The 96,780-nt window shown below is 43.7% G+C and carries 93 protein-coding genes and 1 pseudogene (1 of these 94 running past the window's edge); 54 read left to right on the top strand and 40 right to left on the bottom strand.

All coding sequences use genetic code 11. From position 1 onward, the window contains the following. The coding region (locus tag E2491_RS17610) for a hypothetical protein (protein ID WP_208528061.1) at nucleotides 1-283 on the top strand (283 nt) is incomplete at its 5' end. A 377-nt stretch (nucleotides 284-660) separates the two neighbouring features. On the opposite strand, the gene E2491_RS09735 is transcribed toward E2491_RS17610, so the two are convergent. From E2491_RS09735 to E2491_RS09725, 3 genes are all read right to left on the bottom strand, one after another. Then, entirely contained in the window at nucleotides 661-2,025 is a 1,365-nt protein-coding gene (locus tag E2491_RS09735) for a hemolysin family protein (protein WP_134375398.1), read from the bottom strand. A 340-nt stretch (nucleotides 2,026-2,365) separates the two neighbouring features. Continuing rightward, entirely contained in the window at nucleotides 2,366-3,268 is a 903-nt protein-coding gene (locus tag E2491_RS09730) for an aldo/keto reductase (protein WP_134375396.1), read from the bottom strand. A 16-nt stretch (nucleotides 3,269-3,284) separates the two neighbouring features. Continuing rightward, on the bottom strand, nucleotides 3,285-3,578 hold the full coding sequence (locus tag E2491_RS09725; protein WP_134375394.1) for a hypothetical protein: 294 nt from the start codon (nucleotides 3,576-3,578) through the stop codon (nucleotides 3,285-3,287). 138 nt (nucleotides 3,579-3,716) lie between these two features. Here E2491_RS09725 and kynU point away from each other — a divergent pair, with 138 nt between their 5' ends. Then, the gene (gene kynU, locus E2491_RS09720) at nucleotides 3,717-4,994 is read left to right on the top strand and encodes a kynureninase (protein WP_134375392.1); all 1,278 of its coding nucleotides are present in this window, start codon (nucleotides 3,717-3,719) and stop codon (nucleotides 4,992-4,994) included. A gap of 16 nt (nucleotides 4,995-5,010) precedes the next feature. Beyond that, nucleotides 5,011-5,631, top strand: coding sequence for an arylformamidase (kynB, locus tag E2491_RS09715; protein WP_134375390.1), 621 nt, complete (start codon nucleotides 5,011-5,013; stop codon nucleotides 5,629-5,631). Between the two features lie 43 nt (nucleotides 5,632-5,674). Here the strand turns inward: kynB and E2491_RS09710 are convergent, their stop codons facing one another. Further along, nucleotides 5,675-6,109, bottom strand: coding sequence for a low molecular weight phosphatase family protein (locus E2491_RS09710; protein WP_134375388.1), 435 nt, complete (start codon nucleotides 6,107-6,109; stop codon nucleotides 5,675-5,677). A gap of 174 nt (nucleotides 6,110-6,283) precedes the next feature. Between E2491_RS09710 and E2491_RS09705 the strand changes: the two genes are divergently transcribed. Both E2491_RS09705 and E2491_RS09700 read left to right on the top strand, forming a co-directional pair. Continuing rightward, nucleotides 6,284-7,534, top strand: coding sequence for a dicarboxylate/amino acid:cation symporter (locus E2491_RS09705; protein WP_134375386.1), 1,251 nt, complete (start codon nucleotides 6,284-6,286; stop codon nucleotides 7,532-7,534). Between the two features lie 118 nt (nucleotides 7,535-7,652). Next, complete coding sequence (locus E2491_RS09700; protein ID WP_134375384.1) at nucleotides 7,653-7,835, top strand: twin-arginine translocase TatA/TatE family subunit; 183 nt, start codon at nucleotides 7,653-7,655, stop codon at nucleotides 7,833-7,835. A gap of 336 nt (nucleotides 7,836-8,171) precedes the next feature. On the opposite strand, the gene E2491_RS09695 is transcribed toward E2491_RS09700, so the two are convergent. From E2491_RS09695 to E2491_RS17465, 4 genes are all read right to left on the bottom strand, one after another. Further along, nucleotides 8,172-9,572, bottom strand: a complete 1,401-nt coding sequence (locus E2491_RS09695) for a cryptochrome/photolyase family protein (protein WP_256369351.1) — start codon at nucleotides 9,570-9,572, stop codon at nucleotides 8,172-8,174. An 18-nt stretch (nucleotides 9,573-9,590) separates the two neighbouring features. After that, entirely contained in the window at nucleotides 9,591-10,166 is a 576-nt protein-coding gene (locus tag E2491_RS09690) for a TetR/AcrR family transcriptional regulator (RefSeq protein WP_134375382.1), read from the bottom strand. 75 nt (nucleotides 10,167-10,241) lie between these two features. Beyond that, entirely contained in the window at nucleotides 10,242-10,715 is a 474-nt protein-coding gene (locus E2491_RS09685) for a universal stress protein (RefSeq protein ID WP_134375380.1), read from the bottom strand. A 107-nt stretch (nucleotides 10,716-10,822) separates the two neighbouring features. Continuing rightward, nucleotides 10,823-10,972: a hypothetical protein gene (locus tag E2491_RS17465; protein WP_166805841.1), complete on the bottom strand. Its 150-nt coding sequence runs from the start codon at nucleotides 10,970-10,972 to the stop codon at nucleotides 10,823-10,825. 673 nt (nucleotides 10,973-11,645) lie between these two features. Between E2491_RS17465 and E2491_RS09680 the strand changes: the two genes are divergently transcribed. Continuing rightward, on the top strand, nucleotides 11,646-13,403 hold the full coding sequence (locus tag E2491_RS09680; RefSeq protein WP_134375378.1) for an ABC transporter ATP-binding protein: 1,758 nt from the start codon (nucleotides 11,646-11,648) through the stop codon (nucleotides 13,401-13,403). Beyond that, nucleotides 13,400-15,412, top strand: a complete 2,013-nt coding sequence (locus E2491_RS09675; protein ID WP_134375376.1) for an ABC transporter ATP-binding protein — start codon at nucleotides 13,400-13,402, stop codon at nucleotides 15,410-15,412. The genes E2491_RS09680 and E2491_RS09675 overlap by 4 nt, the downstream gene beginning before the upstream one ends. 117 nt (nucleotides 15,413-15,529) lie before the next feature. Here E2491_RS09675 and E2491_RS09670 read toward each other — a convergent pair whose 3' ends face one another. After that, complete coding sequence (locus E2491_RS09670) at nucleotides 15,530-16,147, bottom strand: NAD(P)-dependent oxidoreductase (RefSeq protein WP_134375374.1); 618 nt, start codon at nucleotides 16,145-16,147, stop codon at nucleotides 15,530-15,532. 145 nt (nucleotides 16,148-16,292) lie between these two features. Between E2491_RS09670 and fumC the strand changes: the two genes are divergently transcribed. Continuing rightward, entirely contained in the window at nucleotides 16,293-17,681 is a 1,389-nt protein-coding gene (gene fumC, locus E2491_RS09665; RefSeq protein WP_134375372.1) for a class II fumarate hydratase, read from the top strand. Between the two features lie 78 nt (nucleotides 17,682-17,759). Here the strand turns inward: fumC and E2491_RS09660 are convergent, their stop codons facing one another. From E2491_RS09660 to E2491_RS09650, 4 genes are all read right to left on the bottom strand, one after another. Beyond that, nucleotides 17,760-18,857: an ABC transporter ATP-binding protein gene (locus E2491_RS09660; RefSeq protein WP_134375370.1), complete on the bottom strand. Its 1,098-nt coding sequence runs from the start codon at nucleotides 18,855-18,857 to the stop codon at nucleotides 17,760-17,762. Between the two features lie 697 nt (nucleotides 18,858-19,554). Then, a complete protein-coding gene (locus E2491_RS09655; RefSeq protein WP_134375368.1) occupies nucleotides 19,555-20,454 on the bottom strand; it encodes a helix-turn-helix domain-containing protein in 900 nt (299 codons plus the stop codon). Between the two features lie 119 nt (nucleotides 20,455-20,573). After that, nucleotides 20,574-20,750: a hypothetical protein gene (locus E2491_RS17460; protein WP_166805840.1), complete on the bottom strand. Its 177-nt coding sequence runs from the start codon at nucleotides 20,748-20,750 to the stop codon at nucleotides 20,574-20,576. Between the two features lie 55 nt (nucleotides 20,751-20,805). Continuing rightward, nucleotides 20,806-21,012, bottom strand: a complete 207-nt coding sequence (locus tag E2491_RS09650) for a DUF5342 family protein (RefSeq protein WP_134375366.1) — start codon at nucleotides 21,010-21,012, stop codon at nucleotides 20,806-20,808. 195 nt (nucleotides 21,013-21,207) lie between these two features. On the opposite strand from E2491_RS09650, the gene E2491_RS09645 reads away from it, so the two are divergent. Beyond that, nucleotides 21,208-22,347 (top strand): DUF445 domain-containing protein, encoded by a 1,140-nt coding sequence (locus tag E2491_RS09645; protein ID WP_134375364.1) that lies wholly within the window; start codon nucleotides 21,208-21,210, stop codon nucleotides 22,345-22,347. A 68-nt stretch (nucleotides 22,348-22,415) separates the two neighbouring features. Continuing rightward, complete coding sequence (locus E2491_RS09640; protein ID WP_134375362.1) at nucleotides 22,416-22,784, top strand: YlbF/YmcA family competence regulator; 369 nt, start codon at nucleotides 22,416-22,418, stop codon at nucleotides 22,782-22,784. A 71-nt stretch (nucleotides 22,785-22,855) separates the two neighbouring features. On the opposite strand, the gene E2491_RS17825 is transcribed toward E2491_RS09640, so the two are convergent. Both E2491_RS17825 and E2491_RS17820 read right to left on the bottom strand, forming a co-directional pair. Next, nucleotides 22,856-23,341 (bottom strand): methyl-accepting chemotaxis protein, encoded by a 486-nt coding sequence (locus E2491_RS17825; RefSeq protein ID WP_371414468.1) that lies wholly within the window; start codon nucleotides 23,339-23,341, stop codon nucleotides 22,856-22,858. A gap of 270 nt (nucleotides 23,342-23,611) precedes the next feature. After that, nucleotides 23,612-24,148: pseudogene (locus tag E2491_RS17820) on the bottom strand (protoglobin domain-containing protein); the annotation flags it as partial. 238 nt (nucleotides 24,149-24,386) lie between these two features. On the opposite strand from E2491_RS17820, the gene E2491_RS09630 reads away from it, so the two are divergent. Next, nucleotides 24,387-25,181: an enoyl-CoA hydratase gene (locus E2491_RS09630; RefSeq protein WP_134375358.1), complete on the top strand. Its 795-nt coding sequence runs from the start codon at nucleotides 24,387-24,389 to the stop codon at nucleotides 25,179-25,181. 85 nt (nucleotides 25,182-25,266) lie between these two features. On the opposite strand, the gene E2491_RS09625 is transcribed toward E2491_RS09630, so the two are convergent. Continuing rightward, nucleotides 25,267-25,452, bottom strand: coding sequence for a YhzD family protein (locus E2491_RS09625; RefSeq protein WP_134375356.1), 186 nt, complete (start codon nucleotides 25,450-25,452; stop codon nucleotides 25,267-25,269). A gap of 141 nt (nucleotides 25,453-25,593) precedes the next feature. On the opposite strand from E2491_RS09625, the gene E2491_RS09620 reads away from it, so the two are divergent. The 4 genes from E2491_RS09620 to E2491_RS09605 all read left to right on the top strand — a co-directional run bounded on the left by E2491_RS09620 (nucleotide 25,594) and on the right by E2491_RS09605 (nucleotide 29,095). Then, nucleotides 25,594-26,490 (top strand): ABC transporter ATP-binding protein, encoded by an 897-nt coding sequence (locus E2491_RS09620; RefSeq protein WP_134375354.1) that lies wholly within the window; start codon nucleotides 25,594-25,596, stop codon nucleotides 26,488-26,490. Next, nucleotides 26,450-27,757, top strand: coding sequence for an ABC transporter permease (locus E2491_RS09615; RefSeq protein WP_244093928.1), 1,308 nt, complete (start codon nucleotides 26,450-26,452; stop codon nucleotides 27,755-27,757). The genes E2491_RS09620 and E2491_RS09615 overlap by 41 nt, the downstream gene beginning before the upstream one ends. A gap of 126 nt (nucleotides 27,758-27,883) precedes the next feature. Next, nucleotides 27,884-28,843: a 3'-5' exoribonuclease YhaM gene (yhaM, locus tag E2491_RS09610; protein ID WP_134375350.1), complete on the top strand. Its 960-nt coding sequence runs from the start codon at nucleotides 27,884-27,886 to the stop codon at nucleotides 28,841-28,843. A gap of 66 nt (nucleotides 28,844-28,909) precedes the next feature. Continuing rightward, nucleotides 28,910-29,095, top strand: a complete 186-nt coding sequence (locus E2491_RS09605; RefSeq protein ID WP_134375348.1) for a sporulation YhaL family protein — start codon at nucleotides 28,910-28,912, stop codon at nucleotides 29,093-29,095. Nucleotides 29,096-29,210: 115 nt separating this feature from the next. Here the strand turns inward: E2491_RS09605 and E2491_RS09600 are convergent, their stop codons facing one another. Next, the gene (locus E2491_RS09600; protein ID WP_134375346.1) at nucleotides 29,211-30,149 is read right to left on the bottom strand and encodes a peptidylprolyl isomerase; all 939 of its coding nucleotides are present in this window, start codon (nucleotides 30,147-30,149) and stop codon (nucleotides 29,211-29,213) included. 217 nt (nucleotides 30,150-30,366) lie between these two features. Between E2491_RS09600 and E2491_RS09595 the strand changes: the two genes are divergently transcribed. Both E2491_RS09595 and E2491_RS09590 read left to right on the top strand, forming a co-directional pair. After that, complete coding sequence (locus E2491_RS09595; RefSeq protein ID WP_134375420.1) at nucleotides 30,367-30,450, top strand: YjcZ family sporulation protein; 84 nt, start codon at nucleotides 30,367-30,369, stop codon at nucleotides 30,448-30,450. A 25-nt stretch (nucleotides 30,451-30,475) separates the two neighbouring features. Next, nucleotides 30,476-30,568 carry a YjcZ family sporulation protein gene (locus E2491_RS09590; protein WP_134375344.1) on the top strand — a complete coding sequence of 31 codons (93 nt, stop codon included), beginning with the start codon at nucleotides 30,476-30,478 and terminating at the stop codon, nucleotides 30,566-30,568. Nucleotides 30,569-31,097: 529 nt separating this feature from the next. On the opposite strand, the gene E2491_RS09585 is transcribed toward E2491_RS09590, so the two are convergent. From E2491_RS09585 to E2491_RS09560, 6 genes are all read right to left on the bottom strand, one after another. After that, nucleotides 31,098-31,286 (bottom strand): hypothetical protein, encoded by a 189-nt coding sequence (locus E2491_RS09585; protein ID WP_134375342.1) that lies wholly within the window; start codon nucleotides 31,284-31,286, stop codon nucleotides 31,098-31,100. A gap of 84 nt (nucleotides 31,287-31,370) precedes the next feature. Beyond that, entirely contained in the window at nucleotides 31,371-31,931 is a 561-nt protein-coding gene (locus E2491_RS09580) for a DUF3267 domain-containing protein (RefSeq protein WP_134375340.1), read from the bottom strand. A gap of 183 nt (nucleotides 31,932-32,114) precedes the next feature. Then, nucleotides 32,115-32,702, bottom strand: a complete 588-nt coding sequence (locus tag E2491_RS09575) for an HTH-type transcriptional regulator Hpr (RefSeq protein WP_134375338.1) — start codon at nucleotides 32,700-32,702, stop codon at nucleotides 32,115-32,117. A 509-nt stretch (nucleotides 32,703-33,211) separates the two neighbouring features. Next, the gene (locus E2491_RS09570; RefSeq protein ID WP_134375336.1) at nucleotides 33,212-33,592 is read right to left on the bottom strand and encodes a YtxH domain-containing protein; all 381 of its coding nucleotides are present in this window, start codon (nucleotides 33,590-33,592) and stop codon (nucleotides 33,212-33,214) included. Nucleotides 33,593-33,946: 354 nt separating this feature from the next. Further along, entirely contained in the window at nucleotides 33,947-34,465 is a 519-nt protein-coding gene (locus E2491_RS09565) for a tryptophan transporter (RefSeq protein WP_134375334.1), read from the bottom strand. Nucleotides 34,466-34,585: 120 nt separating this feature from the next. Further along, complete coding sequence (locus E2491_RS09560) at nucleotides 34,586-35,008, bottom strand: HIT family protein (protein WP_134375332.1); 423 nt, start codon at nucleotides 35,006-35,008, stop codon at nucleotides 34,586-34,588. Nucleotides 35,009-35,128: 120 nt separating this feature from the next. On the opposite strand from E2491_RS09560, the gene E2491_RS09555 reads away from it, so the two are divergent. Both E2491_RS09555 and E2491_RS09550 read left to right on the top strand, forming a co-directional pair. Further along, nucleotides 35,129-35,878 carry an ABC transporter ATP-binding protein gene (locus E2491_RS09555; RefSeq protein ID WP_134375330.1) on the top strand — a complete coding sequence of 250 codons (750 nt, stop codon included), beginning with the start codon at nucleotides 35,129-35,131 and terminating at the stop codon, nucleotides 35,876-35,878. Continuing rightward, on the top strand, nucleotides 35,862-37,085 hold the full coding sequence (locus E2491_RS09550) for an ABC transporter permease (RefSeq protein ID WP_134375328.1): 1,224 nt from the start codon (nucleotides 35,862-35,864) through the stop codon (nucleotides 37,083-37,085). Before E2491_RS09555 ends, E2491_RS09550 begins: the two co-directional genes overlap by 17 nt. Nucleotides 37,086-37,373: 288 nt before the next feature. On the opposite strand, the gene E2491_RS09545 is transcribed toward E2491_RS09550, so the two are convergent. Beyond that, nucleotides 37,374-38,501 carry a M20 family metallopeptidase gene (locus E2491_RS09545; RefSeq protein WP_134375418.1) on the bottom strand — a complete coding sequence of 376 codons (1,128 nt, stop codon included), beginning with the start codon at nucleotides 38,499-38,501 and terminating at the stop codon, nucleotides 37,374-37,376. Between the two features lie 183 nt (nucleotides 38,502-38,684). Here E2491_RS09545 and E2491_RS09540 point away from each other — a divergent pair, with 183 nt between their 5' ends. Then, complete coding sequence (locus E2491_RS09540; RefSeq protein WP_134375326.1) at nucleotides 38,685-39,299, top strand: phosphatase PAP2 family protein; 615 nt, start codon at nucleotides 38,685-38,687, stop codon at nucleotides 39,297-39,299. Between the two features lie 48 nt (nucleotides 39,300-39,347). Here E2491_RS09540 and E2491_RS09535 read toward each other — a convergent pair whose 3' ends face one another. Beyond that, nucleotides 39,348-39,857, bottom strand: coding sequence for an antibiotic biosynthesis monooxygenase family protein (locus E2491_RS09535; protein WP_134375324.1), 510 nt, complete (start codon nucleotides 39,855-39,857; stop codon nucleotides 39,348-39,350). 257 nt (nucleotides 39,858-40,114) lie between these two features. Between E2491_RS09535 and hemE the strand changes: the two genes are divergently transcribed. The 3 genes from hemE (at nucleotide 40,115) to hemY (ending at nucleotide 43,637) form a co-directional block, all read left to right on the top strand. Continuing rightward, nucleotides 40,115-41,146 (top strand): uroporphyrinogen decarboxylase, encoded by a 1,032-nt coding sequence (gene hemE / locus E2491_RS09530; protein WP_371414467.1) that lies wholly within the window; start codon nucleotides 40,115-40,117, stop codon nucleotides 41,144-41,146. A gap of 90 nt (nucleotides 41,147-41,236) precedes the next feature. Then, the gene (gene hemH, locus E2491_RS09525) at nucleotides 41,237-42,178 is read left to right on the top strand and encodes a ferrochelatase (protein WP_134375320.1); all 942 of its coding nucleotides are present in this window, start codon (nucleotides 41,237-41,239) and stop codon (nucleotides 42,176-42,178) included. A 22-nt stretch (nucleotides 42,179-42,200) separates the two neighbouring features. Next, nucleotides 42,201-43,637: a protoporphyrinogen oxidase gene (hemY, locus tag E2491_RS09520; protein ID WP_134375318.1), complete on the top strand. Its 1,437-nt coding sequence runs from the start codon at nucleotides 42,201-42,203 to the stop codon at nucleotides 43,635-43,637. A gap of 312 nt (nucleotides 43,638-43,949) precedes the next feature. On the opposite strand, the gene yhfH is transcribed toward hemY, so the two are convergent. Beyond that, complete coding sequence (gene yhfH / locus E2491_RS09515; protein ID WP_134375316.1) at nucleotides 43,950-44,078, bottom strand: protein YhfH; 129 nt, start codon at nucleotides 44,076-44,078, stop codon at nucleotides 43,950-43,952. Nucleotides 44,079-44,268: 190 nt separating this feature from the next. On the opposite strand from yhfH, the gene E2491_RS09510 reads away from it, so the two are divergent. The 3 genes from E2491_RS09510 (at nucleotide 44,269) to E2491_RS09500 (ending at nucleotide 47,962) form a co-directional block, all read left to right on the top strand. Next, nucleotides 44,269-45,036 (top strand): MBL fold metallo-hydrolase, encoded by a 768-nt coding sequence (locus E2491_RS09510; protein WP_134375314.1) that lies wholly within the window; start codon nucleotides 44,269-44,271, stop codon nucleotides 45,034-45,036. Then, nucleotides 45,020-46,009: a lipoate--protein ligase gene (gene lplA / locus E2491_RS09505; RefSeq protein WP_134375312.1), complete on the top strand. Its 990-nt coding sequence runs from the start codon at nucleotides 45,020-45,022 to the stop codon at nucleotides 46,007-46,009. Before E2491_RS09510 ends, lplA begins: the two co-directional genes overlap by 17 nt. Nucleotides 46,010-46,408: 399 nt before the next feature. Beyond that, nucleotides 46,409-47,962 (top strand): fatty acid--CoA ligase family protein, encoded by a 1,554-nt coding sequence (locus E2491_RS09500; protein ID WP_134375310.1) that lies wholly within the window; start codon nucleotides 46,409-46,411, stop codon nucleotides 47,960-47,962. A gap of 222 nt (nucleotides 47,963-48,184) precedes the next feature. Here the strand turns inward: E2491_RS09500 and E2491_RS09495 are convergent, their stop codons facing one another. Both E2491_RS09495 and E2491_RS09490 read right to left on the bottom strand, forming a co-directional pair. Further along, nucleotides 48,185-48,439 carry a hypothetical protein gene (locus tag E2491_RS09495; protein WP_134375308.1) on the bottom strand — a complete coding sequence of 85 codons (255 nt, stop codon included), beginning with the start codon at nucleotides 48,437-48,439 and terminating at the stop codon, nucleotides 48,185-48,187. Beyond that, nucleotides 48,436-50,088 (bottom strand): ABC1 kinase family protein, encoded by a 1,653-nt coding sequence (locus E2491_RS09490; protein ID WP_134375306.1) that lies wholly within the window; start codon nucleotides 50,086-50,088, stop codon nucleotides 48,436-48,438. Before E2491_RS09490 ends, E2491_RS09495 begins: the two co-directional genes overlap by 4 nt. 142 nt (nucleotides 50,089-50,230) lie before the next feature. Between E2491_RS09490 and E2491_RS09485 the strand changes: the two genes are divergently transcribed. From E2491_RS09485 to E2491_RS09465, 5 genes are all read left to right on the top strand, one after another. Further along, the gene (locus E2491_RS09485) at nucleotides 50,231-51,007 is read left to right on the top strand and encodes an enoyl-CoA hydratase-related protein (protein WP_134375304.1); all 777 of its coding nucleotides are present in this window, start codon (nucleotides 50,231-50,233) and stop codon (nucleotides 51,005-51,007) included. Nucleotides 51,008-51,198: 191 nt separating this feature from the next. Then, the gene (locus tag E2491_RS09480; protein WP_134375416.1) at nucleotides 51,199-51,918 is read left to right on the top strand and encodes an AzlC family ABC transporter permease; all 720 of its coding nucleotides are present in this window, start codon (nucleotides 51,199-51,201) and stop codon (nucleotides 51,916-51,918) included. Next, nucleotides 51,915-52,217 carry an AzlD domain-containing protein gene (locus tag E2491_RS09475; protein WP_134375302.1) on the top strand — a complete coding sequence of 101 codons (303 nt, stop codon included), beginning with the start codon at nucleotides 51,915-51,917 and terminating at the stop codon, nucleotides 52,215-52,217. Before E2491_RS09480 ends, E2491_RS09475 begins: the two co-directional genes overlap by 4 nt. Before the next feature lie 72 nt (nucleotides 52,218-52,289). Continuing rightward, complete coding sequence (locus E2491_RS09470) at nucleotides 52,290-53,108, top strand: YihY/virulence factor BrkB family protein (protein ID WP_166805839.1); 819 nt, start codon at nucleotides 52,290-52,292, stop codon at nucleotides 53,106-53,108. Continuing rightward, nucleotides 53,101-53,493: a thiol-disulfide oxidoreductase DCC family protein gene (locus E2491_RS09465; protein WP_134375298.1), complete on the top strand. Its 393-nt coding sequence runs from the start codon at nucleotides 53,101-53,103 to the stop codon at nucleotides 53,491-53,493. The genes E2491_RS09470 and E2491_RS09465 overlap by 8 nt, the downstream gene beginning before the upstream one ends. Before the next feature lie 175 nt (nucleotides 53,494-53,668). Here E2491_RS09465 and E2491_RS09460 read toward each other — a convergent pair whose 3' ends face one another. Together E2491_RS09460 and E2491_RS09455 are read right to left on the bottom strand one after the other, a co-directional pair. Continuing rightward, nucleotides 53,669-54,034, bottom strand: coding sequence for a hypothetical protein (locus E2491_RS09460; protein ID WP_134375296.1), 366 nt, complete (start codon nucleotides 54,032-54,034; stop codon nucleotides 53,669-53,671). 147 nt (nucleotides 54,035-54,181) lie between these two features. Continuing rightward, the gene (locus tag E2491_RS09455; protein WP_166805838.1) at nucleotides 54,182-54,421 is read right to left on the bottom strand and encodes an IDEAL domain-containing protein; all 240 of its coding nucleotides are present in this window, start codon (nucleotides 54,419-54,421) and stop codon (nucleotides 54,182-54,184) included. Between the two features lie 210 nt (nucleotides 54,422-54,631). Here E2491_RS09455 and E2491_RS09450 point away from each other — a divergent pair, with 210 nt between their 5' ends. After that, complete coding sequence (locus E2491_RS09450) at nucleotides 54,632-55,300, top strand: competence protein ComK (RefSeq protein WP_166805837.1); 669 nt, start codon at nucleotides 54,632-54,634, stop codon at nucleotides 55,298-55,300. Here E2491_RS09450 and E2491_RS09445 read toward each other — a convergent pair. Continuing rightward, nucleotides 55,225-55,635, bottom strand: a complete 411-nt coding sequence (locus tag E2491_RS09445; RefSeq protein WP_134375290.1) for a YhjD family protein — start codon at nucleotides 55,633-55,635, stop codon at nucleotides 55,225-55,227. The two genes, E2491_RS09450 and E2491_RS09445, sit on opposite strands and share 76 nt — an antisense overlap. Before the next feature lie 271 nt (nucleotides 55,636-55,906). Here E2491_RS09445 and E2491_RS09440 point away from each other — a divergent pair, with 271 nt between their 5' ends. The 12 genes from E2491_RS09440 to E2491_RS09385 all read left to right on the top strand — a co-directional run bounded on the left by E2491_RS09440 (nucleotide 55,907) and on the right by E2491_RS09385 (nucleotide 74,235). Then, on the top strand, nucleotides 55,907-57,889 hold the full coding sequence (locus E2491_RS09440) for a S9 family peptidase (protein WP_134375288.1): 1,983 nt from the start codon (nucleotides 55,907-55,909) through the stop codon (nucleotides 57,887-57,889). Nucleotides 57,890-58,132: 243 nt separating this feature from the next. After that, a complete protein-coding gene (locus E2491_RS09435; protein WP_134375286.1) occupies nucleotides 58,133-58,846 on the top strand; it encodes a TVP38/TMEM64 family protein in 714 nt (237 codons plus the stop codon). Continuing rightward, complete coding sequence (gene lepB, locus E2491_RS09430; RefSeq protein WP_134375284.1) at nucleotides 58,801-59,358, top strand: signal peptidase I; 558 nt, start codon at nucleotides 58,801-58,803, stop codon at nucleotides 59,356-59,358. Before E2491_RS09435 ends, lepB begins: the two co-directional genes overlap by 46 nt. 76 nt (nucleotides 59,359-59,434) lie before the next feature. Next, nucleotides 59,435-59,977, top strand: a complete 543-nt coding sequence (locus E2491_RS09425; protein WP_134375282.1) for a GNAT family N-acetyltransferase — start codon at nucleotides 59,435-59,437, stop codon at nucleotides 59,975-59,977. A gap of 33 nt (nucleotides 59,978-60,010) precedes the next feature. Next, a complete protein-coding gene (gene addB, locus E2491_RS09420) occupies nucleotides 60,011-63,484 on the top strand; it encodes a helicase-exonuclease AddAB subunit AddB (RefSeq protein ID WP_134375280.1) in 3,474 nt (1,157 codons plus the stop codon). After that, nucleotides 63,462-67,136, top strand: a complete 3,675-nt coding sequence (gene addA, locus E2491_RS09415; protein WP_134375278.1) for a helicase-exonuclease AddAB subunit AddA — start codon at nucleotides 63,462-63,464, stop codon at nucleotides 67,134-67,136. The genes addB and addA overlap by 23 nt, the downstream gene beginning before the upstream one ends. A 90-nt stretch (nucleotides 67,137-67,226) precedes the next feature. Continuing rightward, nucleotides 67,227-68,402: a DUF418 domain-containing protein gene (locus E2491_RS09410; protein ID WP_134375276.1), complete on the top strand. Its 1,176-nt coding sequence runs from the start codon at nucleotides 67,227-67,229 to the stop codon at nucleotides 68,400-68,402. A 68-nt stretch (nucleotides 68,403-68,470) separates the two neighbouring features. After that, complete coding sequence (locus E2491_RS09405) at nucleotides 68,471-69,379, top strand: fumarylacetoacetate hydrolase family protein (protein WP_134375274.1); 909 nt, start codon at nucleotides 68,471-68,473, stop codon at nucleotides 69,377-69,379. 521 nt (nucleotides 69,380-69,900) lie between these two features. After that, nucleotides 69,901-70,272, top strand: a complete 372-nt coding sequence (locus E2491_RS09400; RefSeq protein WP_134375272.1) for a YisL family protein — start codon at nucleotides 69,901-69,903, stop codon at nucleotides 70,270-70,272. A 168-nt stretch (nucleotides 70,273-70,440) separates the two neighbouring features. Beyond that, the gene (locus tag E2491_RS09395) at nucleotides 70,441-71,952 is read left to right on the top strand and encodes a phytoene desaturase family protein (protein ID WP_134375270.1); all 1,512 of its coding nucleotides are present in this window, start codon (nucleotides 70,441-70,443) and stop codon (nucleotides 71,950-71,952) included. Next, nucleotides 71,949-73,430: a phytoene desaturase family protein gene (locus tag E2491_RS09390; protein WP_134375268.1), complete on the top strand. Its 1,482-nt coding sequence runs from the start codon at nucleotides 71,949-71,951 to the stop codon at nucleotides 73,428-73,430. Before E2491_RS09395 ends, E2491_RS09390 begins: the two co-directional genes overlap by 4 nt. Next, entirely contained in the window at nucleotides 73,408-74,235 is an 828-nt protein-coding gene (locus E2491_RS09385) for a phytoene/squalene synthase family protein (protein ID WP_134375266.1), read from the top strand. The genes E2491_RS09390 and E2491_RS09385 overlap by 23 nt, the downstream gene beginning before the upstream one ends. 560 nt (nucleotides 74,236-74,795) lie before the next feature. On the opposite strand, the gene E2491_RS09380 is transcribed toward E2491_RS09385, so the two are convergent. The 4 genes from E2491_RS09380 to E2491_RS09365 all read right to left on the bottom strand — a co-directional run bounded on the left by E2491_RS09380 (nucleotide 74,796) and on the right by E2491_RS09365 (nucleotide 79,966). Beyond that, the gene (locus E2491_RS09380) at nucleotides 74,796-76,175 is read right to left on the bottom strand and encodes an ammonium transporter (protein WP_134375264.1); all 1,380 of its coding nucleotides are present in this window, start codon (nucleotides 76,173-76,175) and stop codon (nucleotides 74,796-74,798) included. A gap of 27 nt (nucleotides 76,176-76,202) precedes the next feature. Further along, nucleotides 76,203-76,544, bottom strand: a complete 342-nt coding sequence (locus tag E2491_RS09375; protein WP_134375262.1) for a P-II family nitrogen regulator — start codon at nucleotides 76,542-76,544, stop codon at nucleotides 76,203-76,205. 196 nt (nucleotides 76,545-76,740) lie between these two features. Continuing rightward, nucleotides 76,741-78,084, bottom strand: a complete 1,344-nt coding sequence (locus E2491_RS09370; protein WP_134375260.1) for an MATE family efflux transporter — start codon at nucleotides 78,082-78,084, stop codon at nucleotides 76,741-76,743. Nucleotides 78,085-78,208: 124 nt separating this feature from the next. Continuing rightward, on the bottom strand, nucleotides 78,209-79,966 hold the full coding sequence (locus E2491_RS09365) for a glycoside hydrolase family 13 protein (RefSeq protein WP_134375258.1): 1,758 nt from the start codon (nucleotides 79,964-79,966) through the stop codon (nucleotides 78,209-78,211). 334 nt (nucleotides 79,967-80,300) lie between these two features. Here E2491_RS09365 and E2491_RS09360 point away from each other — a divergent pair, with 334 nt between their 5' ends. The 5 genes from E2491_RS09360 (at nucleotide 80,301) to E2491_RS09340 (ending at nucleotide 86,600) form a co-directional block, all read left to right on the top strand. After that, entirely contained in the window at nucleotides 80,301-81,584 is a 1,284-nt protein-coding gene (locus tag E2491_RS09360) for a sugar ABC transporter substrate-binding protein (protein WP_134375414.1), read from the top strand. Between the two features lie 100 nt (nucleotides 81,585-81,684). After that, nucleotides 81,685-82,995, top strand: a complete 1,311-nt coding sequence (locus E2491_RS09355; protein ID WP_134375256.1) for a carbohydrate ABC transporter permease — start codon at nucleotides 81,685-81,687, stop codon at nucleotides 82,993-82,995. Continuing rightward, entirely contained in the window at nucleotides 82,995-83,837 is an 843-nt protein-coding gene (locus tag E2491_RS09350) for a sugar ABC transporter permease (RefSeq protein ID WP_134375254.1), read from the top strand. Before E2491_RS09355 ends, E2491_RS09350 begins: the two co-directional genes overlap by 1 nt. Nucleotides 83,838-83,927: 90 nt before the next feature. Beyond that, nucleotides 83,928-85,481 carry an alpha-amylase family glycosyl hydrolase gene (locus tag E2491_RS09345; protein WP_134375252.1) on the top strand — a complete coding sequence of 518 codons (1,554 nt, stop codon included), beginning with the start codon at nucleotides 83,928-83,930 and terminating at the stop codon, nucleotides 85,479-85,481. Nucleotides 85,482-85,571: 90 nt separating this feature from the next. Further along, entirely contained in the window at nucleotides 85,572-86,600 is a 1,029-nt protein-coding gene (locus E2491_RS09340; RefSeq protein ID WP_134375250.1) for a LacI family DNA-binding transcriptional regulator, read from the top strand. A gap of 182 nt (nucleotides 86,601-86,782) precedes the next feature. Here the strand turns inward: E2491_RS09340 and E2491_RS09335 are convergent, their stop codons facing one another. Further along, nucleotides 86,783-88,147, bottom strand: coding sequence for a CoA-disulfide reductase (locus E2491_RS09335; RefSeq protein ID WP_134375248.1), 1,365 nt, complete (start codon nucleotides 88,145-88,147; stop codon nucleotides 86,783-86,785). Between the two features lie 24 nt (nucleotides 88,148-88,171). Next, the gene (locus E2491_RS09330; RefSeq protein ID WP_134375246.1) at nucleotides 88,172-89,038 is read right to left on the bottom strand and encodes a DegV family protein; all 867 of its coding nucleotides are present in this window, start codon (nucleotides 89,036-89,038) and stop codon (nucleotides 88,172-88,174) included. Nucleotides 89,039-89,193: 155 nt separating this feature from the next. Between E2491_RS09330 and E2491_RS09325 the strand changes: the two genes are divergently transcribed. After that, nucleotides 89,194-90,084, top strand: coding sequence for a YitT family protein (locus tag E2491_RS09325; protein ID WP_244093926.1), 891 nt, complete (start codon nucleotides 89,194-89,196; stop codon nucleotides 90,082-90,084). Nucleotides 90,085-90,524: 440 nt separating this feature from the next. Here the strand turns inward: E2491_RS09325 and E2491_RS09320 are convergent, their stop codons facing one another. Continuing rightward, nucleotides 90,525-91,334, bottom strand: coding sequence for a Cof-type HAD-IIB family hydrolase (locus E2491_RS09320; protein ID WP_134375244.1), 810 nt, complete (start codon nucleotides 91,332-91,334; stop codon nucleotides 90,525-90,527). A 160-nt stretch (nucleotides 91,335-91,494) separates the two neighbouring features. Here E2491_RS09320 and E2491_RS09315 point away from each other — a divergent pair, with 160 nt between their 5' ends. Both E2491_RS09315 and E2491_RS09310 read left to right on the top strand, forming a co-directional pair. Beyond that, nucleotides 91,495-92,262 carry an alpha/beta fold hydrolase gene (locus E2491_RS09315; RefSeq protein WP_134375242.1) on the top strand — a complete coding sequence of 256 codons (768 nt, stop codon included), beginning with the start codon at nucleotides 91,495-91,497 and terminating at the stop codon, nucleotides 92,260-92,262. Nucleotides 92,263-92,325: 63 nt separating this feature from the next. Then, nucleotides 92,326-92,634, top strand: a complete 309-nt coding sequence (locus E2491_RS09310; protein WP_134375240.1) for a metal-sulfur cluster assembly factor — start codon at nucleotides 92,326-92,328, stop codon at nucleotides 92,632-92,634. 83 nt (nucleotides 92,635-92,717) lie between these two features. On the opposite strand, the gene E2491_RS09305 is transcribed toward E2491_RS09310, so the two are convergent. Continuing rightward, nucleotides 92,718-93,548, bottom strand: a complete 831-nt coding sequence (locus E2491_RS09305) for an undecaprenyl-diphosphate phosphatase (RefSeq protein WP_208528060.1) — start codon at nucleotides 93,546-93,548, stop codon at nucleotides 92,718-92,720. A gap of 139 nt (nucleotides 93,549-93,687) precedes the next feature. On the opposite strand from E2491_RS09305, the gene clpB reads away from it, so the two are divergent. Next, nucleotides 93,688-96,276, top strand: coding sequence for an ATP-dependent chaperone ClpB (gene clpB / locus E2491_RS09300; protein ID WP_134375238.1), 2,589 nt, complete (start codon nucleotides 93,688-93,690; stop codon nucleotides 96,274-96,276). Nucleotides 96,277-96,322: 46 nt separating this feature from the next. Here the strand turns inward: clpB and E2491_RS09295 are convergent, their stop codons facing one another. Beyond that, on the bottom strand, nucleotides 96,323-96,508 hold the full coding sequence (locus tag E2491_RS09295) for a YjzD family protein (RefSeq protein ID WP_371414466.1): 186 nt from the start codon (nucleotides 96,506-96,508) through the stop codon (nucleotides 96,323-96,325). Between the two features lie 140 nt (nucleotides 96,509-96,648). On the opposite strand from E2491_RS09295, the gene E2491_RS09290 reads away from it, so the two are divergent. Then, nucleotides 96,649-96,780 carry the 5' portion of a ComZ family protein gene (locus E2491_RS09290; RefSeq protein WP_134375236.1) on the top strand. 54 nt of this gene lie beyond the right edge of the window, so 132 of the gene's 186 nt are visible here — the first part of the coding sequence; the start codon lies at nucleotides 96,649-96,651; its stop codon lies beyond the right edge, outside the window.

The following is a 96,780-nucleotide window of genomic DNA, read 5'->3' as shown; positions in this document are numbered from 1 at the left end:
TAGTAACTCGTTTAGACATAAAAATGCCCCCTTCAGAGTAGTAGAGAGTTTTTTTTATTTCTCTGTCTACTTTGAAGGGAGCATATCATTATTTATCATGTTTAGTGGATTGATTTTTACTATTGAACGTTTAAGGGCAACCGTTTACTGGGGAGCTCTAATTAATACAGGAGCATATCCGTCAAATCCAAATTTCCTGCCATTTTTAGAGAATATATTCATCATTCCATTTTTTCTGATTGGTATTGGTTTAATGTATTTTGCATTTAGAAAGGATCATTGAATTTATACATACAAAATCACAAAAAATTTAAAAGCTGATATACCTTTTTTATGAAAGGACCGGAAGCCCCCGTAGACTCCTGCGGCAGAGGAGCGACAGGTGAGACAACGTAGCGCGAAGCGCAAGTTGGCTCACCGCGCGGCCACAGAAAAGCGGAGGCGGGCGTTTAGGGACGTACAAACTGGACTGACCCCGACGGAGATAAAGGAAACACAGCGAACGCAGTGAGCTGATGTTGACTTATCGGACGAGGGGACGGGAAGTTTGCTAGTCCCTGCCCGCCGCAGCTAGACAACGGAAAGCGTAGGATAAGGACGGCCCGGTTCTTGAATTAAGTTTCTAAAAACAAAAAGCCCTCAAATGAGAGCTTTTTGTTTTTATAGTACTTCACCTGTCTGAATTGAGGTTTGTTCGCGGGTGCGTTCGGCATCTTCCGTTTCTTCCTCAGACATTTTCCACACTTCAAGATAAAGGATGTGATAACCTTCTACATCATTGACACGGAACACAAACCCCTGTTCATAGATCTCGTCACCAATTTCGACATCAAAGTTTCGGGTCATAAACCAGCCGCCAATGGTGTCGACGTCTTCTTCATCAATGTCGATGCCTAAAAGGTCATTGACATTTTGCACAAGTACTTTTGAGTCTAGAATGTAGTGGTGCTCATTGATCTGTTGAATATCCGGGATTTCATCGGCATCGAATTCATCCTGGATTTCACCGACAATTTCTTCGATAATGTCTTCCATCGTGACTAGACCTGAAGTTCCGCCATATTCATCGAGCAGAATCCCCATGTGCATTCTGTCTTTCTGGAATTTATGAAGGAGTTCATTGATCGGGATACTGTCGATTACCTGAATAATCGGATGGGTGTATTCAGCAACGGTTTTATTGCCGTTTTTCTGGTCTTCAATAAATGCGGTCATCAGTTCTTTCATATTGATCATGCCGGTGATATTATCTTTATCACCATCTTCTACGACAGGGTAACGCGTGTATTGTTCTTCTTTCATGACTTCAAAGACTTCACGCAGGGTAAGGCCGCTGTTCACACTTACAATTTCAGTACGTGGCACCATGATTTCTTTTGCCACGCGCTCATCAAATTCAAAAATCTTGTTAACGTATTTGTACTCAGACTGGTTGATTTCCCCACTTTTAAAGCTCTCGGATAAAATCATGCGAAGCTCTTCTTCGGAGTGGGCCATTTCGTGTTCTGATGCAGGCTTTAAACCAAAGAGGCCTGTGAACATTCGGGCTGAGCTGTTCAGGAACCAGATGAATGGATACATGATGCGATAAAACCAGATTAATGGGGGCGACAATAGCAAAGCGAGCTGTTCTGCTTTTTGAATCGCCAGGATTTTAGGTGCCAGTTCTCCGAACACAACATGTAGAAATGTAATGAAAGAAAAGGCAATTAAAAATGAGATCAGTGTTGTCAGTGATAATGATAATCCTAAATCCATTAAGACAGGTTCGAGCAAATGAGCCAAGATCGGATCGCCGAGCCAGCCAAGACCGAGTGCCGTTACGGTAATACCAAGCTGGCAGGCTGATAAATACTCATCAAGATTTGATGTTACACGTTTCGCAGCAAGCGCATTTTTTTGTCCTTCAACAATCAGCTGATCAATACGCGTGGTGCGTACTTTGACAATGGCATATTCCGATGCTACGAAAAATGCTGTAAGTGCTATTAGAACAGCGACCAAAATTAAATTGACGATCTCCAATGAAGCGAGGCCATTCCTTCCGGTACTGCTTATATAGCCGGGAAAGGAAGCCTCTCCCACCTCCTGTTAAGTTAGATAATCAGCGTTCGCTGATCGACATCTGTTTTCAGGAGAAATCCGCTCTATTTTCGCGAACAGGTGATGTCCGCTGAGTGAACCGCCTGAAAAGCGATGTCTGAATACGTAATTCCATGACGGTTGCCTACATAAAGTACATTCAGCTTCACAACCCCATCGGACATACCTCCATTCACGATATAATGCCTATATTCTACCACAGTGGATGTTTTGTTTTCTAGAAAATTTAGCTTTTTCGTGCTTATTTTCAATGAAACGTTTTTTATGGCACATCATGTCCAAGTGATGCCTGGTAAATGTGGAACCACTGGTGAGGTGTCATTTTATAGTCTTTCGCTTTAATAGCAGACTTTATCCGAGACATTTTGCCTGAACCGACAATCGGAAGAATGGTTGACGGGTGAGTGTATAACCAAGCATACAGAACCTGATCAATCTCTTCTGTGCCAAGCTCATCTCCAACTTCCTCAAGTGCCTTTCTTAAACGAAGTGCTTTCTCAGACTGGCCTTTTAACAGGTCGCCTCCAGCGAGTGGAGACCAGGCCATTGAAGGCAGTCTCTTTTCCTGCATCAGCTCAACTGTACCGTCAGAAAAGTTTTCCAGGTTAAAGGGGTTGAGCTCAATCTGATTCGTGACAAGTGGCTGTGACACATAGGATTCGAGCATACTCAGCTGGCTGCGTTTGAAATTTGATACGCCAAAGTGACGCACTTTCCCCGACCGATGCAGCTCGTCAAATGCTTGGGCAACCTCTTCCGGATTCATCAACGGATCCGGTCTGTGAATGAGGAGAAGATCAAGATAGTCAGTTGAGAGATTTTTTAAAGATCGTTCTACTGATTTTACAATATGTTCTTTAGAAGTATTGTAGTGATGGCTTTCGTGTTCAGGACGATTTTTTGATTCAAGGACAATTCCGCATTTTGAAATCAGCTCCATGTTGCTGCGAAGGGAAGGTTCTAGCGCAATAGCTTCTCCGAACAGTTCTTCACATGTGTAGCTGCCGTAGATGTCAGCATGATCAAACGATGTGATACCAAGGTCCATAACTTCTTTAAAAAATGTGAGTCGTTCTTCTTTTGATAAATCCCATTCGTTGAGACGCATCATCCCGTGCACAACTCTTGATAATTGAAGACCTTCTGCTAATTGGATTTTTTCCATATCTATTCCTCCTATGTTATGTATATTCCGCGGCGAGTAATGCATAAATAACGGCAATCGCTGCGATAAATCTGATCAAGGACTGTTCTGCCAGTACACCGATCAGGTACATACAGGTAATCAAAACATATAATCTGAGCTTTGCATGTTTCGGTTTTTCTCCAAGTAACAGGTGACTGACAGATAAGAGAATTAGTAGCGGCAACACATATAAAGCTGCTTTTACTGAGTCGGGAAGCAGCACAAATAACGGAATCAGTATGATTAACATCATCAGGCGAATCGTTTTTATTACCGAATTAAGCTTCATGCGAACCGCAGTACCCCTTTCCCATCCTAATTGACTGACAGCGCTCAGCTTACATTGATGTTTTATTTACGGTATGATAATACCATACTATAAAAACGTTTTCGTGATATATTAAACGGCTCAAAAAAGGAGGATAACATGAATTATTTATTTTCTGTAAAAGAAGCGGAACAACTTGATCAGCAGGATCAGCTTGGGTCATTTAAAAAGGAGTTTTACATAAAACCGGACCAGATTTATCTGGATGGAAATTCACTGGGGCTGTTGTCAAAAAGAGCAGAAAATACTGTTTTGCAGCTGCTGGACAGCTGGAAGAACTTCGGTATAGAAGGGTGGATGGAAGGAAAACATCCGTGGTTCACTTTATCTGAAACGCTTGGTGAGAAGACCGCTCCATTAATCGGTGCCAAGCCTCATGAAGTGATTGTCACGGGCTCCATTACGACTAATCTTCACCAGCTCGTTTCAACCTTTTATCATCCTGAAGGAAATCGTACGAAAATTGCAGCTGATGATCTTAATTTTCCATCAGACATATATACGCTTCAGAGTCAGATCGAGCTGAAAGGCAGGGACCCTGAGCAGGAATTAATCAAGGCAGGCTCAGAAGACGGTTATGTACTGTCATTATCAGATATTGAGAAAGTGCTGACTGATGACGTAGCGCTGCTTTTACTTCCATCTGTCTTATACAGAAGTGGGCAGCTCTTACCGATAAAGGAAATCACGGAGATGGCGCATCAAAAAGGAATCATTGTCGGATTTGACCTTGCTCATTCGATTGGGGCCGTTCCCCATGAACTGCATGATTGGGGCGTTGATTTTGCTGTATGGTGTAATTACAAATATATGAATAACGGGCCAGGAGGAACAGGCGGGTTATATGTTCATGAAAAACACCACGATAAAATGCCAGGATTAAAAGGGTGGTTCGGTTCTGACAAAACAAAGCAGTTTGATATGGAACATACCTTTACAAAAGCGGATGGCGCAGGCGCTTATCAAATCGGCACACCGCATATCCTGTCTACGGCACCGCTGATTGGAAGTCTTGAGTTATTTGAGGAAGCCGGGATGAACCGGTTAAGAGAAAAGTCCTTAAATCAGACCGCTTATATGATCTCATTTATACAAAAGGAATTGTCTGAAGAGGCTTTTGAGATTGTGACGCCGCTTGATCAAAATCAGCGTGGAGGTCATGTGGCACTTCGCCATACTGAAGCTGCAAGCATATGTAAAGCGCTGAAGGATGAGGGGGTCATTCCGGATTTTCGCGCACCGGATATCATCCGTCTGGCACCGGCAGCCATGTATACGAGTTACCAGGATGTGCTGGAAGGATTATTGAGACTGAAAAAAATCATGCACTCAAAATCATATAAAAACTATGAAAATAAGCGAAATGTAATCGCCTGACGGAGGATAATTTAATATGAAGATTATTGATATTTCAATGTCGTTATCTGAAAGGACAGCTCCATGGCCAGGCGATACCCGCTTCAGCTATGAGGTTTCCTGGGGGATGGAAGAGAGCGGATCGGTAAACGTTGGGAAACTTGAGATGAGTGCGCACTCAGGCACGCATATCGACGCTCCATTTCATTTTACAGAGGACGGAAAGAAGGTACATGAGCTTGAAATCGACCGTTATATCACGTCTGCAGCAGTTGTTGACGTAACAGGTAAAGAAACGATCTTTATTGAGGATTTACAGTCGAAACTTGAATCCAAAAAGGTCAATGCGATATTGTTAAAAACAGAAAGTTGGCGGGACCGTTCTGTATTTCCGGAGAAAATCCCTGTCATGGATCATAATGTTCCGTCATTCCTGGCCGACAAAGGCATCCGTCTGATCGGTTTAGACCTGCCGTCCGTTGATCCTATTGACAATAAAGAGCTGGAAAATCATCACAAACTGCTTGATAAAGATATTTATATCCTTGAAGGACTCGTGCTTGACCATGTGGAAGAAGGGGTGTACGAGCTGATTGCACTGCCGCTGAACATTGTAGGGGCTGATGGCAGTCCGGTAAGAGCCATCCTGAGAAAATAAATGATAAACAGAAAAAACCTGAATCCTTGTTGGAGGATTCAGGTTAAACAGCATGTGCTGACAGGTGCTGCTCAAGATCACGGATCCTGAGTGCAATATCGTCACAGATCTCCTGAAATAAAACCCATCTTGTAACAGGGTCAGCAGCTCTTTTTTCAGGATTTATAACATTCCAGGTAATAACTTTTTGAGAAATAGATGGTTCAAGGTTAATCCTTTCGTCTGTTTCTTCATCCTGGATCAGGACAATCAGATCAGCCTGCTGCAGATCGTGCCAATCTATAATGGAAGGATGAATATCTGTAATATCGATATTAATCTCCTTCATCGCTTCTAATGTAAGGGTGCTTTTTCTGGCATCCGCCCATCCGGCACTTTTGAAAATAGTGTTAGGGATATATAGGCGCGAAGCCCATCCCTCTGCAATTGAGCTGCGTTCATGGTTCGAAGAAATAAAGTAAACCACTCTATCATCCATAGGAACAGCCCCTTTCTTTCGTCTTTCTAATTCACTATACCCAAATATAATTCAGAATATGCATTTTGACCTGTTTATAGCCTATTCATTTGATCTTAAATGTGTTAGCAAGTAGAGTAATAAGGGTATAGATTTTTATTGTTGTATATTTATGTGATGCAGGAGGTTATGGTTATGAAGTTAAATTTAACTGCTAAAATCCTGATCGGGCTCGTGCTCGGTATGATAACAGGATTAGTTTTAAATGTATGGGCGCCGGATTTATTCGGCACGCTGGATACTTATTTATTTAATCCACTCGGACAGATTTTCCTTGGATTAATTAATATGCTTGTTGTACCGATTGTATTCTTCTCGCTTGTATTGGGTGTAGCCGGTCTTGGTGATACAAAGAAGCTCGGGAGAATGGGTGTCAAAACCATTGCAACGTTCCTGACTACAACGGCCATAGCAATCACGATCGGCCTGTTGCTTGCTTCAGCCATCCAGCCTGGTAGTAATGCCCCGCTATCACAGGAAGATAGAGATTCCGCCAGCTATGAAGCGGAAGAAACCCCGTCTGTTGGAGAAACATTGCTGGATATCATTCCTTCAAATCCAATTCAGGCTCTCGCAGAAGGTAACATGCTTCAGATTATCGCCTTTTCAATCTTCATTGGTATTGCCTTAACCGTTTTAGGAGAAAAAACAAAAGGAATTTATAAACTGGTTGAACAGGGTAATGAAATCTTCATGTATCTTGTTGGTCTGGTCATGAAGTTTGCGCCATACGGTACCTTTGGTCTGATTGCTTCCGCACTTGGTGAAGCAGGATTTGAATCACTGCAAAGTATTTTAATGTATGTGGTTGTCGTGTTACTTGCACTCGTGATCCATGCCATTGTGACGTACGGTTCGATCATTGCATTTCTTGCGAAAAAGAACCCGATCTGGTTCTTTAAAGGATTTGCCCCTGCCATGACGGTAGGATTCAGTACATCAAGCAGTAACGCAACGCTGCCGATTTCCATGGAAACTGCCCAGAAAAATCTGAATGTTTCCAAACCTGCAAGCTCTTTCGTACAGCCTTTAGGGGCTACGATCAATATGGATGGAACGGCGATCATGCAGGGTGTGGCAACGATCTTTATTGCACAGGTTTACGGGATTGAATTAACGTTTATTCAGCTCGTAACCGTCGTTCTGACAGCTGTTTTGGCTAGTATTGGAACCGCAGGCGTACCTGGTGTCGGATTAATCCTTCTGGCCCTTGTACTGAATCAGGTGGGTCTGCCTGTTGCCGGAATCGGACTGATCCTCGGTATCGACCGTCTGCTTGATATGTGTCGTACAGCCATTAATATCTCAGGTGATGCTGCAGTTGCACTATATATTTCTGAGTCTGAAAAGAAACGGAAAATTAAGCAGCAGCGCGGAGAGGCGTAAAATAAGAAATATTTGTGAAAACGTGTCCGTCTTTAGTGAAAAAAGGCGGGCACGTTTTGTGTTTTGTTAAAGTTTGGCGTTATAATCAGATTATGAAGTAGTAAAGGGGACGAGTAAGATGAACCTCGGCTTTGGTGAAATCTTAATTATTTTATTTGTGGCGCTTATTGTGTTTGGGCCTTCGAAGTTACCCGAGCTGGGGAAAACAGCCGGGAAGACGTTATATGAGTTTAAAAAAGGGCTGAATGAAGTCATGAAGGATGACAGTCCGAAAAATAAAAACAATGATCCCGGGAAATAAGGGGTCATTGTTTTTATTTTTCAAAAACCGGGCCTGGGCAGCCCTCTTTTCATCTCCGCCTTATGCTTGTCGGAGCTGGACGATTCGCCTCCGCTTTTCGGTGACCGCGCGGTGAGTCACCTGTGCTAGGTTGCGTTGTTTAGTATAAGGTTGTTAAATAAGTCAATAAAGTGGTCGAATACTTTCAAAGAGTGGTCAAATACTCCGGAAAAGTGGTCAAATACCCAGAAAAAGTGGTCAAATAAAGCTAAAAAGTGGTCTAATCACCACTAAAAGTTCCTCAGTTTAGTGCTTTCCGCTTCAAAAAACCGGACGCGAAGGCCCGGTTTAAATTGACTACTTATTTTTGATTTTTTCATAATGTTCAAGTGCGCGTTTTCTGGCTGCTGAGTGGTCGACGATCGGTTTTGGGTAGTTATCACCGAGTTTGATACCGGCTTTTGATAAAACGTCTTCCGGAGCAGCAGCTGGTTCATGGATGTATTTATCGGGAAGCTTTGCGAGTTCGGGTACCCATTTTCGGATGTAATCTGCGTCAGGATCGAATTTTTTCGACTGGGTAATTGGATTGAAGATCCTGAAGAACGGTGATGCATCTGCTCCTGATCCTGCTACCCACTGCCAGCCCATTGTATTGTTGGCAAGGTCAGCATCCAGAAGGGTGTAGGTAAACCAGTCTGCGCCTTCTTTCCAGTGAATGAGAAGGTCTTTTGTCAGGAAAGAGGCTGTGACCATACGGATACGGTTATGCATATAGCCGGTTTCCCAAAGCTCTCTCATTCCGGCGTCCACAATTGGAAAGCCTGTTCTGCCTTTTTGCCATGCCTTTAATCCCTCTTTATCATCCAGCCATTTAAAGGAAGAAAACTGATCGTTCATCGGGTCTGAAACGGTATCTGGAAAATGAACAAGCAGCATATAGGCAAAATCCCGCCAGACAAGCTGTCTTAAAAATGGTTCGCCTGCTGCTTCAGCTTTCTTTTTGATGTAATGCCAGGTGCTTCTTGGGGAAAGAAGACCAAGCGAGAAATAGGGTGATAGTGCTGAGCTGATACCCTCAGCGGGAAAGTCACGGCCTTCTTTATAATCGCCCAGGTTATTTTTGACAAACGCTTTAAATCTTCTGATCGCTGCTTCCTCTGAAACGGTCCAACGCTTTTCAAATCCATTTGTCCAGTTGATTTCAGGAAGTAGTTTAAGTTCATCAAGTGTAAGGGAGGTTCCTTTTTTAATTTCGGGAGAAGAAAGGCTTTTTACGCTCTTTAATGGAGCCGGAATATCATGTTTTTGCAGCGCTTTGTAAAAGGGAGTAAAGACTTTATAGGGCTCATCGTTGGCTTTGCGAACTTCCCACGGGGACAAAAGCAGTCTGCCTTCATACGTATTAACATCAATGCCCTGATCGTGGAGCTTCTCGCCAAGTGATCTGTCTGCATTCATCAGGTCTGGTTCATACTGACGATTCCAGAAAATCTTTGTGATGTCATACTCCTTAATAAGTTCCGGAATTATTTTTTCGGGATTTCCTTTTTGTAAAAGCAGGGTCCCACCCGCGTTTTCCAGACGTTTTTTAAACGACTCCAGCGCATGGTGATAAAACCATTTCTGGGCCTCTCCAACTTCTTCCCGTTCATCAAGAATAAATACGGGTAAGACTTCACCATTTTCTGCACCATGAAAAAGAGCAGGGTGGTCATGCATACGCATGTCTTTTCTAATCCAGACAAGTGACGTCACGTTATCACACCTCAATTATCAGTCTTTAGGTTTAATGCCATCTTCGATCAGGCTGAATAATAGATCCGCCCACTCACGGGGAGGAATCTGATCTGTATTTTGAATCAAAACAGTGTTGAAAAACACCCCGGCAATGAGGGATGTAGGAAGATCCTTTCGAATAGAGCCTTCATTTTTCGCCTTTTCAATCTCGACCAGCAGGATCTGAAACAGCTCCCTGGACTGTGCATCAAGCTTCTTTAGCTGCTCTTTTACATGAGGGGAAGCATTCTGGTCAAGTGAAGGGCGCATTTTGATCATGTCATATACCTGAGAGTATTCCATAAAAAGTATTAGGAGTTCTTTAAGCATCAGAAAAGAAGATGGCTGATCAGCAAGTGAGCGGATCCTTCTCATGACCTGCTCCATCAGGATGTTCATATAATCAGTGATCAATTCATCTTTATTTTTGTAATATTCATAAATGGTGCTGCGGGCAACATTGAGGTTTTCAGACAGAGCTTTAAAGTGAAACCCTTCATATCCCTTTTCGAGTAGAAGGTTTTCTGTTGCTTCCATCAGTTCCTCCATGTCCATTTTTCGCTGTCGCGCCATATCCCATCATCCTTTAACTGTATTCCTGACTATAGTATAGCGAAAGATTGGATCAGAGGGGAAAATGAAACGGTTTTACCTCATAACGAGAACAGGACAGCGGGCTTTTTCAACGATAGTTTCGCTGACGCTTCCAAGAAAGCGCTTCTGAAACGAACTTTTTTCTGTCCGGCCAACGATGATTAAATCTGCGCCTTTATGTATGGCGTAATCAACAATCGCTTCAGCAGGTGAGCCGGTCAGAGGATAAAACTCGGCATGAATATTCCTCGAATCAAGAACCTCTTTCGCAGAAAGCAGTGCCTGATTCAGCTTATTATTTTCATCCTGGCGTGTATCAAATTGTTCTTTTTCCATTGCAGGCTGATGATCAGTCTGAGTATTCATGGAATGTTCGTACATCGTTGAATCGCGGCGGGACTTATCAAGTGATACGTGTGTGATAATAAGTGAAGAATCAGGATGCAGACGGTGCAGTTCCACAGCTGCATCAAGTGCTTTCTGGCTTGCAGCTGTTGAGTCAAAGGCAACAAGAATCTGTTTGAACATGATATTCACCCCTTGAGGATCGTTTTTTCACCTTTACCCAATGCGGGCTTTGATTAATCAGGTCAGGCACCAATACACAATAAAAAAAGCCCCGTATGAACAGGGCTTTAAAACATAGGAAGAATATAATTGATTAAAAACCATATAATACCGATAAAGATGATCACATAAGCTGTGTACTTTATTAGCGTTGCGCCTACAAGACCGCTGTCCGACTTTTTCTCTTTATGAACTTCAACTTTTCTTTCATCAGCCATGTTCAATTCCTCCTTTAAGCAATTAGGTTCACGAGGAATACAATGACAACGATAGCGCCAATAATCATCAGGATTGTTCTTAACATCGGGAGTTCCTCCTTCATCATGTAAAAGTGTGTGAAAGCTTACTAATAAGATACCCAACGCCCCTTTAAACAAACCTGTATGTAAAATATATTATTTTGGTTTGAAGGGCCTGATGAACATACCTGCAGAGAAATTTGAATGTAAAGTTTATAAAAAGATTCTGAAAAAAGATTGACAGTAGTCAGTTGGTAGGATATTCTAGGGTTGTTCAAACAATGGACAAATAATCGATTAGAAAGGAGTTGCGTGTCATGAAACATCTAATGAAAAAATTCACGAAGCAAGCAAAATTGAATAACACGCAGCGAAAACCTTTTTAACGATTCTGATGATGTTTATTTGAATTTGTATGGAAAGGACACAGTCTGCGTGTGCAGTCTGTGTCCTTTTTTAAAGCATACCGTGCTTTTTGGGGCGGTATGCTTTTTTTATGCCATTTTTTAGTTGATTTCAGCATTTGCTGTTGTCATAGATAAAAAAACGAGGAGGAAAACAGGATGATTTATTTTGCATGGGAAGGAACAATCAAGGCGGAGCTGGATAGTGGGTAGCCTGATTGGAATCGGATTAAAGGAGGTTATCTGGAATGTTTGATATTTTTATAAAATTAGGATGGTTTTTTAAGGAGCATTGGAAACGTTATACGATCGCCATTATTCTCCTGCTCATTGCGAACGTGGTGGAAATCGTACCCCCGTTTCTGGTCGGTATGGCCATTGACGATATTTTTGTTGGGGAATTAACACAGGAACTTCTGGTGCAGTATGTCATGATTCTGGCTGGTATTGCCGTAGTGGCTTATATCATTAACTATGTTTGGCAATATCTTCTTTTCAGCGGTGCTCATAAGATTGAACGAAGACTCAGGTCTATGTTTATGGGGCATATGCTGAAGATGACGCCGACGTTTTATGAACGGAACCGGACAGGGGACCTGATGGCGAGAGCGACCAATGATTTGAAGGCGGTCTCTGTTACGGCAGGTTTTGGTGTATTGACGTTAATTGACTCGACTGCTTACATGCTGACAATTATCGTTGCAATGGGATTCCTCGTATCGTGGGAACTGACGATTGCTGCCATTCTGCCACTTCCTATTCTGGCCATTGTGATGCAGTTTCTCGGTAAAAAGATTCACGAGCGCTACACGCAGGCACAGGATGCGTTTGGTGATCTGAACGATCGTGTATTGGAATCTGTCGCTGGTGTGCGCGTAATCAGGGCTTATGTCCAGGAGCGTGAGGATGAAAAAACGTTTTTCGAAGGTACAGAGGATGTGTATCAGAAAAACCTGAAGGTCGCATTTATTGACTCGTTATTTAATCCTTTAACGAAAATCATCACCGGGATGAGTTATATGATTGGTCTCGGATATGGATCTTATCTTGTCTTTAATCAGTCCATTACATTAGGTGAACTGGTCGCTTTTAACGTCTATCTCGGTATGCTGATCTGGCCGATGTTTGCAGTTGGTGAACTGATTAATATTATGCAGCGTGGTAATGCATCATTGGATCGTGTAAATGAAACGCTGAATTATACAGAAGACGTTCCTGATCCGCTTCAGCCGGCATTTCCCGGAGAGCTTCAGGGAATTGAATTTAAGCAGACTGATTTTCAATATCCATCCTCTAACGTTCCGAACTTGTCAAATGTGTCGGTAAGAATTGATCAGGGACAGACGCTTGGCATTGTCGGAAAAACAGGAAGCGGAAAAACGACTTTTGTAAAGCAGCTATTGAAGGAATATCCGCTTGGTGAAGGAGATATTGTACTAAGCGGAATCTCGATTGCGGAACAGAAACGAAATCATGTTTTATCTTGGATCGGCTATGTACCGCAGGAGCATGTTCTGTTTTCAAAAACGGTAAGGGAAAATATTCTGTTTGGAGCGGATGAAGCATCAGAAGAAGATATCATCCGTGCAATAAAGATGGCTCATTTTGAAAAAGACCTGGAAATGCTGCCGGATGGTCTGGAAACACTTGTCGGTGAAAAAGGAGTCGCTTTATCAGGAGGACAGAAGCAGCGGATTTCGATTGCGCGGGCTCTTATTGATGATCCGTCTCTGCTGATTTTGGATGATTCATTATCAGCGGTAGATGCAAAGACGGAGTCAGCTATTTTAGAAAATATTAAGAATGAAAGAAAAGGGAAAACGACGATTATTACAACCCATCGTCTCTCAGCAGTTGAACATGCAGACTGGATTTTAGTGATTAATGAAGGGTGCGTGATGGAGGAAGGAACCCATCAGCAGCTGATTGAAAGAAAAGGCTGGTATTTTGAACAATTCGAACGCCAGCAGGTTGAAGAGTCGCTTCTTGAGGAGGTGCGCTCATGAGTGTAGGAAAAAGACTTTACCATTATGCGTTGCTGTATAAAAAGACCATCATCATTGCACTTGTCATGCTGACAGTCTCGGTTGCAGCCGAACTGGCAGGTCCATTTATCGCTAAAAAAATGATTGATGATCATATCATGGGAATTGAGGAAACATGGGTTCAAACAGATCAGGGTGAAGACGCTGTCGCTTATAACGAAACGTTTTATAAGCGGGAAGCCTACCTGAATGAAGGAGAACAGACCGGCGGAGAAGCGGGCATTTTTCAAATCGGTCTGAACTTTTATTTCGTGGATGAACCAGTGACGGAGGCAGAAGGGGAACGCAGTTATAAAAACGGCATGCTGAACTTTGGAACGGGTGAGGATGCTGTTTCCTATAGTGCTGATGAATTAAGCACATCAGAAGTTCTTGCCTTTTACCGTCCGGAAATTCCGAGAATGATTCAGCTCGTCCTGCTTTACTTTGCATTAACAGTTGTTGCAGCGGTTTTCCATTTCGGACAGGAATTCCAGCTGCAGCGTTCAGCTAACCGGATTATTCAAAAAATGAGAACGGAAGTATTTGGACATATCCAGCGACTTCCAATCAACTATTTTGATAATCTGCCTGCAGGGAAGGTTGTTTCAAGAATAACCAATGATACTGAAGCCATAAGAGAACTGTACGTACAGGTGCTGGCACAGTTTTTCCATAGCGGAATTTATATTACGGGTATCTACGTTGCGTTATTCATACTTGACCCGACACTTGCAGCGATCTGTCTTGTGCTGATTCCGCTATTAATTTTGTGGATGGTCATTTATCGTAAGTACGCTTCGAAATACAATCAGACAGTCCGCTCTAAAGTAAGTGAGATTAATGCATCCATTAACGAATCGATACAGGGCATGACGATTATTCAGGCTTTCAGAAAAGAAAAGAAGATACAGGATGAATTTGAAGAAAAAAATACGACCCATTATCAATTTCAGAATAAGCTGCTGAACCTGAATTCGCTTATGTCTCATAATCTGGTTGCGATTTTGCGGAACATTACGTTCGTTGCTTTTATCTGGTATTTCGGAAGCGGTGCACTGAATGCAGAATCTGTTGTAACAGTGGGTGTTTTGTACGCATTTGTTGACTACATTACAAGACTGTTCCAGCCGGTTACAGGCATAGTCAATCAGCTTGCAAACCTTGAGCTGGCCCTTGTGGCGGGTGAACGTGTGTTTAAGCTGATGGATGAAGAAGGGGAAACTGTGGCAGATGGAAAAATGGATCGCATCAAGGGTCATGTGAAATTTGATGATGTATCATTTGCCTATAAAAACGATGAATATGTCCTAAAGAACCTGTCCTTTGAAGCGAAACCGGGTGAAACGATTGGTCTCGTCGGGCATACGGGTTCAGGAAAGTCATCAATCATGAATCTGCTTTTCCGGTTTTATGATAATCAAAAAGGGGTCATTTCTGTTGATGGCATGAATATTCAGGAGGTGCCAAAGCAGACAATTCGTGATCATATGGGTATTGTACTGCAGGATCCATATTTGTTTACGGGGACGATTGCGTCAAATGTCAGCTTGAATGATCCGAGGATTACCAGGGAACAGGTTGAAGCAGCTTTAAAAGCGGTTGGAGCAGACAGAGTGCTGACTCACCTTGAACAGGGAATTGATGAGCCGGTCATTGAAAAAGGAAGCACGCTTTCTTCAGGACAACGGCAGTTAATTTCGTTTGCCAGAGCGCTTGCGTTTAATCCGGCGGTTCTCGTGCTGGATGAGGCGACGTCGAGTATTGATACGGAGACGGAGTCGATTATTCAGGAGGCAATGGAGACGCTGAAGTCCGGTCGGACAACGTTTATTATTGCGCACCGTTTGTCTACGATTAAGAATGCGGATCAGATTATTGTACTGGACCGCGGGGAGATTGTGGAAAAGGGGACGCATGATGAGCTGATGGCAAGGCGAGGGAAGTATTATCAGATGTATGAGCTGCAGCAGGGGAAGAAGGCTGTATAGGGAAAAGCGTCCGGAGTGATCCGGGCGTTTTTTCTGTTAGAACCGGGCCGAGGTGTATTCTTCGCTTCATTGTAAAAACAGCCTGACTCACCTCATGATGGTGTGTCAGGCTGTTTTTTAGTAGGTGATGCCTACCCGTTCTTTTATGTGTTGATGATTTAATAGTAGAGAGTAGGTAAAGTCTCCGGTGTCGTACATGGAGATGCTGGATGGTTCGTCGGGTAATGTGTTGATTTCTGTACGGTATTGTCCAATTCTTTCTCCATCCGGCAGGTACGTTGGACAGACGATGGTCCAGTCAAGATCTGCTTCTTTCAGCATCAGGTAGGAGCGGCAGTGGTCTTCTGCTGCCGTACTGAGTTTACGGTTTGATTCAGACGAGTGAAATCGGAATTTTCCAGGTTCTCGTTTAGAATCAAGAATGCCGGCGGTTCCGACAGTGACAATTCTGCGGATCCCTTCCGATCTCATGGCAGGAAGAATATGGACCATTGATTTAGTCAGAGCATCTTTTTTATCTGTACCCATAGCACTGACAACGGCATCACACCCAGCAATAGTGCGAAACACATCTTCTTTAACAGAAGCATCTCCCACAATATAGGTTATCTGATCATGGCTGACAGCTGCGGATGCGTCGCGGACCAATGCCTGCACCTGGTGACCATCCTTGATGGCGTTGTCCAGAATGACACTTCCAACCCTTCCGGTCGCGCCAAACAAAGCGATTTTCATAAAAATCCCTCCCATGTTTTCTACATATAAGTTTAGCGGAAATTGTCGTACAGGGAAAGAATCCCGTCTAATCCTCATTTGTGTGGAAACGCTTTAACCATGATACAATATTTGTATTACGTGTTTGTTAGGAGGAGAGATTATCATGGAATATCGTACTGAGAAAGATACGTTAGGTGAGATTCAGGTTCCTGCGGACAAATATTGGGGAGCACAGACACAACGCAGTTTGGAAAACTTTCCGATTGGAATTGAAAAAATGCCGCTCGAAGTGACTTATGCTTTTGCTGAACTGAAAAAAGCGGCGGCAATGGCTAACTATGATCTTGGAAAATTGTCTGTACATAAACGGGATGCGATCGTGCGGGCGTGTAACGAAATTCTTGATGGATCACTGGACGATCATTTTCCTCTTTCTGTCTGGCAGACGGGAAGCGGAACACAGTCGAATATGAATGCGAATGAGGTGATTGCGTTTCGTGCAAATCATTGGCTGGAAGAGCAGGGTTCAGATGAAACAGTACATCCTAATGATGATGTGAATATGTCTCAAAGCTCAAATGACACTTTTCCGACAGCAATGCATATTGCGGCCTATAAAGCGGTATGTGGAAAGCTTGTACCCGCATTAAATAACCTGACTGATACATTTTATCAGAAGGAAAAACAGTTTTATGAAATCATTAAAATTGGACGTACACATCTGCAGGACGCAACGCCTCTGACACTTGGACAGGAAATCAGCGGCTGGCGCGCGATGCTTGAGCGGTCTAACACGATGATTCAAGAGGCGAATAAGCATATCCTGTCACTTGCGATTGGAGGTACAGCGGTTGGTACCGGCATTAATGCACACGAAGAATTCGGTAAACGTGTTGCCAAACAGCTTGTTTTGCAGACAGGGTTCCCGTTTTATTCATCAGATAACAAGTTTCATGCACTGACGAGCCACGATGAAATTGTGTATCTGCATGGCGCTTTAAAAGGTTTATCAGCTGATCTGATGAAAATAGCGAATGATATCAGGTGGTTATCGAGTGGCCCACGCAGCGGGATCGGTGAGATTTCAATCCCGGCAAATGAACCGGGAAGCTCCATCATGCCTGGCAAAGTTAATCCTACACAGAGTGAAGCGTTGACCATGATTTCAACACAGATTATGGGTAATGATGCAACGATCGGGTTTGCGGCAAGCCAGGGAAATTTTGAACTGAACGTCTTTAAGCCTGTGATTATATACAATTTCCTTCAGTCCGTCACACTGTTGGCAGACGGGATGAATACGTTTAACGATAAGTGTGCGTCCGGAATTGAAGCCAACCTTGAGGTCATTGATCGTCACGTCAACAATTCGTTAATGCTTGTGACCGCTTTGAATCCTCATATCGGCTATGAAAAAGCGGCTGAAATTGCGAAACTTGCATTCAGGAAAGAACTAACGTTGAAAGAAGCGGCGATTGAAACCGGGTATGTGACAGAAGAACAGTACCAGGAGTGGATTCAGCCGATCAAAATGGTGAACATTGACCGTTGAGTGCGGTGATTAAAAACTCAAAAGAGAGACGGCGTCATGGCCGTCTCTCTTTTTATATGGTTAAAGGGGGTAACCATCTTATTTAATGCGCTGCTCTGATTCCACATCAAAGAAGTGGCACTTGTTCATGTTGAAAGCAAGCTCAACTTTTTGTCCTGCTTTAATGTCTGAACGGGAGTCAACGCGGGCAACAAAGTCCTGTCCACCGACTTTTGAGTAAAGCATAAGCTCGGCACCTGTAAGTTCTGATACTTCGATATCTGCAAGGAACTTAGATCCGGCAGCTGATTCGATAAATACTGGCTCATCATGGATATCCTCAGGACGCACACCGAGAATGATGTCTTTTCCAACATATCCCTGGGAACGAAGAGTTTTCATTTTTCCTTCCGGTACAGCAAGCAGCTGTTCGCCAGCCTGGAAGCCTGCTTCAGTAAGCTTTCCGCTGAAGAAGTTCATCGCAGGAGACCCGATAAATCCACCAACGAAAACATTCTCAGGATTGTCATATACTTCTTTCGGAGATCCAACCTGCTGAATTACGCCATCCTTCATAACAACAATACGTGTTGCCATTGTCATCGCTTCAGTCTGATCGTGTGTTACATAAATCGTTGTAGTCTGAAGACGCTGGTGAAGCTTCGCGATTTCAGCACGCATCTGAACACGCAGCTTAGCGTCAAGGTTAGATAAAGGCTCATCCATCAGGAATACTTTTGCATCACGTACAATCGCACGGCCCAGTGCCACACGCTGACGCTGACCGCCGGAAAGAGCTTTCGGCTTACGGTCCAAAAGTGCTTCAAGACCAAGGATCTTGGCAGCATTTTTAACACGCTTGTCAATTTCAGCTTTGTCAAATTTACGAAGTTTAAGACCAAATGCCATGTTGTCATATACGCTCATGTGCGGATATAGGGCATAGTTCTGGAATACCATCGCAATATCGCGATCTTTAGGTGCTTTATCGTTTACACGCTCGTCGTCAATGTAGAAGTCTCCTTTAGAAATTTCCTCAAGACCTGCAACCATACGAAGTGTTGTTGATTTACCGCAACCTGAAGGACCAACGAATACGATAAATTCTTTGTCCTGAATATGAAGATTGAAATCTGTTACTGCTGTAACTTCTTTATCGTAGATTTTATAAATGTTTTGTAGTTTTAACTCTGCCATGTTGATTCCTCCATTGTGCTGTTCTTTGTAACTGCTTTCATTTTAGCGTTAAATGAAAGCCTTTCCAATGGACATAGTGCACAAAAAGGAAAAGGGGGTTTGGGCAATGTGACAAAAATCGGGCAGGGCTCATCCTTTTGAAAATAAGAGTCTGCGGCTGAACCTGAACTTATTGTGATTTATAAAAGCCGCACCGGGACCATCCTCCGCTTTCTTTTGTCTAGCTTCGGCGAGCAGGGACTAGCAAACTTCCCGTCCCCTCGTCCGATAAGTCAACATCAGCTCACTCCGTTCACTGTGTTTCCTTTATCTCCGTAGGGGCCAGTCCAGTTTGTACGTCCCTTAACGCCAGCCTACGCTTTTCTATGGCCGGGCGGTGAACCCCTTGTGCTTCGCACAATGGTTTCACCTGTCCCTTTCCGCCACAGGAGTCTGCGGATGGTCCCGGCGCTCTAAATGGTTATTTTGTTTCCGGAAGCAATATAAAAAAGCCGTGAAGAGATCATACTTTAGCGTGCTGGTAATCAGAGTAGTTAAATAACGGAGGAGAGTTGTTAAATAAACGAAAAGAGTTGTCAAATAACCGCGAAGAGTTGTCAAATAACCACCAAGAGTTGTCAAATCACTGGAAAGAGTGGTTAAATCCACTCTCATAAGAGCCGTGAAGCGGGAGCCCGGACCGGTTCACGGCAGTGGGTCAGCCATTGCGCTGGTTCCATTCTAGGCAGGCGAAGTAGGCAATGAGTCCGCCGTAGAAGGTTTTGAGGTCGATGGATGTTTTTTCTGTGAATTTGTCGAGACGGTATTGCAGGCTGTTCCGATGCATGTAGAGCATTTTGGCTGTGCTGCTCACGTTTGAAAGGTTCTCGACAAAGGTTTGGATGATGCGCGGAAGGTCCTGTTCGGTTTCGAATAATTCAAAGATGGCTGAAAACAGGGTGTTTTTTTCAAAATCGGAAAAGCGGTTGATCAGGTTGATGGGCATGACGTCAAACAGTGACAGTACGGGCTGACGGTGGTCGTGGAAGGTGTGCTGTTCAAACCAGTCCATTTCCATCAGAAGCATGCTGCGGGTTTCGGCGTTAACAGTATGAAAGGATCCTGCGAAAAATGTGATGTTGATTTCCAGATCATTTTCAATTGCCTGTGATGCTGAAGCCAGCTCTTCCAGTGAAAGGGTATCGCTGCTTTGCGGTTCGATGACAAATCCGCTGTTTTCATTTTTCAGGACGATGACTGCCTGTTCAGAGAAAACATAGTCGAGAGGTGCTTCATCAGCATCCTGAACGAGAGCAGCATTGCTTGAGAATTGAACCATTCTGAAGCTGGATCCTTTTGGCAGTGGGCAGTTACCTGAATCGTCACGCAGGAAATGAAGCCATTCATCTGCTTTTCCGGATGGAGGGGCTGATGATGGATTTAAAAGCATAGATAATAATGCAAGTTCGTTTGGACTTAGCCCGTTTTTATTAAATGCAATCAGCTCTTCGGTTTCCTTATCCCGAAACCACAAATAAGTCTCAAAGTCTGATGCACTGAGGTCTGCAGGGTTTTTTGCTGAATTCATTGATTGTAAAAGTTTTTTTACGTTTGACAAGTGATCACCTTTTTCTAATAAAACATTTATGAAAAAAGTATCATCTTTTAATAAAAGAAACAATGATGAACTTGCAAAGGGCTGTCCGGCGTTGGTTTCCGGACAGCCCTCTGCCTGCTTTAATTCGGTGGTGTTTCAGTATCCAGGTCACGTGCCTCTTCAATGTTTGTCTGTTTCCCGTATCGGAAAACAGTGCCTCCTGACATCCCCTCATTAATAAACCGGTCAACATCAAAAAACGCTTTGTCCCGTCCTTCATATGAAGTATCGGGCAGAAAAGACGGATGATTTGTCATTGAAAACACCCCCTGCACATACGTTATGCAATATCATATGTTTCTATACAGAGGTTTAATCACCGTAGACGTGGAAAAGCATCAGATCATGAATTTGCTTTTCTACTTTATCCGGATCTTTGACTGGAGAAGGTGTTGACCATTCAATTTGTCCATTTTTATGGTAAATTCCCCTGATCTGTTCACCCTGATAAGTAAATGAAAATGTCCATCCGGGTAAATCACTTTCATACATCTTCTTATATTGGAAATGCTGGATCATGTTTTCCTCCAAAGTTCAAATTTTCTCCAGTATACCATGTGAATGATTTTTATAAATGCTCATATGGTGAATTTAAAAGGAGGATATCCATTTCTATCTATTTCGTATTGCATCATGCGCCTATAATCATATTTGAATGAATCAGTTTCTGCTATACTGAGAAAGAATGGATTGTATAGCGGAAGGTGATTTGAGATGGATGTGTTTTTATTATTACTTGTGATGATGATTGTTGGGGCCGTAATTGGGGGATTTACCAATTCCCTTGCGATCAAGATGCTGTTTCGGCCATATAAAGCTGTCTATATCGGTAAATGGAAAGTCCCATTTACTCCGGGTCTGATTCCGAAAAGAAGAGAGGAATTGGCAAGGCAGCTTGGTTTAATGGTTGTGAATCATTTACTGACAGCTGACAGTCTGAAGACAAAGTTTCTGACAAGCGAAAAGGAGCAGGCTTTAACACGCTGGCTCCAAAGGGAAAGCAGTAAGCTTTTTAATATGGAGGATACCGTTCAAGATGTATTTGAACGGTTTGATCTGACCTCACCGGTTCCTTATATAGAAGAAACAATGGATCAATGGATTGAACAGCAGTACGATCAGCTGAAGGATCAGTATATGTTTTTAACGATCAGGGAGACGCTGCCGGAGAAATGGCTTGACCGTCTGGATGGCAAGGTTGAAACCGTCACAGATTACATTCTTGAAAAAGGGATCGATTATTTTGAATCGGATGAAGGGAAAGCGCGCGTTCAGACGATGATTGATGATTTCCTTAAAACGCGTGGAACCCTTGGCAGCATGGTGAATATGATCATGGGCAATACCTCACTCGGGGATAAAGTTCAGCCCGAGATCATAAAATTTTTGAAACATGATGGCACACATGATATACTCGAACAGGTTTTGCGCACAGAATGGGAAAAGATCAAGGACTGGCAGTGGGATCGGGCGTTTTCGATCATTACTGACCGTGATCTGATCGTCCGTCTGCAGCGAATATTAAAAGAACGCATCAACCTGAATGAATGGATGCAGCGTCCGCTTGGCAGTGCGATTCAGCCACTTGAAGACCGGGTCGTGAATCATTTAATTCCTAAGGCTTCTGAAAAGCTGAAAGAACTCCTCATTGAAAAACTCGAGGGAATTCTCTCAAAAATGAAGCTTCAGGAAATCGTCAGGGAGCAAGTTGACTCCTTTGAAGTGTCAAGGCTTGAAGAGCTTGTTCTAGGCATTTCACGCAGGGAATTTAAAATGATTACCTATCTCGGTGCATTGCTCGGAGGTCTCATCGGAATTGTTCAAGGAATATTCGTACTCTTAACCGGACTTTGATTGATTTATGTTTAGTAAGGAATCATCGGGGAATAGGGGAAGAGTGATTAAAAAGGGAGGTTTTTTGATTGTCAGTTAATCTGTACGATCAGGCAAACGAATTAGAGCGTGCAATTCGTCAAAGCGATGAATTCACCAACTTAAAGGAAATGTACAACGCAGTAAACAACGATGAGTCTGCGAAAGGAATTTTTGAAAACTTCCGTGACATTCAGCTTTCGCTTCAGCAAAAGCAGATGAATGGTGAAGAAATTACACAGGAAGAAATCGAACAGGCGCAGAAAACGGCTCAGCTTGTCCAGCAGCATGAGCTGATTGCCCAGCTGATGGATGCAGAGCAGCGCATGAGCATGACAATTCAGGAACTGAACAAAGTCATCATGAAGCCACTTGAAGAGCTATATGGTTCAATGGAAAATAATAATACACAGCAGTAACTCAATGACAAAGACCCCATTTTCGAATGGGGTCTTTTCATTGTTTATTATTAAAAGAGGCTTCTGAAAACTTATGCTCTTTCTTCAAGTGAAGCTGCAGCAGCAGCAACTCCTGAAGCTTCCTGTGAAATTTGATCAAGCATCACAACGAGACGGCTGACATCCTGATCGATTTGTGTATTTTGCGATTTCAGCTGATTCATGGATTCCATGATTCCGTTAAACGACTCACTAGTCGAATGGATGCTGTCACGCTCAGCCTGGAAAAGGGTATTGAGTTCCATAATGGAACCTTCAATCGTTTTCGTTTTAACATTCGTATCTTTTAACAGATCATAAACCTGCGCGACAGATTCCTTCGTATTTTCAGCAAGCTTTCTGACTTCATCTGCTACTACGGCAAACCCTTTACCGTGCTCACCTGCGCGGGCTGCTTCAATTGAAGCGTTTAATGCGAGCAGGTTTGTCTGATCAGCAATGGAAGTCACCATGTTCGCAACTTCGGAGATCTGACTGTTCAGGTTGTTGAGTTCTTTAATATTTTTTTCAGTTGTCATCATTTTCGAAGAAATTTGTTCACTTTCTTCTTTCGTTTTATCCAGGCGTACTTTTTCATCACCTGTTTTTGATTGCAGGTCAGAAGCGACACCGGAACCCTCCTGTGCACGGGATGCAAGGTGCTCAAGCGCCTCTTTCATCAGCTTGACATTTTCACTGGTCGAATTACTGTTTTCAGACAGGGATGCAGCGCTTTCCTTCAGTGTAATTAATAATCCGTGAAGTCGGTCCTGTTCAACCTGAATCTGCTGCTGGAAGCTCGTTTCGTATGCTTCAAGAACAATCTGCATTTCAAGGTTAAGGATTTTTGAAACAGCTTTGATTAAGATGAACTTATCCTTTTCGTTAAAGGGAAGTTCGATAATCACATCAGTCAGGGAGTTCAACAGATCCTGGAATGCAGCAATATACCATTTAGGATCGAGTCCAATACGTAAGTGGACCTCGGCAATACGATGGCGCTTCTGGATAAAAGAAGAATCAAGTGTACCGCTGAACATTTCCTGGATATGAACGGTTAATGTTTTCTTTAACCTTTCAATAGAGCTGTGTGTATTAATAATGGTGAGCAGTCCAGGTTCATGACCGAGCGTTTTATAAAAGCTGGCAACGATCGCTTCGATGTTTTCCGTTACATATGGTTTAAAGGCTGCAAGAACCTGAAGATCTTCTTTTTGCAAAGCGATCATACTGATCTGAGCTGCAGTTGTTGCTTCTTTTGGCAGTGCAATCTTGACAGCCTGCTTTTCAGCAAGTGTTAATAAGTCTTCTTTATGTTTTTTCTCCCTGGATGTTAGCCACTTCATGAAAAATCCTCCTTAGTATCAAATCTATTTTTATATCGACTGAAAATAAAAAACATTTACACCCATTAGACTAAAATGTATAAAAAAATAGGTATTTATACTTATTATTATTGCAATCTTGATTGTTCGAACTGTTCAACCGGGATGGGAAGCTAAATCTTTCAAAAAAAGAAGGATTTTAAGACAGAAATAGAGAATGATAAAATGAATGATCATTCATTTATAAGGGGATGGGAAAATGGAATTGACGAACAGTTACAAAACGCTTCACGTTAAAACAGAAGGAAAGACGGCATGGGTATCACTGAACAGGCCTGAAAGTCTGAATGCGTTGAATAAGGAATTAATGTCTGAGCTTCTTGATGTGCTGAAGGAGATTTCACGCAATGCAGACCTGCAAATCGTTGTGTTAAAAGGTGAAGGAAAAGGGTTTTGCTCCGGCGGTGATATTAAAGCCATGCTGACAATGAGTGGCGAGGAAGAATTTAAAACGTTTATGAAAGTGATCAAAGAGCTTTCAACAACGCTTTATGCGATGCCGAAAATTACGATTAGTGCGATCCACGGTGCTGCTGCGGGTCTTGGTCTGAGTCTGGCACTGGCGTGTGATGTACTGATTGCTGAAGAGCAGAGTAAACTTGCGATGAACTTCATCGGGATTGGTCTTGTGCCTGACGGCGGCGGTCATTTTCTGATGCAGGAAAGAGTCGGGTCTCATAAGGCCATGCATGCGATCTGGAGAGGAGACGTAATGAATGCACATGAAGCTCATTCATTTGGTCTGATTGACCGTGTAACGGCAGAGGGACGTGCCGTTGCTGAAGCAGAAGCCTATGTCAGCCGATTCAGCAGCAGTCCGCTGAAGGCGATGCTTGAGACTAAAGCCATTCTGCGTTCAAGCAGGCTGAAAGAGCTTGAGGAAACGCTTGAAATGGAAGAAGAGTCACAGTGGAGAATGAGGCAGACGGATGACCATCTTGAAGGAATCAATGCATTCGTGGAGAAAAGAAAACCTGCTTTTAAAGGGCAGTAAAGAATGAAAATGAAATGGAGGTGGGACGACTCTGATAAGAGTTGCCCCACCTCCATTATTGCGATCGCGCCCCATTGGTCATGGATCAGCTGTGAAATAAAATCAGCTTGCCTCTTGGGGATACGACACGGTGAGTATGTTCTATGTAACCTTGTTCTTCAAGCTTTTTTTCACCGATCTGTTTCGCTTCATCGTCTTCTTTCGCTTCGAAGGAATCTTCAAAAAGTGTCTCTCCCTTCGGATCAAAAACGGTGATCTTGTAAATATCCACGTATACCATCTCCTCTCTTTGTCCGCTCTTTTATTTTTACACAGGAGGTAACTTCCGTAAAGTTTTGAAAGTCAGGAAAAAATGAACTTTTTTCTATATAATACGTATAGAATAATGATAGGGACAGAGGAGGTTTGGGAGATGCTGCATATTGATCATGTTACAAAAAAATTCGGAGACCATACAGCTGTTGATCAGTTGTCACTTGAAATAAATAAAGGAGAGCTGTTTGGATTTCTTGGTGCAAATGGAGCAGGAAAAACGACGACTTTTCGCATGATTCTTGGGCTCATTGATTCAACAAAAGGATCCGTTACGTGGAATAATGACAAAATCGGATACCATAACAGCCAGAAAATCGGGTATCTGCCGGAGGAAAGAGGTCTCTACCCGAAAATGAGAGTGAAAGAGCAGATTGTCTACCTTGCAAGATTAAGAGGAATGGATAAAAAAGAAGCTGAAAAAGAACTGAAAGCCTGGCTTGTCCGATTTAAAGTTCCCGATTATGAAAATAAGAAAGTAGAGGAACTGTCAAAAGGGAACCAGCAGAAAATCCAGTTTATTGCTTCAGTTATACATAAGCCGGAGCTACTCATCCTCGATGAACCATTCAGTGGACTCGATCCTGTCAATGTAGAGCTTTTAAAAGAAGCGGTGACGGATCTTAAAAACAGCGGGACAACTATTGTTTTTTCGAGTCACAGAATGGAGCATGTTGAGGAATTATGTGAAAGTCTTTGCATTATTCATCATGGAAAACCGATCGTAAAAGGCCGTCTGCTTGAGATAAAAAGGGCATTTGGTAAGAAAAATCTGGTGATTAAATCGGAGATGGACTTATCAGAGCTCAAAGATTTTCCTGGCGTAGTGAAGTTGAAAACAGTGATTGGCGGTGTGATCCTTCAGATTGAAAACGAAGATGTTTCACAAAACATTCTGCAGTCCATTCAGGGCAGGGGTTTCATCCGGCAGTTTTCACTTGAAGAGCCATCGCTGAATGATATTTTTATTGAGAAGGCAGGTGCTTCATTTGAATAGATTCGGTCTGATTCTGGCGAAATCATACATAGGGAAAATTAAATCCAGATCATTTATTATCACAACTGCGCTATTTGCTCTTGCCATTATCATCGGAACGAACTTTCAGTCGATTGCGGATATTTTTTCATCTGATCGTAACGGTGGAGAAGGCCGGTGGGAAGTCGTTGTGTATGAGGAAGAACCGCAGATCGCTTCTCTTATTGCGGATCAGACAGCGATTATCAACAGCTCTATTGCCGTTTCAACCCAAGAAAAAAATCAGTCTGTTCTGGAGGATGAGCTGGAAGCGGGAGAATTTGACGCGCTGCTGATTGTTGACATGGCGGAGAGCGGGAAAATAAAGGCGGAATACATTTCGGAATCTCTAACAGCCAATTCCTATTCAAATGACCTGCAGGCTGCACTTCAGACGATACAGTCCAACATCGCTGCAAACCGGCTTGGATTAAGTGCCGATGAACTGGCAACTTTGAATCTTCCTGTTTCATTTGCAGAATCGGCTTATGTGGATTCTGCAAGATCGGCCGCTGAACTTGATCAGGCGAGAGGACTCGTCTATATCCTGATTTTTGTGATTTATATGTCTGTGCTGATTTATTCTATGATGATCGCAACGGAAGTAGCGAATGAAAAATCATCACGGGTCATGGAAATCCTGATCTCGAGCGTCTCACCCATTCAGCAGATTTTCGCTAAAATTGCCGGTATCGGTCTTGTCGGGCTGACACAGCTGACCATCTGGGCAGGGATTGGTATTGCTTCTGTTTATTTGAGCGAAGATTCTTTTGAAGGCGGGATTTATTCGTTGTTTGACTTTTCCTCCGGTTCAATTGTTACCATCGTTTTTGCTGTAATCTTTTATATTCTCGGATACTTTTTGTTTGCTTCGCTTGCTGCTTTTTTAGGCTCTCTCGTGAGCAGAACAGAGGATCTTCAGCAGGTGCTGCTGCCTGTTAATTTACTTGTGGTCGGTGGAGCACTACTGGCCTTTTATGGTCTGGCGGAGCCGGAAACAGCTCTAATTACCATCACATCTTATATTCCTTTTTTCAGTCCGCTCGTCATGTTTACGCGTGTCGGCATGCTGGACATTTCTATCTGGGAACCGGTGATCGCAATTGTGCTGATGCTGATCACGATTTTACTGCTTGGATGGTTTGGTGCAAAAGTATATCGTGGTGGCGTTCTGATGTATGGAAATTCGTCATCCATTAAAGACCTGAAAAAAGCGCTTCAGCTTTCAAAGCGCGAGAAGACAAGTTGATTCATCCATTACACGTCTGGACTTCATGTGTGTCAGGACTGATTATCTGTTATACTAATAAAGAACGTTTGTTCCGCCTGAACAACGCCTGAGAAGGCAATTCCATGTAAAGGAGATGGCGAAAAAATGAAGGGCATCACATTTTTAAATGCAGGGGATCAGGTTGAACAATTCCTGTTGATCAAACAAACAACCAAAGGAGTTACAACGGCTGGAAAGCCATTTTTAACCCTGATTTTTCAGGATCGCAGCGGGGAAATTGAAGCGAAGCTGTGGGATGCAGGAGATGAAGAGGAAAAAAGATTTCAGCCTCAGACCATTGTGAAGGTTGCTGGTGAAATTCATAATTACAGAGGCAAAAATCAGCTCAGATTAAAGCAGATCCGTCCGGCTTCAGCGACTGATAACGTACAAATGGGAGAGTTTCTTGAAACCGCACCACTATCAAAAGATGAAATGACGGAAGAACTGACCCAGTATATTTTTGAGATGAAAAACCCTGTTATTCAGAGAATTACCCGTCATTTGGTTAAAAAGTATCAAAAGGCATTTCTCGAATTTCCGGCAGCAACGAAAAATCATCATGAGTTCGTATCAGGACTTGCTTACCACGTTGTCTCGATGCTGAAAATCGCAAAATCTCTGACAGAGCTTTATCCGAATCTGAATAAAGATCTTCTTTATGCAGGAGTGATTCTTCATGATATGGGGAAAGTGAAAGAACTGTCAGGTGCCGTATCAGCGACCTATACGCTTGAAGGTAATCTGTTGGGTCATATTTCAATTATGGTAAATGAAATTGCTGAAGCAGCAAAAGAGCTTGAAGTGGAAGGGGAAGAGGTACTGATGCTTCAGCACATGATTTTATCCCACCACGGTAAAGCAGAATGGGGCTCGCCAAAGCCGCCAATGTTAAGGGAAGCAGAAATACTACATTACATTGATAATCTGGATGCAAAAATGATTATGATGGACCGTGTCATTCAGCGGACCAAGCCGGGTGAGTTTACAGAGCGGGTATTTGCCCTGGAAAACAGAACGTTCTATCGCCCACATCTGTACGATGATCCATTTGAAGACGCATAAGAGAAAGGATGGAAACATACCCTCTATAAACGGCTCTTGAGCTGATTAAATGCAGGAGGGGAAAGGATGTTTCCAATCTGGATTGATATTGCAATTGGCGGGATTATCATCAGTTTTATTATGTTTCTGAAGACAGCGTATGCTGAAAGAAAACAGGAAGTCCGTTTTATCGAAGAACATGGTGAAACTTACATAAAACGGATCGAAGATGAAAAAAGAAAGAAAATTGTGTCGCAGCTTAAAAATCAATGAATGGAAATGAAAAACCTCCTGTAATAAAGCTGCAGGAGGTTTTTCATTTAAAAATAAATAGATATAAAACCGGTCACGCTCCTGTAAACGGAGTGTGACCAGCTTATGTTTTATGTTATTCTTCTGTATCTTCAGTTGTTTCCTCTTCAGCTGGCTCTTCTGCCGGAGGAGCAGCAGGTGAGCTGACAGGTTCCTGTAGAAGAGCATCGAATGTTGCAGTCAAATCTTCATCTTCTACCTGGATATTGGCTTCGTTAAGTAAATCTCTTACAACGGTACCGATCTGGTTCATATCTGCTTTTGCCAATTTCAGATCATGCTCTACCTGATCGCGAATATCTTCAAGTGGCTCAACTTCTGCTTCGCGCGTTTCTGTCACCTCGATAATGTGCCAGCCAAAGCTTGTTTCAACCGGTTCACTGATGACATTAGGCTCAAGGTTAAAAGCAGCCTCTTCGAAAGCAGGATCCATTGCTCCTGGTCCGAAGAATCCAAGGTCTCCACCTGTTTCCTGTGCTGCAGGCTCAGTAGAAACTTCTTTTGCAAGCTCAGCAAAGTCCGCGCCATCCTCAAGCTGCTGTTTCACATCAAGTGCTGTTGCTTCGTCAGCAACAAGAATATGACGTGCGCTTACTTCTTTTTTCATCTTATCATATTCAGCCTGAATTTCTTCATCTGTTACTTCAACGTCTGCAACGAGTGCATTCTCCTGCAAACGATTCAGCTTCAGCATTTCCTTGAAGGATTCCTCATCGTATCCCTGCTGTGAAAGGACCATCTCAAACTGATCCCCATACTGTGCTTTTGCTTCTTCAAATTCAGCATCAATCGTCTCCTGATCAACAGGATACTTTTCTTCCAATACCTTCTCAAGCATCATCATTTGAAGCGCCTGTTCCCCAACAGTCGTCTTCATTTCTTCATAAAGCTCGTCCTTCGTAATGTCCCCCGCACTCGAAGAAGCGATCACTTCACTTGCCGATTCCTCGTCACTGCAACCTGCTAAAGCCGCGACACCTAATGTTAGTGAAGCTGCTGCAATCCACTTTTTCATTTATTTCCTCTCCTTATATCTGTGAATTCTATGGTGGAAATTCTTCACTGCATACTATATCACATTTCCATATAACGGTGAACGCTTATTTAAACGTTTAACCAGCAGAGAATACTTAATTTTCTCTACATTCAAGGAATTTTCACATTTACTATTTTGCCCAACCATTTTTGATTTCCATTGAATAGCATACAAAAGAAAGGAAGGAGGGGTTTTAATGTCCTGTGGATACGGTGGAGGATTTGCACTTATTGTCGTGCTGTTCATCCTTCTGATCATTGTCGGAGCAGCGTGGTTCTAAAAACCAACAGAAGGGGGAAAATGAAATGTCACATAAACACGGTAATTACTACGGAGGCTTCGCCCTAGTCGTCGTCCTCTTCATACTTCTTATCATCATCGGAAGCGCATGGTTCTAAGAAAAGCGTAGGCACCTTGCTCAGCCCCGACAAGCATAAGGCGAAGATGAAAAGAGGGCTGCCTTTTGCCCTCTTTCAGCTTTGATTTATGACCTCGAGGGGCTAGGTGCCGCAGCTAGCCAAAAAGAAAAGCGTAACAAGGCGTTTAGGGACGTACAAACTGGACTGTCCTCGACGAAGATAAAGGAAACACAGTGAACGGAGTGAGCTGATGTTGACTTATCGAACGAGAGGACGGGAAGTTTGCTGGTCCCTGCCTTGTGAAGCTGGACAAAGAAAAGCGTAGGCGAGCGTTCAGCGGCGTATGCGCTGGACTGAAGCGTCGGAGATAAAGGAAACACGGTGAACGAAGTGAACCGATGTTGACTTATCGGACAGAGCTGAGGGAAGCGCATACGCCGCTGCGAGTCGTAGCTAGCCAAAGAAAAGCGTAGGCGAGCGTTCAGCGGCGGCCGCGTAGGAATGACCCGGCACGGTTATAAAAAACAAAGCGGAACGATTCCTCTATGGAAACGTTCCGCCGTTTTAATTACGTATAAAGAATCTCTACATAAGATGAAAGCAGCAGGATCAAAATTAAAATATTGATTGTTCGGAAGACTTTCGGCTGCTTTTCATTTGGGATTTCCTTTTGGACACATAATCTATTTGTCATACGATTAATCGAATAGAGTATAAACACTGTAAATACGATAAACAGTCCAATGACTTCAACCATCCTCTATCATCCTCCTATCCTCTAGTTACTAAGATACCAAAAAACAGACATAAAAAACAGGGCGAGCCTATTTTTATGTCTGTTTTACATCCCTGAGGACGAAGTTTCCCTTACAGGAATCAGAATTTCATAGCCATCATCATCCTCTTCAATAAAAGCTCCGCGGGGAGATTTGAAGAGACATTTCGCATATAAAAAGTCTACGAGACAGATACCACAGTGATACGCTGTCAGGATGGTGAAGTAATGTGCATATCCAGGAAAAGAAACTGCTGCATAAAGAAAAATACTGTTTAAAATCACAAAAGGAAAGATCAGCGCCATAATAAAATATATTTTAGGGATCGGTTTGTTAACTCTTACTGACATAATCGGTACAAAGTAAAAATGAAATCTGGTCTTCAGGTTAATCAGATTCATAAATCCTGCTAAAGGGATTGTATGAAAAATTTTGTGTAAAGGGTACACAAGTAAAAAGCCCAAAGTAAACCAGATAAAATGATTATCTTTAAGCGGGTGACTCACCATCAACTGGATGGATACATGTAAAATAGAAAAAACAGTCAGGACAAGAATCGTTGAAAGCATAAAAATCCGATAAAATCCGTACTGTTTTTTTACGTTTATAGATTTCCAGCAATGCATGTTTCATCGCCTCCATTCTCGACGATATTGGGTGTTAAAATTGAACCTGAGAGTTACTTTACTCCCCTTTGAATTAAAAATCAATACCTTTATAAAAAATTTACAATTCAAATAATGCAATGAAATTTCGGGTGTGTAAGGCAGCAGAGGAAAAGGCAAAAGAAAAACCCCCTATACAGGAGGTTATGAAGAAGCGATTTGCTTGAGTGGATCAGCGGAACGGGTTTTTTGAATTTTCCCTTCGACTTCTGTGAATTCGTTTTCAATATTATGAAAGGAAGTTTCAAAGATTTTCATAAAATCATCGCCGTAAATATTTTTAACAATAGCCATCATTTCCATCATCTCAGGGAACTTTCCGTAAATTTCCCTTAATGGTGAAGCGCCCTGAAAAACTGAATGCGTTTCAGGTGAATAGTTTTCCATCAGTTCAAGCAGCAGGGCATCACCTTTTTCGGTCAGTTTAATGTACGTATTCCGCTTGTCATTCTCTCTTTTAGAAAACTGAAGATATCCTCGTTCTTCCAGTTTTTTGGAGAAATTAAATGCGGTTGATACGTGCATGACACCAAACTTTGCGACATCTGAGATAGAGGCACCCTTTAAGTGATAGGCAATCCATAGGATATGATGTTCATTGATATTCAAGTCATAAGGCTTAATCCAGTTTTGCCAGTCTTTTTCGATCGCTTTCCATAAAGCTTTGCTGAGTTGTGCCATACGCTGACTAAATAACATTGCTTCTTTCATTGAATAAAGCTTATCGTCCAAAGTTGTCACCTTCTTTCTAATGTTATTTTAAAATTGTGTAATAAGTGCGTTGAAGATATTATAGCAATAAAGTAAAAATAAAAAAAGGTAGGAATTAATTAAATTTTCTCACAAAAATAATTTGGTGATTTTTTATTGAAACTGTGCCGGGGACATCCTCCGCTTTCCGCGGCCGCGCGGTGAGCCAACTTGCGCTTCGCGCTGCGTTGTCTCACCTGTCGCTTCTCTGCCGCAGGAGTCTGCGGATGTCCCCGGCACTAATGAATATTAAACCATCCTCATTATGTTAATTGTGCTAAAAAAGACGGGCTCGACTCGCCCTTTCCGCCACAGGAGTCTACGGGTGAGTCGAGCCTTTTGAGTTGAATACTATTAGTTATTGTTTTGAGAAACCGTGTAGGGGAGATCATCCACTTTCCCTGATTTCTTTTCTAAAATAAGGGAGGGAATATATTTATTTTCTGGAGTGTGAAAATATAAAAAACAGCTGCACGAAGGCAGCTGTTTTTTTATGTTGATGGTTGTTCTTCGCGTGCGTCCTGTTTGATGGAACGTTCGAGTTCTTCCATGGTAGCCTGGATGGCTGCAAGTTCTTCCTGCAGGTTGTGAATGGCCGGGTCGGCTTCACGTTTCCATGCCTGGATGGATTCTTTTAATTCAGAGGCAACAGTGAGGATGGATTCTTTTCCTTCCTTTGAAACGTCCTGAATGGATTCTTTCACTTGCTGGAGGTTCATCTGAATTTCAAGTGCGTGTTCTCTCCAGTGATCTTTCGTATGTCTGATTGTCCCTCTCAATTCCTGACCGGATTGGGGTGCTGAAAGCAATGTTCCGGCAGCACCTGCAGCGAATCCGGCTGTCAGCCCAAGCAAAAATGATTTTACATTCATCCCTCACACATCCCTTTATTTATTTTCTTCTTATTTTATAGATTATCTCATAAACTGTCCAAAGTATGCCTGAAAAAGGAGGCGTTTTCAATCAGTGCTGTTAACTGGTTCTTTTTAGTATGTATGGTTGCGGCCTGTGCGCTTTTGATGAGGAGTGTCATACAGTTGATCAGCAATCATCTTTTTCCTCCAAGAAGAACGAAAGTGCGCAATTTGATTGTTACTGCTGCAGCAGTGCTTCTGTTCTTTTCTTTAACCTATTTCCTTTAGCGATAAACATTTGCCGGGACGTTTGGAATCTATAAAAAAAGCTGCCTTAACAGGATGCTCTGTTAAGACAGCGTCTTGCAGGAATCAGGCAGCTGTTTCAATAAGGTTTGATCTTTTCATGATGGTCTTCGCGATAGGGTACATGATGGCCATCAGCACACTATTAACTGCGATAGCCGGTAACACAGCACTTGCGAAAAGCGCCATGATTGGACCCGGAAGTCCGACTAATACTGCTGCAGAACCAAGAAAAATCAAACCGGAAACAAGCGTGCCGACTCCGGCGAAAATACCGGCACCGACTGCTGACTTCACAAACCTTGCACCAAGTAAAATGAGACCGTAAAAGATAAATGCTGTAATTGGTTTGTCAATTAAGTTAGGCAGGAATCCGCCGGGAAATGTTGTAGTTAGTCCTGACAGAACGCCTGTCGCAAGACCGATCAACAAAACATTTTTTACACCCGGGAATAACAGAATGCCTAAAAACATCATTAACAGCGACATATCCGGCTTCATTAATAATGCCCCGGGAATAAGCAGGTGAAGCGCAGTTCCCATTCCTGCGAATAATGCCAATACTACAAGTGTTTTTGTGTTCATAACTCATCTCTCCTCAGCTAAACTAAATAGTCTTTTCCTGACATGCCCTCGTGGCTGCCAGCGAAAAGTAGTCCAATTATATCATGAAAGAACCTTTATGCACAGTTTTCTGTTCCTGTCTCAGGCAAGCTTTGCCGCGATTTTCGCAGCGATTTCAGCGCGCTGCTCGTTGGAATAGTCCTCGGTATGTACCTGCCATTCAGGCTTAAAGCCATCTTCTTCACCATGTCTTGGCAATAAGTGAAGATGGAAATGAAAGACCGTCTGGCCCGCATATTCACCATTGTTATTTAAAAGATTGATTCCTTTCATATCAAACGACTGCTTCATTGCATTTGCGATTTTAGGAACGACAGAGAACAGGTTACCTGCAATTTCCGGTGTCAGCTCATGAAGATCTTTTTTATGGGTTTTCGGAATGACAAGCGTATGACCTTTCGTCACCTGACTGATATCAAGAAAAGCGTACACGTGCTCATCCTCATACACCTTGGAAGAAGGAATCTCACCGTTAATTATTTTGCAGAAAATACAATCACTCATTTGGAACACCCTTTCACTGTAAGTTTTTCTTATTTTATCACAGCAGCTGTTCTCCGACAGCATTCGCAGCTGGAATATGCTACAATTCTTTCAAGAAAGTCAGAGGAGAGGAAAATAAACATGTCACTTCTTGAGATCAATAAACTGACGGGTGGATATACGAGAAAACCCGTTTTAAATGAAATAGACTTTTCAATGAATAAGGGTCAGATTGTCGGTCTGATCGGACTGAATGGCGCAGGTAAAAGTACGACCATCAAACATATTATCGGCTTGATGGAGCCTCATTCAGGAACGGTATCCATTAATGGCAAGGAACTTAAACATGATCCTGACCAATACCGAAAACAGTTTTCCTACATACCTGAAGCACCCATTCTTTATGATGAACTGACACTTGAGGAGCATTTAAAGCTGACAGCGATGGCGTATGGCCTGAATGAAGCAGAAGTGGAAGAAAGGGTCCCGGATCTGCTGAAAAAATTCCGGATGGAAGGCAAGCTTAAGTGGTTCCCTGCACATTTTTCCAAGGGAATGAAGCAAAAAGTAATGATTATGTGTGCCTTTTTAATCAATCCGAGTCTGTATATTATTGATGAACCGTTTGTAGGACTCGATCCGCTTGCGATCCAGTCCCTTCTCAACCTTATGGAAGAGATGAAGGAGGGAGGAGCAGGCATCCTCATGTCTACTCACATCCTTGCAACAGCCGAGCGGTACTGTGATTCATTTATCATCCTGCACGAGGGGAAAGTACGTGCGCAGGGTACACTTGAAAAATTGAGAAAAGAGTTTTCGATGCCTGATGCCACGCTCGATGACATTTATATTCAGCTGACAAAGGAAGAGTCATATGAAAAACGTTCATGATATATGGAAGGACAGGCTGCAGGATTATAATAAAGAATTGCAAAAATATTTGCGCTACATCTTTAACGGACATTTGATGTTCGTCATTATTTTTGCTGTCGGTGGAGGGGGATTTGCCTACAGCAATTGGATTCAAACGCTTGATTCAAGCTTCCCGTCAGCGATTGTCATTGCTGCCGTTCTTGCAGTCGCAGCGACGATGAGTCCGGTGTATACGTATTTAAAAGAAGCGGATAAAGTCTACCTGACGCCACTTGAAGGGCAGATGAAACAGTACTTTGTGAATGCGCTTGTGACAAGTTTTATGTTTCAGGCATACATTTTGGTTGTGTTACTCGCGGTTGCGATGCCGCTCTATGTTCAGACGGCCGGGGCCACTTTCGGAGATTTCTTTTTACTGTTGATCGCAGTGCTGGCATTGAAAATTTGGAACCTTGTCATGAGGTGGACGATTCTGCGTTATCAGGAATCGTTTTATCATTACATTGATACAGGCTTCCGGTTTATATTAAATCTTGCTATTTTATGGGCTCTTTTTGCACAGGTCCCGACTTGGCTAGTTGTGGCAATTGCAGCTATTCTGGCAGGTTATCTAATCGCCTTTAGAATCATAACTGTGGAAAAAACGCTGAAGTGGGAGCTGCTGATTGATCTTGAGACCCTTCGACTTCACCGTTTTTACCGCTTTGCCAATCTGTTTACAGATGTCCCTCATTTAAAAGGGCAGGCAAAAAGGAGGAAGTGGCTGGATCCGATTCTGGACCGCTCTAAATACGGACAGAGCATGTCCTACTATTACTTATACGTCCGCACATTTTTGCGCTCAGACGAGTATTTTGGATTATGGGTTCGCCTGACCATTATTGCGTCTGTGATTATCATCGGCTCTGGTGTGATCTGGATTAAGATCGGAACTGCTTTATTGTTCCTGTATTTGACCGGATTCCAGCTCATTCCGATGATGAAAAAGCACGAGCTGAAAATCTGGCCGGATCTTTATCCGCTTCCTTCATCAATGAAGGCTGACGCGTTTAGAAAAGTGCTGGTGAATACGCTGGCAGCGCAGGCGATGGTTTTCAGTGTGGTGAGCCTTTGGGGCGGTGCATGGCTGGACGGGCTGTTGACGGCAGGTGCTGCGTTACTGTTCGTTGTGGCTTTTGTATCTGTTTATTTGCCTGCGCAGGTTAAGAAGATGCAGGTTTTGTGATGTGTAAAAACGGTCTGGGCATACCCAGACCTCTAATAGTAGCTCTATCCATCTTGATATTTAAATAAATCAAGATAAACAAGTGAGGTGCTACCCGGTTTTAACAGAAGGTTGTTAAATAACCGTTGAGATTTGTCTAATAAGCGAAGAGAGTTGTTAAATACTCATTAAGAGTTGCTAAATAAACTAAAAAAGTTGTTTAATAACGACAACAAGTTGTCAAATACCCCGAACGGTTTGTACACGTAACATAAAAAGGCCCTGCACATTTTGTGCAGGGCCTTTGTTTTAGTTGTGAAAATTCAATGCTGCTGCACCCAGTGTTTTGGCTGCAATGAGCATGGCTTTTTCGTCGAAATCGAATTTTGGATGGTGGTGCGGGTATGGTTTTTCGACGTGTGGTGCTCTGGCGCCGGTGAAGAAGAAGGTGCCCGGCTTATGTTCGAGGTAGTAGGCAAAGTCTTCGCCGCCCATTTGCGCTTCAGCTTCCTCGATTTCTTTGACGTCACTGATATGGCGAGCCTGTTCAACGAGATAATCAGTTTCAGCTACGTGATTCACAACGGCAGGGTAGCCGCGGAAATAGGTGTAGTCGAATGTACAGTCAGCTGCAAGACAGATTCCCTGTGTGATTCGGCCGATTTCTTTTTCAACGAGGTCGCGGACTTCAGGATTAAATGTACGTGCGGTTCCGATCAGCTTGGCGGAGTCGGCAATGACATTGAATGCATTATCTGCGACAAAGGATCCGACCGTTACAACAGCTGAGTCAATTGGATTTACTTTTCGCGATACGACCTGCTGAAGGGCCGTGACGAGCTGGGCACCAGTTACGAGTGCATCTTTTGTTTTATGCGGTTGTGCGCCGTGACCGCCTGCTCCTTGAATTTTGATTTCGAAGCGGTCTGCCGCAGCCATAATCGGTCCCGTACGATATTGAATTTTTCCGGTAGGCTCTGTGGCCCAGAGGTGAGTGCCAAATACAGCGTCAACGCCTTCGAGACATCCGTCTTCAATCATTGGCTTGGCGCCGCCTGGAGCGTATTCCTCTGCGTGCTGATGGATCATGACATATTCACCTGGCAGGTCTTCACGGATGGCATGCAGTGCCTTTGCTAAATGAAGCAGGGTAGAGGTGTGCCCATCATGTCCGCATGCATGCATTTTATTTGGAACGGTTGATTTATAAGGAACATCCTTTTCATCCTGAATAGGAAGTGCATCGAAATCTGCGCGAAGGGCGATTCTTTTGCCCGGTTTGCCGCCTTTAATGAGTGCAGTAACACCGTTGCCGCCAACGCTTGTTTTGACTTCCACCCCAAGTTCTCTGTAAAAAGCAGCAATCATGGCTGGCGTTTCTTTTTCTTCAAATGATAATTCAGGATGCTGGTGAAGATATCTTCTGACAGATACCATGTCTTCGTAATATGAATCGAGTAGTGAAAAAAGCTTTTCGGTGCTCACAATGATCTCCTCCTGAAAAATTGTTTCGATTATGCGGGAAAGTATACCATGTGGAATGAATTTTTTCACTCTTTTGACAACGAAAGGGTTACTATATAATGAAAGTAGTAAAGATTTAGAGGGGGTGGAGCGCGCGTGAAGAAGCTTTTTTATCCGCTCGGTGCGGTGACATTGACAGCGGTTTTATTATTGATTGTTAATTTGCAGTCAGGAGCAACAGAGGATCTCGATCGCTACGGACAAGACGTATTTGGGCGTATGGACTTTTTATTATTTTTCGGTTTTTTTGGCGGCGAGATTTTTCTGGCCACAGTCAGCATTGCGGCGATTCTTTTCTTATGGTTCAGGAGAAACAACTATGTGGGCATGATAATTATACTTCTGGCTGTTGCAGGAGGGAATGTGCTGAATAAGCTGATTAAAACTGCGACTGAACGTCCAAGACCGGGAGACCAGCTCGCAGAAGCCGGCTACAGTTTTCCAAGTGGTCATGCGATGGTCAGCATCATTGCTGCGGTTGTGATCATTTATCTGCTTACTGAGAAATCCGGACAGACTGCTGTGCAGATTATGCTGTTTTCAGGTGCACTGCTCCTGTCCGCTCTGGCCGGATTGAGCAGGCTGCCGGATCAGGCACATTATTTTTCTGATGTCGTTGGAGGCTGGCTGCTCGGGTATACGTACGCAGTGATCTGTCTGCTGATTTATGAAGTAATCATGAAGAGACGGACAGTGAAGAAAACCATGTAAATGAATAAGGGCTGGACACCGCTTACCGGTTGTCCAGCCCTCTTCATTTTACTGTTCGGTCTGTCCTACATACTTAGTGACAAAAGACTGTCTCGGGAAAATGCTTTTCTGATGGTCGATCCCTTCAGACGTTCCCCGTTTAGCGTGAGCTTTATTATAGGATTGTGAGGTTTGCCAGTTCTTGAATGATTCTTCATCCTCCCATTGTGTCAGAACGACATACGTATCTGAGTCAAGGGGGCGCAAAATACGGATTGCTATAAAGCCAGGCTCTTCTTCGATCAATCCTGCGCGGTTTTTAAAGCGGTGTTCAAAAACCGGACGACCTTCTTCAGAGACAGGGATGTTATTGAATACAAAGAAACCGTTATTTGTCAGTGTACCTGTCTGATCAAAGATTTCATATTTGCGGGGCTGGCTGAACACTGTGCTTCCTTCTGTCTCGTGAAGAAGAAGGGTGGTGTCGTCTCCCTGCAGTTGAATCATTGTCTCGTTTGGATGTTCCTCAGTAAATTTATGAAGAAATTCCGGTGTTCCAAATGTCATATACATATTCATTGGCGATTCCTCCTTCAGTATGTAATGAATACCCTTTCTTTAAATATGATAATCCATTCAAATAGAAAATCAAAAGAAAGAGCATTAATGAAAATAGTCGATTTTATGACATTTAAACCCGTCTGGTATACACTAATAGGGAAAAGGTCTATAGTTAAAACGGTTATAAAAATTATGATACGATTGAGAGAGCTTAGCCTGTGGAGGGCTGGCTTTATATGCATGCTTAAAAAGCTGAAAGGTGGCTTCATTTTATTATGTCCTCATTTAACGATACATTTTTACGTGCTGCAAAAGGAGAGAGCGTCACACATACACCTGCCTGGTATATGCGTCAGGCAGGACGTTCACAGCCTGAATACCGCAAGATTAAAGAGAAATATTCACTGTTTGAAATTACGCTTCAGCCTGAGCTTTGTGCGTATGTAACCCGACTGCCGGTAGAAAACTACAATGTGGATGCAGCGGTTCTTTACAAGGATATTATGACACCGCTTCCTGCGATTGGCGTAGATGTGGAAATTAAGTCCGGTATTGGTCCGGTGATCGATAATCCAATCCGCTCTGTCAAAGATATAGAAAAGCTTGGCATGATTAACCCGGAAGAGGATGTTCCTCACGTGTTAGATACGATCAGGCTTTTGACAACTGAGCAGCTGAACGTACCACTGATCGGATTTGGCGGAGCGCCATTTACGCTTGCCAGCTATATGATCGAAGGTGGACCGTCCCGTAATTATCATAAAACAAAGGCATTCATGTATCAGGAACCTCAAGCGTGGAATGCATTAATGGACAAGCTTGCTGAGATGACGATTCTTTACACAAAAGCTCAGATTAAAGCAGGTGCAGGTGCGATCCAGCTGTTTGATTCATGGGTGGGCACATTAAATACGGCAGACTATCGCACATACATCAAGCCCCACATGGAAAAAATCTTTGCAGCATTAAGAGGGGAAGACGCTGTGCTGATTATGCATGGAGTCGGAGCGGCTCATCTGGCTAAGGACTGGAATGACCTTCCGCTTGATGTTGTAGGGCTCGACTGGAGATTGCCGATTAAGGAAGCGCGTGAAAAAGGCGTAACAAAAGCGGTTCAGGGTAATCTGGATCCATCTTTATTACTTTGTGACTGGGATACGATTGAAAAGCACGTGAAACCGATTCTTGATGAAGGTATGGCACACCCGGGCCACATCTTTAACCTGGGACATGGCGTATTCCCGGAAGTACAACCGGAAACGCTGAAGAGACTGACATCATTTGTTCATGAATACACTGCGCGATAACACATTTTAAAAGCATGAGAATGGAACAGGTCAGGGGTTCATGCTAATAATAAAAAGAATGACATTAATCGCTAATGAGGTGAATGGAAAATGGCAAAAAAGAAAATGGGATTGCTTGTAATGGCATATGGAACACCTTATACAGAAGGTGACCTTGAAAGATTTTATACTCACATCAGACGTGGCAGAAAGCCTTCGCCGGAACTGCTTGAAGATTTGAGAGAACGTTATGATGCAATTGGAGGAATTTCTCCGCTTGCACGTATTACAGAAGAGCAGGCGAACGCACTGACAGATCATCTAAATGAAGTGCAGGATGAAATCGAGTTCAAAATGTACCTCGGTTTAAAACATATTGAGCCGTTTGTAGAAGATGCAGTGGACGATATGAAAAAGGATGGCATTGAGGAAGCGGTATCGATTGTACTGGCACCACATTTCTCTTCTTACAGCGTTAAATCTTATAATAAGCGTGCGAAAGACCGTTCTGATGAGATCGGCGGTCCGGCTATTACGTCTATTGAAAGCTGGTACGATGAGCCGAAATTCATTCAGTACTGGTCTGAAAAAGTAAAAGCAACATTTGATGGTATGACAGATGCACAGCGTGAAGATGCAGTGCTAATCGTGTCTGCTCACAGCCTTCCGGAAAAAATTCTTGCAGGTGGAGACCCTTATCCAGACCAGTTGAAAGAAACAGCTGACCTGATTGCTGAAGCAGCCGGTGTGAAGAACTACGAAATCGGATGGCAGAGTGAAGGAAACACGCCTGATCCGTGGATTGGACCGGATGTTCAGGACCTGACAAGAGATCTTCACGAAAAACACGGCTATAAAGCATTTGTATATACGCCGGTTGGATTTGTTTCAGATCACCTTGAGGTACTGTATGACAACGATTATGAATGTAAAGTCGTAACAGATGAAATCGGTGCGGACTACTTCCGTCCGGAAATGCCGAATACACAGCCCCTGTTCATTGAGGCTATGACAGATAAAGTGCTCAAACATTTAAACGAAGTGAAAAACTAGAAACAGAAAGTGATGATCCGCTGTGACAACGTTCAAACCGAAAGTGGTTATTATAGGAGGCGGGATAACCGGATTAGCCGCTGCCTATAAGATTCAAAATCAGGTAAAAGAACAGAATATAGAGGCTGATCTGACACTGATTGAAGCAAACCATCGTCTCGGTGGCAAAATTCAGACGGCGGTTAGAGACGGGTTCGTCATCGAAAAAGGACCCGACTCTTTTTTGGAGCGGAAAAAAAGTATGGAGCGGCTGATCCGTGAAGTCGGTCTCGGTGATCAGCTCGTGCCGAATTCGACTGGACAGGCTTTTATTCTGACCAATGACAAGCTTCATCCGATGCCGGGTGGCTCGATCATGGGGATCCCTACAAAGATCAAGCCCTTTATGACAACCGATCTGCTTTCCGTTACCGGTAAGCTTCGTGCTGCAGGTGACTTTGTGCTGCCGCGTTCAAAAACGGAGGGTGACCAGTCGCTTGGGGCGTTTTTCAGACGGCGCCTTGGTGATGAGATTGTTGAGAACCTGATTGAACCGCTGCTTTCAGGTATTTATGCCGGGGACATTGACCAAATCAGTCTCATGTCAACCTTTCCACAATATCATCAGCTTGAAAAGGAGCATCGGAGCCTGATCGCCGGTATTAAGAAAACAACGCCTGCTGCACCACTTCCTAAAAAACCGCTCGATCAGCAGCGGAAAAAAAGCCTGTTTTTGACGCTTTCAACCGGTTTGGAGTCACTCATTACAAGACTTGAAGAAGTACTGACAGACTTTACCGTGCAAAAAGGTGTAAGGGTGGAAGGCATCACAGAAGGTGTTTCCTCTGCGCACCGGTATAATCTCCAATTAAGCAGCGGGGCAGAGATCGAAGCCGATACGATTATTTTCACCGTTCCGCATTACACGGCCGCATCCGTTTTTGAAGAGCATGATCTTCTAAAAGAAATTGCTGATGTGCCGGCAACCTCAGTGGCAACAGTCGCAATGGCGTTCCCGGAGGATCAAGTGAAAAATGTTCATGATGGCACAGGATTCGTTGTTTCACGAAATAGTGATTACACCATTACAGCGTGCACGTGGACGCATAATAAATGGCCGCACACCGTTCCAGATGGGAAAGTACTGCTTCGCTGTTATGTAGGGAGAGCTGGTGATGAGGCTATAGTGGATCTTTCAGACAGTCAGATTGAACAGATTGTGCTGGAGGATTTGAAGAAGATTATGGATGTGGAAGCAAAGCCTGAGTTTACAATTGTGACCCGGTGGAAGCGCGCAATGCCTCAGTATACGGTCGGACACAGACAGCGTATGAGTGTGGTCCGTGCTGAGCTTGAGCAGAAGTTTCCTGGTGTGTATCTTGCTGGTGCATCTTATGACGGGATCGGGCTGCCGGATTGTATTGATCAGGGTGAGCTTGCTGCGTTGAAGGCGCTGGCTTTTGTGAAGCCGGGGGTTTGATGAAAAATCGGACAGGATTCCCCCTTCGCTTTCCACGGCCGCGCGGTGAGCCAGCTATTGCTTCGCAATACGCTGTCTCACCTGTCGCTTCTCTGCCGTAGGAGTCTTCGGGGGAATCCTGTCCTTAATTTCAATCAACTCATCTTGGTTTTGTTAGGGAAAAATGAAAACCAGCAGAGCACATCAATCTTTCTAGCATGTTATTAGAAAGAATAAAAAAGCTTCGTTTTAGAAAGTATAAAGAAACTCGACATCATATTCTGTACTGATACAGCATGAGTCAATAAAAAAAGCGCCCCGGGGGCGCTTTTTTTATTGGGTACCGGCACACTTTTCGCAAGTAGTGCTGTAGGCTTCTGCCTGTTCTTCCATTTGTTCGCCGCAGGATGCGCATTTTTTAGGTGGCAGGTTTCTGAAGAATTCCATTACGTTTTCCAACATGTAGATCAACCTCTTTCTGTTTTTTTGTTATAGTACTACGTGTTTGTTATTAGTATTGTATTATAACAGATGCGGAAAGGTCAAGGAATATTCTGAAAAAAAGCACATTCGTGAAAAAATAGTGCATTTGAAGTATAGTAGGAGAGGGAAGAAATTGCAGACAGAATAGGCTTTAAAGGAGGATTTGATCGTGAAGTTGACGGTGATTGGACCCTGGGGAGGATATCCTAAAGCAGGGGAAGCGAGTGCGGGTTATCTTGTAGAAACAGATGATTATAAGCTGCTGATCGATTGCGGAAGCGGTGTGTTGTCTGCTTTGCAGAAGTTTATCGCACCTGAAGAGCTGGATGCTGTATTGATTACGCATTACCACGCAGACCATATTGCAGATATCGGCGTTTTACATCATGCTCTCTTAATTCAGCATCACCTTCAGCAAAAGCCGGTTCAGGTAAAGGCATATGGGCACAATGAAGATGAAGCCGGCTTTGCATCTCTCGGTTATAAGGAATTCATGTTGAATGAAGCTTATCAACCGGATCAGCCCCTTCAGGCAGGACCGTTCACCCTTCGTTTTCAAAAGACGGTGCATCCGGTTCCGTGTTATGCTGTGCGGGTTGACTCTGATGAAGGATCTTTTGTTTTTACAGCTGATTCAGCCTATCAGGATGCTTTCACGGATTTCGCGGAAAATACGGATGTGCTGATTGCTGAATCCAATTTTTATAAAGGGATGAATGCATCAAGCGCCGGTCATATGACGAGTGAGGAAGCAGCAACGATTGCGAAAGATGCCGGAGTGAAAATGCTGGTACTGACGCATTTACCTCATTTCGGTGATCTTCAACAGCTGCTTGCTGAAGCGAAGGAAGTATATGCCGGGGAATCACATCTGGCTGCTGCCGGAATGACCATTACATTTACTAAAGGAGGACAACCGCATGTTATTTATCGATAATAAAGGCATTACAGATCCGAAAATTAATCTTGCGATTGAAGAATATGCACTGAAAAATCTTGATATTGATCAGACGTATCTGCTTTTTTATATCAATGAGCCGTCCATCATCATCGGGAAGAATCAGAATACGATTGAAGAGATCAACACTGAGTATGTGGAGAAAAACAACATTAAGGTCGTACGCCGTCTTTCTGGTGGCGGTGCAGTTTATCATGATCTTGGAAATCTGAACTTCAGTTTTATCACAAAGGACGACGGTGACAGCTTCCACAACTTTAAGAAGTTCACGGAACCTGTTGTCGACGCGCTAAATCAGATCGGGGTTCCTGCAGAATTAAAAGGCCGTAACGATTTACTGGTCGGTGAGCGCAAAATCTCCGGAAATGCCCAATTCTCCACAAAAGGAAGAATGTTCAGTCATGGCACGCTCATGTTTGATTCTGAAATTGACAACGTTGTCTCCTCACTTAAAGTCCGAAAAGACAAAATCGAGTCAAAAGGAATCAAATCAATCCGCAGCCGTGTCGCAAATATCTCGGAATTCATGGACCAAAAAATCACAATCGAAGAATTTAAACAGCTTATTCTCCGTCATATTTTCGGCAGCGAAGAGAAAATCGAGGAATATGTGCTGACAGAAGAAGACTGGAAGAACATCCACAAGCTGTCTGAGGAACGTTATCAGAACTGGGAATGGAACTACGGGAAATCCCCTAAATTCAATCTCCAGCACTCACACCGTTTCCCGGTCGGAAGCGTAGACGTACGACTCGACGTAGAAAAAGGAACCATCCAGAATGCTAAAATCTACGGCGATTTCTTCGGTGTCGGTGATGTGAGCGAAATCGAACAAAAACTCACAGGCATCCGCTACGAAAGAGATGAAATCGAAAAAGCACTCGAAGGCGTAGACCTGAAACACTACTTCGGTAACGTAGAACGCGATGAATTTATTGATTTGTTGTATTAACTCTACAGATTCGAATTAATAAAGTAGCAGCATCATTGCAAAACATGCCGTTTAAAAAACATTACTTTGCACGGTTGTTTTCTTTTGCATTTTCAAAAAAAAGCTATATTTGAGGGCGGGATTCCCCCGAAGACTCCTACGGCAGAGAAGGGACAGGTGAAACCGTTGTGCGAAGCACAAGGGGTTCACCGCCCGGCCGTGGAAAGCGAAGGGGGAATCCCGCCCGGTTTTAATATAAATTATATGTCTTAAATAGTAGAATTTTGAAAGCGCTATCTTGATTATCACTGGAACAGCCTATATAATTAGTGTGAATATTCGCTTCTTTTTTTACCAGTGAATGAATGACTATTCATTCACTTGCGCAAAAAAAGGAAAAATATCAAGGGGGATGGAACAGTGAATTTATCAGATCGTCTACAGGAAACAGCAGAACAGCACGCTGGTAAAACGGCATATCATTTTATGGACCAATCAGCATCATACGCGGAATTAAACGGTGCAGTAAATAAAATGGCGAATTACCTGACAGAAGCCGGCGTGAAAAAAGGGGATCACGTTGGCTTATTGCTAGGGAATTCACCTCATTTTGTTATTTCAATGTATGCAGTAATGAGAATCGGGGCTACGGTTATACCAATTAACCCGATTTATACGCCTGATGAAATTGCCTACATATTGCGTGATGGTGATGTAAAGGTTGTTGTCGCACTTGACCTTTTGCTGCCACTTGTTGAAAAAGCACACGCTGCACTTCCGGGGATTGTCCAATACGTCATTTGTGAGACAGCACCGGATGCTCATGAGAAAATCGCTGCCCTGCCTGAAGCGGTAAAGGGGAAGGTAACAGCATTTATGCATGCGACCGGCACTCAAAGTCCACTTTATCAGGGCCCTGATATTGATGAAGAGGATACAGCAATCATCCTTTACACGTCAGGAACGACAGGAAAGCCTAAAGGGGCGATGCTGTCGCATAAAAACGTCTTTTCAAATGCGAAAGACGTAGCGGAGTACTTGAACATTACAGGGGAAGACCGCGTCGTTACAGCCCTTCCGATGTTCCATGTGTTTGCCTTAACGGTTGTATTAAATGCACCATTAATCAATGGTGGAACCATGCTGATCGTTCCGCGATTCAGCCCGAAAGACGTATTTGATGTCGTTCAAAAGCATAAAGCGACTGTATTTGCAGGTGTGCCAACAATGTATAACTTCCTGCTTCAGTATCCTGAGGCAACAGGGGAAAGCTTTGAAAGTGTCCGTCTATGCATTTCAGGCGGTGCCTCACTGCCGGTTGCGCTGCTGCATCAGTTTGAAGGGAAATTTAACGTCCGTGTTTCTGAAGGTTACGGTTTATCTGAAGCTTCACCTGTAACATGCTTTAACCCATTAGACCGGGAGCGCAAAGCAGGCTCAATCGGAACATCCATTACAAATGTTGAAAATAAAATCGTTAACGAGCTAGGTGAAGAAGTACCGCCTGGTGAAGTGGGAGAGCTGATTGTCAGAGGACCGAACGTCATGAAAGGCTATTATAAAATGCCTGAAGAAACGGCAGCTGCCATTCGTGACGGCTGGCTTTACACTGGAGACCTTGCAAAACAGGACGAGGAAGGCTACTTCTTCATTGTTGACCGTAAAAAAGATATGGTCATCGTCGGCGGGTACAATGTTTATCCACGCGAGGTTGAAGAGGTACTTTACGAGCACGAAGCGATCACAGAGGCTGCAGTTGTCGGCGTTCCGGATATGAATTACGGAGAAGCTGTACATGCCTTTGTCGTGTCCAAAGACCCTTCCTTAACAAAAGAGGACCTGCTGGCATTCTGCTCATCAAAGCTGGCAAAATACAAACTGCCAACCGTCATCGAATTCATCGATGAACTGCCAAAAAACACAACCGGTAAAATCCTGAGACGCGCACTCCGCGACCAGGTGCGTCAGGGCTAAATAGATTTCTGACGTTAAAATCACAATAATATAGTTAAACAGAAAATCTTCGATGCCATTCATTTAGATCATTTTTCTGGCGTCTATCGACAGCAGTTGTCTGGCTATTAACAGAAAAGATTTAGCTATCGACATCATTAATATGTTAAAGGGGTGGGACCACCCCGGCTTATTAAAACAAACTAAAAAGCCGTAACCCCTCAAACGGGTTACGGCTTCACTTTATTTATTTACCGGATTTTTATACCGGGCGAAAAACCTGAGCAGCAGATTAAAAGGAAACAAAATCGGATAGCCGGAAACGTCCGCTTTTTTAAGAAAATCAACAAAAGAAGCTTTCACCTGACGTTTTCTCCGAAGCTTTTCAGGGTCTCCCTTAAGCGTTATACGGTAGCCATTTTCAAGCCCCTCGAGTTTTGCTTCAAACGGTCCTTTTGACGTTTTATATTCGCGTTCGATTTTCGGTTCTTCCATCATGAATATTCCTCCTCAGATTCACGGGCAATTTTACCCGATATGGATCGGTACCGCAGCGCTCCTGCAGCTGTCAGTGCGCCGGCTATACCGGTTAAAAGCCAGTTTTCAATCAGAATACCTGCGTGGAGACTAATAAAAGGAATTGCAGTAATGATGATGATGTCTCTCCGTCTGGCAGTCAGTTCCTGCAGCGTGCGGTCCTTTTTATTGCTCCACTGCATCATCCGTCTGTAACGTTTCGGTTCATCAAGGGCATCTGAAAATTTTGAAGGGGCACTAAGCAGTGGCTGTATGTAACGTACAGCAGTTTGCCACGGTGCACTGTCTTCACGATCGTCATTACGGGCAGTAGCCCATCTCACAATCGTTGGCCTTGCCATTTCAATAAAGTCGGCTTCCGGATAGATCGTATAAATAACCCCGGTAAAGGTGGAAATCGCTCGGCCGAAGAACGCAAACTCCGTAGGAAGCTGGATCGGCTGGGTGCGGACAATATCCTGAATATCTTCAAGCAGGCTCTCCATCATCAGGCTCTCGCCATCCTGCCATTCCCCGCTTTTATACACCTGCACGACGCGCTCAACAACATCTTCAAGAATGTCTTTATCTGCTTTAGGCAGAAGGAATTTCATTTGTTCAAGCGCTTCAACAACCTCGCTGTAGCGTTCAAAAATAACTCCTTCAACCGCCCTTTGAACAGCTTCAGCATCTTTTTTGCGAATGACACCTACCATACCGAAATCAATTAATACAATGGTTCCATCCTCTTTAATCAGAATGTTGCCTCCGTGTGGATCTGCATGGAACATGCCCTCATTCAGCAGCTGTTCGATAAAAAGCAGCAGCAGATTTTCAGCCAGCTCTTCCCTATTCAGTCCGTGTTTATCCAGGAATGACTGATCAGTGATTTTTGAGCCTTCGATCCAGTCCATGACGAGCACTCTTCTGGTCGTATACTCCTCGATGTATCTTGGAACGATCACTCCCGGCGTATCTTTAAAACGCTCACCAAATGCGACGCCATTCTGAAGCTCTTTCTTAAAATTGAGCTCATCGCCTATTACGATTGTCATTTCCCGGTAAAGGGCGTCCAGATCCACTTGTTTGCCGAACCGCGTAAAACGCTTAGCAAGCCAGATGACGATTTTCATTGCTTTAAAATCGGTCCGGATAATGCGTTCAATGCCGGGGCGCTGAACCTTGATCGCAACTGAATCACCATTGTGAAGCCAGGCGTGATAAACATCGCCGATAGAGGCGGATGCGACCGGATTTTCAGAAATTTTATGAACGATATTTCCGTATGCCGTATTCCAGTCGTCCTCAATCACTCTTTTAGCTTCTTCCCACGGAACGGGAGGCACGCGATCGGTCAGTCCTTCCAGCTCCAGAATAAAGGACCTCGGCATAATGTCAGCACGTGTTGATAAGAACTGGCCCATTTTAATCATCAGCCCTTCAAGCTTAAGGGCTGTCTGCTTATACTCTCTGGCCTGCTTTCCGGCGAGCTCTGCCCACTTTCTTTCAGTTGTAGCATCCCATCTTCCCTGATGTTTCCTTTGAAAGAAGTAGACCTGAAGAAAGAACTTAACCGACATAAAAACAATTTTATAAATTCGATAAGCGGCAACTTTTTTCGTGCTGATCACCCTCTTCCATACTTGCCCATCGCATATTTACAGTTTACCACCGCACCCGGAATCTAAACGATTAACAATGTGCGTCCGTTTTTTGACAATGATACAATAGTGAAAGGGTTTACATAAATTTCTTGAGCAAAGGGGATTTCAGATGGAAACGATCACAATCAGACAAAAAGAGGGATGGGCAGAAGTGACATTGAATCGCCCTGACGCGATGAATGCCTTTAATTATCAAATGCTGACAGAGCTTGGCCAGGCGGCTGAATCATTGCGCATTAATCCGGATGTGCGGGCAGTTGTCATCAAAGGTTCCGGGGATAAAGCGTTTAGCGTTGGAGCAGATCTGAAGGAACGGAAAACATTAACGGAGCAGCAGGTTAAACGCAACATTAATAAAATCGGTGAAGTGTTCAGTGCCATTGAAGCGATGCCGCAGCCTGTCATTGCTGCTATGAACGGATATGCTTTTGGCGGAGGAATGGAGCTTGCTCTTGCCTGTGATTTCAGGATCGCTGAAAAGGATACGCTGATGGGGCTGACTGAAACGAGCCTGGCCATCATTCCGGGGGCAGGGGGAACGCAGCGCCTGCCGAGAATTGTCGGGGAAGCAAAGGCGCTTGAACTGATCCTCACTGCTAAAAGGTTTACAGCTGAAGAAGGAGCAGGCTACGGCCTTATCACAAAAGCAGTGGAAAAAGGAGAGCTCGATTCAGAAGTATCAGCTCTTTTGAATGCGATGCTTGCAAACGGTCCGATTGCGCTCCAGCAGGCGAAATATGCCATTAAAACAGGAATGAAAGCGGACCTGCAGACAGGGCTACAGATTGAACGTAAAGCATATGAAATTACGATTCCGACAGAGGACCGGGTAGAAGCGCTGATCGCTTTCAGTGAAAAGAGAAAGCCGGTTTTCAAAGGGAAATAGAATCATCAATTACGCTTCTAACAAAATCTTACAAAAGGCTGTCCGGGCTTATTCCGGACAGCTTTTATGCTGTGAGGAAAATTTTTTCTCTCGGATCCCGCAGAATTTTGCTACAATTCTATACAGATATAATCAGTTTACAGATAGGTTGATTTTTTTCAGCCTCGTTCATGTCAGGAAGGAGCATCATGATGCAAATGTCTGCTGTAGCAGAATCAAAAGCAGGATTTAAAGAAGGACTGCGGGCAGGAATTAGCATTGCAGTAGGTTACCTGCCTGTAGCCCTGACATTTGGTCTGCTTGCAAAAACCACAGGGCTTACCGTCATTGAGGCAGTTCTGATGAGTGTGCTCGTTTTTGCCGGAGCGGCCCAATACATTTCGCTGTCACTCATTGCGGGTGGGGCAGGAGCGGCGATTATTATTTTCAACACATTTATTGTGAACATCAGACACTTTTTAATGTCAGCTTCACTGAATGAAAAAATGGAGCCTGAGACGCGACTGAAAAAAGCTGTCTATGCATTTGGTCTGACAGATGAAACTTTCACCGTCATTGCGACGAAAGAAGGAAAATCGACTACGGGTTTTGCTTTTGGTGTTATGCTTATCGCATATGGAAGCTGGGTGATCAACACAGGTATCGGTCATCTCATAGGTGCAAGTCTACCATCTTTCCTTCAACAGGCGATGTCGATCGCGCTTTATGCCATGTTTATCGGGCTTCTCGTTCCTTCCGCTAAAAAGGATCTCAAGGTCGTGTATCTCGCGGGACTCGCTGCAGCATTAAACAGTCTGTTTGTGTTAACCGGATTGCTAAATACCGGATGGGCGATTGCTGCTGCCTCACTGCTTTCTGCTGTTGTGGTTGAAGCAGCGGGCTGGCTCAGAAAAGGGGCTGGACTGTTATGAGTATGATCTGGATCATTGTCGGCATGGCAATTGTCACTTATATCCCACGCGTTTTACCATTAACGATTCTTGAAGGAAAAGAACTGCCGCCTTTTCTTCAGGGCGTCCTGAAAAATATTCCTTACGCCGTCCTCGGAGCACTGATCTTTCCGGGCATTCTTCTGATTCAGCCGGAAAATATTCTGTTCGGAGTGATTGGGGCTGCTGCCGCTTTTCTTCTTGCCGCTATCGGAGCGGATGTGATGCTGGTCGTTTTGGGATCGATTGTGGTCCTGTCTGTCTACATGTTAATAGGCTGAGTGCTGATTAGCTTTTTGGAAAAGCGGGAATAAAAAGGGTGCGCGTTTATGTTAGGGAAAGGGGTTAGAAGCGTGACAGGGCGTTTCAAATATGCCGGCTCAAGATTTTTTAAAGAAGGTTTTTATGACCAGTCGGCTCAAACAGCTTATTATTTTATGCTCTCTATGTTTCCGTTTTTATTTATGGTCGTATCGATCGCAAGTTTTCTGCCGATCTCCTCGACAGAACTGATTACGATCATTCAGCCATATGCACCTGCGGGGACATACAGACTAATTGAAACCAATTTGAGAGCCATTCTGGATTCCGGCCAGGGACAGGTATTATCCATCAGTTTTATTTCAACCTTCTGGCTTGCCTCCATGGCTGTTCAATCACTGGTTCGTTCACTGAGCAGTATTTACAAAATAGAAAGAACAGAAAGTTTTATAAAAGGTTTATTCAGCGACTTTTTCTTAACAATCGGTTTTGTATTCATTTTACCTTTAACGATTTTAATTCCGTTAATTGAAAAAGTGATACAGCGGATTGCAGAGGAAACATTTTTATTTCAGGTGGACTGGATTGATATCTGGACACCGATACGCTGGGGGATCGGCTCCTTTGTGCTGTTTCTATTTTTCTGGGTGCTGTACCGTTACCTTCCAAGGCACCGGCTTAAATGGAGGGACGTTCTCCCCGGGGCACTGTTTGCCGTTGTTTTCTGGCAGGTGATTTCAGAAGGGTTTTCAGTGTTTGTAAGCTACGGAAATTACAGCCGCTTATATGGACAGCTTGGATCGGTCATTGTATTAATGATCTGGTTTTATTTGACCGCATTCGTGCTGCTCTTTGGCGCTTTACTGAATGCATATGGAAAAGAAGGAAACAGGAGTGATCAGAATGCCTGATGTTGTATTGTTTGATGGAGATTGTAACGTCTGTGACTGGAGTGTGCGTTTTATTATGAAAAGAGATCCGGAAGGGCATTTTCATTTTGCCTCGCTCCAGGGTGAAGTCGGGAGCAAGATGAGGGCGTCATACGGAATTGACCCTCTTATTGATTCTGTAATGTTAATAAAGGATGATAAAGTCTATACAAAGTCGACTGCAGTATTAACGATTTGCAAATCGCTGACAGGTCCAGCAGGGTTCCTTCCCGTTTTTCTTGCAGTGCCGAAGCCTTTAAGAGATCTCGTGTACGGCTTCATTGCCAAAAACCGTTTTCACTGGTTTGGTAAAAAACAGGCCTGCGGTATTCCTACTGTGGAAGAGAGAAGAAGAATGCTGGATTGATTATGTATATCCAATCTTAGCAGACCGGCATAATACGCCGGTCTGCTTTTTTGTGTAAAGATATTGAAAATAAATTTTGAGATATGGGGATATAAAACTTATTAAATCATTGTTTGTTTAAAAAGAATGACCAGACACGGTTTAGAAATTCAACAACGCAAAAAAGAAGAGGGCATCAGCCTTCTTCTTTTTGGATCGGTGTATATTTTTTAGTTGAAAATTGATCCTTCAGCATCTGCACACCCAATACAAAACACAGCATGCCGGTCAGCCATACAAGACCTGCTACACCAAACAGGAATTGAACCTGATCAGAAATGTTCTCAATAGAGGATGATCCTGGTTCAGCCCCCAGTCCTGCCCAGAATGTAAGGTAGGCAATGATGGTAAGAACGATATGGCCAATCAGCCACAGAAAGGCTGCTTTCATCCGGGGGGCACGTCTGATTGCCAGGACGAGAAATAAAATGACAGCAGCTGCTGCCAGGACAAATCCCCATTCCATAAAAAATAAAAAAGTCGGATTCAAATCATAAATCATATTGAGCGGGCTCCTTAACACGTAAATTTACTACTTTCATTATTCACGATAACGGACAGGATTGCCACTCTCAATCGCTGACGATTTTTTGACAAAAAAACTTGAACCCCCTGCGTTCATCTTGCTTTTCTGCAGGGGGTTCAAGTACTACACACCGTGTGTATCCTCTAACTTATTTAATTCATCAGAGTACTTCATAAAAGCGTCCTGATCTTTGTTGTCTAACGCTTCATTAATTAGTTTCAATAGTTTTTCCTTGCGATGACGGACAAGAATTTCATTTAATACCATGTCTACGTAAATCTCCATCATCGTCATTTCGCTTGACTGTTTCTGAGGGACGGTTGACTCATTCATAAATTCTGCGAACGATTTGTTGTTTTCCATCTTCATCACCTCTGCCGCTTTTTTTCATTATAGAGAATATCACGAACAATATCAACTGAAATTTTTAAATTTTTTGACAATAATACTTTTGTTACCGTTTATCAAATGGTTATAAGGTTCTAAAATATCAAATATTTTCTTATTTTATTCTATACATGGAAGTGAAATTTGATGTATGATAGTTCCATAAAAGATCAAAGGAGTGATAAAATGGAAATCAGAAAGATGAAGCTTCAAAAAGAAGCAGTCATGTATACCATTAATGCGGCGACCATGATGCTTTCACCTGTTATAAAAGAAGGGGCGTTAACGGGCACCGTGGTCTATGAAAAGGGATCTCCACCCTTCGAAGTGGATCAGACTCCGATCAGTATCATCGAGCATTCCTGTCTTTATTATTTTTCAACGTACGAAGGACGCAAAACCTCATCCAGAATCCTCACTCAAATCAGCCACAAACCTCCCATTGTGATTGACCCCGTTACAAGCGTCTATTTCTTTTCAACCCATGCAGATTCAAATCCGTCGAACCACTGGATCTCACTTACACATGTCATTGCAGTAGGTTCCAGCAATTCAAGTGCCGAAGCGCTTGTGACGCTGTCGGGTAACGTGGAAATAAAGCTGCCGTTGTCACGCAACGCCATGCATCAGCAGTATCTTAAGGCCGCTGTACTTTCATGGAAGCTGACTCAAAACCTGGATCAGATCAGGGAAAAGTCCGAGGATTCCTATAAAGCAACGCAGCATCAGAAACGATACTTATTTGTGGAGTATTTAAACAGAATCGAACAGGCCGATGCTCAGGAGCCTGTCAAGCCGGCAGAAGGCGGTCTTGAGGTTTCGGGAGAACGTAACGTTAAACGCTCAAATAAGTAATAGCGAAGCAGCTTTTCCACATGGTTGCGCAGTCGCGGATTAAAATAATTATGTTTTTCCTCATATCCTTTATAGACAAATAAATACGTAGTAAAAGCATCATCATGATTCACTCTGACCACTTTCATATTCTCTTTTTTCATTTGTTTTTTTACAGCGGCAAGGTCTTTTTGAACAGCAATCATGGTTCCTTCCAGTAGCTCCAGATAAGGTCTCGGAAGCTTGACGGCGCTCTTTTCGATAATCAGCCGGTCCCGTTCGAGTACCTTAAGTACCATTGGAAGATAAAAAGCATTTTCCAGACAGTCGCGATCATCGGGTGGAATTTTTGTCATAAGCAATTCCTCCTTTAAACGAACATATGTTCTATTTTATTTTACACAGATTTAGAAAAGTTACAATACAAATTTATTTCCAGTAGTGGATTTTGCTATTTAACATTGTAAATGAGAGCATGAAAAACGCTAATCACGATTTTCTGCTCTTTTTTATGTGCTCATCAAAGGCAGTCTGAATCGAACATTATTTGCATTATTCACAAAAAAATCTGATAATAGAACAAGTTGGTTATCTCGATAACCGAAATAAAGAGGTGGAGGGTCAATCATGAGTGAAAAAAGAAAAATGACGGCAGAGGATTTGTATTTAATTGAATCGCTTACCGATCCACGCTGGTCGCCGGATGGAAAAGAAGTTCTTTATGTAAAAACACATATTGATCAGGGTGAGCATACATACGTTTCTAATTTATTTCATTTTGATGTGGAATCAGCAGAGTCAACCCAATGGACATATGGGGATAAAAGAGTGTCTTCACCGCGCTGGTCCCCGGATGGAAAGAAGATCGTTTTCCTTTCAAGCCGCAGCGGAAAGAACGAGCTTTATGTGCTCTCAAAATCCGGAGGAGAGGCCAGAAAGCTGACTGATACGGATCATGGTGTTTCAAACCCTGTGTGGGCTCCGTGCGGAACGAAAATTGCTTTTAACGTATCGGTTAAACCGGGGGAGTCATTTAAAACGGATAAAAAAGATGAAAAAGAAGACAAGAAACTGAAGCCTTATGTGGCAGATACGATGAAATATAAGGCGGACGGGGCAGGGCTTCTTGATGAAAAAGAAAGACAGATCGCGATATTGGATCTCAACACGGAGGAAACAGAGCTGTTAACAGAAGGTGAAAACAGCTATAGTCTGCTTGACTGGTCTCCTGATGGCGAATGGCTTGCATACGTCACGGATGCTGACGAAGAAAATAAAGATTTTTCATTTAACAATGAGCTTTATCTTCACTCGCTTAAAAAAGGTGAAAAGCAGAAGATAAAAACAGCTGAAGGCTATACAGGGTTTGCTAAATGGTCACCGGACGGCCTTAAGCTTGCTTATACAGCGAGCGGACGCACGTATGAAAATGCCACTCACTCAGAAATCTGGGTATACGATCCTTCTCATGAAACATCACAATGTCTGACTGAGGGAATTGACGCGCCTGTCGGGGATTATGCAGTGGCAGACATTCATCAGGGTGCAGGCGTTCCAGGACTTGTGTGGAACGACAACAACAGCTTTTATTTTGTACTGAGCGACCAGGGAAATGTCGCGCTATATTACGGTTCCCTTGAAGGAGAGTTATATCCGGCTCTGGAAGGAAATCATCACGTGTACGGATTTGATGTGCATGGTCAGACTCAGAAGATTGCAGCCGCAATCAGTACACATACAAACCCTGGGGATTTGCATATTGTGCATGTCCCGACTGGTAAAAATGATAAAGTCACTGACGTAAATGAAAAACTTCTGAGGGAAGTGGAAATTGTTCAGCCGGAGGATGTCCAGTATGACAGTGCAGATGGACTGACCGTGCGTGGCTGGATGATGAAGCCGGCTGGTTTTGAAGAAAAAACAAAGTATCCATTCATTCTCGAAATACACGGTGGTCCGCATGCGATGTACGCCAATACCTTTTTCCATGAAATGCAGCTTCTGGCGGCACAGGGCTATGCCGTGCTGTACGTTAATCCACGCGGGAGTCACGGCTATGGACAAACTTTTGTTGATGCCGTACGCGGAGATTATGGCGGAGGAGATTACCGTGATCTGATGGCTGCGGTAGATGGTGCACTTGAGCAATTTGATTTTATCGATCAGACGCGCCTTGGTGTGACAGGTGGAAGCTACGGCGGGTTTATGACAAACTGGATTGCCGGACAGACTGACCGCTTCAAAGCGGCAGTTACGCAGCGCTGTATCAGTAACTGGATCAGTTTTTACGGAGTCAGCGATATTGGTTACTATTTCAGCGAATGGCAGATCCAGGCGGACCTTGGCGATATCGACACGCTTTGGAAGCACTCTCCACTGGCTTATGCAGACAATATCAAAACGCCGCTTCTGATCATGCACAGTGAAAAGGACTACCGCTGTCCGATTGAACAGGCAGAACAGCTTTATATTGCGCTTAAGCGAAAGGAAAAGACAACAAGACTGGTCCGTTTCCCTGAATCAGATCATAATCTTTCGCGAACAGGAAAACCGCATTTGAGACTGGATCGATTGAATCATCTTACAGGTTGGTTTTCAGAGTATCTGTAATATAAAAGTGAAGGAACTGACAAGCCAAAAACCCCGTGAAATCAAAATCTGATCTCACGGGGTTTTTATCATCCGGCAGACGGAACTTGAATCGTTACATCGAAGTGAAAGGGATGTAAACAGTCGTTTAGCCAGACGCCAAAAAGGGAAAAATACAGGCATGCCAAATGTGCGGAATTGTCAGGATATGCTATACTGATACAGTAACCGCACAATGGTGATCATGAACAGAGAGGCGTTGGAATAACGTTGGAAACTCTTTTGGATTGGCTGACGGTAGAAAATTTGAGGGAGATTATTCAGGAATATCGGTCATTTGGACCGATCATTGGATTTTTACTTCCTATTTTAGAAGCGTTTCTTCCATTTCTGCCACTTGTAGCATTTGTTGTGGCAAATGCGAACGCATATGGCGTTTTATTCGGTATTTTACTGTCGTGGGCAGGGACTGTAACAGGTGCAATGCTTGTCTTTTTATTGATCCGAAGATTTGGTGACAGAAAATTTCTGGCCTTTCTCCGTAATCAGAAGCAGGTTAATAAATTGACAAACTGGGTGGAGAGACATGGATTCGGTCCGTTGTTCCTTCTTCTATGTTTTCCATTTACTCCTTCTGCGGTTGTGAATGTGGTGGCAGGTTTATCAAGAATCAGCATTATGCAGTACATGCTGGCTGTTATTACAGGAAAACTTGTCATGATCTCGACAATTTCATTTATTGGAGCTGATCTTGTATCCCTGATCAGGGAACCGGTCAAGACGGCAATTGTGTTAGGTGTTATAGTTGTATTATGGATTGTAGGAAAAAGAGTGGAAGCACGAATTAATAAAAAAATGGAACGGGATATCATGATTCATGACACCCAGAATCACAAGAGATCTTCCGCTGGAAATGAAAGGTTGGAGAATGAATGGAATCGTGGAAAAAAGAAGGCTTCGAATGGCTCAAAGCACTAGCGGTTGGTGTGGTGATCGTACTGGTTGTCCGCATTTTCCTTTTCTCGAATTATGTAGTAGAAGGGGTTTCAATGCAACCGACTTTGCAGGATGGAAATAAGCTTGTTATTAATAAAATCGGCTATCAGATTGGGGAACTTGACCGGTTTGATGTGATTGTTTTTCATGCAAATGAGACAGAAGATTATGTAAAGCGTGTCATTGGTCTGCCTGGCGATGAGGTAACTTATGAAGACGATAAGCTATATATAAACGGTGAATATTATGAAGAGCCGTATCTGGATGAATTCCATGCAGAAAATGCAGATGGCCGTCTGACAGGTGACTTTACGCTTGAGGAGCTGACGGGTCAGACAACCGTTCCTGAGGGAATGATTTTTGTTCTTGGAGATAACAGACAGGAAAGCCTGGACAGCCGTATTTTCGGATTTGTTGATCAGGAATCTGTAGTTGGAAAAGTGGACCTGCGCTATTGGCCATTAGATGAACTTGATGTCCGGTTTTATGACTGATCAATGAGAAAGCTGTCCTGAACGCAGGGCAGCTTTTTTTACAAGAGAATGCAAAACGAGTAAAGGTGGGGGAGTCATGCTGCTTGAAAATGATCATATTTATCTCGGTCCCGTTAAAGAAGCTGAATTTAGTGAGGTTTCAGATTGGTACCGCCATGAGACACTTGTCAGGAGATTAAATGCCAGACCTTATTATTTTGAAACAGAAGTTGAAATCAAAAAATGGTGGGAGAGTGAAAAACATACGTCTTATAAGTTTGGTATCAGAATGAAGGATAGTCACAAATTAATCGGATTCGTTGTGCTGGACGGCATTTTATGGAATCAGCGTAACGGGTGGATCTCTATTGCGATCGGTGAATCTTCAGAATGGGGAAAAGGCTATGGAAAAGAGGCGATGGAGTGTTGTCTGCATTATGCATTCGACGAATTGAACCTGCATCGTATTCAACTGACGGTATTCTCTTATAATGAGCCCGCCATTCGCCTTTATGCTGCACTTGGTTTCACGAAGGAAGGGTCATACAGGGAATTTATTGAACGTGATGGAAAACATTACGATATGCATTTATATGGTTTGTTGCGCCGCGAGTGGAAATCACTTCACCTATCATCATGATTGTTAATGAGAAAATAAAGGAGGGGTTTTGTCATGGAACTGATAATGAGAACAGGTCGTTCAGGAACAGGGAAAACGGATTCCATTATTCGGGATATTACATCCCGTGTAAAAGCAGATCCATCCGGGAAGCCGATTTTTTTAATTGTACCTGAGCAAATGACGTTTCAATCTGAATACCGGCTGGCACAGGAGACGGGCGGTATGGTAAGGGTCCAGGTGATGAGCTTTACCCGATTGGCGTGGCGGGTGCTGCAGGAGACGGGAGGCGCGGCACGGCAGCATATCAACCGGACCGGGACGAATATGCTCGTCAGAAAATTAATCTCGGAAGAAAAAGACCATCTTGTAATGTTCAATAAAGCCGCACGTAAACACGGATTTACCGGGCATGTTGAAAAAATGCTGAAGGAATTGAGAAGATATTGTGTTCTTCCTTCTGAACTGCTTGAAAAAACGGCTGACCTTTCTGCTGAACCTGCCCCAAAATCACTGGTGGATAAACTGAAGGATATTGAACGTATTTACGAGGGTTACGATCGACACTTAAAAGATAAATATATAGATTCTGAGGACTATTTGCAGCTTCTTGCTCAAAAAATAGAACAGTCAGATCTGATCAGACGTTCAACGATATACATAGATGGATTTCACAGCTTTACACCCCAGGAGTACCTGGTTATTGAAAAATTGATCAGACAGTCGGAACAGGTGACAGCGGCACTTACTGTCGATGCCGATTTTAAAGATCCTGCACTGTTCAGACAAACAACAGAAACCTTTTATACATTAAAAAACATTGCGGAGGAAATGGGATCCTCATTTAAAATGGAGCGCTTTACCGAAAATGAGAAGTATCGGGGCAGCGGTCTTGAATTTCTGGAGCGTTTTTTCGATCAGCCCCTGAAGTCATTTGAAGAACAGGCAGATCTGCTTGTGATTGAATCTGCCAACCGCCGTGCAGAGGCTGAAGCAGTTGCGCGGGAGATCCGCAGACTTGCAAGGGATGAACATTACCGCTATAAAGATATGGCCGTCCTGCTTCGTAACGGAGAAGCCTATCATGAGGTCATTGAACCTGTATTTAAGGATTATGATATTCCGTATTTCATTGATAAGAAACGGACGATGCTGAATCATCCACTGATTGAGTTTATCCGCTCAACGCTTGAAATTGTTACAAAAAATTGGCGGTATGAAGCGGTTTTCAGGGCAATTAAGACAGAGCTTTTCTATCCGCCCGAAGCGAATGCAGACATACTCCGCGGGAAAATGGACCGCCTGGAGAATTTCGTTCTTGCCCAGGGAATTCAGGGAGACCGCTGGCTGAATGAAAAAGGATTTTATTATAAACGGTTTAAGGGACTCGATTTTGTGCACCTGCCACAGACGGATGATGAGAGAATGATTCAGGATGAGCTCAATGACATGAGAGCGATGATCACTGAACCACTTAAACAGCTGATCAGTCAGCTGTCTCAGGCAAAAACCATTCGAGGTTTTTGCGAATCACTGTTTTTATACCTGGAACATCTCCAGGTGCCGGACAAGCTTGAAACCATGTCAGTCAAGGCGGAAGACCAGGGTGATGTTACATCTGCAAGAGAGCATGATCAGGCGTGGGATGCTGTCATGGACCTGTTGAATCAGTTTGTGGAAATCTCCGGTGACGAAGAGATGACAGTAAATGAGTTCAGCAGTGTGCTTGATGCAGGAATTGAGGCGCTTGAGTTTTCGCTCGTGCCGCCTGCCATTGATCAGGTGATTGTGGCAGATATGGAACTATCGAGATTGCCTGCAGTTAAGGCGTCATTTGTGATGGGTGTCAATGATGGCGTACTGCCTGCCCGCATTCAGGACGACGGGATTCTCGCAGAAGATGACCGTTTGTTTTTGGAGAGAGCAGGTATGAAACTGGCTCCCGGTGTGAGAGAGCGTCTTTCAGACGAGGATTTTCTTGCCTACAGAGCTTTTACTTCACCATCTGAAAAGCTGATCGTGAGCTACCCGATTGCCGATGAGGAAGGAAAGTCACTTATTGTTTCGCCGTATATCAAAAAAGTAACGGATATATTGCCTGATCATAAAAGAAAGCTTGCCGTTAATGACCCGGTTGAAATCACCACATCAGAGCAGATCGACTATATATGTCATCCTGTTCCGACTGCTTCTTTTTTGACCTCCCAGCTTCAGCAGCTGAGAAAGGATTATCCGATCCACGACAGCTGGCGTGAAACGTATAATTTTTATGTGCGTGATCACGGATGGAAAGAAAAAAGCAGAACCATTTTATCAGGATTATTTTATGAAAACCGCGCGAATCCGCTGTCAAGGGAAGTGGCGAAGGAACTTTACGGATCTTCGATTCTTGCAAGTGTGTCGAGAATGGAGCGGTTGAACAGCTGTGCCTTTTCGCATTTTTCAAGTCATGGTCTGAAGCTTCAGGAGCGGAGTATCTACAGGCTTGAGGCGCCAAATATCGGAGAGCTGTTCCACGCGGCATTAAAATGGATTTCTGAAGAGCTTTTGAAAAAAGGAGTCAGCTGGAAAACGCTCAGCCGGAAGGAATGTGCAGAGCTTGCTCAGGCTGCAGTGATGCATATTGGTCCCCAGCTTCAACATGACATCCTAAATAGCTCGAATAAGCACCGTTACATTGCCAGAAAGCTTCAGGGAGTGATCAGTCAGGCGTCATATATTCTGAGTGAGCATGCGCGGGCTGGCGATTTTGAACCGTTGAGAGTAGAGCTTGGATTTGGTCCGCGTCAGGAGCTACCGCCGCTTCACGTTCAACTGGATGGCGGCAGCGAAATGGCGCTACAGGGACGGATTGACCGTGTCGATCAGGCAAGGGCAGGGGATCGCGTTTACCTGAGAGTGATTGATTATAAATCAAGCGTCAAAGACCTTGATTTCACTGAGATTTATTATGGTTTGTCGCTTCAGATGATGACGTATCTCGATGTCGCCCTTGAGAATGCCGACCGGCTTGTTAAGCAGAAAGCAGAGCCAGCCGGGGTTTTATATTTCCATCTTCATAATCCGCTGATTAAAACGAAGAAGCCTTTAAGCGATGAGGAACTGGAACAGGAAATGTTGAAAAAATATAAAATGAAAGGCCTGATACTCGGTGATGAGGAAGTTGTTCAATTAATGGACCTGACGCTTGAACAGGGAAACTCTTCCATCATTTCTGCAGGCTTTAAAAAAGACGGAAAGCTTCGTTCAGATTCGAAAACAGCAAGCCGCTCACAGTTTGAATTTATGAGAAAACATACACGCAACATGTTCAAACACTCCGGAAACAGGATTGTAACCGGTGATGTGTCAATTGATCCGTATGAATATAAAAAGCGGACGCCTTGCCAGTTTTGTTCCTATCGTTCTGTATGCCAGTTTGATACAGGACTTGAGGAAAACAGGTACCGATCGCTTAAACCGAAAAAAGCAGAGGATTTATTCAGTGCCATGAAGGAGGATACACATGATTCCAGTGAAACCCGCTGAAGCCACGTGGACCGATGATCAGTGGAAAGCGATATGGGAAAAAGACCGGGATATTCTCGTTGCAGCGGCAGCAGGATCGGGGAAAACAGCTGTCCTGGTTGAGCGACTCATTCAAAAAGTGCTGAATCCTGAGGACCCGGCAGATATTGATCAGCTGCTTGTCGTGACCTTTACCAATGCCTCAGCAGCCGAAATGAAACACAGAGTCGGGGAAGCGCTCGAGAAGGCGCTTGCTGAAAATCCGGAATCAAGACGTCTCAGACGCCAGATGAGTCTGTTAAATAAAGCATCGATCTCAACGCTGCATTCATTTTGTCTTGATGTCATCCGTAAATATTATTACCTGATTGATATCGATCCGGGATTTCGAATCGCGGATGATACAGAAGCCGAGCTGTTAAAGGATGAAGTGATCGAAGACCTTCTTGAAAGAGAGTACGGGATACCTGAGAATGATTCCTTTTATGAGCTTGTCGAAGCGGTCACGAATGATCGCAGTGACGATGCACTCCACCAGCTGATCAGAAGGCTCCACACCTTCTCGAGATCTCACGCCAATCCGGATGCGTGGCTTGACCGGATTATTAAACTGCACCAGACGGATGGGATGGACGTCGATGATCATCCGCTTGCCGGGTATATTTTATTTCATGTCCAGCTTGAAATAGAAGGGGCCATTCAGCTGATTGAAATGGCGTTGCAATCTTCCCGGGAGCCTGGAGGACCGGCACCAAGAGCGGTGAACTATGACGATGATCTCAGACAGCTGATGATGCTGAAAAGCGCATCAGGATGGACCGAAACAGAAACGGCTTTAAATGCGATCTCTTTTACAAGGCTGAAGCCGTGTAAAGGAGACGAATATAACGAAGACCTTGTAGAGCAGGCAAAAAAATGGCGCGATCAGGCGAAAAAGATGATCGATGGGCTCAAAGACAGCTTTTTTTCAAGAGCGCCGGACCGACTGCTGCAGGACATGAATAAAATGACCGGGCAGCTTTCCACACTGATTGAGCTCGTAAAGGAATTTGAACACGGATTCCGTGAAGCGAAAGAAGAGCGGGGGCTTGTGGACTTTAATGATCTTGAGCACTTTTGTCTTGATATTTTAAGGGAGCCCGGGACAAATGATCCGTCCCAGGCGGCGATGCATTACCGCAATCAATTTAAAGAAGTGCTGGTGGATGAGTATCAGGATACAAATATGGTACAGGAAACAATTCTCCAGCTTGTCAAAACAGGAACTGAAAAGAACGGGAATCTGTTTATGGTTGGGGATGTGAAGCAGTCTATTTATCGCTTCCGTCTGGCAGAGCCGAATTTATTCTTAGGGAAATACAGAAGCTTTCAGCAGCCTGACAGCGGTCTGAAAATCGACCTTTCGATGAACTTCAGAAGCCGTCCTGAAGTACTTGACGGGGTCAACTTTATTTTCCGTCAGATCATGGGTGAAATGGTCGGGGAGATCGATTATGATCAGGATGCAGAGCTTGTCAACGGTGCTCCATATCCGAAGGAACAAACGACACCGGTAAAGCTTGCGCTGATTGATCAGGCAGACCCGGATGTGCCTGAGGAAACGGCTGAAGAGGTGATGGACGAGCGCGAGCTTGAGCGGTCCGTACTTGAAGCGAGATACATGATCCGTGAAATCCGTCAGATGATTGATGAAAACAAACAGGTATATGATGTGAAGCAAAAAAGGTACCGTCCCCTTGAGTACAGGGATATTGTGATTTTGACGAGATCGATGACATGGACACCGGATATCATGGATGAATTCAGGCAGGCAGGTATCCCTTTGTATGCAAATTTATCAACCGGATATTTTGACGCAACAGAAGTAGCGATTATGATTTCTTTACTGAAGGTGATTGATAATCCGATGCAGGACATTCCCCTTGCGTCTGTTCTCCGGTCACCGGTGATGCGATGCACAGAGGAGCAGCTTGCAACGATACGCACCTTTGCTTCATCAGGGACGTTCTGGGATGCACTGCAGACGTTTTATCACCAGGGTGGAAGAGCGAAGGATGAAGCGCTTCACGATAAACTGGGCAAATTTTTGGAAAACCTGAATAAGTGGCGGTCAATGGCGCGGATGGGATCCGTATCAGCGCTCGTCTGGCAATTGTTCCGTGACACACAATTTTATGATTTTGTCGGCGGTCTGCCCGGTGGAAAACAGCGACAGGCGAACCTGAGGGCACTTTATGACCGTGCCCGTCAATATGAATCGACCTCCTTCAGGGGACTGTTCCGTTTTCTGCGCTTTATTGAAAGAATGCGTGATCGGGGAAATGATCTTGGAACAGCCCGTGCAATCAGTGAGCAGGAAGATGTGGTCAGACTAATGACGATTCACTCGAGCAAAGGTCTTGAGTTTCCTGTTGTCTTTATTTCCGGAATGGCAAGGCAATTTAACGAAATGGATCTTCGGGGCAGATTTTTCCTCGATAAAGAATTTGGTCTGGCTATGCCGTATGTTAATACAACGGCGAGATTAAGCTATGATACACTTCCTCAAATGGCGTTTAAAGAAAAGAAGCGTCTGGAGAACCTGGCAGAAGAAATGCGGATTCTATATGTGGCAATGACGCGGGCAAAAGAAGAGCTCATTTTGATTGGTACAGTAGCTGATGCAGAAAAAGCATTTGAAAAGTGGTCTGCTTCAGGAAATCATGCGGACTGGCTGCTGCCGGATTACACGAGAAAAGGAGCACGCTCTTACCTTGACTGGGTCGGGGCTGCACTCGTCCGCCATCAGGATTTTCATGAAGTCCAGTCGGACCGCGTTCTGACGGATTCATCGAAATGGAAAGTAAACCGGATCTTAAAGGAAGAACTTCAGCAAAATGAGAAAAAAGATGAGCAGGCTTCAGCCGACCTTGAGCATGTGCAAAAACATGAGCCGCTTCATGTGGACAGCTCATATAAAGAAGAGGTACTTAACCGTCTGACCTGGCACTATGCGCATGAGACAGCGTCTGTCACCCGTTCAAAGCAGTCTGTGTCGGATATCAAAAGGCAAAATGAAGTACGTGACGAATACAGTGTGGACCAGGTTGTAAAAAGAGATCGAAAAAAACTGTACGACAGACCGGCATTTATGCAGGAGGAAAAAATGACTGCTGCAGAAAGAGGAACGGTCATGCATACCGTCATGCAGCAAATACCTTTAATGCAAAAGCCTGATCGGGAATCTGTGCAATCAATATTAAGTGAACTCGTGTTAAAAGAGATTTTGACAGAGGAACAGGCGAAGTCAGTCAGGATCAATCAGCTGCTCGGTTTCTTTGACAGTCATCTCGGCAGTCGGCTGTTATCTGCTAAAAGTGTCAGCAGAGAGGTTCCATTTACGATCGCTGCATCTCCAGAAGAAGCAGGGCTTGGAGGTAAAGTGAATGACCACATCATTATCCAGGGGATTGCCGACTGTCTGTTTGAGGATGACCAGGGCCTGGTATTACTGGATTACAAAACGGATTTCACAGACCGCAGCAATCCTTTAGAAGAGGAAAAACTTGCAGCGCGTTATCGTGTTCAGGTCGACTTATATAAAAAGGCACTCGAAAAAAGCCTGAACAGGAAGATTAATGAGTCGTATTTATATTTCTTCCATTCTGAAATGGTTGTTAGAATGGGAGAGTAATCTCAGAGTGAGCGGCGCTGAGATTAGTCCAGTCATGCGAAGGGACAGGGCATCCGGCAAAGCTGAATTAGAGAAAGCGGAGGGATGAAAGTGGGCATTCAGCCACTGGAACAGCAGGGCAGAATACAGGCGTTAGACGTCATGAGAGGATTTTCGCTCCTCGGAATTTTTATTGTTAACATGATTTCATTTCACTCACCAATTTATTATTATGATCCATACTCATGGTGGGGAGACTCGGTAAATGCACAGACCTACTGGTTCATCAATGTATTTGTCCAGGCGAGCTTCTATCCGATTTTCGCGATGATGTTCGGAGCGGGTCTTGCCATTCAGCACTACCGGATGAAAGAGAAGGGGCAGAGTTTTACCGGCTTTGCCATAAAAAGACTCGCTGTATTACTGGTCATCGGAATCATCCACGCCTTTCTTGTATGGTCGGGAGATATTCTGATTACTTATGCAGTGACGGGATTCTTTTTAATCTGGATGCTGACTTTAAGCGGTAAAATGCTGCTGATTTTAGGTTTTATCATTTATTTTCTGCCGCAGACACTGCTGGCAGTTATTCTGATTTTCGCTTCAGCCGTTGATCCTACAACGGTGACGAACTTCAGCTCGGTTCAGGGGATTGAATCTTCTATCAACAATTACGGTGCAGGGACCATTGGTGAGATTTTAAATCAGAGAATGGATGACTGGCTGGTTGCCAACAATACGGCTGGATTTGTTTCCATCGTCATTGCGATCCTCCCGCTCATGATGATTGGTGCAGGGATTGCCAAGACAGGGCTGCTTCGGAGAGCGTCTGAGAAGAAAAAAATGATTGGCGTACTTGCTGCTGTATTTTTGGCAGCGGGTCTAGTAGTTAAAACAATTCCCTACTGGGCGGAGACAAATCTTGCCTACGACTTTATGCAGGACTTTGTAGGAGGACCGTTGCTCTCTCTTGCTTATATGGCGATCATTGCACTTGCCATGACAAGCAGTCTGATGGCAAAACTTCTGAGCCCGCTTGCGAAAACCGGCAGGATGTCATTGACGAACTACCTGCTGCAGTCCGTGATCGGAACCTTGATTTTCTACAATTATGGACTCGGTTTATACGGCGAAGTGACGCTTTTGACAGGGACGTTAATGGCCCTTGGGATCTTTATAATGCAGGTCATTTTGTCAGAAATATGGCTCTCAAAATTTAAACAGGGACCAATGGAAAGTATTTGGAGGAAATTAACATACCCGAAAACTCAAAAAATCTCAAAATAGTTCTGCCAGTATAATAGAAAGCATGTATAATAGAAGAACAATTCAGACTTTTAAGGAGTGTACACCAAATGAAATTTTTATCTTTCCGTTTTGAAGACAAACTGCTCTACGGAGTGAAAGTAAAGCGAGAGGAAGCTGCCTGGAATATTGTCCGCATTCATAAAGAACTGCTGCCAAACGAACAGGTGCCTGCAACTCTTTTAGAAGGTATTCAAAGCGGAATGGAACTGCAGGAAACAGTGAGAAAATGCATACGTGCAGCAGAAGAAAGCGACCATGTTTCCCGCTATAAAGTGAAATTTGATGACCTCGTATGGGAAGCGCCTGTGCCGCGCACCCCGAAAAACGTTATGTGTATCGGTAAAAACTACCGTGATCATGTACTTGAAATGGGATCGGAAAGCGATCTGCCGGAGGATCTTGTGGTCTTCACAAAGGCATCAACATCCATCACAGGCGACAGCAGTCTTATTCCTTCCTATGAGGAATTGACGAACGAGCTGGATTACGAAGGCGAATTAGCGATCGTGATCGGCAAAAGAGGCAAAAACATTCCTGAAAAGCAGGCCATTGATTACGTATTCGGCTACACCATTGTAAACGACGTAACAGCCCGAGACCTGCAGAAAAAACATAAACAATTCTTCCTTGGCAAAAGCCTGGATGAAACATGCCCGATGGGACCATTCCTTGTATCAAAGGATGAAATTCCAAATCCAAACAAACTGAGCATCGTCACAAAAGTTAACGACGAAATCCGTCAGGACGGAAACACGTCAGACATGATCTTCTCGGTCGAAAACATCATCTCCACTCTTTCAAGAGGCATGACACTCGAGCCTGGAGACGTCATCGCAACAGGAACACCTGCAGGAGTAGGAAAAGGCTTCAACCCTCCTAAATTCCTTAAACAGGGCGATGTTGTCAAAGTTTCCGTCCAGGGTATCGGAACATTAACAAACGAAATCGGCGAATAATAAATAAAAACAGACACTCTATGATGGGGTGTCTGTTTTTTGGGTAATGATAAGTATATCTGAGAGGGTAAGCGCTTTTATTTGACCACTTTTTGTGGTTATTTAACAACTTTTCAAGGTTATTTGACAACTCTTTCGCAGTATTTAACCACTCTTTTCGATTATTTAGCAACTTTAAGGCTTTATTTAACAACACTGCCTGGAACCCATGTAACAACGGCAATTGTTAATTGCATTCTAAAACTTTATTGAGGGGGCTGAGACATCCGAAGACTCCTGCGATAGAGAAGCGACAGGTGAGACAGCGTAATGCGGAGCATTAGCTGGCTCACCGCCCGGCCACGGAAAGCACAGGGTGTCTGCGGCCCGGTTTTACAATCAAACACATGATGTCCCCTGACCGGTTCAAAATAATCCCCTCAAAAATATTAGTCAAAATCCTGTCAATGTTTCTGAGCAAAACGAAAAGGGAATATGGTAGCATAGAGATAGTTCACTATTATGTATCAGGAGGTTTTGGGATGCTCGACAATACACATTTACACATTACAACGTGGGTATTAGGTATTATTCTCTTTTTCGTTGCATTAGCACTCTACAAAGGAGCCAATGCAAAAGGCGCTAAAATTGTACATATGATTCTACGTCTGCTTTACATTCTGATCGTTTTCACAGGCGCATGGTTATTCTTCCTGAACTCACAGTTCGATGCTGCCCTTTACGGCGTCAAGTTTCTGATGGGAATCCTTGTGATTGGATTCATGGAAATGATCCTTGTACGAACAAAAAAGCAGAAGCCGACAAAAGTAATGTGGATTCTATTTGCCGTTGCGCTTTTAGTGACGCTTTACTTTGGATTCAGCCTGCCATTAGGATTCAACTTTTTAATGTAAAAGTCGCTTATTTAGCGGCTTTTTTCTGTATATTTGTTAACTTCCTGAAGGCCTGCATTCAGAATTGTTTTCAACCCGACACGTGTGTATACTAATAACATCAACTATCTGTATAACATATGTATAATTTATGTACACAAAATGTTCGTTAGAAATGGAGGCAAAAATATGAGCCGCTCAATCGCTGTGATCGGAGCAGGACCGGGGGGTCTCGCGGCAGCTATGCTGCTTGCTTCAAAGGGATATGAAGTAGATGTTTATGAAAAACACCCGTTTGTAGGAGGGAGAAACAGTTCTTTTACACAAAACGGTTTTACATTTGATGTAGGTCCGACATTTTTAAGTATGCCGGAGATAGCTGAAGAGCTATTTCAGGAGGCAGGGAGGGATCTGCACGATTATGTGGATCTTAAGGAGCTGGACATGATGTACGAGCTCGTATTTCCTGATAAACAGGTGAAAATGTATCGTGATCCCGAGAAAATGAAGGAACAGATCCGTCATTTCTTTCCCGGGGATGAAAAGGGTTATGATGCATTTATGAATGATACCCGTAAGAAAATGGATGCGCTCCGTCCGATTCTTCAAAGCAAAATGGACCGCTATTCAGATTACCTGACGCTAAAGGTGCTGAAGGCATTGCCGGAGCTGTCTCTCGGTAAAAGCCTGTACGATGTATTGAGTAAATATTTTGAGCATGAACAGCTGAAGCTCGGCTTTACTTTCCAGGCTAAATATCTTGGGATGTCGCCGTGGGAATGTCCAGGCGCATTTTCCATCCTGTCCTTTATGGAGCATGAATACGGCATTTTCCACCCGATTGGAGGTGTGAATCAGCTGTCAAAGGCGATGGCGAAGGTGGCTGAAGAACATGGTGCACGCATTCACCTGAACAGTGGTGTGAAAAAGCTGCTTCTTGATAATCAGAATAATGTAACGGGTCTTATTCTTGAGTCCGGTAAAGAAGTGGAAGCAGATGATGTGGTCATTAATGGGGATTTTGCGCACGTGATGACGAATCTCGTTGACGAAGGTAAATTAAAAAAATTCAGCCCTAAAAAGCTTGAGGCTAAAAAATATTCCTGCTCTACTTTTATGATTTATTTAGGTGTTGATCAAACATATGACTTGCCTCACCATACGATTTCTTTTGCTGAGGATTATAAAAAGAACGTGGATGAGATTATGCAGGATTACGTCATGTCTGATGATCCTTCGATCTACATTCAAAACGCATCAGTAACGGACCCTACACTCGCGCCGGAAGGGAAATCAGCCATTTATATTCTCGCGCCGGTCCCGAATAACATGAGTAAGCTGGACTGGGAACAGCATCAGGATACGTTCCGTGATCTTGTGCTTGATTCAGTTGAGAAGAAGACAGGCTTTAAAGGGTTACGTGATCATATTGAAACAGAAAGAATCATCAGTCCAATCAATTGGGAAATGGACTTTAATGTTTATAAAGGGGCAACATTCAGCTTAGGCCATCAGCTGAGCCAGATGATGACGCTGCGTCCGCACAACAAATTTGAGGAGCTCGGTAACACATGGCTTGTCGGTGGGGGAACCCATCCGGGAAGCGGCCTGCCAACCATACTCGAGTCAGCAAGAATTACGACAAACTTACTTACACAGGAAAGAAAGCAGCATGCGCCTGTGGCGGATGGTGCTGTATGAAAAACATATCAATCATAGGTGGCGGAATAGGCGGGATGATGTCCGCGTTACTTTTGTCTGTAAAAGGATTTAACGTTACGCTTTTTGAAAAGGAAGCTGTGTTAGGGGGCCGGTTGGCTTTTCATCATCACGGTAACACTAAAATAGATAAGGGACCGACGATTGTTCTGCTACCCGACATGCTGAAGGGCATTTTAAAGGAAGCGGGCGTTCATGAAAATGACTATGAATTGATTGAATGCGATCCACTGTACGATATTCATTTCGCAGATGGAACAACCTACACGAAATATCGAGATAAAGACAAACAGATGGCTGAGATCAGCAGGGTGTTTCCTGGAGAGGAAGCCGGTTTTAAAGAGTTTATGGCTGATATGACTTACAGATTTAACGAGGGGAAACCCCGTTTTCTGGAGCAGTCCTTTCTTACGCGCTGGCAGACCATTCAGCCAGCGACCCTTAACTCACTGAGAAAACTGAAAGCATTCCGCTCAGTATCAAAACAGCTTCAGGCGTATTTTACTGACGACCGTCTGAAAACGGCATATGCACTCCAGACCTTATATATAGGAGGCAATCCGTTTGCAACGCCGGGTATTTACTCACTCGTTTCCTACAGTGAGCATGAGCACGGTATTTACTATGTGAAAGGCGGTTATGCGAGTCTTGTTGACGTCCTTGAGCGTGCAATGGATAAGCGTGGTGTTCGCATCGTCAAAAAAGCAAAAATCGAAGAGGTTGTCATTGAAGGCGGAAAGGCTTCGGGCATTAAATATAACGGCATTTTTGAAAAAACAGATGCTGTAGTATTAAATGGTGACTTTCCAATTGCGGAAAAGCTCGTCAGACAGCAGGGGCGTCAATATCAGCCATCTTCAGGTTGTATGCTTTTATATGCAGGAATTAAGGGGCGTTATGTCGAAAAGAAGATACACCAGTTTTATATGGGTGAGAACTTTGAACGTAATATGAACCAGATATTTAAAGAACAGAGGATTCCGGAAGATCCGTCTTATTATGTCTTCAACCCTTCGATTATTGATGCCAATCTGGCACCTGAAGGCGAGAGCGTTCTCTATGTACTCATCCCCGTTCCATCAGGAGATACAATTGACTGGACGAAGGAAAAGGACAGGCTTGCAAAACAAGTATTGAGCCGGATGGAGACACAGGGATTTACGGATTTAAAAGAACGGCTGAATTGGCTGGATATCAGAACACCGGAGGAAGCAAAGATGGAAGGGTTGTATGCAGGCGGAAGCTTTGGTATTGCACCTACTCTGTTCCAGTCGGGTCCATTCAGGCCTCAGTTTCAGCCGTACCCGGAATTAAAAAATGTATTTGCTGTAGGAGCGTCTGTGCATCCGGGTGGCGGTGTGCCGATCGTGATGCAGGGAGCAAAGCTATTAGCGGATGGGATTGAAAAAATGGTTCACGGAAAGGATGAGATCAAGCATGGAACTGACGAAAGCGTATAAAGAATGTGAGAACATTATAAAAGAGCATTCCAAAACATTTCATCGTGCATTTTCTCTGCTTCCCGGCGATCAGAGGAGAGCTGTGTGGGCCATTTACGGCTTTTGCCGAACGGTTGACGACATCGTGGATGAAAGTGAATTCCCGGAAGAAGAGTTAAGGGTCTTTGAGCAGGAGTTTTCAAACTTCCTGAATGGGCAGATTGATTCTTCAAATGCCAGGTGGGTCGCCCTCGCTGATGTATTTTCAAAATATGATATGAATGTCCAGGCTTTTCAGGATATGGTGAAGGGGCAGAAAATGGACCTAGCTCACAGGGATTACAGAACCATTGATGATGTGCTGGATTATTCGTATCACGTAGCCAGTACAGTAGGGTTGATGCTGCTGCCTGTGCTAGCCCCTGACAACGAAAAAGAGTTAAGGGAAAGTGCGGTCCAGCTTGGATATGCGATGCAAATTACGAACATTTTAAGAGATATTGGTGAGGATCTGGAGCGCAACCGTGTATACTTGCCTAAGGACGTCATGAGCCGTCATCAATATTCAGAGGAACGATTATATGAGCGTATTGGCGGGGAACAGTTTAACGCTGTTTGGGAAGAGCTTGCCGGACTCGCGGAGCAGCATTATGATGCTGCGATGGAGAAGATGCACCTTTACCCGGTTTACAGCAGGCCGCCTGTAAAAGGTGCGGCTGTACTATACCGTGCGATCCTCGATGAAATACGGAAAAATGATTATAATGTGTTTTCGGTTAAAAACTATGTGTCTTCGAGAGAGAAGGACAGGTTGCTATCATCATAGATTATTAAGGTAGGTAAAAATACCTCAGCGCTTAGGTGCTGAGGTATTTTATTTGGGCTTCTCTAAAACCGTACCAGGCCATTCCTTCGCTTTCCTTTGTCTAGCTCTGGCGACTAGCCCCTCGAGGTCATAAGTCAAAGATGAACGAGGGCAAAGATCAGCCCTCTTTTCATCTTCGCCTTATGCTTGTCGTGGCTGGACGAGTCGCCTCCGCTTTTCCTGATGTCTAGCTCCGGCGGGCAGGGACTAGCAAACTTCCCGTCCTCTCGTTCGATAAGTCAACATCGGCTAACTTCGTTCACCGTGTTTCCTTTATCTTCGTCGAGGTCGGTCCAGTTTGTACGTCCCTAAACGCCCGCCTCCGCTTTTCTGGAGGCCGCGCGGTAAGCCAGCTAGCGCTCTGCGATTCGCTGTCTCACCTGTCGCTTCACTGCCGCAGGAGTCTCCGGAATGACCCGGCACTCAAAGTGTTTACTTTCACGTTGTTTATAAAACTGATGAGATGTTAATCTAAAACAGCAAAAAGCAGAATGTGCCCCCACACATTCTGCTTTTTATAATTATACTGTTTTTCTTGTTTCGGGCTGCTTAACCGTTGTGCCAAGCTGATTGAGACGTTCAACGAGGTTACCTGTTGCGTTAGCTGTTTGTGGAGAGCTTGATGACATAAGAGATTCTTTAAACTCGTAAGCATTTGAACCGTGCTCGGAGTAGTCAAGACCTGCAAGCTCCTCTTCGCGTGTAACGCGGATACCACCGAGTGATTTCATGGCGAATACGACAGCACTTACCGCAAGGCCGGTCCAGAGGATGACTGCGCCGACACCGATCGACTGAACGCCCAGTAATCCGGCTCCTCCTCCATAAAACAGTCCGTTTGCTGTGTCAAAAAGTCCGACGGCAAGTGTTCCCCAGATACCGCAGATTCCGTGGACGGCAATTGCACCTACAGGATCGTCTGCACGAAGAACAACGTCGATAAAACGTATGCCTTCAACGAGGATCACACCTGCAACTAGACCAATTACAATCGCACCAGCAAGTGATACGTTTGCTGTTCCTGCTGTGATCCCTACAAGACCACCGAGTGCTCCGTTCAATGTGATTGAAGGGTCAATTTTTTTGAAACGGATCCGTGAATAAAGAGCTGAAGAAATCACACCTGCAGACGCAGAAAGCAGGGTAGTCGAAATTACGATTGGTACAAGTGTCGGGTCAGCTGCCAGTGAGCTCCCTCCATTGAATCCGAACCATCCGAACCACAGGATGAAGACGCCAAGTGCGCCTAATGGAATGCTATGACCCGGAATCGCATTGACTTTTTTGCCTTCATATTTTCCAATACGTGAACCGAGGAACAGAACGGCGAACAATGCACCAACAGCTCCGGTTAAGTGAACCACTGTTGATCCGGCGAAGTCTACGAATCCAAGTTCAGAGATCCATCCGCCTCCCCATACCCAGTGTCCGACAACCGGATAGATAGCGCCGGTCATGAGAACGGTAAGAATCAGGTAGCTGCTCAGCTTCATGCGTTCAGCAACAGCACCGGAAATGATCGTTGCGCAGGTAGCTGCGAACACAGCCTGGAATAAGAAGAACCCAACGTCTTCAACACCGGATAAGGCAAACCCGCTTGTGCCGAAAAATCCGTTTGTATTTCCGAACATAATGCCGTAACCGACTAAAAAGTAAAGGACTGAACCGATCGAGATCGTCAGAATATTTTTCATCAGAATGTTTAATGTGTTTTTAGCCCGGGTAAAGCCGGATTCCACCATTGCAAATCCTGCATGCATAAAAAATACTAAGATTGCAGCGATCATGACCCACATCGTATCTAATGAAAATTGTACACTTTCAGCAGTCACAGGTGCTGCAAACGCGCTTGTCGTAAACAAACTCCCAATTGCTGTTACAGATAAAATTTTCTTTTTCATCGTGAAGCACCTCCAAATTTAGTCTGGTTATAAAACAGCCTGTTTTCCTCTTTCGCCACTGCGAATTCTGATCACTTCTTCGATAGGAGAAATAAAGATTTTTCCGTCTCCAACCTGACCGGTTCCGCAGGCTTCAAGGATGGCGCCAACAATTTCATCTACACGGTGTTCTTCTGTTACCATTTCAACTTTTATCCGGGAAACGAGGGGAAGCTCATAGGAAGTTCCTCTGAATGCTCCGCGCTTTCCTTTCTGGTTCCCGCAGCCTGCTGCTTCAAATACGGTCAGGCCCCCAATTCCGATATGGACGAGTTTTTCTCGGAGTTCCTGAAACACTTCAGGTCGAACGATTGCTTCAATCTTCTTCAAAATGACCACTCCTTATGTTAGGTTTTCTAACATTTGATAACTTATAGATATAATAATATTCAGAAAACTAACAGAATGCAAGTGTTTTTTAGAAAAAAACGATTATCATGTTAGTTTTTATAACATAAGAAAAAGGATTCGTGTGTAACGAATCCTTCCATTGCAACCATGTAAGCGCATTATTATTTTCAGAATATTAAGCAGGTTTAACAAAACTTTTTTTCATCCAGCCTCTTTTTTTCCATCGCTTCAGCATGATGATTCCACGAATCCATTCATCAAGTGAAAAGGCGATCCAAATCCCGATGAGGCCGAGCTCGAATACAACGCCGAGCAGATAAGCGAAGAAAACAGAAATTCCCCACATGGATAAAATGCCGATGTATACAGGGAATTTGACATCTCCCGCTGCTCTGAGTGCATTGATGACAACAAGATTGAAGCTTCTTCCCGGTTCAAGAATGATGGTCAGGAAAATAAGGATGGATCCAAGCGCTAAAATATCTTCATTCGAAGTGAAGATCCCAAGGAGGTTTCTTGAGAAAATAGCAAAAATCACGGCCATGAGCAGAGATATTAAAATAGCAAGTCTGAGACTTTTGATACATCTTTTATATGCCTCTTCGAATTTACCGGCCCCAACCATATGTCCGATCAGGATCTGACTGCCCTGACCAATGGCAACTGCAAAAAGGAAAATAAACATCATCAGGTTTTGTGTATACACTTTTGTCGTCAGTGCTTCAGTCCCCATTGCTGCAATAAATGCGGTGATGACAAGCTGTGAAGCGTTGTAAGATAAGTGTTCTCCTGCAGACGGAATTCCGATCTTAAGTAAGTTTTTTAAATGTCCGGCTGGAAGGGAGAATAGCTGTCTGAATGGCAGGCTGTATTTTGTTCTTCTCAATAAAAGATAGAAAACAGCGCATAATCCAATGATCCGGCTGATCGCGGTTGAGTAGGCTACACCTTCAACACCAAGAACCGGAAAGCCGAATGGACCGAAAATCACGAGGTAATTACCTGCAACATTCAGGATGTTCATCCCGAGCGTAACGTACATTGCATCTTTTGTGAAACTGTAGCTTCTTAAAACCGCGCCGATTGTCATGATGACCGATTGAATAAATGATAATCCGCCGACAATCTGAAGGTAGACGGTTGCTTCCGGAAGCAGTTCGGCCGGAATGTCGAGCAGTCTTAATAATTGCTGATCCAGGATAACAATGGCCAAACTCAGCACAAGTCCGAAGATCAGGTTAGCCACGATTGAAATCACCGCAATTTCTGCAGCGCTTCTATCTTTTTTAGCACCAAGGTACTGAGCGACGAGTATAGACGTTCCTGTAGCAACAAATCCGAACATGACAATGATTAAAGAAAGAATCTGGTTCGCCACACCGACTGCTGCTACACTGTCATCCGAATACTGGCTTAGCATAAGCGTGTCTGCATTCCCCATCAGCATATGCAGGGAAATTTCTATAAAAATAGGCCAGGTAAGTGCAAAGAGAGTCAATTTTTTAGCCTGTTTACTCATGGTGTATGAGGCTCCTTTCCTGACGGTTGTTCTCAACTGTCTGGCAATAATCGTAAGGCAGGAAAAAGAGGGTGGACCAAATCCGTATAGGAGTTGTCACACCCTCAATTTGAAAGGCATCTGTTTATGAATGAACTTTAAGGATCAGCACATCATTTGCTTTTAATTTTATTTTCCCTTTTTTCCATTTATGACGATCACCGGTCAGCAGGTTAGTGACCTGCTGCTTTCCGATTGTGTAAGGGAGTTTGAAGCTGTCTTTTTTACTGCTTGTGTTGATGGCTACAATGATGGTTTCACCGTCACCTGAACGCTTATAGATAAGTGATTTACTACTCACATCCGACGGGAAGAAGGTGAAATCTCCACGGTTGGCAAGCAGAGGTTCTTCTTTACGCAGCATAATTAGCTGTTTTACAGTATCGAAAAGTTCAGTATCCTGTTTCTCAGCATCCCACTCCATACACTTTCTGCAGCCCGGATCCTGTCCTCCGGTTAAACCGATTTCATCACCATAATAAATACACGGTGTACCATAATACGTGAGAAGAACAGTGAAAATCTGCTTCAGCTTTTCTTTGTCGTCTCCGCATTCAGTTAAAATCCTTGGTGTGTCATGACTGCCGATCAAGTTAAACGTCACATCATTTACAGGTGAAGGATACATCTGCTGAACTTTCGTCATATTATCTACGAACTCTTCCACACTGATTTCCTGTTTAGCAAAAAGCTGAAGAATGTTTGTTGTAAACGGATAATTCATCACCGCATCAAACTGATCGCCTTTTAACCATGGGATTGAATCGTGCCAGATCTCACCGAGAATGTAGAGATCAGGATTGATTTTCTTTACTTCTGCCCGGAATTCTCTCCAGAATGCCTGATCAACTTCGTTGGCAACATCAAGCCGCCAGCCGTCAATATCAAATTCACGAGCCCAGTAGCGGCCCGCTTCCAGCAGATAGTTTTTCACTTCAGGATGCTCGGTGTTCAGCTTTGGCATCATATGGGTGAAGGCAAACGTGTCATAGTTTGGCGCAGGATCAGTCTGAACCGGGAAATCCCAAAGGTGGAACCAGTCCTTATAACGTGATTGTTCACCTTTTTCCAGCACGTCCTGAAACGGAGGGAAGAAGTATCCGCTATGATTAAAAACAGCATCAAGCATAACGCGGATTCCTCGTTTTTTACATTCGTCGATTAGCTGTTTAAACGTTTCTTTTGTTCCAAACTGTTCGTCTATTTCAAAATAATCAATCGTATCATATTTATGATTAGAGCTAGCCTTGAAGATAGGTGTGAAATAAATCCCCGAGATTCCTAAATCCTGAAGGTAGTCAAGGTGATCAATGACACCTTGAAGATCTCCTCCAAACAATGAATCTCTCTCCGGGTCCTGACTTCCCCATGGCATCGTTCCAGGAAGGTCAAGTGAAGGATCACCGTTACCGAAGCGTTCAGGGAAGATTTGATACCAGACCGTATCTTTTACCCAATCAGGTGCCTGAAACAGGTCAGCTTTATTAATGTAAGGGAAACAGAAGTACTCGCCAATGTCCTCGGGTGGTTCCGGATGGAATCCTTTTTCACCCAGGAAGGCGCTTTCTTTTTTATCCGTCAGCTTGAAACCGTAGCGAAGTCTTCTGTACTCGGGCTTAATAGACGCTTCCCAATAATCGTAGACCTGATCCGAACCTGCAAATTCCATCGGTTCGTTCTGAAAGTTCCATGTACCATCTGTCCAGTCGTAAGGATCGCCGAGGACGAGAGAGACAGAAGTAATATCATTTCTGGCTGTTTTAATTTTGATATGCAGTTCTTCAGATGAAATGGCATATGCCTGTGACCGGTCTGCCCGGTGGTGAATTCCGGATTTAATCATAATAAATACAACTCCTTCATAGTTACAGCCAGGTATTTATGTAGTAAAGAAAAGACCGACTGCAGCGTTAATAGAATAATTGCTTACAACCTTATTCGAAAGACGAATTAAAGTCAATGACTGTTGGCAACTCTTGACGGGAAAATAACAAAAAATAAAAAAATGCATTTTTTCTATTGTAATATGTAAAAACTTGATTATAATAAAAGTAGGTTGTGCAATCGTTTTCACAACAAAATGTAAGCGGTTATATTTTTAATCGCTCTTTTTTTAGAGATAGTGTGCAAACGTTTGTACAAGCTCAAGAAAAAACAACCTTTAGGAGGGGTCAATGTTGAAAAAGTATATTTCGATTTTTGCCATGGTACTGCTTTTAATCGGCGTACTGGCAGCTTGTGCACCTGAACGTGAAGAATCAGCAGGTTCAGGCGATGGGGACTCAAATGCATCCGGAGATGGAGAAGAAGCAACTTCTGATCAGCCGGAATCACTAAAAGTATGGGTGAATGACAGCGAAGAGCAAAGAGCTGCGCTTGATGAATTATTCGCTCGTTACACAGAAGAAACTGGAATTGCAATCGAAGCGACACCTATGAACATGCTTGATCAGGTGGAAGCGCTTAACCTTGACGGCCCTGCCGGTAACGGTCCTGACCTTTTCTTCCAGCCGCATGACAGAATCGGAAACATCGTTCTTCAGGGACTTGCTGCACCAATCGATCTTGGTGAAGCTGAGGGCGACTATTCAGAAACAGCAATTGAAGCAATCACATATGATGGAGAAACTTATGGAGCTCCACTAGTAGTAGAAACTTATGCAACATTCTATAACAAAGACCTTGTACCTGAAGCACCTGCAACAATGGATGACCTGATGGCAATTGCTGAAGAACAGACGGATCAGGCTTCTGAAACATACGGTTTCCTAATGGAAGCTGCAAACTTCTATTTCTCATATCCATTCTTCGGCGCTAATGGCGCATATGTATTCAACAACGAAGGCGGATCTTATGACGTAACGGATATCGGTCTTAACAACGAAGGTGCTGTAGCTGGAGGAGAGCTTATCCAGTCTTGGTACGAAAATGGATACATCCCGGTTGAAATCAACCCTGACATCATGAACGGTCTATTCTCTGACGGTAAAGTCGGTGTTGCAATCACTGGTCCTTGGAACATTCCTGCTTACTCTGAAGCACTTGGTGACAGCCTTGGAACAGCAATCCTTCCAACGGTTGACGGAAACAACGCAACTTCATTCGTAGGTGTAAAATCATGGATGGTTTCTGAGTACTCAGAAAACAAAGATGCTGCAACTGATCTTGCTATCTGGCTTACAAATGAAGAGAATTCAACTTTCTACTTCGAAAATGCAGGGGAGCTTCCAGCGAACCAGGCAGCACTTGAAGGAGAAGCTGTAACTTCTAATGAACTGATCGCTCCATTTGCTGAGCAGATCCAGTTCGGAACGCCAATGCCATCTGCTCCGGAAATGCAGCAGGTTTGGGAGCCAATTAATAACGCACTACTGTTCATCGCACAAGGTGATGATGTACAGGAAGTATTAGACGAAGCTGTACAGCAGATCCAGGATAATATCGCTGCTGCACAACAGTAATTTCACATTCATGACGATGGTGGATAGAAGGATTCCCTCCTTCTATCCACTCACTTTATAGAGATATTGTTCTCTGAACGCTCGCTAGGGAGGCGATGACATGTCAACTGCTAACTCGACAGCTAAAACTTCACATAACCCCAGATTAGCTGTCATTCTATCTATTCTTCTTGCCGGCTTAGGCCAGTTGTACAACCGCAGATACGTTAAGGGAATACTCTTCATTATCCTCGAAGTTTCCTTTATCCTGACGCTTGGGAGTTTTCTAAATACAGGCATCTGGGGGCTGAGAACACTCGGTACACTTCAGGGTGTTGATAACTCTGTTTTTCTATTAATCTATGGTTTAATTTCTGTGATTCTTATAGCCTTCTTTATTGTCCTATACGTAGCCAACGTGAAGGATGCTAAAAGAGATGCAATCCGTCTGCGTGACGGTGAAAAAACACCAACGTTTAAAGAAGCAGCACGTAACGTATGGGATACAGGATTCCCATATTTCTTTGTAACACCAGGGCTTGTGATGCTTGCCTTTATTGTTATTTTGCCACTGATGTTTACGATCGCTTTGGCATTTACAGATTACACACAATACAACCAGCCGCCACGTAACCTTTTAAACTGGATTGGCTTTGATAACTTCACACGTCTGTTCTTTGAAACAGGCGGAGCAGGAAATAATATCTGGCAGGATACATTTATCAGTGTATTTACCTGGACGATTGTCTGGACAGTTGTTGCAACGACTTTGCAAATCGGTCTTGGTTTATTCCTTGCTTTACTTGTGAACGATCCGCGTATTAAATTCAAGCGGACGATCCGTACGATCTTAATTCTTCCATGGGCAGTACCTGCATTCGTAACGATCCTTGTATTTGCAGCGATGTTTAACGATCGTTTCGGTGCGATAAATACGGATATTCTCGCAATGTTTGACCTTGCGATCCCGTGGCTTCAGGATCCGTTCTGGACACGCATTGCATTAATCATGATACAGACATGGCTCGGATTCCCATTTGTGTTTGCGCTATTTACCGGTATTCTTCAAAGTATTTCAAAAGACTGGTACGAAGCAGCAGATGTAGACGGAGCAAGCCGATTCCAGAAATTCAGAAACATTACACTTCCGCACGTACTGTATGCAACAGCCCCATTACTGATCATGCAGTATGCCGGAAACTTTAATAACTTTAATATTATTTACCTGTTTAATGAAGGTGGACCTGCTGTGCGTGGTCAAAACGCGGGCGGTACCGATATCCTGATTTCATGGGTTTACGACTTAACATTTGAATTGAACCAGTACAGTATGGCTGCAGCGATTACACTGATTCTCGGTCTGATTGTCACAGGTTTTGCGTTCTATCAATTTAGAAAAACACGTTCATTTAAAGAGGAGGGGAATATTTAATGAGCAAAAAGGCTAAGTCTAACATCGAAGTAACGCTCATTTATCTATTTTTAGCTTTTATGGCTGTTGTAATCGGCTATCCTCTTCTATGGACAGTTGGTATGTCACTGAACCCGGGTACAAGTCTTTATTCTGCACAGCTGATTCCTGAAAACTGGTCACTCGTTCACTATAAGTGGCTGTTCACGGATCCGTCGAGTGATTATCTGACATGGTATAAAAACAGTGTCATGGTCGCGATTGCCAATGCATTTTTCTCAGTCGTGATTACATCATTCGTAGCATACGCATTTTCACGCTACAAATTCACGGGACGCAAATACGGATTATACGCATTCCTGTTACTGCAAATGTTCCCGGCGTTAATGGCGATGGTTGCCATTTACCTTCTATTAAATATGATCGGACTTCTGGATTCTCTTGTAGGTCTGACACTGATTTATATCGGAGGACAAATACCGTTTAATGCTTGGCTCGTAAAAGGTTATTTTGATACAATACCTAAGGAGCTTGATGAAGCTGCAAGAATTGATGGAGCAGGTCACTTAGGCGTATTCTTCAAAATTATGCTGCCGCTTGCAAAACCGATTTTAGGAGTAGTAGCGCTGTTTAACTTTATGGCGCCGTTCGTTGACTTCCTCCTGCCGCGAATTATTCTGCGAAATCCGGATAATTTTACGCTGGCACTTGGACTGTTCAACTTTATCAGCAATCAGTTTGACAATAACTTTACACGATTTGCAGCAGGTTCGATTCTGATCGCTGTGCCAATCGCACTTGTATATCTGTTCTCCCAGCGTTACCTGATTTCAGGACTGACAGCAGGTGGAACAAAAGGTTAAACCGTTGTCTGATTTGCCACTCTGATTACAGCAGATCGAAAGCTTACGATATTTAATGGAATATACCCATATAAAGGAGGAGGGGAAGAGGTGAGAAGAGTCGGAAGTGCTCTTTTTCTCATCACTATCCTCCTTTTTAATAGCGTTTTTTCAGGTCAGGCTGACGCTGTTGAAAAGGAAGAGAGAAAATGGCAGGATGAAACAATTTATTTTCTGATGGTGGACCGTTTCAATAATGGTGACACATCAAATGATTTAACTGTGAACAGACAAGATCCAAGAGCTTATCATGGTGGTGATTTCCAGGGGATTATCAATGAACTGGATTACATTAAGGATATGGGCTTCACTGCCATCTGGCTGACACCGATTTTCGAAAATCAGGAGATGGGCTATCACGGCTATTGGATCGAGGATTTTTACGAGACAGAAGAACATTTTGGTACGATTGAAGAGTTTAAGCAGCTTGTAGATGAAGCGCATGAACGGGATATTAAAGTGATTCTTGATTTCGTCGTCAATCATACTGCACCAACTCACGAATGGGTGGATGATCCTGAGCGTGAGGACTGGTACCACCCTGAACAGCCGATCAGAGATAACAATGATCCTGAGCAGCTTGAGAACGGATGGATTTACGGTCTTCCGGATTTAAATACTGAAAATCAGGAAGTCAGGGATTACTTATTTGATGCCGCTAAATGGTGGATTGAAGAAACAAACATAGACGGATACAGACTTGATACAGTTAAGCACGTTCCGGCTGAATTCTGGACTGAATTTTCACAGGAAGTTAAATCTGTGAAGGATGACTTCTATTTAATTGGGGAAGTCTATGATACTGACATAAGAAAAATCGCTGAATACGCCGACACAGGGATTGACGGATTTGTTGATTTTCCTTTAGCGGAACAGATGAGAACAGTCTTCCAGAATACAGATCAGAATTCGTCAAGATTGTTCAATTACTGGGACTACAATCAGCAGTTCTTTAACGATCCTTATTTAATGGGAACGTTTATTGATAATCATGATATGACACGTTTTACAAGACTCGCTTCTGAAAACAATATGTTCCCGGGCACGAGATGGGAAATGGCAACTGCCTTTATGTACACTGTTCCTGGTATTCCGATCATTTATTACGGGTCTGAAATCGCATTGGACGGTGGGGAAGATCCGGATAACCGGAGGCTGATGGACCTGAATGTCGATGAAGAGCTACAGGAGTATATCGGTAAACTAGGAGAACTAAGGCAGCAGCTTCCATCACTTACGCGCGGAACGCTTGAAGTACTTTATAACGATAATGGTATGCTTGTCTATGAGAGAGAGTATGAGGATGAAACAACTGTCATCGCAATCAATAATACGAGTGAAACGCAATCCGTGGATCTTGCAACAGCTGACTATCAGGATTCAAGTGAATTGCGCGGACTTCTTGGTGGAGATTTAGTAAGATCTGAAAATGATCAGTTCAGAATTACACTCGACCGTGAAGTAGCTGAAGTATATGTTGTGGCAGAGGAGACGGGTATTAATTACTGGTTCCTGGCAGCGATTGCAGCGGTTTGGATTTTCTTTATCGGATTATTCATTTATATGAGAAAAAAGGGTAAAAAGAAAGAGAGCATCGCATCATAAGTAACCTGTCAGCAGAGTGTGATAATTTTTTCTCTGCTGACAGACAGTATTGATTATTGTGTAAGCGTCAACATATAGGAGGTGAGTGTATTGTCAGTTACTATAAAAGATGTAGCCAAGGCGGCAAACGTCGCTCCGTCAACTGTTTCACGTGTGATTGCTAATAACCCGAGAATTAGTGAACGGACGAAAGAAAAAGTAAGAGAAGCGATGAATACGTTGGGTTATCATCCGAATTTTATTGCGAGAAGCCTGGCGAATCAGTCAACTCAGGTTATCGGTCTCGTTACCCCTGGATCATCTGACGTCTTTTTTCAAAATCCATTTTTCCCTACCGTACTCCGGGGATTAAGTGAAGGGGCACATGAAAGGCAATACGCTCTCCAGCTTGTGACCGGACAAAGTGAAGAGGATATATACAACGGGGTTGTGCAGATGGTTCAGGGTGGCCGTGTTGATGGAATTGTCCTTCTTTATTCAAAGGTGGAAGACAGGATTTTGCAGTATTTGCGTGAGCGGAACTTTCCTTTTGTCATGATTGGAAAACCGTATAATTTCGTTGAGGCTATTACACATGTTGATAACGATAATTTCAAGGCAGGGTTGGATGCAACAGAGTTCTTACTTGGTATGGGACATGAACGGATTGCCTATATTGGTGGAGATGCAAAACTTGTCGTAACCGTTGAACGTCTGTCGGGATATGAAAACGCGCTGAAAAAAGCGGGAATTCCTTACCGTGAACAGTATGTTCTTCATGAAAGTTTCCTGCTTGAAGGTGGGAAAGAAGCGGTCTGTGCCCTGATGGAGCTTCCGCTGGATGAAAGGCCGACTGCGTTGCTGGTGACAGATGACCTCTTAGCTCTTGGCGTGCTGAATACGCTGAGTGAGCTGGATATAACAGTTCCGGACGATATTTCAATCATCAGTTTTAATAATGCGTTATTTTCTGAGATGTCGAGGCCGCCTTTGACTTCAGTGGATATTAATATTTTTCAGCTTGGGTTTTCGGCTTCAAGTCAGCTGATTAAGCGTATTGAGAATCCGAATGAGCCGCCGACGAGGATTACGGTGCCGCATCAGATTGTGTCGAGGTTTTCGACTGAGCATGTGAAATAAAAACCGGACCGGTCGCTTCACTGCCGCAGGAGTCTTCGGATGCGACCCGGACCTTTGAGATAGTGGCACACTAATTCTTGTTTTTAGAAAGTAAAGATCCATCCGGGGCATACCTCTACGGAGGGATACTTCCAATAAGAATCGTTTCAATTAATTATTTTTAATGAAAAACCCTTCCCGGATTATTGCGGGAAGGGTTTTTTGAGTTTTGGGACGGCTTTGTAGCCGAGCATGTTGATTGGATCCTTTGGTGCGCTGTATGGCGGTGCGTAAGAGAGTTCGAGCGCCTGAAGGTCTGTGATAGTCAGACCCGACGAAATGGCTGTGCTGAGCACGTCCATACGCTTGTCAACGCCGTCTTTTCCGACTGCCTGTGTACCGAATAGTTTCCCGGAGTAGGGGCAGAAGTGTACTTTGATGGTGAATTTTTCAGCACCAGGGTAATAACCGGCGTGCTGTCTCGCTGTCAGGCTTACGGTTTCAAATTCTATTTCCTGTTTTTGCAGTGACTTTTCACTGTGACCTGTTAATGCAGCGGTTAAATCGAATACTTTACAGATCGCAGTGCCTAAAATGCCTTTGAAAGGAAGATGGGTGCCCGTTATATGCATGGCAGCAATATAGGCCTCGCGGTGTGCGACCCAGGCGAGAGGGACACGCTTAGGCTTTTTTGTGATGAAATCGAAGGATTCAATGACATCACCAACCGCATAAATATCAGGATCACTTGTCTGCATAAATTCATTCACTTTAACGCCGCCGGTTTCTCCGATGACGAGACCAGCCTGCTCAGCGAGATGGTGATTCGGTTTGATCCCGGTTGCAAGGAGCAGAAAGTCAGCGGTGATTTCCTTTCCGTCAGATAATCGCAAAGTCGTTCCGTCATCATCAATTTCTTCAACCGTTGCTGCTAAATGAAGGTGAACGCCCTGTTTGTTGAGTTCTTCTTCAAGTAAAGATGACAGATCCTGATCCAACAGATTAAGGACATGCTCAGAACGCTGAACGAGATGAACATCAAGTCCCCTTGCTTTAAAGTTCTCAGCCATTTCAAGCCCTATAAATCCTCCTCCAACGAGGCAGACAGACTGATAATTTTTTGTTGAGATGTGTTCATCGAGCTTTAACATGTCTTTGAATGACCTCAGGCTGTAGCAGTTACCATTACTCAAGCCTTTTATGTCCGGTTTAATGGGAACGGCTCCGGGAGAATATAAAAGTATGTCATAGGATTCTTCATAGCGTTCATTTTTTATATGATCCTGAATCATAATTTTTTTCTGATCACGCAGAATGCCGGTCACTTCATGCAGAATTCTTACTTCGATGGACTTATCCTTCTGAAAGGACTCGGGGGTTGCAGCAATCAGCTGTTTTTTATCTTTTACAAAACCGCCGAGGTAGTAAGGGAGCCCACAGTTAGCAAATGACATCGTACCGTCTTTTTCAAATACGATGATTTCTGCCTCTTTATCCAGCATGCGCAGCTGTGATGCGAAGGTTGCACCACCAGCTACACCGCCTACGACAAGAATCTTTTTCTTCATTAAATGGAGCCTCCTTCTATCTTTTTATGATCTGGCAGACTGTTTGTTTAAGAAGAAAATAGCAAGAGTTCCAGGGCCGGCATGTGCTCCGACAGCGGAACCGATCATGCCTGTGTAGAATGTTGTTGTACCAAATTCCTCTGTAATCATGCGTTTCATTTCTTCGGCGAGAGGTTCTTCGTCTCCGTGGCTGATACCGATCAACTGATTTTCTAAAGAATCACCGCGCTCTTTCATCACTTCAATGATCCGCTTCATCAATTTCTTTCTGCCCCTCAGCTTTTCAAGAGGTACCAGTTTTCCGTCCTCAACGTGAAGCAGCGGTTTAATATTCAGAAGTCCGCCGATAAAAGCAGATGCTTTCGACACGCGTCCACCTTTCGCGAGATAATCAAGGTCTTCTACGGTAAACAGATGCTCCATATGTTCAGCCTGAAACTGACTTTCAGCCACCACATCGTCAAAGTTTGCACCTGATTTTAACAGCTCAGCAGCTTTGTGTACGACCAATCCATAACCGAGGGAGGCGCATTTCGTATCTATGATCGTTAAATCAAGTGTCGGATATTCCTCTTTTACCTGGTCTCTGATCATGACGGCTGTCTGGTAAGTGCCTGAAAGCTGTGAAGAAAAGGCAATATAAAGTCCTTTTTTACCTGATTTTGCAAGGGAGGTGAATTCTTCCTCCATTTTTTTAGGGCTTGCCTGAGATGTTTTTGGATGCGCGCCATTTCGAATCGCATCGAACACTTCCTTTGACTGGATCGTGACCAGATCTTCATAGTCGTTGTCCCCAATATGTACGTGTAACGGGAGAAGAGTAACCTGGTTTTCTTCAAAAAATGAACCGGGAAGGTCACAGGCGCTGTCTGCAAATAATTGAATAGTCATATAATTGCTCCTTTGAATTAAGTCTTATGGTACAAGTTTAGCGATTTTAGTTGGAATTTACAATGTAATTGGTGTAGGTTAAGGGAAAAGAGGTTATGAAGGTAACATAAGGTGCTGAATAAACGTTCGTACCTGAGTAAAAAGGAGGGAATCCATTGGCATCAGAGTCTTCTTTTCAGTTAAAAAAAGTATCGAATGAAACAATCTGGTTAGAGTCCAGAAAGATCGCGATTGTCATCATCGGCGCTGTTTTAAATGCAATTGCACTTAATCTTTTTCTTATTCCGGCAAATGTATTTGCCAGTGGCTTTACAGGGCTTGCGCAGTTGATCTCAAATATACTGGCAGATTTTACACCTGTTTTTTTGTCAACAGGGATTTTGCTTTTAATCTTAAATATTCCTGCGATTATTCTTGGCTGGATCAGAGTCGGTAAGATGTTCACGGTGTACAGCCTGCTGTCTGTTGGATTTACAACGATTGCGCTTGAGATTATTCCGGTAGTGGAGGTTTCGCCGGATATTTTACTGAACGCTGTTTTTGGTGGTGTGATCGCGGGAGTGGGAGTCGGATTTACGCTTAAATGGGGTGCCTCTACCGGAGGAATGGACATTATTGCGATGATTCTCTCCCGATTAAATGATAAACCTGTAGGGATCTATTTTTTCATCATGAATGCAGTCATCATTCTGGCTGCGAGTATGCTTTTTGGATGGGAGAAGGGTCTTTATACGCTCGTTACCTTATATGTGTCAACGCGTATGATCGATGCGATTCATACTCGTCATGAGAAGCTGACGGCGATGATCGTAACGAATAAGTCTTCTGAGGTGAAAAAGGCGATTCATGAGAAGCTAGTGCGGGGGATTACGATTGTACCTGCTAAGGGTGCGTTTACGGATGAGCCGAAGGAGATGCTTATTATGGTGATTACGCGGTATGAGTTGTTTGAGCTGGAGCGGATTATTCATAAGGTGGATCCGTATGCGTTTACGAATATCATTCAAACAACGGGAATTTTCGGGTTTTTCAGGAAGGATGATTGATTTTTGAAATAGCCGGGCCGGTCTCATCCTTCGCTTTCCGCGGCCGCGCGGTGAGCCAGCTAGCGCTCTGCGCTACGCTGTCTCACCTGTCGCTTCTCTGCCGCAGGAGTCTCCGGATGAGGCCGGCCCTTTGGTTAAATTGACTCCCGTTGCTTTTATGAGAAAAGTGAAATGGGCGGCATTCTCATCATTCATAATATTGATTGAAATTATAAAACCGGGCGGGTCTCATCCTTCGAGGCCGTGTGCAGGTTTGTTAGGGAGAGTTGTTTAATAATCTCTTGGAGTTGTCAAATAAGTGAAAAGAGTGGTCGAATCAAGATAAAGAGTGGTCAAATCAAGATAAACTGTTGTTAAATAACTCAGCAAAATTGTTTAATCCGCCGTCCAGCTCATCCCAAAGATAAAAAAATGATCCTGCCACCAGGGCAGGATCATTTTTATTTTAGCTTAAGACGATCTTCCAGAAATACTGCAATTCCGTCTTCATTGTTGGAGCCGGTGATGTAGTTGGCGGTCTGATGGACGGAGTTAATGCCGTTTCCCATGGCGACGCCTGTGCCTGCAAAGTCGAGCATTTCGAGGTCGTTGTCTTCATCTCCGAAGGCAATAATACGGTCTTTTGGAATACCGTAGTGATCGGATACTTTCTGGATTCCCACTGCTTTATTGAGGCCGCTTTTGACGATTTCGATGACGTGCCACGGTGCACCCCAGCGTCTGTGGTCGATGACTTCTGCATGGACATCGCTGAGGTGTTTTCTAATTTTGTCGACCTGTGATTCTTCAGCGTGGATCAGCATGCTGGTCGGATTTTCAGGTAGATAGGTTCTTAAATCTCCTGACCGGATGACTGGATCACCGAAGCTGAATATATCGAGAAGCTTTTCATCATGATAATGCAGATACACATCATCCAGGATCTCAGCTACAATGTTATAAAAATCGAAATCGTGGCAGGCATCAACAATTTCTTTCACGACGCTTAAATCCATCGGTTCATGGTGAATGCCCCATTTGTCATTGAGCGGGTGGTGTACGAATGCGCCGTTAAAGTTAACAATAGGTGTATTGAGTGAAAGTTCCCTGTAATATGCTTCACTGGCACGGTAAGGCCGCCCTGTGGCGATCATCACTTCGTGTCCATGGTCTTTCGCTTTAAAGAGGGTTTTTTTCGTTCTCTCCGAAATGGTTTTTTCATCGGTCAGTAACGTTCCGTCTAGGTCAAGCACGATTAAATGTTTCTCCATTGAATATCCGCTCCTTCTAAACCCGGTTGGACTTTCCATTTTTATTGTAACATTTATTTGACGGTTCCATAAATTTTACGTCAAGGTTCAATCAAATCACTGTGCCACTATTTGGATATGTGATACGCTTTTATAGTGAAAGAACGAAAGGAGACCGGCAATGATTGAAGTACATAACGAAAAAGTGGGCAGCATTCCTTATCTACATATAACAAAGCCTGGAGAGGAAAAGCGTCCGGCGGTTATTTTTATTCACGGGTTTATGAGTGCGAAAGAACATAATCTGCATTACGCATATTTGCTCGCTGAAAAAGGATTCAGAGTCATTTTACCTGATGCACCTTATCATGGAGAGCGGTCTGATGGATCTGACGAAATGGTGATGAGTACACGTTTCTGGCAAATTGTCATCCGTATGATTGAGGAATTAAAAGTTCTGAAGGAAAAGCTTTTATTTGATGGACTGACCGATGAAAACAGAATCGGCGTTGCAGGTACATCCATGGGCGGTATTTCGACGCTTGGCGCTTTAAAGAAATATGACTGGATCCACACAGGTGTCAGTCTGATGGGTTCACCGGCCTATGTCGGTTTTGCTAAGGCACAGATCCAGCATTTTGAGAAAAACGGCTTTAAGCTTCCGATGAGTGAAGAGGAAATTGATGAGCAGCTGCAGGTTCTTGAGGACTATGATTTAAGTCTTCATCCGGACCGTTTGCTAAATCGCCCACTGCTATTCTGGCATGGTAAGGCTGATACTGTCGTTCCTTTTGAGCCAACCTATGCATTTTTTAAATCCATTTACCCATCCTACAATAAAAACCCGGATCATTTGCGGTTTATCGCAGAGGAAACGGAAGGTCATAAGGTGACGCGTAAAGGGTTGCTTGAGACGGTTAAATGGTTTGACAGGCACATGCAGGCCTAACGGTTTCAGTCAGCTGAAAACTCTGGTATGATAAATACAAGTAAGCGCAAAAGGAGTGATTCGATGGATCAGGATACAAAGGACAGCATCATGGGCGCCCTCGAGCAGGTTATTGACCCCGAGCTTGGTATTGATATCGTAAACCTTGGCCTAGTCTATGACGTAACGATGGACGACGCTGGAAATACAGAAGTGAAGATGACCCTCACATCCATGGGATGCCCGCTGGCACCTGTAATCGTGGATCAGGTAAAAGCAGCACTTGCTGACGTGCCTGAAGTGAAAGAAGTAGATGTGAATATTGTCTGGAGCCCACCATGGAGCAAAGATAATATGTCCCGCTACGCAAAGATTGCATTAGGGATTACATGATAAAAAAAGCTGGAACCGACTTCGTGTCAGTTCCAGCTTTTTTGTGCTTTATTTGCGTAATGAAAGACTTATATCGTTTTCGATTATGACAATGACAGAACCAGTAATACGATCGGTCCAACAACGAGGCAGTAGATCGCAAAATAGATCAGGTTTCCTTTAGCCATAATGTTCATGAACCATTTCAATGAAAAGTAGGAAGCGACGAGTGACCCTAGGAATGCTAATAAATATGGGAACCACAGATTTGCGATATTATCATCAGAGAGAAAATCAGACAAACTCAGAACGGTCCCGCCAAGACTTACAGGAATAAATAACAGGAATGAGTAGCGCAGTGCCGTTTCCTGATGGATGCCTCTGGCCATTGCCGCTACGATAGTGGCTCCACTTCGGCTGATCCCGGGAATAAGTGCCACTGCCTGGGCAAAACCGATGATGAGTGCATCCTTCATCGTCATTCCGTTTTCCCCGCGTTTTCCACGAAGATTACGAATTAAAAACAGGGCAATACCCGTGATCATCAGTGTGATCGCAACGGTCTGAGGGCTTGATAAACGTGAAATATCATCATCGAAAAGAACTCCAATCAAACCGGCCGGTATCGTGCCGACAATAAGAAAAATTATAAAGTTGAACTCTGTTTTATCTTCTGGATCTTTCGTTTTAATATAACCGAGTCCTCTTACAATCAGTCTTGCAATGTCCTTGCGGTAAATAATCAGTACCGCAATTAAGGAAGCTGAATTGACCAGCAGCTCAAAAGTAAATGAGTTTCCCTCAATCTCAACGCCAAGAAAATACTGGGCAAGAAGAAGATGTCCACTTGATGAGATCGGAATAGGTTCTGTTAAACCCTGAAACAGGCCTAAAAATAGAAATTTTAAGATAATCCATAATTGTTCAATATCCATAAAATCCTCCACATTCTTTCGTCACATGGTATTTATTTAACCACCGAAAACACCTGATGTAAAGCGAATCTTCTTTACAATTTGATGAAGAACATGCTACGATACAATAAAGGTCAAAAAAGGTCAAAGGAGTGTCGGGATGAAACTTGAACAGATGACATACAGCGTTCAGGAAGCGTTCGTAGAGGCAAAAAAGATGGCGGAAAACCGTCGCCATTCTTCTGTTGAAATGGAACATGTTTTAACTGCTATGCTGAAAAACAATGATTTTACCAATCAGATTTTAGAGAAATCAGGGCTGGATACTGCAGCATTCGTTCGTTATCTTGAACAAAGACTTGATTCATTCTCGACGATCCATGCAGATCAATACAACCCCGTTATCTCTAATGATATTGCTAAATGGCTGAAGCACTCAGAAGAGTTTATGAAAGGATATCAGGATGAATTCCTTTCTATAGAACATCTGCTATTGGGTTTAATGAAACTTTCAAGCCAGCCGTCCGTATCTTATTTATCAAAACAAAACGTTAAAGAGACAGAACTTAAAACGGTTATAGATGAAATAAGAGGAGGGAGACGTGTGACAACTCAAAATCCTGAGCTTCAATATGAAGCACTCAGTAAATATGGGCGTGACCTTATTGAAGAAGTGAAGAAGGGAAAAATGGATCCGGTTATCGGACGGGATGCTGAAATCAGACATGTCATCCGGATCCTTTCAAGAAAAACAAAAAACAATCCGGTGTTAATCGGAGAGCCTGGTGTCGGGAAGACAGCCATTGTAGAGGGACTGGCCCAAAGGATCGTTAGAAAAGATGTCCCGGAAGGCTTAAAAGACAAAATTGTATTTGAACTCGATATGAGCTCACTTGTTGCCGGTGCTAAGTTCCGTGGCGAATTCGAGGAAAGACTGAAAGCGGTTCTTGCTGAGGTAAAAAAGAGTAATGGTCAAATCATCTTATTTATCGATGAACTTCATACCATTGTCGGTGCCGGAAAAACAGAAGGGGCAATGGACGCCGGGAATATGCTGAAGCCAATGCTTGCAAGAGGTGAAATTCACTGTATCGGTGCAACAACGTTAAACGAACACCGGCAGTATATCGAAAAAGACCCTGCGCTAGAAAGAAGATTTCAGCAGGTGCTCGTTCAGGAGCCGGATGAAGAAGATACGATTTCTATTTTAAGAGGATTAAAAGAGCGTTTTGAAATTCATCATGGTGTGACGATTCACGATAGAGCACTCGTAGCTGCAGCAAAATTATCAGAGCGTTATATTACAGACCGTTTTCTTCCTGATAAAGCGATCGACCTGATTGATGAAGCATGTGCCATGATCCGCACAGAAATTGATTCTATGCCACAGGAGCTGGATGAAGCATTACGACGGATTATGCAGCTTGAAATTGAGGAAGCGGCTCTCGATAAAGAAGAGGATCTGGCAAGTATGGAAAGACTCAATATTCTGAGACGCGAACTCTCTGATTTACGGGAAAAAGCGGACAGTATGAGAACGAGATGGGAGCAGGAGAAACAGTCACTCCTCGTGATTCAGCAGAAAAAAGAAGAGCTCGATAAGCTTCGCCGCGAGCTTGAAGATGCTGAAAATAACTATGATTTATCAAAAGCTGCAGAATTAAAACATGGACACATTCCGGAGCTGATGAAAGAAATCAAACAGCTTGAAGAAGAGAATGAAAATACCCGTGATGAAAACCGTCTGCTGCGTGAAGAAGTGTCTGAAGAAGAAATCGCTTCAATCGTTGCAAGATGGACAGGAATTCCTGTAAACAGACTGATGGAAGCGGAGCGCCAGAAGCTCCTCAGACTCGAAGAAACACTGTCAGAGCGCGTGATCGGTCAGGAGGAAGCTGTAACAGCAGTCAGTGAAGCGGTTTTGAGAGCGCGAGCAGGTATTAAAGATCCAAATCGTCCAATTGGTTCATTTATTTTCCTTGGACCAACGGGTGTCGGAAAGACAGAGCTCGCCAAGACCCTTGCCTTTACGCTTTTTGACAGTGAAGACCAGATGATCAGAATTGATATGTCAGAGTACATGGAAAAGCATTCGGTAGCAAGACTCATCGGAGCACCTCCGGGTTATATCGGATATGAAGAAGGCGGACAGCTCACTGAAGCGGTAAGACGCAAACCATACTCTGTCATTTTGCTCGATGAAATTGAAAAAGCTCATCCGGAAGTGTTTAATATTCTCCTTCAAATGCTTGATGACGGCAGAATTACTGATTCTAAAGGGAGAACTGTAGACTTTAAAAACACCATTATCATTATGACGTCAAATATCGGCTCAAATCACTTACTTGACCAGGCGCTTCCTGCTGAACAGGCAAAAGAAAGAGTCATGAGGGAACTTCACCGTCATTTCAGACCGGAGCTGTTAAACCGTCTCGATGATATTGTCCTGTTCAATCCTTTGTCAGAAAAGCACATGAAAGGCATCGTTGAGAAGATCATCAGTGATCTGCAGCACAGACTTGATGATCAGCATATCAAACTGTCACTGACAGAAGAAACCATCTCCTTTATCGCCAAAACAGCCTATAATCCTGCATTCGGAGCCCGTCCACTAAAGCGGTTCATTCAAAAGGAAATTGAAACTCTATTGGCTAAGGAGTTGCTGCAGGGTAAAATTCACCCGCACAGTGACGTAACGATTGACCGGAATGAGGATAGATTTGTATTTAAAAGTGATGTTCTTCAATAAATGCAAAAGTAAAAAAGCATGATCCCATTTCCCGGGATCATGCTTTTTAATGGTGTTCTGAAGGCTGTGGTTTTGGAATAACCGCACCAAGCGCAAAAATAAGTACTGTAACAATGACAGAAATAATCATCGCCGTTGTAAACTCATAAGGTGCCGCGTTCATGGATCCAACTACATAAGCAGTCATATTCACAAGTAAAGCAGTCCAGAAAAAAGTCATTAAATATGCCAACCGATTCACCCCGTTTCAAACAATACATCGCTTACATTTTACCATAGTGTAGCGTAAAAGAAATGTCGAATCCATGAAATGTTCATAAATTTGCGGTAAGATGATAGAGTTGAGTATTTCAAATTGAAGGAGAGAATAACATGGCACAGGACAAAACAATGGAATTTATGCAAATCGCAATGAAATATCTGCCTGAAGCAAAAGCAAAAATGGAGGAAGCCGGCATCGAAGTATCAATAGAAGCGCTTCAACCTTTCATGTCCATCTTCGCA

It is taken from the genome of Jeotgalibacillus sp. R-1-5s-1, assembly GCF_004405105.1.
Classification (GTDB): Bacteria; Bacillota; Bacilli; order Bacillales; family Jeotgalibacillaceae; genus Jeotgalibacillus.
This window is presented reverse-complemented; position numbering and strand designations above follow the sequence as displayed.

What these genes read in the sequence shown, in the direction of transcription:
- E2491_RS09730 (WP_134375396.1), bottom strand. Translation starts at nt 3,268, where the DNA reads ATGGAAAAAATCCAATTAGCAGAAGGTCTTCAATTATCAAGAGTTGTG.
- E2491_RS09725 (WP_134375394.1), bottom strand. Translation starts at nt 3,578, where the DNA reads ATGAAGCTTAATTCGGTAATAAAAACGATTCGCCTGATGATGTTAATC.
- kynU (WP_134375392.1), top strand. Translation starts at nt 3,717, where the DNA reads ATGAATTATTTATTTTCTGTAAAAGAAGCGGAACAACTTGATCAGCAG.
- kynB (WP_134375390.1), top strand. Translation starts at nt 5,011, where the DNA reads ATGAAGATTATTGATATTTCAATGTCGTTATCTGAAAGGACAGCTCCA.
- E2491_RS09710 (WP_134375388.1), bottom strand. Translation starts at nt 6,109, where the DNA reads ATGGATGATAGAGTGGTTTACTTTATTTCTTCGAACCATGAACGCAGC.
- E2491_RS09705 (WP_134375386.1), top strand. Translation starts at nt 6,284, where the DNA reads ATGAAGTTAAATTTAACTGCTAAAATCCTGATCGGGCTCGTGCTCGGT.
- E2491_RS09700 (WP_134375384.1), top strand. Translation starts at nt 7,653, where the DNA reads ATGAACCTCGGCTTTGGTGAAATCTTAATTATTTTATTTGTGGCGCTT.
- E2491_RS09690 (WP_134375382.1), bottom strand. Translation starts at nt 10,166, where the DNA reads ATGGCGCGACAGCGAAAAATGGACATGGAGGAACTGATGGAAGCAACA.
- E2491_RS09685 (WP_134375380.1), bottom strand. Translation starts at nt 10,715, where the DNA reads ATGTTCAAACAGATTCTTGTTGCCTTTGACTCAACAGCTGCAAGCCAG.
- E2491_RS17465 (WP_166805841.1), bottom strand. Translation starts at nt 10,972, where the DNA reads ATGGCTGATGAAAGAAAAGTTGAAGTTCATAAAGAGAAAAAGTCGGAC.
- E2491_RS09680 (WP_134375378.1), top strand. Translation starts at nt 11,646, where the DNA reads ATGTTTGATATTTTTATAAAATTAGGATGGTTTTTTAAGGAGCATTGG.
- E2491_RS09675 (WP_134375376.1), top strand. Translation starts at nt 13,400, where the DNA reads ATGAGTGTAGGAAAAAGACTTTACCATTATGCGTTGCTGTATAAAAAG.
- E2491_RS09670 (WP_134375374.1), bottom strand. Translation starts at nt 16,147, where the DNA reads ATGAAAATCGCTTTGTTTGGCGCGACCGGAAGGGTTGGAAGTGTCATT.
- fumC (WP_134375372.1), top strand. Translation starts at nt 16,293, where the DNA reads ATGGAATATCGTACTGAGAAAGATACGTTAGGTGAGATTCAGGTTCCT.
- E2491_RS09660 (WP_134375370.1), bottom strand. Translation starts at nt 18,857, where the DNA reads ATGGCAGAGTTAAAACTACAAAACATTTATAAAATCTACGATAAAGAA.
- E2491_RS17460 (WP_166805840.1), bottom strand. Translation starts at nt 20,750, where the DNA reads ATGACAAATCATCCGTCTTTTCTGCCCGATACTTCATATGAAGGACGG.
- E2491_RS09650 (WP_134375366.1), bottom strand. Translation starts at nt 21,012, where the DNA reads ATGATCCAGCATTTCCAATATAAGAAGATGTATGAAAGTGATTTACCC.
- E2491_RS09645 (WP_134375364.1), top strand. Translation starts at nt 21,208, where the DNA reads ATGGATGTGTTTTTATTATTACTTGTGATGATGATTGTTGGGGCCGTA.
- E2491_RS17825 (WP_371414468.1), bottom strand. Translation starts at nt 23,341, where the DNA reads ATGACAACTGAAAAAAATATTAAAGAACTCAACAACCTGAACAGTCAG.
- E2491_RS09630 (WP_134375358.1), top strand. Translation starts at nt 24,387, where the DNA reads ATGGAATTGACGAACAGTTACAAAACGCTTCACGTTAAAACAGAAGGA.
- E2491_RS09620 (WP_134375354.1), top strand. Translation starts at nt 25,594, where the DNA reads ATGCTGCATATTGATCATGTTACAAAAAAATTCGGAGACCATACAGCT.
- E2491_RS09615 (WP_244093928.1), top strand. Translation starts at nt 26,450, where the DNA reads ATGATATTTTTATTGAGAAGGCAGGTGCTTCATTTGAATAGATTCGGT.
- yhaM (WP_134375350.1), top strand. Translation starts at nt 27,884, where the DNA reads ATGAAGGGCATCACATTTTTAAATGCAGGGGATCAGGTTGAACAATTC.
- E2491_RS09605 (WP_134375348.1), top strand. Translation starts at nt 28,910, where the DNA reads ATGTTTCCAATCTGGATTGATATTGCAATTGGCGGGATTATCATCAGT.
- E2491_RS09600 (WP_134375346.1), bottom strand. Translation starts at nt 30,149, where the DNA reads ATGAAAAAGTGGATTGCAGCAGCTTCACTAACATTAGGTGTCGCGGCT.
- E2491_RS09595 (WP_134375420.1), top strand. Translation starts at nt 30,367, where the DNA reads ATGTCCTGTGGATACGGTGGAGGATTTGCACTTATTGTCGTGCTGTTC.
- E2491_RS09590 (WP_134375344.1), top strand. Translation starts at nt 30,476, where the DNA reads ATGTCACATAAACACGGTAATTACTACGGAGGCTTCGCCCTAGTCGTC.
- E2491_RS09585 (WP_134375342.1), bottom strand. Translation starts at nt 31,286, where the DNA reads ATGGTTGAAGTCATTGGACTGTTTATCGTATTTACAGTGTTTATACTC.
- E2491_RS09580 (WP_134375340.1), bottom strand. Translation starts at nt 31,931, where the DNA reads ATGCATTGCTGGAAATCTATAAACGTAAAAAAACAGTACGGATTTTAT.
- E2491_RS09570 (WP_134375336.1), bottom strand. Translation starts at nt 33,592, where the DNA reads ATGAATGTAAAATCATTTTTGCTTGGGCTGACAGCCGGATTCGCTGCA.
- E2491_RS09565 (WP_134375334.1), bottom strand. Translation starts at nt 34,465, where the DNA reads ATGAACACAAAAACACTTGTAGTATTGGCATTATTCGCAGGAATGGGA.
- E2491_RS09560 (WP_134375332.1), bottom strand. Translation starts at nt 35,008, where the DNA reads ATGAGTGATTGTATTTTCTGCAAAATAATTAACGGTGAGATTCCTTCT.
- E2491_RS09555 (WP_134375330.1), top strand. Translation starts at nt 35,129, where the DNA reads ATGTCACTTCTTGAGATCAATAAACTGACGGGTGGATATACGAGAAAA.
- E2491_RS09550 (WP_134375328.1), top strand. Translation starts at nt 35,862, where the DNA reads ATGAAAAACGTTCATGATATATGGAAGGACAGGCTGCAGGATTATAAT.
- E2491_RS09545 (WP_134375418.1), bottom strand. Translation starts at nt 38,501, where the DNA reads ATGGTATCTGTCAGAAGATATCTTCACCAGCATCCTGAATTATCATTT.
- E2491_RS09535 (WP_134375324.1), bottom strand. Translation starts at nt 39,857, where the DNA reads ATGAATATGTATATGACATTTGGAACACCGGAATTTCTTCATAAATTT.
- hemE (WP_371414467.1), top strand. Translation starts at nt 40,115, where the DNA reads ATGTCCTCATTTAACGATACATTTTTACGTGCTGCAAAAGGAGAGAGC.
- hemH (WP_134375320.1), top strand. Translation starts at nt 41,237, where the DNA reads ATGGCAAAAAAGAAAATGGGATTGCTTGTAATGGCATATGGAACACCT.
- yhfH (WP_134375316.1), bottom strand. Translation starts at nt 44,078, where the DNA reads ATGTTGGAAAACGTAATGGAATTCTTCAGAAACCTGCCACCTAAAAAA.
- lplA (WP_134375312.1), top strand. Translation starts at nt 45,020, where the DNA reads ATGTTATTTATCGATAATAAAGGCATTACAGATCCGAAAATTAATCTT.
- E2491_RS09495 (WP_134375308.1), bottom strand. Translation starts at nt 48,439, where the DNA reads ATGATGGAAGAACCGAAAATCGAACGCGAATATAAAACGTCAAAAGGA.
- E2491_RS09485 (WP_134375304.1), top strand. Translation starts at nt 50,231, where the DNA reads ATGGAAACGATCACAATCAGACAAAAAGAGGGATGGGCAGAAGTGACA.
- E2491_RS09480 (WP_134375416.1), top strand. Translation starts at nt 51,199, where the DNA reads ATGCAAATGTCTGCTGTAGCAGAATCAAAAGCAGGATTTAAAGAAGGA.
- E2491_RS09475 (WP_134375302.1), top strand. Translation starts at nt 51,915, where the DNA reads ATGAGTATGATCTGGATCATTGTCGGCATGGCAATTGTCACTTATATC.
- E2491_RS09465 (WP_134375298.1), top strand. Translation starts at nt 53,101, where the DNA reads ATGCCTGATGTTGTATTGTTTGATGGAGATTGTAACGTCTGTGACTGG.
- E2491_RS09460 (WP_134375296.1), bottom strand. Translation starts at nt 54,034, where the DNA reads ATGATTTATGATTTGAATCCGACTTTTTTATTTTTTATGGAATGGGGA.
- E2491_RS09455 (WP_166805838.1), bottom strand. Translation starts at nt 54,421, where the DNA reads ATGGAAAACAACAAATCGTTCGCAGAATTTATGAATGAGTCAACCGTC.
- E2491_RS09450 (WP_166805837.1), top strand. Translation starts at nt 54,632, where the DNA reads ATGGAAATCAGAAAGATGAAGCTTCAAAAAGAAGCAGTCATGTATACC.
- E2491_RS09445 (WP_134375290.1), bottom strand. Translation starts at nt 55,635, where the DNA reads ATGACAAAAATTCCACCCGATGATCGCGACTGTCTGGAAAATGCTTTT.
- E2491_RS09440 (WP_134375288.1), top strand. Translation starts at nt 55,907, where the DNA reads ATGAGTGAAAAAAGAAAAATGACGGCAGAGGATTTGTATTTAATTGAA.
- lepB (WP_134375284.1), top strand. Translation starts at nt 58,801, where the DNA reads ATGGAATCGTGGAAAAAAGAAGGCTTCGAATGGCTCAAAGCACTAGCG.
- E2491_RS09425 (WP_134375282.1), top strand. Translation starts at nt 59,435, where the DNA reads ATGCTGCTTGAAAATGATCATATTTATCTCGGTCCCGTTAAAGAAGCT.
- addB (WP_134375280.1), top strand. Translation starts at nt 60,011, where the DNA reads ATGGAACTGATAATGAGAACAGGTCGTTCAGGAACAGGGAAAACGGAT.
- addA (WP_134375278.1), top strand. Translation starts at nt 63,462, where the DNA reads ATGATTCCAGTGAAACCCGCTGAAGCCACGTGGACCGATGATCAGTGG.
- E2491_RS09405 (WP_134375274.1), top strand. Translation starts at nt 68,471, where the DNA reads ATGAAATTTTTATCTTTCCGTTTTGAAGACAAACTGCTCTACGGAGTG.
- E2491_RS09400 (WP_134375272.1), top strand. Translation starts at nt 69,901, where the DNA reads ATGCTCGACAATACACATTTACACATTACAACGTGGGTATTAGGTATT.
- E2491_RS09395 (WP_134375270.1), top strand. Translation starts at nt 70,441, where the DNA reads ATGAGCCGCTCAATCGCTGTGATCGGAGCAGGACCGGGGGGTCTCGCG.
- E2491_RS09390 (WP_134375268.1), top strand. Translation starts at nt 71,949, where the DNA reads ATGAAAAACATATCAATCATAGGTGGCGGAATAGGCGGGATGATGTCC.
- E2491_RS09385 (WP_134375266.1), top strand. Translation starts at nt 73,408, where the DNA reads ATGGAACTGACGAAAGCGTATAAAGAATGTGAGAACATTATAAAAGAG.
- E2491_RS09380 (WP_134375264.1), bottom strand. Translation starts at nt 76,175, where the DNA reads ATGAAAAAGAAAATTTTATCTGTAACAGCAATTGGGAGTTTGTTTACG.
- E2491_RS09370 (WP_134375260.1), bottom strand. Translation starts at nt 78,084, where the DNA reads ATGAGTAAACAGGCTAAAAAATTGACTCTCTTTGCACTTACCTGGCCT.
- E2491_RS09365 (WP_134375258.1), bottom strand. Translation starts at nt 79,966, where the DNA reads ATGATTAAATCCGGAATTCACCACCGGGCAGACCGGTCACAGGCATAT.
- E2491_RS09355 (WP_134375256.1), top strand. Translation starts at nt 81,685, where the DNA reads ATGTCAACTGCTAACTCGACAGCTAAAACTTCACATAACCCCAGATTA.
- E2491_RS09350 (WP_134375254.1), top strand. Translation starts at nt 82,995, where the DNA reads ATGAGCAAAAAGGCTAAGTCTAACATCGAAGTAACGCTCATTTATCTA.
- E2491_RS09335 (WP_134375248.1), bottom strand. Translation starts at nt 88,147, where the DNA reads ATGAAGAAAAAGATTCTTGTCGTAGGCGGTGTAGCTGGTGGTGCAACC.
- E2491_RS09330 (WP_134375246.1), bottom strand. Translation starts at nt 89,038, where the DNA reads ATGACTATTCAATTATTTGCAGACAGCGCCTGTGACCTTCCCGGTTCA.
- E2491_RS09320 (WP_134375244.1), bottom strand. Translation starts at nt 91,334, where the DNA reads ATGGAGAAACATTTAATCGTGCTTGACCTAGACGGAACGTTACTGACC.
- E2491_RS09315 (WP_134375242.1), top strand. Translation starts at nt 91,495, where the DNA reads ATGATTGAAGTACATAACGAAAAAGTGGGCAGCATTCCTTATCTACAT.
- E2491_RS09310 (WP_134375240.1), top strand. Translation starts at nt 92,326, where the DNA reads ATGGATCAGGATACAAAGGACAGCATCATGGGCGCCCTCGAGCAGGTT.
- E2491_RS09305 (WP_208528060.1), bottom strand. Translation starts at nt 93,548, where the DNA reads ATGGATATTGAACAATTATGGATTATCTTAAAATTTCTATTTTTAGGC.
- clpB (WP_134375238.1), top strand. Translation starts at nt 93,688, where the DNA reads ATGAAACTTGAACAGATGACATACAGCGTTCAGGAAGCGTTCGTAGAG.